Genomic DNA, 114,740 nt, shown 5'->3' with positions numbered 1-114,740 from the left:
GTCGATCACCACCTCCTCGGCATAGGTGCCGGAGGCCGAGCCGTAGGCGACCCGCTCGCCGGGTGTGAAGCCGGTGACGCCCTCGCCCACCGACACCACGGTGCCGGCGCCCTCGTTGCCCGGGGTGAAGGGCAGCTGGGGCGCCTTGTAGAGGCCGGAGCGGAAGTAGATGTCGATGAAGTTGACGCCGATCGCGCTCTGGCGCACCCGGATCTGGCCGGGGCCGGGCTCGCCCACCGTGACGTCCTCGTAGCGCATCACCTCGGGGCCGCCGTATTCGTGAATCCGGATCGCCTTCGGCATCGTTTCGCTCCCGTTCTGGTCTTGGTCTCCGGCCGGGATCATAGGTGGCGGCCGGGCTGCGGCAATGGCCGCGATGGCGGACCCGCCCTGCATGACCCAGATCTCCCGCACGCATCGATCGAGGATTGCCGTCGTGAGCCAGACCGCCGACCCGCAGACCGAAGGACCCCTCTACGACGTGGCGGTGGTCGGCGCCGGCGCGGTCGGCCTCGCCACCGCCCTGGCGCTCGCCCGCGACGGGGTGCGCACCGCCCTCGTCGGCCGCCACGCGCCCGTGGCCGACGGGCGCACCGTCGCCCTCCTCGACGGCTCGGTGCGGCTCCTGCGGGCGCTCGGCGCCTGGGAGGCGCTGGAGCCGCAGGCGGCGCCGCTCGCCGAGATGCACCTGATCGACGACACCGGCAGCCTGTTTCGTCCGCCGCCGGCCCGCTTCGTCGCCCGCGAGATCGGCCTCGACGCCTTTGGCTGGAACGTCGAGAGCGCCCGCCTCGTCGAGACCCTGCGGGCCCGCGCCCGGGCGGTCCCGGAACTGGTGCCGGTCGAGCACGATTCCGCCGGGTGCACCGTCGCGGCGGACCGGGCCGTGCTGGCATTGGAGGGCGGCGGGCACGTCGCCGCCCGCCTCGTCGTCGCGGCCGATGGCGGCGCCTCGCCCCTGCGCGAGGCGGCGGGTCTCGCGGCACGGCGCTGGACCTACCCGCAGAAGGCGCTGACCACGATCCTGGCGCATGCCCGCGACCACCGCGAGGTCTCGACCGAGTTCCACACCCGCGAAGGACCCTTCACCCTGGTGCCGCTGCCGGGCGGGCGCCGCTCCAGCCTGGTCTGGGTCTCGGCCGAGGCGCGGGCGGAGCGCCTCGCCGCCCTGGACGATGCGGCGCTCGCCGCGGCGATCGAGCGGCAGGCGCAGTCGATGCTGGGTGCGATGCGGATCGATGGGCCTCGCGGCCTCGTGCCGATGCGCGGCCTCTCGGTGCCGCGCCCGGTCGGCCCGCGCCTGGCCCTCGTCGGCGAGGCCGCCCACGTCTTCCCGCCGATCGGCGCCCAGGGGCTGAACCTGGGCCTGCGCGACGCCGCGGCGCTCCGCGACGCCGTGGCGGAGGGCGCGCGCGATCCCGGCTCGGAGGCGGTGCTGGCGGGCTTCGCCCGCGGCCGGGCCCTCGATGCCCGGTTGCGCACCGGCGCGGTCGACACCCTCAACCGCAGCCTGCTCACCGCCTTCCTGCCGAGCGACCTCGCCCGCGGCGCGGGGTTGCTGGCTCTCTCGACCATCGCCCCCTTGCGCCGCCTGGTGATGCGCGAGGGCGTGACCCCGCGGCTGGGGACGCCGACGCTGATGCGCGGGTGAGGGCGATCCGCGGGGGCATTCATCTGAATGGCATGACAAAGGCGTTGGCCCGGACGTTGAAGCGCGCCTGCGTCCGCGTCTTTCCGATCTCAGTTACCGAGGCAATTCTCCGCCAGCTTCACGCCCGGCTCGACCACGACAACCGGGTTCACCGATACAGCGCGCTCGGATACCGTTCCCCGTGCGAGCTTATCGCCCGATCGATCCACGAGCCCTGGTCCAGCCTTCAGAGGTAGCAGCGGTGATGGAACGGACGCTCGACCTTCGTCTGCGCACGATCGTCGAAGCTTATCGCTGGCAGCGGGGCCTCGGCCATCAGACCGTGGAGACGCAGTACGCCCGCGTGGTGAGGAACCCCGATCACCCGGAGGTCTGGGACGCGAACCACATCGATACAGTGACGGCTGAAACGCCCGAACAGATCGATGGCGTGTTCCAGGCCATGAGCGATCATTTGGGCCATTCTCCGTGGGGCGTGATCCATACCGATCCCTTCACCCCCGAACCTTTCACCGCGCGGCTCGCGTTGGACGGCTTCAAGGAGCAGCCGGCGGTCATCCAGATGCGGCTGGAGGGACAGGTTCGCGCGCGTTCCATTACCGACCTGAACCCGGTCGAAAACGAGTCTGATTGGGAGGCGTTGGCGGCCCTCGTGCGCCGGGACCATGAGGAGGGAGCGAGGACCGGTGGCGCAGTCCTCGCTCCAGAAGTGACGGATGGCATCGTCGCCGGCTACCGCGCCAAGCAGGGGGCTTACCGATTCCACCTCGCCTGCGTCGACGGCCAGCCCGTCGCCTACGGGGCTTCAGCCACCGCTCCCAGTGGAGCGGGCATCATCGAAGATCTGTTCACTCTGCCCGCTTACCGAAGGCAGGGCATCGCATCCGGTATGATCGCAGCCTTTGCGGGGGAACTTCGGGCCTGCGGCTGCAGCAGCGTTTTCCTCGGAGCCGTGGTCGGAGGACAAGCACGGTATCTCTATGCCAAGCTCGGCTTTCGACCTCTGCTGCTCACGCGCTGTTGGGTCAGGTCGCGCGCTCATGAACCCGAAAAGACCGAAGGCAGAACAACCCGTCTCACGCGCGATACCTGAGCCGTAGCGAGAGAGAGAACGCTGCCGACGCCGGGCGCCGATTCATGCTCTAGCTTGCTCCCTCGACATTCCGGGGTCTCGCCTGCGGCGGGACCCCGGAATGTCGGTTGGCCTGTACACCGATCCTGCTTTGTCGGACCTCCGACGAAGCTTCGCAGTGACTTCTACGGCGCGTTGCTGGCGCTGCGCCGGGTCGAGCTGGTCGCCATCGTGTCGAGCGAACAGTCGAAGGCGGTGCCGGCCCGCCCCAGCCGTTCGCCGTGCGCGAACAGGGCCCGCATATAGCCTTGCTCGAACGGCGCCTGCGAGACTTGGCCGAAGCGCTGGTCGATGGTGGCGACGTGGATCGGCGTGCCCGTGCGGGCGGCAAAGGCCTTCGTCACCGCGATGGCGCCGGCGGTCTGGGCCTTGATCATCGCCGAGAGCGAGCGGCCGAGGATGCTCAGCATCGAGCGCTGGGCGACCTGGAAGTCGGGCGCCTGCGAGGTGTTGACGACGACGTAGATCGCCGGCGCCGGCAGCTTGTCGTCTGCCGGCGATGCGCCCTCGACCTGCTCCAGCAACGAGCGGCCCGGCGCGACGAAGAACGGCGCGGTGGCGCCGCCATCGGCGTGCATCTCCTGGAAGCGCTTCCCGTCCGGGCCGGTCGCGTCGATCATCACCGGCGGGAAGATGCCGGGGATCGCCGCCGAGGCCAGCATCACCTCGCGGAAGAGCTTGAGCCCGGCGGGTCCGCCCGCCGTCGCGATGGCGCCCATGTCCCACAGGGTCGGGCGCAGGGAATCGAGCTCGGTGGTGACGACGAGGAGGCGCCGTCCCTTGCGGTGCTCGGCCGCCACGGCGGCGAGCAGCGCGGGCGTGACGCTGCGCTCGATGCCGCGCTTGAGCGGCCAGGTGTCGGTCAGGCTCTCCTGCCCGCCGCCGAACTCGAACACGTCCGCCGCGGAGGTGTCGGTATAGGCCTTCTCCAGGGCGCCGTCCTGCGAGGCACCCACGAAGGCGAAGGGCGCGATCAGCGCGCCGGTCGAGACTCCGGTGACCACGCCGAAATCCGGGCGCGTGCCCGCCTGGGTCCAGCCCTTGAGGAGACCCGCCGCGAAGGCGCCGTTCTCCCCGCCGCCCGACAGGGCGAGCCAGGGCGCGCGCGAGGCCATCGTGGCGCCGTCGAGAAAGCTCTTGAACGCCGCCGGGTCGTCGCCCGGCAGCCGCACCGTCGCGGGCAGGCCCTCGGGCCGGCCCGCCGCCAGTTGCTCCGCCGTGAAGCTCGCCCGAACGGTCGAGCGCTGCCGGTCCGCCACCGTGCCGGCCCGGGCCGGTCCCGCCGCCACCAGGGCGAGCGTCGCCATTGCCGCGCCGGCCAGCCGGCGTCGGCTCATCTCTTGCGACATGAGTGTCGATCCTCCGCCGCCCGCCTCGATCGGTGAACGCCGGGACCCCACGCCCGTTCCATCACGCACGTGCGAAAGGGCACGCGCGTCCAGGTTTCGCCCGGGTACCCGCCAGGTCACGGCGCGGATGTCCTCGGCCGTCGCTCAGTCCGGCCGCCGCACCGTCCGGGATCTTCTGTCCCTTCCCGCGCGGATGATGCTAACACTGAAATCAAACATCGCAAGTCTTCACGGGGTGACTTGAGGAGGTCGGTGGGGGGTCAATCGTGACGGGCCGCAGGCGGCGCGCGTCGCCGTTTCGGTCGCGAGGGCGGCCCGATCATCACGGCTCGTCTCACTCAGGACGCCCCGACCTTCTGCCGAGACGCGGGGCCCTTTACGGCCGCGGCGCCCCTGCACTAACCCTCGGGCACGGCCGGGCTTGCGCGAGAACGGGCTCGCGCCCCGAGCCGGCCGTGCCCGGGGTTGGAGACGATACGCCCATGAAACTGCCGCGCCGCTTCTTCCAGCCCCTGGCCACCGGGGCCCCGGCCCCGTTCCGCGAGCTACCGGTGCGCCTGGAGCGCATGATCCACTTCGTGCCGCCGCACAACGACAAGGTCCGGGCCCGGGTGCCGGAGCTGGCGCGACAGGTCGACGTGGTGCTGGGCAACCTCGAGGACGCGGTCCCGGCCGACCAGAAGCTGAACGCCCGCAAGGGCTTCATCGCCATGGCCCGCGACGTGGACTTCGCCCGGCACGGCACCGGCCTGTGGACCCGCGTCAACGCCCTCAACAGCCCGTGGCTGCTCGACGACCTGATCGAGATCGTGGCCGAGGTCGGCAGCAAGCTCGACGTCGTGATGGTGCCCAAGGTCGAGGGGCCGTGGGACATCCACTACGTCGACCAGCTGCTGGCCCAGCTCGAGGCGAAGGCCGGGGTCGCGAAGCCGATCCTGATCCACGCGATCCTGGAGACGGCGGAGGGTGTCGCCAACGTCGACGCCATCGCCTGCGCGTCGCCGCGCATGCACGGCATGAGCCTGGGCCCCGCGGATCTGGCGGCGTCGCGCGGCATGAAGACGACCCGGGTCGGCGGCGGCCACCCCGACTACAAGGTCATCGCCGACCCGACGCCCGGCGCCTCCGAGCGGGCGAGCGTGCAGCAGGACCTCTGGCACTACACCATCGCCCGGATGGTCGATGCCTGCCAGGCCAACGGCCTCAAGGCGTTCTACGGCCCGTTCGGCGATTTTTCCGATGCCGCCGCCTGCGAGGTCCAGTTCCGCAACGCCTTCCTGATGGGCTGTGCCGGCGCCTGGACCCTGCATCCGAGCCAGGTTGCCATCGCCAAGAGCGTCTTTGCCCCCGACACCGCCGAGGTCGCCTTCGCCAGGCGGATCCTGGAGGCGATGCCCGACGGCACCGGCGCGGTGATGCTCGACGGCAAGATGCAGGACGACGCCACCTGGAAGCAGGCCAGCGTGATCGTCGACCTCGCCAAGCTCGTCGCCGCCAAGGACCCCGACCTCGCCCGGGCCTACGGCCTGGACGCGTGACGCTCCCGGCATCGTGAGACCAGGGGGGCGGGACCTGCCTTGCGCGCGACCGGCGCGCCGGTGCAATCCCGCCCCCGTCATCCTATGTTGATGCCCATGCCCTTCGGACAGACCACCTCCGCCATGCCCGCCCCGCAGCCCGACGCCGCGCCGTCCGGCGCGGTCATCCGCCTCGCCCGGTTCAACATCGGCGACGTCGTGCGCCACCGGATCTACCCGTTCCGCGGCATCATCTTCGATGTCGACCCGGTCTTCGCCAACACCGAGGAATGGTGGCAGGCGATCCCCGAGGAGGTGCGGCCGTCCAAGGACCAGCCGTTCTACCACCTGCTCGCCGAGAACCAGGAGACCGAGTACGTCGCCTACGTCTCGGAGCAGAACCTGGTGCCGGACGAGTCCGGCGAGGCCCTGCGCCACGCCCGCATCGCCGAGATGTTCGAGCGCGACGCACGGGGCGGCTACCGCATGCGGAGCGACACGGCGAACTGAGCATCGCGATCCGTTCTTCGGACGGGATCGTCCGGGAACCGCACCAGGCGAACGAGAAAGGGCCGGGCGTCGCCGCCCGGCCCTTTCTCGTCTCCGGTCGCGGGCCGTGAGCCCGCGACGATGACGTCAGCCTTACTTGGCCGGAGCCGCCGCGGGGGCCGCGGCGCCCTTCTGCTCGAGCTGCTTGCGCATGTCCTCGGAGCGCTTCTCGAGCTCGGCCTGGAGCTTCTTCTGCTGCTCCTCGAGCACCTTCGGGTCGATCGGGGCGCCGTCGAAGGCCTTGCCGAAGCCGGCCAGCGGCACCGCGAAGGTGACCTCGCGCTGCATCTGGTTCTGCACGCTGACGTTCAGGGTCGTGCCCTTCTTCATCGCGGCGACGACGTCGTCCTTCAGGCCCGGGGCCTCGGCGAAGCAGCCGTTCGGGAAGCAGACGGCGTAGCGGCCGGCGGTCGGCTGGCCGTTATCGACCGTGAAGCGGATGCCGGGCTGCAGCAGCAGGCCGAGCGGCATCAGGAAGCGCACCACCTTCGAGCCCTGCGGGCCCTTCATGTCGTAGACCGCCACCGCCAGCACCGCCTGGCCCTGGTCGGAGACGAAGTCGCGGGTGGTGTAGCAGACCTCGTTGCCGCTGCCCTGGTCCTTGCCGCAGACCTTGGTCCAATCGGCCTGGGACGGCTCGGCCTTCACCTGCACGACCATCGGGCCGGTCTGCTGCTGGCCCTGCGCGGCGGGCGCCGCCGGGGCGGGGGCGGCCGGTGCCGGGGCGGCGGGCTTCTTCGGCTGGGCGAGCGCCGGGGCGGCCGCGAGACCGAGCCCGAGGCCGGCCAGGGCGAAAGCGGTGGCGACCTGGTGCGGGCGCGCGGGACGATTCGCGAAGAACATCAGGAGTGGACCCCTCAAACGGCAGGAAAGCCGAACGGCAAGAACGTCGGTGGCCGATGGCGCACGGACCCGCTGGGACGGGTGCGCCGGCGGCAGCGGAGCGCGACCGCAGGGCTCCGCCCGGCCTCCGGGGCGCCTGCTTTCCCCCGGATTGAGGCGAAGGCAAGGCCTGCCGGCTGCCGGCCGAGGGCCCCTTAGCCCATACGGCTGCCGACCGCGAGGGGGCCGGCCGGCTTAAAGCGGCCTTAACCATGCGGCGGCAGGATGCCGGGTGGGCCGGGATGCCCCTCGGGCCAGCGTGCCCGATGGGCTCAGGATGCCCGGCAGGCCTTGAGTGCGGACGGGGTGACGGCGGTGGCGGCTCAGGCGATGATGAGACGAGACGACGCGTCGTTCCCCTGCGTCACGGCGCCCGACCACGCCCCCGACCATGCGCCCTCCTCGGCCCCGATGGGCCTCGGCGCGCTGCTCGCCGCCGTCGCCGACCGGCATCCGGCCCGCATCGCCTTCGTCGATCAGGCGAGCAAGCCGGATTGGTGCGGCCGCCCCGCCATCGCCTGGACCTATGCCGCCGCCCGCGAGATCGTCGCGCGCCTGGCGGAGGGCCTCCAGCAGCTCCGGTTGCCGCCGAGGAGCCCCGTCGGCCTGTGCATGGCCGGCATGGCCGAGGCGCATCTCGCCTTCCTGGCGATCGAGCAGGCCGGCCACGTCCCCTGCCTGCTGCCCGTCACCTGGGACGAGGACCGGCTGCTCCAGGCCGTCGAGGCGGCGCAGATCCTCGCCATCCTGACCCAGGGCGTGCTCGGGGCCGAGCGGCCCGCCGAGACGATGTGCCGGGTCGCGATGCGCTACTTCCCGCTGCGCTTCGTCGCCGCCTTCGGTCCGCACGTCCCGGACGGCGTCATCAGCCTCGATCAGGTCGTCCTGGACCACCGCGGCGACGCCGCCGCCCTCGGCACCGGGCCGGCCGCCGGCCTCGTGACCTTCGCGCTGCCCGGCGCCGCCCCGGCCCGGCCCGCCGGCCCTCCCCCCGAGCCCGAGGGCGCCCCCCTGCCGGTGCGGCGCGAGGCCGAGGCGCTGACCGCCGCCGCCGCCGGCTGCCTGGCGCCGATGCGGGTCGAGCCGGGCGACCGGATCCTCAGCCTCCTGCCGCCGAGCGACCTCAAGGGCCTCGCCACCGGGCTCGCCGCCGCCCTGCTCGCCGGCGCCACCCTCGAATGCCATCCGGTCTTCGAGACCGGCGCCCTCTCGGCCGCCCTCGACCAGCCGGTGCCGACGCATCTCGTCGCCCCGGCCTGGATGGAGGCGGGTTTCGCCCGGACCACCGTGGCGGGCCGGCTGCGCACCCTCGCCTACGTCCATCGGGCGCCCTGCCGGCTCAGCGGCCGCCTGCCCGGGCGGGCCGGCGTGGTCGATATCCTGGCCTTCGACGAGACCGCGCTGCTCTGCGGCCGCCGTGACGCGCAGGATGTGGGCCTCGTCCTGGCGGCCCCGGAGCGGGCCGCATCGCCACGGGAGCAGGCCGCCGACCGGACCGGCCTGATGCAGCTCCGCCGCGACCCGGACGGGCGCCTGAGCTTCCGGGGAGCGGCCTGCACCGCCAGGATGTTGCATCGCGGTATCACGCTGGAAGAAAATCAGGATGGGTGGATGCCCTCCCGCTTCCGGCCGTCGCTCTTCGCCGGCGTCGCCACGGCGGTCGCGGAGGTCTAACGCGGCGCCGGCAAAATTCCGGCTCCGCTTCCGATCCAGAAAAGCCTCATTCCGGCAAGGGTTTGACCGATAGTCCAAAGGGTCTCTCCGGCCCCGGCTCGCCGGCCGACCGTCCCCCGGATGGTGAACCTTTGTCGGCTCACGGCGTTACTGCCCCGGTGCCTTCACGAAAGGCGCGCGATCGGCTAACGCTTGAACATGGGTGCGCTGCAAAAAGTTCTCGTCGTGGACGATGGCCATCGCGCCATCGACCGGGCCCTCTCCGCGGAGCTGGCCGAGCTGGGCTATGCCAGCGTCACCGCCTCCCTCGAGGCGGCGGACGATGTCCTGGCGATGATGCCGAACCCCGCGGCCGTGCTGCTGCACGTCCCGCGCCGCGATGCCGGCGGCACCTTCCGGCTCCAGTCCGAGCGCCTGCGCGAGCGTCTGCGCGGCGCCGGCGTCCCGGTGATCGAGGTCGACGCCGCCGGCCAGCAAACCGGCGCCCCGATCGACCTGCAGAGCCGCATCGGCACGCGGGTGCTGAACGAGCCGGAATTCTGACGAGCCCTTCGGATCTCCGATCCACGGCATCGTCCTGAGGCGGTCGGCGATCACCTCGGGACGATGCCGCGCATGAGGTGCGGGGAGTCCCGCGCCGTCGCGGTTCCCACCCGATCTCCTCACCCCGCCTGCAGCAGCTTCACCGCCGCGTCGCGCTCGAACAGGTAGAGCAGCGCCCGCAGGGCTTGCCCCCGCTCTGACTTCAATCCCGGATCACGCTCGACGACGAGCTTCGCGTCGTCGCGGGCCGCCACGATCAGGTCGCCGTCGGCTTCCGGCCGGGCGAGGCGGAAATTGGCCAATCCCGACTGGCGGGTGCCCAAAACCTCGCCCTCGCCGCGCAGGCGCAGATCCTCCTCGGCGATGCGAAAGCCGTCCTCGGTCTCGCGCATCATCTCGAGCCGGGCGCGGGAGACCTGGCCGAGGGGCCCCTTGAACAGGAGGAGGCAGGTCGAGGCGCCCGCGCCCCGCCCGACCCGGCCGCGCAGCTGGTGCAGCTGAGCGAGGCCGAAGCGCTCGGCATGCTCGATCACCATGACGGTGGCCTGCGGCACGTCCACGCCGACCTCCACCACCGTGGTGGAGACCAGGATCTTGGTGTCGCCGGCGGCGAAGCGCTCCATCGCCTCGTCCTTGTCCTTGCCCGGCATCTTGCCGTGAACGAGGCCGACATCCGCACCGAAGCGCTCGCGGAGCGCCGAAAACCGCTCCTCGGCGGCGGCGAGGTCGACGTACTCGGATTCGGCGACCAGCGGGCAGATCCAGTAGACCCGGTCGCCCTTGGCGAGCGCCCGCTCGAGGCCCAAAGTCACCTCCTCGATCCGATCGGTCGAGACCAGCACCGTCTTGATCGGCTGGCGGCCCGCCGGCTTCTCGTCGAGGACCGAAACCTCCATGTCGCCGAAATAGGTCAGCGCGAGGGTGCGGGGGATCGGCGTCGCGGTCATCACCAGGATGTCGACCGCCTCGCCCTTCCCCCCCAGCGCCAGGCGCTGGTGCACCCCGAAGCGGTGCTGCTCGTCCACCACCGCGAGGCCGAGATCGTGGAACGCCACGTCGTCCTGGAACAGGGCGTGGGTGCCGACCACGATGTGAATGCTGCCGTCGGCAAGTCCCGCGAGCGTCGCCCGGCGCTCCGCCACCCGGTCGCGGCCGGTGAGCAGCGCAAGCTTCAAGCCGACAGCCTCCACCATCGGCCGCAGGCGCTCGGCATGCTGGCGGGCCAGGATCTCGGTCGGTGCCATCATGGCCGCCTGGCGGCCGGCCTCGATCGCGGAGGCCATGGCGAGCAGTGCCACCGCGGTCTTGCCCGAGCCGACATCGCCCTGGAGCAGGCGCAGCATGCGCCGGTCCGAGCCCATGTCGCCGCGGATCTCGGCGAGCGCCCGGGTCTGCGCGCCGGTGAGCCCGAACGGCAGGCCCTCCTCGATCCGCCGCGACAGGGCACCGTCGCCGACATTGGTGCGGCCGTGCGGGCGATGCATGCGGCTGCGCACCAGCGCCAGTGCCAGCTGCGAGGCCAGAAGCTCGTCGTAGGCCAGCCGCCGCCGGGCCGGAGTCTTCAGATCCTCCTCGGTCTCGGCGGCCTCCGCCGGGCGGTGCTCGGTGCGCAACGCCTCGGCGAAGGCCGGCCAGCCCTGGCGGTCGAGGAAGGAGCGGTCCTGCCATTCGGGCAAGGTCGGCAGCCGGTCGAGGGCGGAGACCGCCAGCTTGCCGATCGCCCGCGAGGTCAGCCCCTCGGTGGCGCCGTAGATCGGCTCCACCGCCGGCAGGTCGGCCAGGCCCTTCTCGTCGAGGATGCGCGAGGGATGCACCATCTGGCGAAAACCGTCCCACAGCTCGATCCGGCCCGACACGTAGCGGTGGCTGCCGAGCGGCAGCATCTTCTCGATGCGGGCGCGCGGCAGGTTGAAGAACACCAGGGTGATGTCGCCGGTCTGGTCCTCGACCAGAACCCGGAAGGGTTTGCGGCCCGCACTCTGCGGCGGGCGATGGGCCACCACCGTGACCCCGAGCGTCACCGGCTCGCCGGGCGGCGCCTCGGCGATCGAGCCGCGCAGCTGCCGGGCGATGCCGCGCTGGGGCAGGTGAAAGAGCAGGTCGACCACCCGGGCCGGGCGCTCCGGCGTGCCGACGAGCTTGTCGATCAGCACGGCGACCTTGGGACCGGCCCCCGGCAGCACGGTCGCGGGGGCGAACAGGGGATCGAGCAGGGAGGGACGCAGCGACATCGGGGCGGAAGCGGAAGGGAGTCGGGGGCTCTATACACCACGGCGGCGCGGCTGCGGGACGCTCCATGTCGCATCGCGCGCCTCACGCCCCATATGGGCGGGGAAGGGTTTCGCACCCGCGCCCCGGGCGGTAAAGCCGTCCGGACCAGCCCGAGGATTTGTCTCAAGCGATGACCGGCACCACCCGCACCAGCGCCGACCTCGATCCGCGCCGCCGCCGCACGCTCTACCGCTCCTGGCACCGGGGCACCCGGGAGATGGACCTGATCATGGGCCGCTTCGCGGATGCCGAGATCGGGACCCTCACGGAGGAGGAGCTGGCCGATTTCGAGCTGCTGATCGAGGTGCCGGACCGCGACCTCTTCCGCTGGATCACCGACGAGGCCGAGGCGCCGTCGAACTACGACACCGCGGTCTATCGCCGGATGAAGGCGTTCCACCAGCACGGGGCGCCGGTGGATCTGTGAGGCGGTGCTCACGAGCGCGAGTTCTCATGGTGTGGCGCGGGTCAACCCTCCCCCCTCTGCGGGGGAGGGTGGCGAACGCAGTGAGCCGGGAGAGGGACAGCGCGACGCTGATCTAGAGGGCGCCCGCCACCACGGTCGCGACCTCTCCGGAAGCGGCGCCCCCTCTCCCGCCCCACTCCGTGGGGCACCCTCCCCCGCAGAGGGGGGAGGGTTCAAGGCCTGCGCATCGTCCTGATGCGTTGATCGTGCCAACGAACCACTGTTTACGACCCCTGCCCGCCTGACCTGCCCGCCTGAAAAGACCCGCTCAGACCCGATGGCCAAGCCCACCCCCAAAGGCTCCTTCCAGCCCCCCGCCCCGCCCGCAACTCCGAAAAAGCCCGCGGTCGCCCGTTTCGCCCTGCCGAAATCCGCGGCGCTGACCAGGGCCGTGGAGGCGCTGAAGGCCGGAGACAGCGCGACGCTGGCTCGCGTGCCGGACGGGTTCGACGCCCTGGTGGTGGCCGACCTCGCCCGCGCCCTGTCGCAGGTCTCCGAGGGGCCGGCGGTGCTGGTCCACGTCGCCCGCGACGGCACCCGCTCGGCGGCCTTCGCCAGCGCGCTCGCCTTCGTGGCGCCCGAGATCGAGGTGATGAGCGTCCCGGCCTGGGACTGCCAGCCCTACGACCGGATCTCGCCGAACGCCGCCATCGCGGCGCAGCGGATGACCGCTCTGTCGCGGCTTTCCCGCACCCGCTCCTCGGCCGAGAAGCCGCGCATCCTCACCACCACGGTCAACGCCCTGGTGCAAAGGGTGCCGCCCAAATCCCGCATCGCCGTCGAGACGTTTTCCGCCGCCCCCGGCAACGCGCTCGACACCGACCAGATCGTCGCCTGGCTCGAGGCCAACGGCTTCCTGCGCACCGGCACCGTGCGCGATACCGGCGAATACGCGGTGCGCGGCGGCATCATCGACCTGTCGCCGCCCGGCCTCCCCAACCCGGTCCGCCTCGACTTCTTCGGCGACACCCTCGAATCGATCCGCGCCTTCGATCCCGAGACCCAGCGCACCATCGGGCAATTGCGCTCCCTCGACCTCGTGCCGATGAGCGAGGTGCAGCTCACCACCGAGACGATCCGGCGTTTCCGCCAGGGCTACGTCACGACCTTCGGCGCCGCGACCCGGGACGACCGGCTCTACGAGACGATCAGCGAGGGAAGGCGCTATGCCGGCCTCGAGCACTGGATGCCGCTGTTCTACGACCACCTCGACACGCTGTTCGACTACGTCGCCGGCGTGCCCCTCATCCTCGACAACCAAGTCGACGACGCGGTGGCCGAGCGCCTGTCCCAGGTGCAGGAATACTACGACGCCCGCTGCGAGGCCTTGAAGGAGCGTCAGAGCGGCACCGCGCCCTACAAGCCGCTCAAACCCGACGCGCTCTATCTCTCGCCGAACGAGTGGGCGAAACGGATCGAGGGCGCGACGGTCGCGCGGCTTGCCCCCTTCGACGTGCCGGAGGTCTCGGGCCGCAAGCTGATCGACTGCGAGGGCGTGCCCGGCCGCAACTTCGCACCGGAGCGCGCCCAGGAGGGCGTCAACGTCTTCGACGCGGCGGTCGGCCACGTTCGCGACCTCCAGGCCTCGGGCCATCACGTCGTCCTGGCGGCGTGGTCGGAGGGCTCCCGCGACCGGCTCTGTGGCGTGCTGACCGAGCACGGGTTGCCGAAGCCCAGGACCATCACGCGCCTCTCCGACATCCTGGCGATGAAGCGCGGCCAGGACATCGGCGTCGCGGTCTGGGGCCTGGAGGGCGGGTTCTCGGCGGGCCAGCTCGCCGTGGTGGCGGAGGGCGACATCCTCGGCGACCGGCTGGTGCGGCCCAAGCGCAAGGCCAAGCGCCCCCAGGACGTGATCCTGGAGGTGCAGGCGCTCGCGCCGGGCGACCTCGTGGTCCATGCCGATCACGGCATCGGGCGGTTCGTCGGCCTCAAGACGGTTACGGCGGCGGGCGCACCGCACGACTGCCTGGAGATCCAGTATAGCGGCGGCCTGCTGCTCCTGCCGGTCGAGAACATCGAGCTTCTGACCCGCTACGGCTCGGAGGATGCCGACGTCGCCCTCGACAAGCTCGGCGGCGGCGCCTGGCAGGCGCGCAAGGCCAAGCTCAAGCGCCGGATCATGGAGATGGCCGGCGCCCTCATCAAGGTCGCGGCGGAGCGCTTCCTGAAGTCGGCGCCGAAGATGGCCCCGCCGGAAGGCACCTACGGCGAGTTCGCCGCCCGCTTCCCCTACGAGGAGACCGAGGACCAGGAGGCGGCGATCGCCGCCACCCTCGGCGACCTCACCTCCGGCCGGCCGATGGACCGGCTGGTCTGCGGCGATGTCGGCTTCGGCAAGACCGAGGTGGCGCTGCGCGCCGCCTTCGTCACCGCCTTGTCGGGCAAGCAGGTCGCCGTGGTGGTACCCACCACCCTGCTGGCGCGCCAGCACGCCCGCACCTTCGAGGCCCGGTTCAAGGGCCTGCCGGTGAACGTGGCGCAGGCCTCCCGCTTCGTCAGCAACACTGAGCTGAAGAAGGTCCGCGAGGGCCTGGCCGACGGCTCGGTCGACATCGTGGTCGGCACCCACGCGCTCTTGGCCAAGACCATCGCCTTCAAGGATCTCGGCCTCATCATCATCGACGAGGAGCAGCATTTCGGCGTCTCCCACAAGGAGCGGCTGAAGGCGCTGAAGGCGGAGGTCCACGTCCTGACGCTCTCCGCCACGCCGATCCCCCGCACGCTCCAGCTCGCGATGACCGGGGTGCGCGAACTCTCGATCATCGCGACGCCGCCGGTCGATCGCCTGGCGGTGCGCACCTTCGTGATGCCGTTCGATCCGCTCTCGATCCGCGAGGCGCTCCTGCGCGAGCGCTATCGCGGCGGCCAGGCCTTCTACGTCGTGCCGCGCATCGAGCACCTGGAGGAGGTCAAGCGCTTCCTCGACCGCGAGGTGCCGGAGGCCAAGGTGGCGGTGGCCCACGGCCAGATGGCGGCGGGCCAGCTCGAGGACGTGATGACGGCCTTCTACGAGGGCCAGTACGACATCCTGCTCGCCACCACGATCGTCGAATCGGGCCTCGACATCCCGACCGCCAACACCTTGATCGTCCACCGCGCCGACATGTTCGGCCTCGCCCAGCTCTACCAGCTGCGCGGGCGCGTCGGCCGCTCCAAGGCCCGGGCCTACGCCCTGTTCACCACGCCGGAGGGCAAGCCCCTGACGGTGCAGGCGGAGCGCCGCCTCTCGGTGCTGCAATCCCTCGACACGCTGGGTGCCGGCTTCCAGCTCGCCAGCCACGACCTCGACATCCGCGGCGCCGGCAACCTCTTGGGCGACGAGCAGTCCGGCCACGTCAAGGAAGTCGGCTACGAGCTCTACCAGCAGATGCTGGAGAGCGCGGTGGCGGCGCTCAAGTCCGGCAACGCGCTGCCGACCGACGAGCAATGGTCGCCGACCATCGCACTCGGCGCCCCCGTCACGATGCCGGAGCACTACGTCGCCGATCTCTCGGTGCGGCTCGGCCTCTATCGCCGCCTCGCCACGCTCGAGAACGACCGGGAACTGGAGAGCTTCGGCGCCGAGCTGATCGACCGCTTCGGCCCGATGCCGCCGGAGGTGGAAGAGCTCCTGAAGATCGTGACGATCAAGATCCTGTGCCGCGAGACCAATGTCGAGAAGGTCGAGGCCGGCCCGAAGGGCATCGTCATGCACTTCCGCGACCGCGCCTTCGCCAACCCGGCCAAGCTCGCCGGCTACATCGCCGATCAGCGCTCCTTCGCCAAGGTGCGGCCGGACATGAGCGTGGTGTTCATCCGTGATCTGGCAACGGTGGCGGAGCGGCTGAAGGAGACGACGGCGATCCTGCGGGACCTGGTGAAGCTGATCACGCGGAAGAAGGCGGCGTGAGGGGGCGTGGGGGCGGCCTTGAGGCCGCCTCCTACTTCTGGACCGATCGACCCAACGACCAGAAGGCGAGAAGCTCAGCAGAACGTCAGGCAGGGGAGTGGCTCTAGTGTGAAGTGCAGTCCTAATTATGTTTCAGTAAAAGGGCTGATTTCGTGATTTTGGGATATGTCGTAGGCGCAGGCAATCTCAATATCTGCCTGCGTGTCGTATTTTAAGTACGACTTTAGATAATATTAAATGGCGATTTATTGTGATCGTAATATGCATTTATTTGTGCATTAACGCGCAGGTTTGGGGCGTGTGAAGGAGTATCAAGCGGCACAAAACCTTCTGGAGTGGGTGCTGCGACCTCACATAGAAGCTTCAATTGCTCAGGAGCATCGCTATTATTTCTCGAAACACAGATTTCCGCATGCTCGGCACATTTCTCATCTGACAAAATTAATTTGAGATCGCGGGCATAAAACGCGGGGATATATCCAACAATAATATTTTCTTTTGGGCATTTCAAGGCGACAGCATTTGGATCGACTGGGTTCTGCACGTCCAATAGGGGGAAAAGCTTCGTTCCTGGTGTTGCCATTGAGCACCATGACTTGGCATCTTCGTGCATGTATTTGATTGCGTGAATAAAAAAGCTAAGTTTATACTTTCCATGAGATACGTCGGGCGCTGCATAAAAAAGCATGGAGTCAGAACCAGGAATTAATCCTAACTTGCAAAGTTGTTCGAATTCAGTATCTTCTGCTGTTACCCCAACCCATTGGGCTACTTTTTTATAGTCCGATCTATGTGTGGAAAGCATTCGACTGCGAAAGAGCGGAATAAGATTTTCAAAGCGATAAATATCGCCGCTGTCCATATTAAAAAGCTGTCTAGTTAGATTTGGTAACCCTGCAACGCCTTTGGTAAAAACGAATTCATATGAACCCCCTTGCTTCTGCAGACGGGCAATAGTATGCCATCTCCGAGTTGCTTCGTCTTGCCAAGCTACGTAAAGCGTGTCAGGCACAACCCACCTCCTGGATCATCTGACGATTAAAGCGTAGCATCCGAACGGCAAACTCCACTGCCTGCTGACTTACCCAATCAGCTGGCATTCTCGCGAAGATATCATGAAATTGCCCATCTGTCAGTGAGGCAATTCGATCCGACCACAGTTTCGTAGCGTCCGGGAAGGCTGCCGAAAGCTCGGCCATTAGCTCGCGCGTTTTCAGCACGCCGCCCTCAGGCAGCGGTCCGTAGAATGCAGTCTTTGTGCGCCCTGCATATGCCTCTACTGTCGCGCGCCGGTCTGTTGTTTGCAGCCGCAGCAATCTCTTTGTATCGGTTTCATTTCTTCCCAAGCACGAAGCGTGATCAAAGGTCGGTGCCAAATGCAAATCATGACGATCTCCGATTCTATTTAATATTATTCCCCAATTTTCATGATGTCGATCTGTGTTTCCAATCAAACAATCAAACACAAGATATCCTATAAAATAATCCACGCCTTCCATCCCGTAAGCGCAGTTATTTATCATGACAGGAGGACGTAAATCGAGATTTTTAATCACCTGCATGACAGTGGATAATTTATAATTGAGCTGATTATATGTTTTTGTGTTATCATAATTATCTAGAATTTGCGATAAGATATAATTTCCAGGTATCCAAGTCCCCGAACTGGAAAAAAATCGTTCGGTTAGAACCCCTCGGCGCCCTTCGTAAATTGCTAAATCATAGTCAGCGCAAGGCAAATGTATAGTCTTCGCTATTTCGCAGCTTGCTTTCTCAGACCAGTTTTCCCCTGTATTTTCCCGGCCAATTTTAAAAAGGTGCGGCGTTTCTCTTAATGAAGCCCCAGGTCGAGGTACGACCCAAAATTTTTCTTTGGTGCCGAGCGCCTCCGGGCGACTCTGGATATAATCAGCTAAGTTGATAATATCGTACATTCGGCGACTGGGTCCGGGAGAATCGCAGAGCGCTTAGATACTCTAGATAGCAATTTGTTTGTCGCCTGTCTCTCTCGCGTTTTCGATATAAATAAAAATGATAATTGCCGTTGGCAACACTCGTCCCACTTGCGCGACACTAGATACCCGAGTGCAGGCCCGCTACCATAGGGTACTGAACGCCGTTGCTTTCTCACCGGTAGCCCTAGCGCCAAGCCATCTCACCAACTGAAGCGCCGAGGTGCGTCCCGACGATGCGGTGGTGGATGTGTACGGTCCCGGAATGCAGGTATGCGGGTCGACCTTGACTCGGTTTGGCTCGCCGACACCGCCCCTCCCGGCGACTCGAACGCCCGCCCCCTGAAGCCTACCGCCCCACCCCCTGCGGCATCTTCACGATCTTCCCGTCCGGCAAAATGATGTCCCCGGGGCTCTGTCCCGCCTCGCAGGGGCCGAGATAGGTGGCGTCGATCGCCATCTTGCGCCGGACGGGCTCCTTCATGCCCGGGATGCCGGTGAGCGTCGTGTCCACGTCGAGATGGATCTTGCTGGTGAAGTCGCCGGTGATCACGCTGGTGCCGGAGGCCGAGATCGCTCCCATCTTGCACTCGGTCTCGCCCGTATAGCCGGTGCTCGTCCTGGTGAAGACGCGCTTGGCGCATTGCCCGGCCCCGAGGGCGCCCTGCGCCAGCTGGTCGGTCTTGTCGTCGATGCACTGGCGGGCCGTCGTGCTGCCCTCGGACGAGACGGTCTTGCTCTCCCACAGGCCGGCCTTGCGCGTCGGCAGGGTGTCGGCGGCGGCCACCGTGCTTGCCGCGACGAGGGTGAGTCCGACGAGTCCGCCACCGATCAGACGCACGGGCATGGAGCCTCCCTGGGATCCGCACGGCACTCCAGGCCGCATCGGTGCGGAGGGTTAGCCCAGACGGCCTAGGCGCTCAAGGCCGGGCCGGGTCGCGCCCGGCCAGGCCCCTTCACCCCGCTCCCGATCACGCTCCCTGCGCCGCCGCGTCCCGCAGGCCCGAGAACCCGATCAGCTTGCGGGCCTCCTCGTCCCACAGGGCGAGCCCGAGGCAGCGCAGGCTGTCGCGGAGCGTCAGGCGGCCGACCTCGCCCAGCGTCGCGTGGCCGTCGAGGCATTCCTGCAGGCGGTAGTTCGGGATGCGGCTGTTGACGTGGTGGACGTGGTGCAGGCCGACATTGCCGGTGAACCATTGCAGCACCCGCGGCAGGACGTAGTACGAGCTGCCGCCGAGCGCCGCGCGGTGGAAGTCCCAGGATTCGGGGCCCTCCCAGACCGTCTCCTCGTACTGGTGCTGGACGTAGAACAGCCAGCCGCCGATCCAGGCGGCGACGCTGACGACCGGCAGCAGGACCCACAGCACCGGCCCGATCCCGCCGGTGGCAAGCGCCAGCAGCGCGACCAGCCCGGCGAGCGCGAGGTCGAGGGCGAGCACGTCCCGCCACGCGGTCCGCCACGGCAGGCCGACGCCGGAGGGAAACCGCTGCAGGACCAGGAAGTTGAGCGGCGAGCCGAGGACGATCAGGATGAACGGGTTGCGGTAGAGCCGGTAGCGCAGCCTCTGCCAGCGCGACAGGGCCAGGTATTCGCGCACGGTCAGCGTGTGGATGTCGCCGGTGCCGCGGCGGCTGAGGTCGCCGGTCGAGGCGTGGTGGAGGGCATGCGCCCGCTTCCAGCTGTCGTAGGGCGTCACCGTCAGGAGGCTCAGGGCCCGGCCGAGCCGGTCGTTGGCGGCGCGGGAGGGCAGGAACGAGCCGTGCCCGCAATCGTGCTGGATGATGAACAGCCGGACCAGGAGGCCGCCGGCCGGCACGGCGAGCGGCAGCACCCAGGGCTCGAAGCCGTTCGCGGCCGCCCACAGCATCAAGGCGCAGAGGGCGAGGTAGGGCAGCAGGGTGTTGGCGACCTGTCGGAGCGCCAGCCGCGGGACGGGATCGCGGTAGGCCGCGCAGTGGCGGGCGACCTCGCGGGCGAGGGCCGCGACGTCGGGCCGAGAGGTCTCGGCCCCGGCCCAGCTGGACGCGGCGGGGTTCGATGCATGGTCGGTCACGGGAGCGGGACGATCCTGTCTGTCGGGCGGTCGGTCGCACGGGGCCGCGATCGGGGCCGGAGCGACGGGTGGGACGAAGGTGGGCGCAAGACCCGCCGGTGCCGGGCGAAGAGCTTTGGGCGCGACGATGGGACGATCGACGGCTTGGGGGCCGAGTCGGGCCGACGCCCGAGCTGGTCCCATAGCATTGTTCGCGCCGGGCGGAAGCGAGACCCGCCCGACCGGCGCCGCGGCACGATCGCCCGTGCGGGGGCCGTGCCGTCCTTCCCCTGGGGCCGCTGCGCACTCCAGGTCCGCCGCCCCGCCACGAGGGCATCGGCCGCACCGTCCGGGTCGCGCTCGCCGGGGCGATCCGGAATCGGCGCGATGGCGCCGAGCGGCAGGTCAGGCGTCCATGCGGTCCCGGGCCGGCATCGCCGCAGAAGACCCGGCCTGAATCGGCCCGACCTGGGCGACGCGCAGGCCCGCCGCCATCGCCTGGAGCCGGCTCTGCGGGTCCTCGGGCTGGATCACGCCCGCCGACATGACGAGCTTGGCGGCGTCGTCGACGCTGATCGACAATTCGATCACCTCGGCGCGGGGCAGGTAGAAGAAGAAGCCGGTGGTCGGGTTCGGGGCGCAGGGCAGGAACACGCCGACATGGTCGTGCCCGGAGCCGAGGGCATTCTGCACGTCGGGCCCCGCCGGGGCCGACAGGAACACGATCGACCAGGTGCCCTTCACCGGGAACTCGACCAGGCCGACGGTGCGGAACGAGGTGCCGCTGGTGGAGAACAGCGTCTCGAAGACCTGGCGCAGGCCGCGATAGAGGCCCGAGATCACCGGCGTGCGGGCGAGCAGCACCTCGCCGAACTCCACCACCGAGCGGCCGACGAGGTTGGCGGTGAGCGCGCCGAGCGTGGTCAGCGCCACGAAGGCGATGACGAGGCCGAGGCCCGGCACGCTGAAGGGCAGGTAATGGTCCGGCAGGTAGGCCGAGGGGACCAGCGGCTTGACCCAGCCGTCGATCAGGCTGATGCACCACCAGGTGATGTAGATCGTGATCGCGAGCGGGCCGGCGACGATCACGCCGGTGAAGAAGTAGTTTCGCAGCCGTCCGCGGACGCTGACCCGCTTGCGGGCGAGCGCGGGATCCGGATCGGCGAGCGACGGCGACGGTTCCGACACGATGTGCGATTCTCGACCCGGGCGGGCGCCCCCTGCCCGCGAAGAGGTAGCGGTTTGCTGCGTTGCGCTCAAGGCGGGGAAGACCCTTTGTCGGCTCCTGCCGGCCTGCGGGCCGTGCTCGACCGGGCGCTGGCCGAGCCCGCCGCGGGCTGGAGCCTCGGCGGCTACGGGGCGGGCGCCACCTTCCGGCGCGCTCCCGGCGAGCCCGCATGTCCGCCCTGCGGCGGACGGCCCGGCCTCGTCACGCCCCGCGGCGCCCTGGTGCTGGGGGAGGCCGACACCCTCGTGCCGGTCGCCTACGAGACCGCGCTCGGCGGCGGGTCCTGGAGCCAGGCCCTCGCCCTGTGCCGGCCGCTCCGCCTCCTGCCGCCCTGCCCCGCCCCGGTGGTGAGCGAGATCGGCCCCGACGGGGCGGCGGCGCGGGCCGAGGATCGCGACGCGGTACTGTTCTGCCTCGGCCTGACCCTGCGCCAGGCCCGGCTGCTCGCCCGGGTTCGGGGGAAGGCCGTCTCGCGGCTGCGCGCCGCCTGCGGCCGACCGGCCGATGCCGCCCTCTGGGCCGCCCTGCCGGGGCTCGGCGCCGTGCTGGTGGCGCAGAGCGGCCGCGACCGCATCGAGGTCGTGCTGCCGGACGCCCATCCGGGCCCGCGGGCGCTCTGGTTCGACAAGCTCCTGCGTCTCGGCCGGCTCCACGCCGCGACGGCGCCGATCCCGCCGGGCCTCGCGCCGGTGATCCACCTCCACCCGCCCCATCCCCTCGACGGGACTGGCTACGATCGCGCGCGCCACGCGGCGTTCGAGGCGCTGCTGGCGCGCTTCGGCGATCCGGACCTGGTGGCGCTCAAGCGGCGCATCCTGGCCGGCGAGGCCGTGGCGGAGCCGCGGACCCGGGCGGCCCGGGCGGCGGCACGGGTGGCGCGGGCGCAACGCCGCCATCTCGCCCCTGCCTGACGTCACTCCCTCCCGGTCGCGGCAGGGTCGCGGCGGGCGTTCGATGCCCCAAGAAAAAAAGGCCGCCCTTGCGAGGCGGCCCGAAGTCTAGGGAGGAAACGCCCAAAGAGGGCTGCAGGGCCGCGACGCCATCGCGACCGTGCATTGCACAAGATAGCGACGGGATCGCCCTTCGCAAGTGCGAAAACGCACGATGGTGGATTTTCCGCTAACCGATCGTGCCCGTACCAAACGGCGACACCCCCGCCGGGGCCGGCGGGGGTGTCGTTGGGAGTCATACGGCGTGGTGCGTCGCTGACGGTGCCCGTTGCGTCAGCGACGCAGGATCTTGGTCACCAGGCGGCCGACGAGGTTGCCCGAATCGTTGTAGGCGACCCGGTCGTCGTAGGGGCTGCGTCCGTCCGGGCGGATGCGGGGATCGTCGTTGCCCAGGATCTTGGTGACGATTCGGCCGATCAGGCTCATCGTGTCCTCCGAGTGGTCTGACGTTGCGGTCTCGGAGCATCAACGGCCGAACAGCCTCGGCCGTTCCGAAGCCGGACGCGCTCGCGCCCTCCGTCACGCCCGCTCGGCCATCGCCTCGAACACCAGGGCGTGGCGGGCGGCCAGCGCCGCGACGTCGGTGGCGTAGCCGCCCCCGATCACCGCCGCGAGGGGGATGCCGCGCCGACGCACCTCGCCGACGACATAGGCCTCGCGCCGGCGCAGGCCGTCGTCGGTGAGCGCCAGCCGGCCGAGGCGGTCGTCGCGGTGGGGGTCGACGCCGGCATTGTAGAACACGAGGTCGGGCCGAAGATCGTCGAGGAGGCGCGGCACATGGCGGGCGAGCGCCGCCAGATAGTCGTCGTCGTCCATCCCGTCGGGCAGGCCGACATCCAGATCCCCCGGCACCTTGTCGGTGGGGTAGTTCTTCTCGGCATGCATCGAGAAGGTGAACAGGTCGGGTTCGTGCGTCAGGCAATCGGCGGTGCCGTCGCCCTGGTGCACGTCGAGGTCGAGGACGAGCGCCCGGCGGATCGTGCCCTCGCGCTTGAGCGCGAGCGCCGCCACCGCGACGTCGTTGAAGACGCAGAAGCCGCCGCCCGCCGCCCGTCTTCCGTGATGGCTGCCGCCCGCGGTGCTGCCGGCGAGCCCGCCCTCGAGGGCCAGCCGGGCGGCGAGCAGGGTGCCGCCCGCCGAGGCCAGCGAGCGGCGCGCCACCCCGTCGTCGACCGGCAGGCCGATCGCCCGCTCGATCGCCCGGGGCACGGTCGCAGTGATCACCTGCTCGACGTAGGTCGCGTCGTGGGCGAGCCGGATCAGTTCCGGGCCCGCGGGCTCGGGCGTCACGAAGCCCCCGGGCACGAGGCCGCGCTCGCGGAGGGTCTCGGCGAGGCGCCCGTACTTGCCCATCGGGAAGCGGTGCCCCTCCGGCAGCGGCGCCTCGTAGGCCGGATGGAACACGACGGGGAGCATGGCGGTCGGCCCTGTGGACAATGGGGATGGCACGGACCCGCTCAACGCGCCGGCCGGCCCGGGGGCGGGCGCGACCGCGCGCCGCGGGCACCGGCGATCCTGTCGTGCCCAGCGCGGGTTGGCGCAGGGCGCCGTGTCGTCCGCCGCCACGGTTTCGAGGCCCGTCGCCTCCCCTTCGGCCCGCTTATGCTCTAGCTTGTCACGGGATCGCGCCCGGCAACGGACACGGTTTGGACACGAATTCCCCCGACCCTCGGACCTGTTCCTTGGGGCAGGGAGCCGTCGCGGAAGGCCGTATTGCGGAGGGAGTGACTTGCCGATCGTGGCATTCCACGGGCGGGTTTTCAATCGGGCGCGCCGCGGGCGTGAATGGGTTTTTTTCGGCGCCGTCCCCGTCGGGCGGCGCCGGCAGCACGGCCGGGGGGCATGCGGAGTCGGGTCGAACGTCGTGGCGCTTCACAGGGGCGCCCGTCCAGGTGTCGTCGCGGAGTGGGTCGCGCCGGAGCGGCAGGGCTCGCGCTCGCCCTCGGCCTCGGGACGTCGGAGCCCGCCCGGGCCTTCGACCTGTTCGGGCTGTTCGGCGCCGAGGAGGCGCCGCCGGCCCCGAGCCCGGCCGCCCTGCCCTATTCGGTCCGCTTCCAGGGCGTCGAGGACGAGGACCTGCTCCAGGCGCTCAAGGACACGTCCGGCCTCTACCGCCTGCGCAACGACGCGCCGCCCGACGGCGAGGGCCTGCTGCACCGGGCCGAGGCCGACGCGCCGCGGATCGTCGCCGCGCTGTCGGGCTTCGGCTACTATGCCGGCACGGCGACCTTCCGCATCGAGGACGTGGTGCTGGGCGGCGACGCGGCCGCGCTCCGCGCCGTGCGGGCCGCCGAGGCGGCGCGCAACCGCAGCCTCGTCGCCGTGCGCATCGCCGTCGACCAGGGCCCGCTCTACCACCTGCGCCGGATCACGGTGCTCGATCCCTCGGGCGTGCCCTTCGGCCCCGAGGCGGTGCCGGAGCGGCTGACCCGCATCGACGGCGACGTGCCGGCCCGCTCCGCCGCGGTGCTCGCCCGCGAGGCGGCCCTGGTCGATGCGTTCCGCCGCGAGGGCCACCCCTTCGCCAAGGTGGTGCGGCGCGAGCCGGTGGTCGACGACACCGCCCACGTCATGGACGTCACCTTCGTGGTCGATCCGGGGCCGAAGGCGGCGCTCGGCACGGTGACGGTGCGGGGCACCAAGACCCTCGACCCCGCGGTGGTGCGCTCGTTCATCTATGCCGAGCCGGGCGATCCCTACTCGCCCCAGGCGCTCTCCGACATCCGCCGCTCGGTCTCGCGGATCGAGGCGCTGGGCGGCGTGCGGGTGCGCGAGGGCACGGCGCTCGATCCCGACGGCACGCTGCCGGTCTTCGTCGACGTGACGGAGCGGGCGCGCCACATCGTCGGCGTCTCGGCGCGCTACTCCACCGTCGACGGGCCGGGCGTGCGCGCCTACTGGGCCGACCGCAACCTGTTCGGCGGCGGCGAGACCCTGCGGATCGACGCCGACCTGTCCTATCTCGGCCTCGGCACCGACTATTACGCCCGTCGCCGCAAGCTCGCGGGCATCGAGACCAACGGGCTCGGCGGCCGGCTCGCCGCCACCTTCGTCAAGCCCGCCCTGTTCGGCACCCGCAACGACCTCTTGGCCAGCGCCTTCGTCAGCCGCGAGGTGCAGCAATCCTATCTCAGCGACGCGACCGGCGGCACGGTGGCGATCCGGCGCCGCTTCGCCGACGCCTTCTCGGCCCAGATCGGGCTCGACGGCCGCTTCGGCTCGGACCGGGATGCCCTGGGCAAAGTCGATTACGGCCTCCTCGGGCTGAATGCCGGCGTCACCTACGATTCGACCGACAGCCTGCTCGACCCGACGAAGGGCTTTCGCGTCACCGCCTCGCTCACGCCCTATGCGGGCCTCGGCGGCAGCCCGGACCTGCTCCTCGCCAAGGCGCAGGGCTCGACCTACTATTCCTTCGACGACGAGGGCCGCTATATCCTCGCCGCGCGCCTCGGCTTCGGCTCGATCAGCGGCGCGAACCTCGCCGACGTGCCGGCCTCCCTGCGCTTCTTTGCCGGCGGCGGCGGCTCGATCCGCGGCTACTCGTACCGCACCGTCGGGCCGATCGGTCCCTACCAGCTGCCGATCGGCGGGCGCTCGCTGCTCGAAGGCTCGGTCGAGGGCCGGATCAAGATCACCGACACGATCGGCATCGTGCCCTTCGTCGATGCCGGCACGGCGTTCGCCGGCACCCTGCCGGATTTCGACGAGCGCATCCGCATCGCGGCGGGCCTCGGCCTTCGCTACTACACCGGCATCGGCCCGATCCGGGTCGATCTCGCGGTGCCGCTCAATCCCGACAAGCAGCTCAAGCAGCCGCCGGTCGCCCTCTACATCAGCCTCGGTCAGGCGTTCTGATGATGCAGCTGCGAGGACGTGCGCGGGACTTGTCCGCCTCCCCCCTTTCCCGGACGACTGAAGCGTCAGCGGAAGGAGATCCGGGATCCAGCATGAAAAGTCGCGAAGCGTCCGCCTGCCTGCAAGGATGCAGCATCAGGAGCCGCTTCGCGGCACATCTCCCCTGGTTCCCGGATCTCCTGTCGCTTCGCTCTCGTCGTCCGGGAAGGGGCGGGGCAGCATCCCGCCTCCTCACCGCCGCCTTCGCCGCCGTTCTGCTGGGCCTCGCCTGGCTCGGCCACGCCGCCATCGGCGAGGCGGCCGAGGGCGAGACCACGATCCTCGGCGACCTCCTGTCGCGCGCCCTCTCGACCCCGGCCTCCCGGGTCTCGATCGGCGCCGTCGACGGGGCGCTCTCCTCCGATGCCACGATCCGCGACGTCGCCATCGCCGACCGCGACGGGGTCTGGCTGCGCCTCGACAAGGCGCGGCTGATCTGGCGGCGCACGGCGCTCCTCTCCCGCCGCCTGGAGATCGACCGGCTCGAGATCGGGCGCCTGGAGGTGCTGCGCCGGCCGGTGCCCTCCGCCCGCCCGCCCGCGCAGGACAAGGAGGCGCTGCTGCCCGACCTGCCGGTCAAGGTGGTGGTCAAGGCCTTCGCCCTCACCGATCTCGTCCTGGGCGAGCCGGTCCTCGGCGAGGCGGCCCGCATCGGCGGGGCCGGCCAGGCCACCCTCGGCGACCCGCGCGAGGGCCTCGATCTCGGCGTCGGCCTGCGCCGGCTCGACAAGCCCGGCACCCTCACCCTCAAGCTCGCCTACGTGCCGGACACCGCGCGCCTCGACCTCAAGGTCGCCCAGGACGAGCCGGCGGGCGGCCTCGCGGCGCGGCTGATGAACCTGCCCGGCCTGCCGCCGGTCACCCTCGACCTCGAAGGCTCCGGCCCCCTCGACGCCTGGAACGCCACCCTGGCCTTCAAGGCCGGCGACGGCATCGGCGCCGACGGCCGCGCCCGCATCGACCGGGCGGGTCCCGAGCGCCGCATGACCCTCGACCTCGCCTCGCGGGTCGAGGGGCTGATGCCCGGCCCGCTCGCGGCGGTCTTCTCCGGCACCACCCGGCTCGACGGGGCGCTGCGCTTCGCCGATGACGGGGCGGTGCGGGTCGACCGGTTCGACCTCACCTCGCGCACCGCCCGGCTGGCGCTGGCCGGCGCCGTCGACGCCGCCCGCACCGCCGACCTGACCCTCCAGGCCCGGGCGCTGCCGACCGAGGGCGGCGTCACCAAGGCCGGCGAGTCGACCCTCGAATCCCTGATGCTCGACGCGAGCCTCAAAGGGCCCCTCGATGCGCCCGCCCTGCGCGGCACCCTGAAGGCCGCCGGCCTCTCGGCCGCGGGCAGCCGCCTCGGCCGCGCCAGCGCCGACCTCACGGTCGCGCCCCTGCCCCGCACGCAGGAGGGCCAGTCGTTCCGGCTCGCCGCCGAGGCCGAGGTCGACGGCCTCCACCTCGCCGATCCCGCCTTGCGCCGCGCGGTCGGCCCCAAGGCGTCGTTCCGCCTCGTCGGCCGCCTCGACCCGAACGGCGTCGCCGATCTCGACGCGGTGACGATCGAGGCCCCGACCGCGCAGGCCCGCTATACCGGCCGGATCGGCCGCGACGTGGTGGCGGGCACGCTCACGGCGGAACTCCCCGACCTCGCGGCGTTCTCGCTGGCGGCCGGGCGGCCGATGGGTGGCCGCGTCGCCGCCAAGGCGCTGCTCTCCGGCGATCCGGGCCGGGCCGGCGTCACCGCCGATGTCGAGGCGAGCACCGACAAGCTCTCTCTCGGCACCCCCGCCCTCGACCGGACCCTGGGCCGCGACCTGCGCTTTGCCGGCCGCCTGACGCGGCTGCCCGACGGCTACGCCGTCCAGGCCGCGCGGCTCACCGGACAGGCGCTCACCGCGACGCTGGAGGGCCGCGCCACCGAGGCCAAGGCCGACATGACCGGCCGGATCGATCTGTCCGACCTCGCCACCCTCGATTCCGAGCTCGCCGGCAAGGCCGGGCTTGACGCCCGCCTCACCGGCTCGCTGGAGCACCCGGACCTCGCCCTGACGCTCGTGGCGCCGGAGGCCCGCGCCATGGGCCGGCCGGTCCGCGACCTCGCCGCCAGGGCGAGCGTGACCGACGCCACCGGCGCCCTCGACGGGACGGTCACCCTCACCGGCCGGGTCGACGGCAAGCCGCTCACCGGCGACCTCCACCTCGCCCGACGCGGCGCCGACTGGCTGCTCGACCGGCTGAGCTTCGGCCTCGGCTCGGTCTCGCTCACCGGCCATGCCGCCGTCGATCCGGCCTCGCGCCTCGCCGAAGGCGAGGTGGCGCTGAAGGCCGGCAATCTCGACGACCTCTCGGCCCTGGCGCTCACCCGCCTCTCCGGCCGCCTCGACGCGGCCATCACCCTGAGCCGCGCCGGCGGCCGCCAGGATGCCCGGATGCGGGCGACCGGCGAGGGCGTGCGCGCCGCCTCCCTGGCGGTGTCGCGCCTCGACACGGACCTCGCCGGCACCGACCTGTGGGCGAGCCCGCGGGTCTCGGGCAGGCTCAACGCCGACCGGCTCGTCGCCGGCTCGGAGACGATCGAGGCGATCCGCCTCGACGCCAAGCCGGCCTCCGACGGCAGCGACCTCCTGCTCCAGGCCCGGGCCCGGGGCTTCGCCCTCGACGGCGCCGCCCGGCTTGTTCCCGCCGATCATCCGCGCCTCGACCTCGCGCGCCTCTCCGCCATCCGCGGGGCCGACCGGCTGGCGCTCGCCGGCCCGGCCCGGATCACCTTCGGCGACGACGGCGTGACCGTCTCCGGGCTCGCCCTCGCGGCCGGCGCCGGCCGGGCCAGCCTCGACGGGACGTTGGGCAAGCGCCTCGATCTGCGCCTCGGCCTCAAGGCCGTGCCGCTGTCGCTCGCCCGCATCGCCGCGCCGAGCCTCGCGCTTTCCGGCACCCTCGACGGCGAGGCCGCGCTCACCGGCCCGGCCGGGAGCCCGGAGGGGCGCTATGCCGTGAGCGTGTCGCGCCTCGTGACGCCCGAGACCCGCTCCGCCGGCCTGCCGCCGATCGACGCCCGAGCCGCGGGCCGGATCGAGGACGGCCGCGCCGGCCTCGACGGCACGGTGACGGCGGGCAAGGGCGTGCAGCTCGCGCTCTCCGGCTCGGTGCCGGTCGAGCCCGGCGGTTCCCTCGCCCTGCGCATCCGCGGCGCCCTCGACGCGGCTTTGGCCAACACCCTGCTGGCGACGGGCGGCCAGCGGGTGACCGGCCGGGTCGCCCTCGATGCCGGCGTCGCCGGCACGCTCCAGGCCCCGCGGATCGACGGCTCGGCGGTTCTCACCGGCGGCAGCTTCACCGATCCGCTGAACGGCGTGCGCCTCACCGACATCCAGGGCCGGGTCGCCGGCCGCGGCGACACCCTGGTGATCGAGCGCCTGACCGCGGCGACGCGCAACGGCGGCACGCTCCAGGTCCAGGGCCGCGTCGCGGTCGAGCCGGCCGCCGGCTTCCCCGGAAACCTGACCATCCGGGCCGACCGGGCCGAGCTGGTCGCGAGCCCGCTGATGACCCTGGTCTCCGGCCTCAACCTGTCGCTCACCGGGCCGCTCGCCCGCACGCCGCGGGTGAGCGGCCAGGTCGACGTCGTCTCCCTCGACGTCTCGGTGCCCGACCGCCTGCCCGCGACGGTGCAGCCCCTCCCCGGCATCCGCCACGTCAACACCCCGCCGCAGATGCGCGCCCGCCTCGACGCGCGGGCCAAGCGCGCCGCGGCGGCGCGGCGCGGCCGCAAGGCGCCGCCCTTCCTCGCCGCCCTCGACCTGACGCTGAACGCGCCCGGCCGCATCACCGTGCGGGGCCGCGGCATCGACGCGGAGCTCGGCGGCTCCCTGCGCCTCACCGGCACCTCGGCGGCGCCGGTGGCGAACGGCGCCTTCGCGATGCGCCGCGGCCGGATCCAGATCGTCGGCCAGCGCCTCGACTTCACCCGCGGCCGCCTGACCTTCGCGGGCGACCTGACGGCGCCGGAGCTCGACTTCCAGGCCCAGTCCCAGGCCGGCGACGTCACCGCCAAGATCGCCGTCACCGGCCCGGCCAACCAGCCCGACTTCTCGCTGACCTCCGAGCCGCCCCTGCCCCAGGACGAGGTCCTGTCGCGCCTGCTGTTCAAGAAGGCGTCGGGCGGCCTCTCGCCGTTCCAGGCGCTGCAGCTCGCCCAGGCCGTCGCCCAGCTCTCCGGCGGCGCCGGCGGGCCCGACGTGTTCGAGAGCGCCCGCAAGGGCCTTGGCCTCGACAGCCTCGACATCCAGGCCGGAGCGAAGGGCGGCGCCGCGGTCGGCCTGTCGCGGTCGCTCGGCGACCGGGTGAGCGTCGGCGTGCGCGCCGGCGCCCGCCCGGAGGATACCGAGGCGACCATCACCTACGACGTGACCGGACGGATCAAGGTGAAGGGCGAGGCCGGCGCCGATGGGCGCACGGCGGTGGGCGTGGGGGCGGAGTGGGAGTATTGAGGCGCGCTGCCGCGCAGCCGGCGTGACGCCTCACCGCGGCCGATCGGAACCCCCCGGCAGCGCGCCGCAGGCGCAGAGCCCGATCAGGCCCGCGGTGGCCGCGAAGGCGAAGCTGGCGGCGTATCCGGCGCCGCCCGGACTCGTCGGCGCCAGGACCCCGAGCGCCGCCACGCCGAGCGCGAACCCGCCCTGACGCGCCACCATCGTGAGGGCCGAGGCCATGCCGGCCGCCCCGGAGGGAGCCAGCGCCACGATGGCTCCCGTGAGCTGGGAATGGGCGAGCGCCGCCCCGGCGCCGATGGCGGTCATGCCGACGAGGGCGCCGGCCGGAGAACCGGCGAGGGCCGTTGCCGTCAGGATCGCGTTTCCGATGGTGATCAATCCCAGCGCGCTCCCGAACGCGCGCCGCCAGCCGGCCTGCCGGACCATGCGGCTGCCCACCGGAGGCAGCACCAGCATCGGCAGCGTCGCCGCGAGCAGCGCGAATCCCGCCCTCTGCGCGTCGATCCCGAAGGCCGCCATCAGGAAGGCCGGGAGGGAGACCAGGACCGCCCAGTAGCCGGCCGAGATCGCCAGCAGCAGGACGATGACGGCTTTCACGGCACGATCCGACGCGAGGGCCGGATCGATCAGCGGATGCGCCCGCCGGCGCTGCCGGCGCGCGAAGGCGATCGCGAGCGCGAGGCCGGCCGCGACGCCGATCAGGCCCATCGACGGAGCGGCCTGGGCCTGCAGGACGCCCTCGACCGCGAGACCGAGCGCGCCGGTGAGAACCAGCAATCCAGCCCAGTCGACCGGGTGCCCCGCCTCCCTCCGGCCTTCGCCGACGAAGCGGGGCACGGCGCGCGCGATCAGTCCGCAGGGCAGGATGTTGGCGAGGAAGATCGCGGGCCAGCCGAGCCAGGCGGCGAGCAGGCCGCCCAGCGTCGGGCCGAGCGCCATCGCGATACCCGACAGGATCCCGATGACGGCCAGGGCCCGGGCCCGCAGGACGGGATCCGGGAAGCTGCCGGCGATCGACGCGATGGCCCCGGTGATCAGGAAGGCCGCGCCGATACCCTGCGCGGCGCGGGCGACGCACAAAGCGGGCGCGGTCCCGGCGAGGGCGCAGGCGACGGATGCGGCGGCGAACAGCGCGTTGCCGAGCAGCAGAACGCCTCGCCGGCCGTGGCGATCCGCCAGGGCCCCGGCGGCCAGCAGGGCGGCCGTGAAGGCGAGGCTGTAGGCATCGATGACCCAGGCGAGGCCCGGCATGCCGAGGCCGAGGTCGCGCCCGATCGCCGGCATGACGACGACGAGCGCCGTCACGTCGAACTGGGTCAGGAAGGCGCCCAGGCCGAGCACGCCCGCGGTGAGGCGGGCGCGCCGGTCCCAGGTGACGGAAGGATCGTCGGTGAGGATCATGGCCGCGATCAGCGCGACTCTGCGGGATCAAGGCAAATGAGAGTTGCGGCGGCGCCGATGAGCCCGTTTCATGGGCGTTCATCCATCGTCGGGGTCATGGGAGATGCCGATGCGCCGATTGCCTCCCTTCCCCGGCCTCGTGGCGTTCGATGCCGTGCTGCGGCACGGGAGCGTGACGCGGGCCGCCGCCGAGCTCGGCCTGACCCAGAGCGCCGTCAGCCACCGGTTGCGGGCCTTGGAAGAGTATTTCGGCACCCCGCTGCTGGAGCGGCTGAACCCGGGCCTGCGGCCGACGCCGGCGGGCGAGCGCCTGGCGCGGGACGTCGCCCCGCTGCTCGGGACGCTGGCGGGGCTGCGGGAGCGGGTCGCGGGCGAGCGGGCCTCGCGGCCGTTCCGGATCGGGGTCAGCAACGCCCTGCTCGCCTGGTGGCTCTCGCCGCGCCTGCCCGATCTGGCCGCGGCCTTTCCGGCCGTCGCGATCGAGGTGACGACCCGGGAAAGCAATCCCTGGGACGGCAAGCCGGGCACGGTGCCGGAGGAGACCGACCTGGCGCTGCTCTGGATCCCGCGCGAGGCGCAGGCGAGCCACCGGTGCGAGGTGGCCTTTCCGGCCGAGAGCGTCTTTCCGGTCGTCGCGCCCGTGCTGCGCCGTTCCCGTCAGGATGGCGACTGGCGCCGGCTGCCGCGGCTCGGCAAGGGGCGGGCCGCCGACGGGATCGGCAACGAATGGTCCTGGGCGACGTGGCTCGGCGCTGACGGGGATAACCCGCCCGCGATGCGCTTTCGCGATATCGGCGCGGCCTTGCAGGCGGCGCAGGACGGCAACGGCATCGTCCTCGCGCGCTCGCTCCTCGTCGCCGATGCGCTCCGGCGCCGCCGTCTGACCCGGCTGGTGCGGGTGGCGGAGATGCGGCCCTCCTCGAAGATCCAGGTCGCGCGCTGGCGCGATCAGGCCGACACGGTCGCCCCCACCATGGCGGCGTGGCTCGTCGCGGCGGCAGAAACGACCCTCGGACGGTGAGCGGTCACCCCGGCGGCGCCGCGAGGTGATGCCCGGTCTCCCGCTGAAACACCGCCCCCAGCCCCAGGCACAAGGCGTCGTCGTAGGGCTTGCCCACCACCTGCGCGGCGACCGGCAGCCCGTTCCGCCCGAAGCCGGTCGGCAGCATCAGGGCGGGCAGGCCCGTATAGTCGAACAGCATGGTGTTGCGCGGCAGCACCGCCTGGAGCGGGTGGGCCGCGCCGTTCACCGCCACCGTCAGGGTGTCGAGGGACGGCGCCTCGCCGCCGAGGCCCGGGGTCACCAGCACGTCGACATCGGCGAGCGCATCGAGCACCTGCGCCAGCACCACGGGCCGGCGGCGGAGCGCCCGCAGATAATCGGCGGCGGTGAAGAGCCGGCCCTGCTCCAGCCGGGCGCGGGTGCCGGGATCGAGGGCCGCGGCGCGGTCGAAATCGGGCTCCTGGAGCGCGGCGAGTTCCGCCATCACGATCGTGTAGCCGTCCTGGTGCGCGGTCGCGACAGGGCCGAGATCGACCGGCACGAGGCGCGCGCCGTGGCGCTCCAGCACCCGCAGCATCGCCTCCCAGGCGGTGAGCACCGCGTCGTCCTGCATCGCCGTGAACCAGCCCTCCGGCACGCCGACGCGCAGGCCCGGAAGGTCCCGGGCGCGGGTGGCGTCGTAGCGGCCGGCGGCGTGCGGGTCGGCGCCGTCGGGGCCGGCGATCCAGGGCATCGCCCGGGCGAGGTCCGCGGCCGAGCGGGCCATCGGGCCGACATGGTCGAGGGTCCAGGACAGGGGCGCGACGCCGGTGCGCGGCACCAGCCCCCGGGTGGCTTTGAGGCCGGTGATGCCGCACCAGGCCGCCGGCACCCGGATCGAGCCGCCCGTGTCGGTGCCGAGCGCCAGCGGCATCAGCCGGGCGGCGAGCGCGGCGCCGGAGCCGGTCGAGGAGCCGCCGGTCCAGCGCGTCCGGTCCCACGGATTGGCCACCGCGCCGTAGCGCGGGTTGTGGGCCGAGCCGCAGGCGAATTCGGTGGTGGCGAGCATCGCGAGGGGAATCGCGCCCGCCGCGCGCAGGCGGGCCACCACGGTCGCGTCGGCCGCCGCCACCCGGTCGCCGGTGAGGCGCGAGCCGCAGGTCACCGGCGCGCCGGCGCAGTCGATGATGTCCTTGATGCCGAACGGGATGCCGTCGAGGGGACGGGCCTCCCCGGCCCGGATCCGCCGGGCGCTCGCCTCGGCCGCGTCGCGCGCGCCCGGGACCGGGGCCAGCACCGCGTCGCGCCCGGAGGGGTGGCGGTCGATGCGCGCCTGAAGCGCCGCGAGGAGCGCCACCGGATCGGTCGTCCCCGCCGCGAAGGCGGCCTGGAGCGCGCCGATCCCGAGGCCGTGCAGCGGCCCGTCCTCCACCGCCGGCAGGGGCGGCATGACAGGTGCCGCCTCCCCGGTCGCCTCGGCGGCCTGCCGCAGGCGCCGCTCGGCATGGGCCGGTTCGGGGGCGTCCCGCTCCCAGGACGAGGGCAGGTCCCGGGCCGGGGCCGCCTCCCCGACCGTGCCGGCCAGGATGGTGCGGGCGATGAGCGCGTCGGAGACCGTCACGCGGCGACCTCCAAACGGTCCTGCCGGCAGGCCATCAGGGGCTGGATCTCTGTCCCGAAGGCGTCGAGGCCGTCGAGGAAATCGTCGAAGGTCAGCATGATGCCCTTCACCCCCGGCACCGTCGCCGCCTCGTCGAGCATCCGCGCCACGTTCGCATAGGAGCCGACCAGCGTGCCCATGTTGAAGTTCACCGCCCCCTCGGGGAGGTTCATCCAGGTCGCGGTCGAATCGGCGGAGGCGTTCTTGTCCTGGTTGCTCTGGTCGAGCATCCAGGCGAGCGCCTGGACGTCGGCGCCCTGGCGGTAGGCCATCCAGCGATCCTCGGCCGCCGCGTCGGTCTCGTCGGCGATCACCATCATCAGGACGTAGGAGCCGACGTCGCGCCCGGTCCTGGCGGCGGCCTCGATCAGCCGGGCGCAGGTCGGCGCGCAGGCCGTCGGCGTGTTGAGGCCGGTGCCCAGCACGAAGTTGTAATCGGCGTATTGGGCGGCGAATTCCATGCCGCGCCCGCTCTGGCCGGCGGCGACGATCGGGATCGGGCCGGAGGGCGTGGGCTTCATCATGCAGCCCTCCATCCGGAAATGCGCGCCCTGGAAGTCCGAGGTGCCGGTCTCCCACAGCTCCTTCATCACCCGGACGTATTCGGTGGAATAGTCGTAGCGGTAGCCGAAATAGTCGTCGCCGGGCCACAGGCCCATCTGGGAATACTCGGCCTTCTGCCAGCCCGAGACGACGTTCACCCCGAACCGGCCGGGGGCGATCGAGTCGATCGTGGTCGCCATCCGGGCGACGAGGGCCGGCGGCAGGGTCAGCACCGCGGTCGAGGCGAAGAGCCTGATCCGCTCGGTCACAGCCGCGAGGCCCGCCATCAGCGTGAAGGATTCGAGGTTGTAGTCCCAGAACTCGGTTTTGCCGCCGAAGCCGTGCAGCTTGATCATCGAGAGGGCGAAATCGAGCCCGTACCCTTCCGCCTTCTGCACGATCGCCTTGTTGAGGGCAAAGCTCGGCTTGTATTGCGGGGCCGCTTCCGAGATCAGCCAGCCGTTGTTGCCGATCGGGATGAACACGCCGACATCCATGCGCGAAGCTCCGGTGTTCCGGGCGGCGGCGGAAACGCCGTCCGGAGGGGCTTTGCAGGATCGGGGCCGTTTCAGGTCACGCTTTGCGCATTCGTGATGTCGGTACGGGCGAAATCGTCGCCGACGAAGAGCAAGGGGCAGTTGCGCGCCTTGGCCAGCGCGTAGGCGAAGCAATCGCCCCTATTCAAGCCGGCCGGATGCACGCCCTTGCCCCACTGCGCGTAGGCCGCTGCGCAATCATAGGCCACAGCGGCCGTGACGGGGATCACCTCGAAGGCGAGATCATCGACCAGGGCTCTCACACCCTCGGCGATGTTCCGCCGTCCGGACACGATCATGGCTTCGGCCAAAGTCCCGGCCGAGATGAGGATGTCGGGTTCGGCGATGAGCACGGCCATGCAGTCTGCGGCCCGCGCTTCGCCTTATGCGATGGCGATCAGCGCGGAGGTATCGACCACGATCACTGCGGCAGACCCTCATCGTCGTAGAGGAAATCCTGGCTTCGAGCGGCGGATGGCCCCGGCGTCGCCTTGGCACGGCCGGCTTCCCGGACCGCCATGATGATCCGCTCCCGCTCGGCCGCCGATTGTGGTGCCTTGACCGGCACCAGCCGGACGGCGGCCCGACCCTGGCGGGTAAGGATCACCTCGTCGCCGGTCTCTGCACGCCGCACGAGATCGGCCAATTGCCCTTCCGCGTCCGCGACGGAAACCTTCATCACGCCGTCCCGATTCGTCTTCGGACAAGAAAGTGGACTGCGCTGCGGCCTGATTCAACAGGCTCCCTGCCCCGATGCGATCCCGGTCGGGTGCCGTGCCCGGGTGTTGCCGATCGTCACGGGCTAACGCCCCCGCCGCGCCGTCAGCACGGACGCCCCCAGCACCGCCAGGCTCACTGCCCCGATCAGCAGGGTCGAGATCGCGTTGATCTCCGGGGTCACGCCGAGACGGACCTGGCTGTAGAGGCGCATCGGCAGCGTGGTGGCGCCCGGCCCCGAGACGAAGCTCGCGATCACGAGGTCGTCCATCGAGAGGGTGAAGGCCAGCAGGAAGCCGGCGATCACCGCGGGCGCGATCAGCGGCAGGGTCACGGTGCGAAACACCGTGACGGGCGCGGCGCCGAGATCCGCGGCGGCGTCGAGGAGCGCGCGGTCGAGGAGGCGCAGGCGGGCCTGCACCACGACGGCGACGAAGCAGAGCGTGAAGGTCGCGTGCGCGATCACGATGGTCCAGAAGCCGCGCGGAATGCCGAGGCCCACGAACAGCAGCAGCAGGGACAGGCCGGTGATCACCTCCGGCATCACCATCGGGGCGTAGACGAGGCCGGTGAGCAGCGGCCGCCCGGGGAAGCGCCGGCGCCCGTCCAGCGCCAGCGCGGCCAGCGTGCCGAGCACGGTCGCGAGGCTCGCCGAGGCGAAGGCGACCTTCAGGGTGACGAGGGCGGAAGCGACCAGCGGGCCGTTGTCGAGGAGGCCCGCATACCAGCGGGTCGAGAACCCGGCCCAGACCGTGACGAGGCGCGAGGCGTTGAACGAGTAGACGACGAGGAGCAGGATCGGCCCGTACAGGAAGGCCAGCCCGAGGGCGAGCGCGGCCCAGGCGAGGGGATGGGCGCGCTGCATCTCAGGGGCGCTCCAGCCGGCGCGCCTCGGCCTCGCGAAACAGCACCACCGGGCCGGCGACGATCACGAGCAGCACCACCGCGACGCTTGAGGCGAGCGGCCAGTCGCGGTTGGAGAAGAACTCGCTCCACAGGACCCGCCCGAGCATCAGGGTGTCGGTGCCGCCGAGCAGGTCCGGGATGATGAACTCGCCGGTGATCGGGATGAAGCACAGGAGCGCCCCGGCGACGAGGCCGGGCCACGACAGCGGCAGGGTCACGGTGCGGAAGGCGGCGAGCCGGCTCGCCCCGAGGTCGCGGGCGGCCTCGATGAGCCCGCGGTCGAGGCGCTCCAGCACCGCGTAGAGCGGCAGAACCATGAAGGGCAGGTAGGCGTAGACCATCCCGATCATCACCGCCGCCGGGGTGTTGAGGATCTCGACCGGCTGACGTACCAGCCCGAGCGCCATCAGCGCCTGGTTGAGGAGCCCATCGGATTTCAGGATCGCGATCCAGGCATAGACCCGGATCAGGAAGCTCGTCCAGAACGGGATCACCATCAGGGCGACGAGGAGAGGCTGCCAGGCCTTCGGCGCCCGCGCCATCGCGTAGGCGATCGGGTACCCGACGAGGACCAGCAGCAGGGTCGCGCAGAGCGCGACCGTCAGCGAGGTCAGCCCCGCGTCGAGGTAGAGCGGGTCGGCGAGGAGCGTGCGGTAGTTCTCGAAGTCGAGGGCGGCGAGCACGTCGGCCCAGCCGGCCAGGCCCGCATCCCAGTCGAGCACCGGCGTGTAGGGCGGCAGGGCGGTCGCCGGGTCCGACAGGCTGATCTTCAGCACCACCGCGAAGGGCAGGCCGAAGAAGGCGAGGAGCCACAGGAGCGGGACCGCCGGCAGCGCCAGCCGCCGCAGGGCGTCGCGCAGCCGCCCGGTCATGCGGGGACCTGGGACGAGGCAAGGACCTGGGGCGCGGCGGGCTCGCCCGGCAGCAGTGAGGCCGCCTCGGGTGCGAAGGCGAGGTGCACCGGAGCCCCCGGCGCCGGGCCGGTGCCGGGCGGGGTCGCGGCCCGCAGCACCCGCCCGTCCGCCATCCCGACCCGGCAGACGATCCTGTCGCCGAGATAGGTCGCGTCGAGGAGCGTGCCGGCCAGGCCCTCCGTCGCGAGCGTCAGCCGCTCGGGCCGGAGCGCCAGGAGGCCGGGCGATCCGGCGTCACCGGCGCCGTGATGGTCGAAGGCGTGAAGCGTCCCGAGCGGCGTGTCGAGGCCGCGCAAGCGCCCGGCCCCGCCCTCCCCGAGCCGGCCCTCGATCAGGTTGACGTCGCCGAGGAGCCCTGCGACGTAGCGGGTGGCCGGACGCTCGTAGAGATCGGCCGCCACGCCGACCTGGACCAGCCGGCCCGCCGCCATCACGCCGATGCGGTCGGCCAGCACCATCGCCTCGGCGGGATCGTGGGTGACGACCACGAAGGTGGTGCCGAGCCGGCGTTGCAGCGCCCGCAGCTCGGCTTGCGTCTCCTCCCGCAGGGCCCGGTCGAGGGCGCCGAGCGGCTCGTCGAGGAGCAGCACCCGGGGCCGCTTGGCCAGCGCCCGGGCGAGCGCGACCCGCTGGCGCTGGCCGCCGGAGAGCTGGTCGGGCCGGCGGGCGCCCAAATGGTCGAGCTGGACGAGGCGCAGCATCTCGGCGACCCGGGCGGCGACCTCGGGACGGCCCAGGCCCTCCCGCTCCAGCCCGTAGGCGACGTTCCCCGCCACGTCCCGGTGCGGGAACAGGGCGTAGGACTGGAACATCATGTTGACCGGTCGGCGGTGCGGCGGCACCCCGGTGAGGTCTCGTCCGTCGAGAAGGATTTTTCCGGAGTTCGGCGCCTCGAAGCCGGCCACCATGCGCAGCAGCGTGGACTTGCCGCAGCCGGAGGGCCCCAGCAGGCCGAAGACCTGGCCCGGCGCGAGGTCGAGGTCGACCCCGTCGACGGCGGGATGGGCACCGAAGCGCTTCGAGACTGCCTCGACGCGGAGGTGTCCGGAGGCGGGCGGAGTCGCGGGGGAATGAGGCGTCGTCACGTCGTCCGGGCGGCGCGGGCTGGCGGGAACCCGATCCTTATCGCGGGTCGGGCCCGCCTGGAAAGGACCGTCGGCCGCAGGTGGGCGGCCGGAGTCCCGCAGCGATGGGCCGGGCAGGCCCCGGTCCGCGGCCGAAACGGCGGCGGAATCAGAGATTTGGCGCCTCGCCCGACGGGGCGCGACGGAGCGATTGCCGGCCGGCGCGGCGCAGCTGACGCAGATGTAACCCCCGCTCACCCGTCTCGGACCAAGGTCGAGGGCCGCGGAGACTTGTGGGAACCCGAGAAGGGGGTGTAGTTTTCTCGGCGACACGCGTTGATTCCGCCCGCCGCGTCCTTCGACCCGGGCGGCCTCCGCATCTCCTCCCGAGACGTGTCATAGACTTGGCGCTCCTGCCCCGATCCGGGCAGGGGCGCCTTTTCTCGTGCGCCGTCTCCCGCGCCTAGAGCATTTTCCGACGAAGTGGATGCCGGTTCGTCGAAGAAAAGAGATGAAACAAAGACTTGGAGCGCTTCGCGATGGCAGTGCGATCGTGAAGCGCTCTAATGCGCGTCCGCTCCCGCCCCGCCCGGGCGCGGCCGGCGGATCATCGGCGTGGCGCAGGCCATCAGCACGAACAACACGGTCAGCATCAGAAAGACGTCGGAGAAGCTCATCAGCAGCCCCTGCATCCGCACCGTGTTCATCATCGCCTTCAGCGCCATGGCGTCCGGGTTGCCGGCGAGCCCCGCAAAGCCCTTGGCCATGCTGTCGAGGCGTTCCAGCACCATCGGGTTGGTCCAGGTGAAGCGCTCGTGCAGGCGGGCGAGGTGCAGGTCCCAGCGGTCGTTGAGCGCGGTGTTGATCAGCGCCAGCCCGACCGCGCCGCCGAGGTTGCGGGTGAGGTTGTAGAGGCCGGACGCGTTCTTCATCCGGGCCGGCGGCAGGGTGCCGAGCGCGATGTTGTTGATCGGGATCATGCACAGCATCAGCGAGCAGCCGCGCAAAACCTGGGGCCACAGCAGCTCGTCGAAATCCCAGTCCTTGGTGATGCCGGTGACGATCCAGGTGCCGGCGGCGAAGCCCGTGAACCCGATCGCCATCATGATCCGCGGATCGACCTTGGCCGAGAGGCGCCCGGCGATCGGTGCGGTGGCGAACATGCATAAGCCCGAGACGAACATCGTCTCGCCGATCTGGAGCGCCGAGTAGCCGCGCACCCGGCCGAGATAGACCGGATAGAGGTAGGTCAGGCCGTAGAGGCCGATGCCCATGACGAAGCTGAACAGGCAGCCGCCGGCGAAGTTGCGGTCCGAGAAGGCGCGAAGATCCACGATCGGCTGCTCGGCGGTGAGCGCGCGCCAGAAGAACCCGATGCAGGCGATGCCGCAGACGATCGCGGCGGCGAAGATCGCCTCCTCCTGGAACCAGTCGTGGGTGGGGCCCTCCTCCAGCACGTATTCGAGGCAGCCGAGGAAGGCCGCCATCAGGCCGAGGCCGGCCCAGTCGAAGCGCTTGAGGAGGTCGAGGTTCGGCTTGTCGAAATCGACCAGCAGGTAGGTCGAGACCGTGACGAAGATGCCCGGCACGATGTTGACGAGGAAGAGCCAGTGCCAGTTGAACAGGTCGGTGAGGTAGCCGCCGACGGTGGGGCCGATGGTCGGGGCGAGCGTCGCCACGAGGCCGATCATCGGCGAGACGATGCTGCGCTTTGAGGCCGGGAAGATGGTGAAGGCCGAGGCGAACACCGTCGGGATCATGCCGCCGCCGATGAAGCCCTGGAGGGCGCGCCAGAGGATCATCTCGCCGATCGTCGACGAGGTGGCGCACATCAGGCTCATCAGGGTGAAGCCGCCGGCCGAGATCACGAACATCCAGCGGGTCGAGAGCACCCGCGACAGGGTGCCCGACAGCGGGATCGAGATCACCTCGGCGATGAGGTAGCTCGTCTGCACCCACGGGATCTCGTCGGCCGAGGCCGAGAGGCCGGCCTGGATCTCGGCGAGCGAGGCCGAGACGATCTGGATGTCCAGGATCGCCATGAACATCCCGAACACCATGCAGACGAACGCCACCATGCGGCGGCGGTCGATCGGTGCGTCGGCGGGCGCGGGGGTCGCGGCCATGTCGGATAAGCCTGCTGGATTGTAGTTTGAGGGGAGTCCGTTCGACTCGACCTGACGATGCTAAGGCGCGTCTCCCCTCTCCCGTGTGGGAGAGGGGTCGGGGGATCGAAGATCCCGCGTGAGGGTGATACGGTCCTGAGTCGGGCTCGTAACGTTGTGCTCGCCGCGTGACGCTCAGTGTTTAATCCTGAAGCGTGTCACCCTGCGCGATCTTCGATCGCCCCTACCCCTCTCCCATACGGGAGAGGGGATCCCGCGCTCGACGATTGTCTTTCTTGGCTCACCGCCCCGCCGTCCGAACCGACGCCGCCGCAGCCTTCTCCGACACCGCCTGATGCGGCTCGATCGGGGCCGGCGGCTTGGTCTCGTCGAGGCCCCGCGTATCGACCCGCACCACCACCGAGAGGCCCGGCCGCAGGAGGCCCTCGCGGGCGACCTCTTCCGGCACCCGCACCCGGACCGGCAGGCGCTGGACGATCTTGGTGAAGTTGCCGGTGGCGTTGTCGGGAGGCAGCAGGCTGAACACCGAGCCGGAGGCCGGCGACAGGCTCTCGACGGTGCCGAGGATGTCGCGGTCGGGCCAGGCATCGACCCGGATGTGGACCGGCTGGCCGACCCGGACCCGGCCGAGCTGGGTCTCCTTGAAGTTGGCGTCGACCCGGGCGCTCTGGAGCGGCACGAGCGCGGCGATGCGCGAGCCCGGCCCGACATAGGCCCCGGCCTCCGTCGCCTTGTTGCCGATCACTCCGTCGAAGGGCGCGCGGAGCACCGTGAAGGACAGGTCGCGCTTCGCGCGGTCGACGGCGGTGCGCAATTCGGCGGCGAGGTTCTCGGCCTCGAGGGTCTGCGCCTCCAGCACCGCCACGTTGGCCTGGAGCGCGATCAGGTTGGCCTCGGCGCCCTTGACGGTGGCGTCGGACCGGTCGCGGTCGGCCCGGGACTGCTCCAGGCGCGACTTGGCGGCGAACTCGGAGAGAGCGAGCTGGGTCTGGCGCTGGTAGTCGGCGGCGGCCCGGACCTGGTCGGCCTTGGCGGCGTCGATCTGGGCCCGGCCCTGCAGCACCTGGGCCCGGGCGGCCTCGGCCTGGCGGGCGATGCGGGTAATCACGCTCCCTTGCGTCGCCAGCTTGTCCTCGGCGGCCTTCAGCGCCAGGCGGTAGTCGCCGTCCTCGATCCGCGCGACGACGTCGCCGGCCTTGACCGCCTGGCCGTTCACCACCGGTACCGCCTCGAGGTAGCCCGAGACCTTGGCGGCGAGCGTCGAGATGTCGGCCTGGACGTAGGCGTCGTCGGTGGTGACGAAGAAGCGGCCGGTGGTCCACCACTCGTGCCCCGCATAGGCGCCGTAGGCGCCGCCGCCGAGAAGCAGCGCGAGCAGGACCAGGCGGCGCAAGGGGCGCTTGCGCTTCGCGGGCGCACCGGCGGGCGGCGCGGGGGCGGCCTCGACAGGGGGCGCGGCTTGAGGAGCCGCCTTGGAGGGCGCCTCGCCGGCGGGCCGGCCCTGCGCGTAATCGTCTCGGAACGCCATCGTCGTCTTCCGTCCCCGCCGCGCCGACCCGAATCGCACGATTCGAGTCGATTGACGGCTCTCGAACGGTCACGATAGTACGTTGACCGAACCGTTCGGTCAATCGATACCGTGTGCAGTGCACACGTCCGGTTGACCCCGGCCTCCGCGCCCCCACAATGGCTCCGATCATGAGCACCGACTCCACGACCGCCGCTACCGCCGCCGAGGCGGGCCCCGCCGAGACCGACAAGCGCCGCCAGATCCTGGACGGGGCCCGCGAGGTGTTTCTCGCCAGCGGCTTCGACGGCGCCAGCATGGGGGCGATCGCCAAGGCGGCCGGGGTCTCGAAGGGCACGCTCTACGTTTATTTCGAGAGCAAGGAATCGCTGTTCGAGGCGCTGACGATCGAGGAGAAGCGGAGCCTCGCGGAAAACATCTGCCGGCTCGATCACGACGACCCCGACATCGCCGCCGTCCTGCGCCGCCTCGGCACCAGCCTGATGGAGGCGATGGTGCGGCCCGACCACATCGCCTCGGTGCGGATGGTGATCGGCGCGGCGGAAAAATTCCCCCGCTTCGGCCGGGCCTTCTACGAGGCCGGACCGCTGCTCGGCCGCACCCGCCTGCGCGCCTATCTCGACGCCCAGGTCGCCGCCGGCCGCCTGCGGGCGATGGATTCCGACCTCGCCGCCCGCCACTTCTTCGACCTCTGCGCCGCCACCACGATGCGCCGCCTGCTCTTCGCCGTCGGCGACCCGCCGACCGAGGCCGAGACGACCTACTGGGTGGCGGAAGCCGTGCGGGTCTTCCTGGCGGCTTACGGACCGGAGGAGCGGTAGCCCCGCTCTGCGTGCCGGGCGGCCAGCAGGGCCGCCTCCTCGTCCGCGGTCAGGCCGGTGACCGGGCCGCCGGTCGTCTCCAGCCAGCCAAGCGTGTCGCGGGCGGTCTCCTCCAGGGGCCGCACGCTCAGGCCCGCCGCCAGCGTCGCCGAGACGTCGCGCGACGCGTCGCCGATCGTGTCCGGCAGCGGGAGCGGCAGGGAAAACGGGCCGGATTCGCGCTCCACCCCGTGGCGGTCGAGGAAGGCCCGATCCACCCACGCATAGGTGCAGGCCGAGCCGAGGGCAGCGGCGCAGCTGTCGAGGAAGGCGCGGCGGGTGCAAGGCGGCGCGACCGCGTCGAACGGCCCGGCGAGCCCCCGTTCCGCCGCGTGGACGATCCAGGCGGCGAGGTCGCGGACGTCGATCCACTGGACCGGATCCTCCGGCTCTGCCGGCGCCAGCACCTCCCCGCCGCGCGCAAGCCGTGCGACCCAGTACGAGAACCGCCCGGTCGGATCGCCGGGGCCGACGATCAGCCCGGCCCGGCAGATCAGGGCGCCACCGCCGAAGGCCCGCTCGCACGCGACCTTGGCGGCCCCGTAGGGCCCGACGTCGGACGGCGCCAGGAGCGGCGCCGTGCGGGCCGTCTGCCCGCGCGTGGCGGTGTCGGCGTAGACGCTCGTCGTCGACACGAAGGTCCAGTGCCCGACCCGGCCCGCGAGCGCCGCCAGCGCCCGCCGGACCCGGCCCGGGTCGCGCGCCACGTCCACGGCGGCATCGAAGGTCGCTCCCCTCAGGGCGTCGAGCCCGTCCGCCCGGTCGCGCTCGATCGCGACGAAGCGGGCCCCCGGCGGGGCGGCGCCCGCGCGCCCCCGCGCGGCGCAGGTCACGGCGTGGCCGCGCCCGACCGCCTGCGCGGCGATCGCCCGACCCAGGAATCGCGTGCCGCCGAGCACCACGATGCGCATGCGTCGCCCCCGCCCCGCTCCGCGCACGGCTACGGCTCCAACTCGCCGTAATCGTGCGTGTAGGCCCCCTCCTCGAACCGGGAAAAGCCCTGGCGCCAGCGATGGCCGGGCCAGAGATAGTCCACGCGCCCCTCGGCCGGCCGGTAGACCGCCGTGTAGGCTGTGGTGAAGGCCGCCTTGCGCGAGTAGAGCGGCGGATCGAAGAACCGCGCGGTCAGGCCGGCGAGCGTGGTCGAGGGGGCGTCGAGGGCCTCGTCCAGCACCCGTTGGCGCAGGGCCGAGCGCGAGGCGGGCGAGGCCCGCTCCTGGTGGTTGGTGCAGGTGCGCTGGCGCGTCACCGCCGCCGCCCGCCGCGGCCCGAGGAAGAGTGTGGCGTGGTCGCCGGTCCGGTCGAGGAGCGTGACGTTGTGGAGCTGCGTCGGCGGCAGGCCGCACAAGGCTTCGGTCGCCTCGGCCACCGAGCCGCAGGTCTCCAGGAGGTAGCGCAGGATCAGGATGATGGCGAAGCCCTCGCCGCGCCGGGCGATGCCGCCGAGGGTGCAGCTGACGACGAGCCCGTCGTCGTTCATCCCGTCGAGGCAGCCGCCCCAGGGGCGCTGGCCCATCCCGATCACCCGCCGGCCCGACCAGGCGGAGAGCTCGATCCGCCCGGTGATCGAGGTCAGCGGGTAATCGTAGTTGCGCACAAGGGCCGGGCCGTCCTCGCCGAGCCATACCGCCTGGCTGCAGCCCTGCCGGTGGGCGGCCGGACGGTAATGGCTGAGGATGCTGTGGGCGAGATGGTCGTCGCCGACGAGCCCGCAGGCCGCGTCGTAATGCCGGACGAGCTCGGGCATGTGCCGGACGAGGGCGGCACGGCAGGCCTCCGGCGGGAGCGGGGCGGCCGTGTCGCCGAGGTACCACCGCGCGGCCTCGTCCCGCCCGGCCCGGAAGCGGGCGAGCCACGCCGCGCCGGGGCGGTCCTCGCGGTGGGCGGTGAAGGTCTTGTGCATGGAGGGTCTTGTGAAGGGGGCGCCTCAGGAATCCTCCCGCAACGCCTCCGCCACCCGCGCCTCCAGAATGTCGGGCCGGCGCAGGATCAGGGCGCCGCGGGTCCGGTCGACGAGACCTTCCTGGGCCATCACGGTGAATTCCCGCGTCACCTGCTCGCGGCGGCAGCCGATGCGGGCGGCGAGCACGTGGTGGTAGGGCGGCGGGCTCACTGCGCGCTCGCCCTCGGTGCCGGGCCGGGGGGTCGAGAGGCGCAGGAGTTCGGCATAGAGGCGATGGCGCAGGTCGAGGACCGCGTGCTCCATCAGCCGGGCGTTGAGCATCCGCACGCGCTTGGCCAGCAGCCGCAGCAGCTTGTCGGCGATCGGCGGGGCCGCGAAGACGATCTCGCGGAAGACCGCGGCCGGCACCACGCACAATTCGCCCCGGGTGAGCGCCGTGACGTTGGCCGAGCGGCTGACCCCGTCGATGGCGGCGAGCTCGCCAAAAAACTCGCCGGCCCGCATCTCGCCCAGGATCACCTCCTTGCCGGATTGCGTCCGGTTGAGGATCCGCACCTCGCCGGCGGCGAGCAGGTAGACGTCGGTCGAGGCGTCGTCGAAATCGACCAGGATCTCGTTGGCGTCGAACCGCCGCCAGATGCAGCGCGATTCGTAGGAGGTCAGGTCGACGCCCGCGTCCTTGAAGAACGGAAACCCTGCGAGCCGACCCATCTGGTACCCTCGACCCCGCGGAGGCTTCGCGGGTGCTGCCCCCGCGTTCTTAGCCCGGCGCGGCTCCGCTTGCCAGGGTGCGGGGGCGCCCGCCGGGGTCATGTACCGGGGAGGCCGGGGTTTTTCCCAACATTACGCCTTCACGATCGTCGCACCTGTGAGTCCATGACGCGCCATGACGTTGCGGGTGTCGACGACGAGGCGGGCATGCTCGGCGACCAATGCGTAGTCGACGCCGTCGTGGTCGGTGGCGATCAGCACCGCGTCGACGGTGCGCAGGGTCTCGGGCGTCAGGGGCTGCGAGCATCGCCCGGCGAGCTCCGGGTGCTCGCGGGTCGCCGGCAGGATCGGCACCAGGGGGTCGTGGTAGAGCGCGACCGCGCCGCGCCCCTCGATCAGCCGGATCAGCTTCAGGGCCGGGCTCTCGCGCGTATCCTCGACGTTGCGCTTGTAGGCGAGCCCGAGCACCAGCACGCTCGCGCCCGAGAAGGCGCGGCCGGTGCGGTCGACGGCCGCCGCTAGGCGCTCGACGACGTGATAGGGCATCCGGGTGTTGACCTCGCCGGCCAGTTCCACGAACCGGGCCGGCACGTCGAATTCCCGCGCCTTCCAGGCGAGGTAGAACGGGTCGATCGGGATGCAGTGGCCGCCCAGTCCCGGCCCGGGCTGGAACGGCATGAAGCCGAACGGCTTGGTGGCCGCGGCCTGGATCACCTCCCAGACGTCGATCCCCATCGCGTCGTAGACGAGCTTCAATTCGTTCACGAGGGCGATGTTGACCGACCGGAAGATGTTCTCGGTGAGCTTCACCGCCTCCGCCGCGGCGGCCGAGGAGACCGGCACGGTGCGGACCACCAGCGCGCCGTAGAGCGCCTCCGCGAGCGTACGCGCGGCATCGTCGTCCGCCCCCACCACCTTAGGGATGCGGGCGGTGTCGAACTCGCCGTTGCCCGGGTCCTCGCGCTCCGGCGAGTAGGCGAGGAAGAAGTCGTGGCCCGAGCGCAGACCCCCTGCCTCCAGGATCGGCCGCATCACCTCCTCGGTGGTGCCCGGATAGGTGGTCGATTCGAGCACCACGAGCTGGCCGGGGCGCAAGCGCGCGGCGATGGCCCGGGCGGTGGCCTCGACGTAGGACAGGTCCGGCTCGCGATGGCGGGTGAGCGGCGTCGGCACGCAGATCAGCACCGCGTCGGGCTCGGACAAACGCGCCATGTCGCCGGTGGCCGCGAAGGTGCCGGCGGCCAGCGCCGGGCCCAGCGCCTCGCCCGGGATGTGGTGGAACGCCCCCTCGCCCCGGTTCAGCGCCGCGACGCGCCCCGGATCGACGTCGAAGCCGAGCACGGAGAAGCCGGCCCGGAGGGCGGCGAGCGCCAGCGGCAGCCCGACATAGCCGAGGCCGACGATGCCGATCAGGGCTCGGCGCTCCGAGAGGAGTGCGCGCATCCGCGCCTCGTTCGCGTTCATGTCCGCCGCTCCAGCGTTCCCTGGCGCCGACACTCGATCGAGATGCCCGGCGTCGGGCTCAAAGCCACGCTGTTGACCGTGGTCGCGTGGCTGTCAAACCTGGCAGGGGCCCCAGGGGGGCGCCCTTCCTGGCGTGTTGGGCTCGAAGTCTCGGATCGATGGATGCTATCGGCAGGCGACCGGGGGAGGGCCTGACCGAGGCAGCCGGGAACGTGCAAGCCCATGCCTGGTCTAGACGATTTTCCCCGACAGCCTTCCGACGCGTGCAGCGCCCCTCAGGCGCTCAGCCGCGTGGCGCCTTGGTTCTCGTCTGCGCCGGCTCGCAGCGTCGGCCCGGTCGCCGGTGCCAGCCAAGCCTGCAGAGTGCCGCGGTCGGGCGCGGTCTCGATCACCAGCGTCACGATGCCGGTGCTTCCTGCCCAGAGCACGGCGGGAAGAGCCGCGGCGCCCACAGTCCAGCGCCACGGGTTCGTTTCGCAATCCTGAATGAACGAGAACCCGGTCTCGAATAGACTGCTGCCGATCGGCAGGGAGCGGATCACGCCGTGGCCGTCGATCACCGAGACGCCCCGCACCGGCACGCCGAGGCGGCGCCCGTCGCCCGCGCCCACCCGCACCCGCTCGGGCACGAAGCTGCGCGAGGTCAATCGCACCGAGCCGGCCCCAGCCGGCAGGGAAAAGCGCGCCGTCGTTCCATCGCGCTCCGGACGGATCGCCACGCCGTCGGCGACGAGGTGGAGATCGTCCTCGTCGGTCAGGGTCCAGCCCAGCGCCTGGGCGCGGGCGATCAACCGGGTGCGGACCGCGTCGACGATCGGTCCGTCCTGCACCAGCGGCAGGGAGAAATCGTCCAAGGTGAGCGGGCTGAAGTCGGGATGCAGCACCGTGTGCTCCGACCCGTTCTCGAAGCCGGCGCGCACGCCGGTATCGAGGAAGCTTTCCGCTGGCAGGCTCTCGGCGAGGAGAACGTCGTGGCTGTCGAGCTCGACGTGCCAATAGGTGATCTCCGCGACCGGCATCTGGGCGATGGTGGCGTCGTTGAGGAGATGCTTGACCGGGATCAGCACATCGTCGAGCACCGTGACGCGCACAGCGTGGTCGGGGGAGAGAACGAGGTCGCGGGCCGGGAGGCTTGGTCCGAAGGCATCCGCAAGGATCCGGACCGGCCAGACCGCTTCGGGCGTAGCATGGCGGGAGCAGTCCAGTGTGCGGCGCCCGATCCAGCGGATCGGGCGGGCCTCGCCAGCGGCGGTAACGACATGCTGGCCGACACTGAGGTGCTCGACCGGGATGTCACCCCTCGTCGTCCGTATCAGTGTACCGCCAGCGAAGCATGGAACCGTATTCGTAATCGCGCTGGTCGTCGAGAGATTGGTCGACCCGAACGTTAAAGTTTTAGTTGTGGCCGGAATCGTTGTGTAGTCCGTAACTACCTTCGTGTATTGAACTGTGTCGAATTTACTAAACAATCTTTGATTTGAATCAAATGTAAATGATAATGAAACATTTTCATTGGAAAATTGACTATTGCCAATGTATTCAACTCTATAATCAGTGGATCCGTCCAAATTTCTTATCAGATTGATCGTTCCGCGCTCTGGAAAGCTGTACTGATCAGCCTTCAAATTGCTGGAAACGGTCGCTATGCGTTGTTGTCCAGGTAGATCATACAATACAAAGATAGAACCTTCAGTAGTTATTTGATTCCCGCCGCTTAATGAAGATAGCGGCCCGCTAAAATCATAACGAACATATTCAGTCATGGCTTTCTCTCAACCGCCCGTAAAAATATTGGTTCTCTTCATATACTTCACAAGCATATCCTAGAAATCGGCTGGAAATGTTGTAAAATTACAACTTTCGGAAGTTTCTCGCACGTCAAAAGAGGGAGCAGCGCGGCGCACGGACCGGGCGCACACAGTCTCGGCGCCCGGGCCATGTCTCCACCGGTGGCAGGTGGACATCGTCGATCGGCGCTTCAGTGACGGCGTGGGTCAATCACGGCCGATGCTGGAGAACCTGCCGTCCCGACTGGACGATCTCCCGCCCCCTTGCCTCCCACGCCTGCCGCCCCCACAACGCCGCCATGCTCCGCGTGAACGACCTCACCTACCGGATCGGCGACCGCCTGATCCTCGACCAAGCCAGCTTCGCCCTGCCCGAGCGGGCGCGGGTCGGGATCGTCGGGCGCAACGGCGCCGGCAAGACCACCCTGTTCCGCATCATCCAGGGCGAGATCCCGACGGAAGGCGGCTCGATCGGCCTGCCGAAGGGCACCCGGATCGGCGGCGTGGCGCAGGAGGCCCCGGCCGGGCCAGAGACCCTGCACGCCGTGGTGCTCGCCGCCGATACCGAGCGCATGCGCCTGATGGCCGAGGCCGAGACCGCCGACGGGCTGCGCCGGGCCGAGATCGAGACCCGGCTCGTCGACATCGACGCCCATTCGGCGCCGGCCCGGGCCGCCGCGATCCTGCACGGCCTCGGCTTCGATGCGGAGGCTCAAGCCCGGCCCTGCTCCGACTTCTCCGGCGGCTGGCGGATGCGGGTGGCGCTCGCCGCCGTGCTCTTTTCCGAGCCGGACCTGCTGCTCCTCGACGAGCCGACCAACTACCTCGACATCGAGGGCACGCTCTGGCTCTACGACTACCTCGAGCGCTATCCGCGCACCGCGGTGATCATCAGCCACGACCGCGACCTCCTCGACACCTCCGTCGACCACATCCTCCACCTCGATCGCGGCAAGCTCACGCTCTATCGCGGCGGCTACACCTCCTTCGCCCGCCAGCTCGCCGAGAAGCGCACCCTCCAGGCCAAGGCCCGGGTGAAGCAGGAGGCCGAGCGCGCCCACCTCCAGAGCTTCGTCGACCGCTTCAAGGCGAAGGCGACCAAGGCGCGCCAGGCCCAGTCGCGGATGAAGCGGCTCGCCAAGATGGAGCCGATCGCGGCGCTCATCGAGGACGACGTGCCGGTGATCCACCTGCCGAGCCCCGAGCGCGCCCTGTCCCCGCCGCTCGTCGCGATGGAGCGGGTCCAGGCCGGCTATCCCGACCGCACGGTGCTGACCGGCCTCAACCTGACGCTCGCCCCCGACGACCGGGTGGCCTTGCTCGGCGCCAACGGCAACGGCAAGTCGACCTTCTGCAAGCTCATCGGCGGCCGGCTCGATCCGCTGTCCGGCGAGGTGCGGCGCTGGGGCAAGATGAACGTCGCCTATTTCGCCCAGCACCAGCTCGACGAACTCAGGCCCGCCGAGAGCGCCTACGCCCATGTCCGCGACCTGATGCCGGACGTGCCCGAGGCGAAGGCGCGGGCCGCGGCGGCCCGCCTCGGATTCCCCGGCCACAAGGCCGACACCCCGGTCTCGCAGCTGTCGGGCGGCGAGAAGGCGCGGCTCTTGATGGGGCTCTCCGCCTTCCACGGCCCCCATCTTCTGATCCTCGACGAGCCGACCAACCACCTCGACATCGAGAGCCGCCAGGCGCTGGTCGAGGCAATCAACGACTACGAGGGCGCGGTGATCCTGGTGAGCCACGACCGCTTCCTGGTCGAGGCCTGCGCCGACCGGCTGTGGCTCGTGCGCAACGGCACCGTGAAGCCCTTCGACGGCGACATGGACGATTACCGCCGCCTGGTGCTGGCCGGCCCCGAGGCCGAGACCGCCAAGGCCCAGGAGCCGACCGGCGGCGCCAGGGCGGTGGAGCGCCGCTCCAATGCCGAGCGCCGGGCGGCGCTCGCCCCCTTGCGCCGCAAGCTCGAGGCGGTGGAGGCCAGGATGGCCAAGCTCTCCGCCGCCATCGCCAAGATCGACACGGCGCTCGCCGACGGCACCGCCTTCCGCACCGACGCCGCCAAGGCCGGCGAACTCGCCCGCATGCGGGCCGAGGCCGCCGCGGCTCTCGGCAGCGCCGAGGAGGAGTGGCTGGAGGTGAGCGGGGAGCTGGAGGCGGAGGCGTGACGGACGGGAGCGCTCCCCGGGGCATTGCCGGCTACGCCGCCGAGGCCGAGCGGCTGGTCTCGCAATACGAGAGCATCGCCTTCTCGGAGATCCACGCGGCGATCCTGCCGCTCCTGCCCGCGCCGCCGGCCCATGTCCTCGATATCGGGGCCGGGACCGGGCGCGATGCGGCGGGCTTCGCCGCCCTCGGCTATCGCGTCACCGCCGTCGAGCCGACGCTCGAACTGCGCCGGCAGGCGGTCCTCCTGCACCCGTCCCCGTCGATCGACTGGCTGGACGACGGCCTGCCTGACCTCGCCGCCCTCTCCGGGCGTGGCGACCGCTTCGACGTCGTGATGCTCACCGCCGTCTGGATGCATCTCGACGAGGCCGAGCGGCGGTGCGCGATGCCGCGCCTCGCCGCCCTGATGCGGATCGGCGGCGTAATGGCCTTGTCGCTGCGCCACGGTCCCGTGCCGGAGGGGCGGCGGATGTTCGACGTGTCGGCGGCCGAGACGATCGACCTCGCGCGCGGGTGCGGCCTACGCTGCCTCCTCTGCCGCACCGACGCGGATGCCCAGCTCGGCCGGCCCGGCGTGACCTGGGACCGGGTCGCCTTCGTCCGGGACGACGCGTAAGGGGCTTCACGCGCCCGAGACGATCGCCTAGGGCGTGGGCCGATTCTCGTTTCCGGCCCGGGTACCCATGACCACCCCCTCCTACGTCCTCTCCCTCTCCTGCACCAACGTCCCGGGCATCGTCGCCGGCGTGTCGGCCTACCTGTTCGAGGCCGGCTGCAACATCCTCGACGCGCAGCAATTCGACGACGTCGAGACCGGCCGCTTCTTCATGCGCATCGTGTTCAACCCGGTACAGGGCGCGCCGGGGCGGGACGCGCTGGCGCAGGGCTTCGAGGCGGTGGCCCGGCGCTTCGGCATGGACTGGACCCTGCGCGACCGGGCCGAGCGCCGCCGCGTGATGCTGCTCGTCTCCCGCTTCGACCATTGCCTCAACGACCTCCTCTACCGCTGGCGCATCGGCGAATTGCCGATGGAGGTCTGCGCCGTGGTCTCGAACTATCCGCGGGAGATCTACGGCGCGGCGGATCTCGCCGGCGTCCCGTTCCATCACCTGCCGATCACGCCGGACACCAAGCCCCAGCAGGAGGCCGCCCTGTGGCGCCTCGTCGAGGAGACCGGCGCCGAGTTGGTGGTGCTCGCCCGCTACATGCAGATCCTGTCGGACGACCTCTCGCACAAGCTCGCGGGCCGCTGCATCAACATCCACCACTCGTTCCTGCCCGGCTTCAAGGGCGCCAAGCCCTACCACCAGGCCCACGTGCGCGGCGTGAAGCTGATCGGCGCCACCTCGCACCTCGTCACCGGCGACCTCGACGAGGGGCCGATCATCGAGCAGGACGTCGAGCGCATCTCGCACCGCGACACCCCCGAGGATCTGGTGCGCAAGGGCCGGGACATCGAGCGCCGGGTGCTCGCCCGCGCCGTGCGCTACGTGCTGGAGGACCGGGTGATCGCCAACGGCCGCAAGACCGTGGTGTTCACCGACTGATACCAACGGTCGTTGAAAACGACCTTTGGTTCCGTTCTCGAATTTTCGCCAAGCCTCTGGCTTGGTGTCGAAAATTTGAGATGGTTCAACGGCCCGATGCGTCAGCATCTTGGGCCGTTGGTATGAGCCCGGGATTCTCCGCGAGCAGCCGGGCGATCTTCTCGTCCTCGTAGCGCCCGACGTCGAAGCCGTCGTCGTCGGGCAGCCGGGCCATGTAGCGCTCGGCGGATTCGGTGAGCAGGATCGCCGGGCGCAGCCGCGCGACGAGGCCCCAATCGATCTCCGCCGACCAGACGAAATCGACCCGCCGGAAGGTCTCGGCGAGCATGCTGGTGAGCCCCAGGCCCCCGTAGCCCGAATAGGACGAGCCGAACACGAGCAGCGAGCGCGGGTCGGCCGCCGGGTCGTCGGTGCGGAACCCGACCCGCACGCCGGTATGGAGGGCAAGCTCCGGGTGGCGCTCGGCCAGTGCGTGGAGGCGGCCCTCCTCGGCGATCCCGGCGGTCCGGCGGATCGCCCGGTAGGTCGAGGTCTCGCTCACCGGAAATTGCAGCTTCTCGCCGAGATCCATGCGGCGGGTGACTTCGTGGGCCGGCCGCGTCTCCAGGAGGTCGGGAATCGCCGCCGCGCCGCAGGCCGCGCAGATCGCCCGGTAGGCGACGAAGGTGCCCTGCGAGGTCCAGTGCGTGTCGGTCCGGTAGTACAGTTCCGCCGCGTCGCGCCGGGCCCTGAGCGGCGTCAGGGCGTCGACCCACAGCCGGCGCCCCGCGGGCGTGAGACGCAGCAACTGCCCCAGCCGGCGCGTCGGCGAGCGCGAGGCCCGGACCGGGCCGTCGCCGTGGAACTTGTGGTCGTAGACGCTCAGCTTCTCGGGCGAGGACAGATGCAGGTAGCGGGCGTGGAGCCGCGCGGCCTTGTCGGCACGGGCGAGCAGCAGCCGGCGCCAGCCCCGCAGCATGCGCCAGACCTCCGGGGTGTTGGCGTAGAGGTCCGCCGCCCGGTTGGTGCCGACGGTCAGAAACAGCCAGCCGTCCTGCCCGATATGGAACATTCCCGTCCTTCTCAGATCGCCGCGTGGTTCGCCTGCGTCCGGCGGCCGACCACGGCGTAGAGCGTGCGCATCCGGCCGGCGAGCGGGCGGCGGTGATAGGCGATCCGCGTCTCGCCAAAGCCGATGATCTGAAGCCAGCGCACGATCGTCCGCGGCGGGATCTGCCACCAGGTCGCGAACGGGTTGCCCTGGCCGGTGCGGGGCAGGAAGACCAGGGGGGCGTCGGCGCGCCGGTCCGCCCACCGCTCGCGTGCGAACGGCCCGTGCCGGGGGTCGCCGAGCCAGCCGTCGTCGACGAGCCGGCCCGGATCGTACCACGGCCGGCGCGGCAGCGTGCCGGTGACCACGGCGGTCTCCTGGACGAGGCGCAGCGCGCTGTGCAGCGCCCGGAACGGGTCGCGGACCTGCGCCAGCGCCCCCAGAACCGCGAGATCGACCGGGCCGATCGCCTCGGGCACGGCATGGAGGTCGCCCTCCACCCGCTCGGCCCGCGAGCCCAGGGCGGCGTGGCAGTGGCGATAGGCGCGGGCGATCCGGGCTTGGTGTTCGTCGAGGAGCGGTACCAGGTGGGAGGCCGGCGCGCCGTCGCAGAACGGCACCAGGTCCCAGTGCCGGCCCTCGGCCCGGTCGTAGGACACGACCTCGGCGCCCAGGGCCTCCATGGCGAAGCTGGTGAAGCCGCTGAGCGCGCAGGCATCGAGCACGCGTCGGCCGCGCAGCGGCACGTCGCCGAGGCAGGCGGAGAAGTTCTCCCGCAGGTCGATCTCGCCCGCCAGCGTGCCGTGGCCGGGCAGGTCGATCGTGTGCGTGAGGTGCAGGCCCTCGGAGAGGCCCGCGGCAGCGGGGTCGCGGTCCGACATGTCCCTCAAGGCGCCGATGGTGCGCGGGGCCGGTATCACGACGGTCGCGCTGCGGCAACGCGGGGCCCCGGCGGTCGATGCCCCGACCCTGGCATCCCCCGGCCCGTCAGGGTAAGCCCCGGGGACCCGAGGAGAGCGGCCCGCCCGCGCGGCCCGCCGACCCGACGACCCGGAGTTCCCGATCCCATGTCCGACCTCACCCTCGACGCCGCCTCGACCCTCGTGACCGCCGCCCTCAAGGCCGGCCGCGACCTCGGGCTCAAGCCCCTGGCGGTGGTGGTGCTCGACGCCCGCGGCGCCCTCAAGGCGGCCTCCGTCGAGGACGGCACCAGCCTGAAGCGGGCCGAGATCGCCCTCGGCAAGGCCAACGGCGCGCTGGCGCTCGGCATCGGCTCGCGCGCCATCGCCAAGCGGGCCGAGGAGCAGGCCTACTTCGTCGCCGCGGTGACCCACGTGGCGGGCCCCGCCGGGCTGATCCCGGTCCCGGGCGGCGTGCTGATCAAGCGCGACGGCGTGCTCCTCGGCGCCGTCGGCATCTCGGGCGACACCTCGGACAACGACGAGAAGGCGGCGCTCGCCGGAATCGAGGCCGCCGGCCTCCAGGCCCAGACCGGCGCCTGAGCCCGGCGATGCGGCGCCGGGACGTCCTCGCGGGCTTCGGTGCCGCATCCTTGGGCGCCGCGCCCTTCGGCGCGGCGGTCCCCGCCCGCGCGGCCGGTCCCGCCGCCTACCGGCGCGGCAACGGCGCCGACCCCGAGACCCTCGACCCGCACAAGACCTCGACCGTGGCCGAGGCGACGATCCTCCTCGACCTCTACGAGGGCCTGAGCACCTACGGCCCCGACGGCGCCCTGATGCCGGGGGCGGCCGCGGGCTGGACCACCTCCGCCGACGGCCTGACCTGGACCTTCGCGTTGCGCCCCGACGGGCGCTGGTCGAACGGCGATCCGGTCGTCGCCGACGACGTCGTGCACGGCTTCCGCCGCATGCTCGACCCGGCGACGGGGGCGAAATACGCCAGCGTGCTGGCGCCGATCCTGAACGCCGAGGCGGTCAACCGCGGGGCGATGCCGGCGGACGCCGTCGGGGTGTCGGCGCCCGCTCCGCTCACGGTGGTGATCCGGCTCGCCCAGCCGACCCCCTACTTCGCCGAGCTGATGGCCCACCAGGCGAGCACGCCGCTCCACCGGCCCTCGCTCGCCCGCTTCGGCGACGCCTTCACCCGGCCCGGCAACCTCGTGTCGAACGGCGCCTACGTGCTGAAGGACTTCTCGCCCAACGACCGCATCGTGGCGATCCGCAACCCGCATCACCGCGACGCCGCCGCGATCGCGATCCCCCGGGTCGAGTACATCCCGACCCCCGATCTCGCCGCCGCGGTGCGCCGCTTCGCCGCCGGCGAGATCGATTCCCTCGAGGACCTGCCCGCCGACCAGGTGAAGGCGCTCAAGGCCCGGTTCGGCGCGGGCGTGATCCTCAACCCGGCCCTCGGCGTGCTGGCGCTGATGGTGAACGTGCGCAAAGCCCCCCTCGGGGATGCCCGGGTACGCCGGGCCCTGTCGCTTGCCCTCGACCGCGAGTTCCTGGCGGACGCCGTGTGGGGCGAGACGATGCTGCCGGCCTATTCCCTGACGCCGGCCGGCCTCGACAACGCGCTTCTCCCGCCCACGATGCCGGGCCGGGACCTGTCGCCGCTCGAGCGCGAGGACGCGGCGGGCGCGCTCCTGCGCGAGGCCGGCTACGGACCGGGCGGCACCCCGCTCGCGGTCGAGCTGCGCTACAACATCACCGACAACAACCGGAACACCATGGTGGCGATCGCCGACATGTGGCGGCCGCTCAACGTCGCGACGTCCTTCGCCGCCACCGACGCCAAGACCCATTTCGCCTATCTGCGCGACGGCGGCCCGTTCGACCTCGCCCGGATGAGCTGGATCGCCGATTACGCCGACCCGCAGAACTTCCTGTTCCTGGTCGAGAGCGGGAACGACGGCTTCAATTCCGGGCACTACGCCAACCCGGCCTACGACGCCCTGATGCGCGAGGCCGCCCGCGAGACCGACCTTCAGGCCCGCGCCCGGATCCTCTACCGTGCGGAAGAACTCTTTCTCGCCGACCTGCCCTGGATCCCGCTGCTGCATTACCGGCACAAGCACCTGATCGGCCCGCGCCTGCGCGGCTTCCAGCCCAACCTGCGCGGCGTCTCGCCGACGCGCTGGCTGTCGCTCGCATGAGGCCCCGACCATGATGCCCCGCGCATGATCGCCTACGTGCTGCGCCGCCTCGCCCAGGCCGTCCCGACGCTGTTCATCGTCGTCACCCTGTCGTTCTTCCTGGTGCGGCTGGCGCCGGGCGGCCCCTTCGACCTGGAGCGGCCCCTGCCGGCCGCCGCGATGGAGAACCTGCGCCGGGTCTACGGCCTCGACCAGCCGCTGCTGGTCCAGTACGGGCGCTACCTCGCGGCTTTGGCGCGGGGCGATCTCGGGCCGTCCTTCTCGGTGCGCGACCTCTCGGTGGCCGAGCTGTTCGCCCGCGGCCTGCCGGTCTCGATGACGCTGGGGGCGCTCGCCCTCCTCGTCTCGCTCGTCCTCGGCACCCTGCTCGGGGGCCTCTCGGCCCTGCGGCGGGGCTCGGCCCTCGACCATGCGGTGACGACGCTCGGCACCTTCGCGCTGACCGTGCCGGGCTTCGTGGTGGCGCCGCTGCTCCAGATCGCCTTCGGGCTGACCCTGCGCTGGCTCCCCGTCGGCGGCTGGGACGACGGATCGCCGAGAAACCTCGTCCTGCCGGTCGTCACCCTGGCGCTGCCGCAGGTCGCCGTGGTGGCGCGGCTCTTCCGGGCCGGCCTCGTCGAGGTGTTCGACCGGCCGCATTGGCGCACCCTGCGGGCGCTGGGGCTTGCGCCCCGCACCCTGGCGCTCCACGGCCTGCGCGGCGCGGCGCTCCCCGTCGTGTCCTATCTCGGCCCGGCGGCGGCGGGGCTCCTCACCGGCTCGGTGGTGGTCGAGACGGTGTTCGGCCTGCCCGGCGTCGGGCGCTACTTCGTCGACGGGGCGATCAACCGCGACTACACGCTGGTGCTCGGCACGGTGGTGCTGATCGCGGTCTTCGTCCTCGTGCTCAACCTCCTGTCCGACCTCGCCTGCGCGCTGATCGATCCCCGCCTGAGGGATTTCGGGTGATCTCGTCCCCGTCCGTCCTCGCCTTCGCCGAGGCCTCGCTCCTCGCCCGCGCCCGGCGCCGCCTCCTCGGTGATGGGCTCGCGCGGGCCTGCGCGGCGCTCCTCGCCGTGGTGGCGCTCGCCTGCCTTCTCGGGCCCTTCGTCACCGGCCACCCCTACGACCGGCTCTACTACGATTATCCGGGCGTCCCGCCGTCGCTCGCGCTCTACCCCAGGCCCGAGGCCGTGGGCCCGGCCCTCGATCGGCTCGCCCTCCGCATGCGGGTGCGGGCCGAGGACGTCGCGGTCACCGGGGAGGCGGTACGCCTGACGCTCGCCTCCGACCGGCCGATCGACGACCGGGTGCTCACCTTCTTCTCCCGCTCCGACACCTTCGGCGAGGCCCGCCTCCTCGGGCGCTCCGAGGACGGGCGGCGGCTCGCCGTCGAGGCGCCGTTGCGCGCCCTGCGCTTCCTCGCCGGCACCGACGCGCTCGGGCGCGACCTCCTCACCCGCACGCTCACCGCCGGCCGCCTGTCCCTGGCGCTCGGCCTGATGGCGACCGCGGTGGCCCTCGGCATCGGGGTGGCCTACGGGGCGCTGGCCGGCACGCTCGGCGGGCGGGTCGACGCGGCGATGATGCGCCTCGTCGACATCCTGTACTCCCTGCCCTTCGTGTTCTTCGTCATCATGCTGGTGGTGTTCTTCGGCCGCTCGGTGGCGCTGATCTTCGTCGCGGTCGGCGCCGTGGAATGGCTCGACATGGCCCGCATCGTCCGGGCGGAGGCGCAAGCCATCCGCCGGCGCGACTACGTGCGGGCGGCCGAGGCGCTGGGCCTCTCCACGAGCGCGATCCTGCGCCGGCACGTCGTGCCGAACCTGCTCGGCCCCGTCGTCGCCTTCGCGGCCCTGATGGTGCCGCGGGTGATCCTGCTCGAGAGCTTCCTCTCGTTCCTCGGCCTCGGCGTGCAGGAGCCGGCGACGAGCTGGGGCGTGCTGATCGCCGACGGCGCCCGCTCCCTCGAGACCGCGCCCTGGATGCTGATCGTGCCGGCCTCGTTCCTCGTCGCCACCCTGCTCGCCCTGACGCTGCTCGGCGAGCGCCTGCGCGACGCCCTCGACGTGCGGGGGTGAGCGCATGACCCTCCTGCAGCTGCGCGGGCTGACCGTGCGCTACCCCGAGGCCGGCGTGACGGCGTTGGAGAGCCTCGACCTCGACCTCGCCCGGGGCGAGACCCTGGCCCTCGTCGGCGAATCGGGTTCGGGCAAGAGCCAGGTGGCGCTCGCCGTCATGGGCCTGCTGCCGCCCCAGGCGCGGGTCTCGGGCTCGGTGCGCGTCGACGGGACCGAGCTGACGGCGCTGGACCGCCCCGCCCTCGACCGGATCCGCGGCGCCCGCATCGGCCTGGTGTTCCAGGAGCCGATGACGGCTTTGGATCCGCTCTTCACCGTCGGCCACCAGATCGCCCTGCCGCTGCGCGCCCATCGCGGCATGGGCCGGCGCCAGGCGGCGGCGCGGGCGCGCGAGCTGCTCGATCTCGTCGGCATCCGCGATGCGGCCTCGCGCCTCTCGGCCCATCCCCACGAGCTCTCCGGCGGCGAGCGCCAGCGGGTGATGATCGCCATGGCGCTCGCCGGCGAGCCCGACCTCCTGATCGCCGACGAGCCGACGACGGCCCTCGACGTCACCGTCCAGGCCCAGATCCTGGCGCTGCTCGCCGATCTCAAGCGGCGCCTCGGGCTTGCCCTCCTGTTCATCACCCACGACCTGCGGCTGGTGCGGCGCATCGCCGACCGCACGGCGGTCCTGCGGGCCGGCCGCCTCGTCGAGACCGGGCCGACCGGAGAGCTGTTCCGGAACCCGCGGGCTTCCGAGACCCGCGGTCTGCTGGCCGCCGAGCCCGCGGGCCGCAAGGACCCGGTGCCGGAGGAGGCCCCGGTGGTGCTGGAGGCGCGCGGCGTGTCGGTCGGCTATCCGGGCCGGCGGCGCTTCCTGCGGGCGGAGCCGCCGCGCCTCGCGGTCTGCGGCATCGATCTCACCGTGCGGGCCGGCCAGACGATCGGGGTCGTGGGCGAATCGGGCTCGGGCAAGTCGAGCCTCGGCCGGGCGCTCATCCGCCTCGAGCCCGCCGCCCACGGCCTGGTGCGGTTCGAGGACCGTGACCTGACGGCCCTCGACCGGAGGGCGCTCCGCCCCCTGCGCCGGGGCTTCCAGCCGGTGTTCCAGGATCCGATGGGCTCGCTCTCGCCGCGCCTCACCGCGGGCGAGATCGTGGCCGAGGGCCTGCGGGTCCACAGCCCCCATCTGAGCGCCGCCGACCGCGACGCCCGGGCGGCGGAGGCGTTTTCCGAGGTGCGGCTCGATCCCACCTGGCGCCACCGCTTCCCGCACGCCTTCTCGGGCGGCCAGCGCCAGCGCATCGCCATCGCCCGGGCGATGATCCTGCGGCCGCGCCTCGTCGTCCTCGACGAGCCGACCTCGGCCCTCGACCGCACGGTGCAGCGCGACATCGTCGCCCTGCTGCGCGACTTCCAGGCGGCGCACGGCCTCGCCTACCTGTTCATCTCCCACGACCTCGCGGTGGTCCGCGCCCTCGCCGACACCGTGCTGGTCCTGCGCGCCGGACGCGAGGTCGAGCGCGGCCCGACCGACGCGGTGCTGGCGCGCCCGCGCGAGGCCTATACGCGGGCGCTCGTGGCCGCGGCCGATCTCGACGGCGATCTCTCGCAGGCGTGAGGCGTCCCCGACCGCCCCGCCCTTGAACCTCCGGCGGCGGCGCGCCACTTCGCGCCTTCCGATAGGGCATCACCTGGAGAACGAGACTGATGCGCTCCGCGCTCGCCCTCACGCTGCTCGCGCTCGCCGCCGTTCCGGCCGCCGCCCAGCCCGCCCCCAAGGGCCCGCCCAAGCCCCCGCCGCCGCCCAAGGATGCCCCCAAGGAGGCGCCCCAGCCCGATCCCGTGGCGGCGATGCTGTTTCCGTGCCGGACGCCGGAGGAGACCTGCTACGTCGGCGTGGTCAAGGACGGCAAGGTCACGGTGCTGTTCACCAACGACCGCAAGGCCGACGAGATCGCCGGCAAGCCGATGGCCGTTTCCGGAGACGGCCTCGACCTCGCCAAGGCCGAGAACCGCACCGTGATGCTGGTCGGCAGCTACGACCCGAAGGACGGCCTGACCAAGGCCGAGGTGGTCGACGTGGCGAGCCCGCTGGTCGCCTTCGCGCTCAAGACCACGATCGGCGGCGGCGAGGCCGACGAGGGCGGCGACGAGCCCCCGGCGCCCCCGCCACCGGCGCCGCGCAAGAAGTAGGGGGCGCCTCCGCCCGGACCCTGCCCCCCTCCGCGCAGGACTGTCTGGGGGAAACAATGGCGCGTCTCCCCTCTCCCACATCTTGCAGCGATACCGGGCAAGCCCGGCATCGCCTGGAGAGGGGATCCCGCGCTCGATCTCCAAAAGGACGTTTTCCCGGACAGCCCTGCGCCGCGGGGAAGGGCTTCCGCTCGGATCGTGCCCTGGCAAACTGGTTGATGTACTAAAACATTAGTGCTTCAATGGCATGTCACAGGCTGCCGGACCGGCGGCCGCGGAGCGGCGAAGTCGTCCGGGTGGCGGGGAGGATCGGTGGCGGCACGGCGTCCCACGGGCTTTCCGCCGCCCGCGGCCTTCGCTCCCGACCGGAGAGCCCCGATGCCCTTGAGCCCCGAGACCCGCGCGACGTTGAAGACCGTCAGCACCGCGACCCTGGCCACCGCCCTGTTCAAGCGCGGCCTGCGCAACCAGTTCATCCAGGACGTGCGCCCCCTCAACCCGCAGGCCGGGACGATGGTCGGCGAGGCCTATACGCTGCGCTACATCCCGGCCCGGGAGGACCTGAACACGCTCGCGGTCTTTCGCGATCCCGGCCACCCACAGCGCGTCGCCGTCGACCAGTGCCCCGAGGGTGCGGTGCTGGTGATGGACAGCCGCAAGAATCCGCGGGCGGCCTCCGCCGGGGCGATCCTGGTGACGCGGCTGATGAAGCGGGGCGCGGCCGGCGTCGTCACCGACGGCGGCTTTCGCGATTCGCCCGAGATCGGCGCCCTGCCCTTCCCGGCCTACCACAACCGGCCGTCGGCTCCGACCAACCTGACCCTGCACCAGGCGCTCGACATCAACGTGCCGATCGGCTGCGGCGACGTCGCGGTGTTTCCCGGCGACGTGGTGGTGGGCGACGGCGAGGGCGTGATCGTGATCCCGGCGGAGATCGCCGACGAGATCGCCGCGGAGGCCGCCGAGATGACGGTGTTCGAGGATTTCGTGCTGGAGGAGGTCCAGGGCGGCCGCGGCGTAATCGGGCTCTACCCGCTGATCGACGAGCAGGCGAAGGCCGATTTCGCGGCCTGGCGGCAGAGAACCGGGCGCTGAGCCGGAAGCCCCGGCGAAGCAGACTTGCGTCGGCAGGCCAACGCTTCGCCCGCTCAGGTTCTTGTCGTGTCGCAGATTTTTGCCGCCGAACCGGTGTCCACTTCGGCGAAATCTGCTCAAGGCTTGGCGCCGGCCTACAGCATCATCCCGACCATCAGCACCGCCACCATGGTGGCGGTGGCGCCGAGCGCCGCGGCCCACAGGCCGGCTTCCGCGCTATAGCCGGCTCGGCCGTTGTCGTTGGCCGCCTGCGGCAGCACGCTGGGGAAGCGGCGCCACTTGCGCAGGTGCGACGGCGCGGTCGCGATCAGATGCGGCTGGGGCGCGACGGCGTTGTGGCGGCACGACATGGGTTGGCGCTCCACGGGGAAGCTCGCACGACGGTGTTCATCGGGTCTGCCGGCCAAGCTTGGCGGCGGCGGTCAGGGAGAGAACGCCGATCTCCGCGCAACGATCCGTGCCCGGCGTAAATTCGGCGGCGGTCGCCTTGGGGGCGGGCCGCCGCCTCGTCGCGAATCCTGGCCCGCCGATGGGCGAAGGCGGAACCGCGTCCCGCCCCGCCCGCGACGGCCGTCGGGCGCTGGGTATCAGAACAGCGAGTCGGCGTTCGAGTAGCGGTCGGCCAGGCGGTCGGCCTCGCCGGCCTCCTCGCGCAGCATCGGCGCCGCCTCGTTGGCGAAGGTGCGGCCGACCCGGCTGTCGCCGTAGCGCGAATAGGTCTCGTAGAGCTGCACGCTGTTGCCCTGGGCCCGGGCCTGGTCGGCGGTGTAGAGCGCGTCGAAGCGCTTGCCGCTCGGGGCCGCCTGCAGGCGCGCCAGGCGCTGCTCGCGGGCGGGGTCGAGGGCGACGCGGCGGCCCGGGGTGCCCGGATCGGCATCGACGAGCGAGCGGCCGAAGGCCGGCTGGCCCTGGAGCACGTTGCCGACCACCGCGATCGGCGCGGTGGCGATGGCGAGCGGCGCCGTGAGGATGTTGCCCGCGCCGAGGAGGCCGGTGCCGGAATCGCCCACCACGGTCCCGGAGGGGCTGAGCGAGGTGCCGCGGGGCAGGAGCGCGTCGGTGGTGGCCTGGCGGTTGACGATCGTCTGCTCGGCGTAGCCGCGCACCGCGCGGTTGTTGGACTTCTGGAGCGCCAGGCGGCTCGCCTCGATGGTGTAGGCGTCGCTGCGCAGGGCCTCGGCGCGGAACGCCTCGGTCGATTCGGCCGCCGGACGGTCGCTCGGGAAGATCACGAGGTTCTGGGCCGCGGCCGGCAGGCTGCCGGCGATCGTCACGCCGATCGCGGCCAGAAGAGCAGTACGAGACATGGGATGAGATCCACTTGGATAGAGCTTTGCCGTACGGATCGCCGCACTGCGAAAGCCTGACGCCCCTTCGGCCCCACAACCTGCCCCCCGCGTGAAAGTTCCGCAGCGGGAGCCGGCCTCCGTTAGGGCCTGTCCGCGGCATCACGCTCCCGGTCGAGCAGGGCCTGCTTGCGCGCGATGCCCCAGCGATAGCCCGACAGGCTGCCGTCCTGGCGCACCACCCGGTGGCACGGCACCGCCACGGCGATCGGGTTGGCGCCGCAGGCGAGCGCCACCGCCCGGGCGGCGCTCGGGGCGCCGATCGCCCGGGCGATCTCCGCGTAGGTCGCGGTGCGCCCCGGCGGGATCGCCCGCAGGGCCTGCCACACCCGCTGCTGGAAGGCGGTGCCGCCGATGTCGAGCGGCAGGGCCGCGGCGGCGCCCGGGGCCTCGACGAGGCCGATCGCCAGGGCCACCGTCGCGTCGAACGCCGCGTCGCCCCCTGTCAGCGCCGCCTTCGGGAAGCGGTCCTGGAGGTCGCGCAGCAGGGCGTCGGGATCGTCGCCGAGCAGGATCGCGCAGACGCCCCGCTCGGTTGCCGCCACCAGGACGTGGCCGAGCGAGCAGGCACCGACCGCGAAGCGGATCGCCGCGCCCTCCCCACCCCGGCGATAGGCGGTGGGCGTCATGCCGAGGCGCTCGGGCGCCGCGTCGTAGAACCGGCTCGCCGCGCCGTAGCCGGCCTCGTAGATCGCCTCCGTCACCGTCCTGTCCTCCTGCCGCAGGCTCGCCGCCGCCCGCGCCGCCCGCCGGCCCGCCCCGTAGGCCTGCGGCGTCACCCCGGTGATCCGCTTGAACACCCGGTGGAAGTGATAGGGGCTCGAGCCCGCCGCCGCCGCGAGGTCGGCGAGCGCCGGCGGGCTCTCCGCCGCCTCGATCAGCCGGCAGGCCCGGGCCACCGCCTCCGCCTGGCGCTCGGCCAGGCTCGCCTCGTTCGGGCGGCAGCGCCGGCAGGGCCGGAAGCCCGCCTCTTCCGCCGCCGCGCAGGTGGGGTGGAAGCTGACGTTCTTCGGGAGCGCCGGCCGGGCGGCGCAGCTCGGCCGGCAATAGACCCCGGTCGTCCGCACCGCGTAGACGAACAGGCCGTCCGCCGCCCGGTCGCGCCGCGCCACCGCGGCGAAGCACGCGGCGTCGTCGAGGGGCGGGGGGGGCCCCGCGGCGGCATCGAGATCCGGGTTGCGCATGGCCGTCCTGCCTTCCTGTCCGGGCGATGGCGCCATCCTGGCTCCTCCGCCCGCCCGCCGCATCCCGGCGCTTGCTCCCGAATTCCGGCCTCGCGCACGGCTCCGCTCGATCGAAGTCTACCCCGACGACGGTTCCTCCGCTGCCCCCGAAACCGGGGAAGCGGCGGCAGGTTGGGGACGGGTCGGACCGGCGCGAGCGGGCCCGGCGCCCCGCCCGCCGCGCTTCCTCCCCGGCCGGCGGGGGCCTGCTCCTCGGATCTCCTCCACCTGCCCCGCGGCCCACCGGGTCGCGGGGCTTTGTTCGGCCGGAGCGCGATTGCGGTGGAGCGTGGCGGCCGGGCTCTTGGCCGGACGGCCGGCCCGGGGGTAAGCCTTGCCTCAAGCAACGACATGCGCCGCCGCCGCGCGGCCGCTGGGCTTCGGGGTGACCGCCGCTTGACCGACGCGCTCGACGACATCGCCGCCATCCTGGAGCGCACCGGCGACTACCGCGTGCTGCGCCGGCTCGGCCCCTTCGTGCCCCCGGACGGGGAGCCGGACGAGCCGACCTTCGTCGGGCTGATCCTCGACACCGAGACGACCGGCATCGACGTCACGGCCGACGAGGTGATCGAGCTCGGCATCATCAAGTTCGAGTACGGTGCCAGCGGGCGGATCTACCGGGTGCTGGAGCGGTTCAACCAGCTCCACCAGCCCTCCGGCCCGATCCCCGAGGCGGTGGTGCGCCTCACCGGCATCACCGACGCCGACGTCGCCGGCCAGCGCATCGACGACGCGGCGGTCGAGGCCCTGGCGGCGGAGGCGCGGGTCGTCATCGCCCACAATGCCCGCTTCGACCGGCAGATGTGCGAGCGCCGCTGGCCGATCTTCGTGTCGCGCAACTGGGCCTGCTCCTGCCACCAGATCCCCTGGCGGGCGGAGGGCCACGAGGGGATGCGGCTCGGCCATCTGCTCGCCGATCACGGCCATTTCCACAACGGCCACCGGGCGATCGACGATTGCGAGGCGTTGCTGGCGATCCTCGCCCGGCCGCTGCGCGCCTCCGGCCGCCTCGCCTTCACGGCGCTGCTCGAGGCGGCGCGCCGCCCCACCGTACGGCTCTGGGCCTCCGACGCCCCGATCGCCCTCAAGGACCGGCTCAAGGACCGCAACTACCGCTGGTCGCCCCGGCGCCGCTGCTGGTACGTCGACCTCGACGAGGAGCAGATCGAGATCGAGCGCACGTTCCTGTCGCGCGAGATCTACCGCGGCACCCTGCCCTCCGGCCTGCCCGCCGACCGCTTCACCGCCCGCGACCGGTTCTCGAACCGGGCGGATCCGGAGGCGTAGGCAGCACGGCTGCCGCCGGATCCAGCCGCCCGTCCGGTCGCCGGAAGCCGCCCGAGATGATCCAGCTCGAGACCCGTCTTCCGCCATTGGCCATTGCGGTCCCCGACGGCTTGCCGATATGCCAATCCTCATCGCGGATGTGTCTCGCGAGACGGGAGGACCCATGGTGGCCGTGCCTGCCGACGATCGATCCGATGCCGTAACCGCGCCTCGCACGGCCGAAGCCCGACCGACGCCCATCGAGCGGATGATCCCGGCGATCATGGACCGCGCGGCCGAGATGGGTCTGCTGAATGCGGAGACCCATCAGGTCGGCGCGCGGCTTCCGGTGAGGCTGCTCGAGCAGGCCAAGCGGCGGACCGGCATCGGGTCCACCAACGACCTTCTGGCCTTCGCCCTCGCCAACGTGGCGGTCGACGACGATTTCGCGGCAGTCTTCGCGCGCGCCCGCGGCACGCTCGATCCGGATCTCGATATCGGCGTCTGAACGTGCCCCTGCTCTCGAAGCGCGCGGAGCGGGTTTGCGCGCGCCTCGATCTCCCGCGGCTCGCCCCGCGCCCGCGAACCGAACTCTCCTACCTCGAGGACGATCTTCCCTCGATCGGCGGACCGCTGCCGCTCGATACCGGAGTCTACATCCACCAGCTCAAGGGTCGGACGCCCCTCGCGCTGGACGACCTTCTCGGCTTGCGCCGCATCAATCACAGCGTCGTCGCCGTCCAGGAGATGCTGCATGCGATCGGCGTCCTCGACCCCGCCGATCCTCGGACGACCGCGAATGTCACGGCCATTCGCGGCGTCCTCGATGGCATCCCCTCATACCGCTTGCATACGCCCACGCAGGACGTGCTGACCGACGCCGCGGTCTATGCGGGCGTCCTGTGCCGGCTCCAAGGCTACGCGAGGGACAGGCGCATGAAGGCCCTGCACGATTGCACGCTGTTCTTCCAGGCACGCCAGCTCGGCTGTACCCTGCTGACCGCGAACGTCGTCGATTTCGACTGCCTGCAGCAATTGCGGCCCGAGGGGCGCGTCCTGTTCTACCAGGCCGCGTGATGCCTTCACCCTCCCCGTGTCACCAGCGCCACACGCTCGCCCCGCGCGCTCTGGTATGGCAGAGCTTCATCCCCACTCCCCATCGAGCCTCCCCGAGCCCCGCATGACCGTCGTCGAGGACACCACCGGCCCGAACGGGCCCCATCCCGTGCTCGCCGTCACGGGCCTCGCCCGCGAGGCGCGGCTCGCCGCGGGGCCCGGCGTGGCGACGGTGGGGGCCGGGGGCAACCCGGAGCGGCTGCGGGATCTGTTGCGCGCGCGCGTGGCCCCGGGCTGCCGGGCCGTGATGAGCATCGGCATCGCCGGCGGACTCGATCCCGACCTGGTGCCGGGCGACGTCGTGGTGGCGACGGGGGTCAGCGCCGGCGGCGTCCGGCACCCGGCGCACCCGCAGGTCGTCGCGGCCCTCGCCCGCCGGCTCGCGGACGCGCCGGTACGGGTGGTGCTCGCCGATGTCGTGGGGGTGGAGGCGGCGGTGCTGTCGCCGCACGCCAAGGCGCGGCTGCGCGACGAGACCGGCGCGGCGGCGGTCGACATGGAATCCCACGTCGCGGCCGCCTTCGCGGAGGCGCACGGGCTGCCGTTCTGCGCCGTGCGGGTGGTGTGCGACCCGGCCGACCGCGCCCTGCCGGCGGCGATCGCCAAGGCCCTCAAGCCGGACGGCGAGCCCGATCTCCTCGCCGTCCTGTCGGCTCTGGCGCGCCGGTCGGCGAGCGTGGGCGGGCTCGTTCGCCTCGCCCGCGACTCGTCGGCGGCCTTCGCCGCGTTAGGCCGCTGTCGCGCGCTTCTTGGCGTCGGCCTTGGCGTCCCGGATCTCGGAGAGCTTCTGCGCGACGTTGCGTGAGAACACGAACTCGGCCGGGCGCTGGTTCTCGAGGGAGATCTCGGGGGCCATCTCGCCCTCGGTCTTGATCCCGCGGAGCGCGTAGATCACCGGCTTCCACGGCTTCTTCACCGAGTCGACCACCGAGGAGGCCTCGTAGCCCGAATGCACCATGCAGTCGGCGCACTTCTCGTAGTTGCCGGTGCCGTAGGAATCCCAGTCCGTGGTCTCCATCAGCTCCTTGAAGGTCTTGGCGTAGCCCTCGCCGAGCAGGTAGCACGGCTTCTGCCAGCCGAAGACCGTCCGGGTCGGGTTGCCCCACGGCGTGCAATGGTAGGTCTGGTTGCCGGCCAGGAAGTCGAGGAACAGGCCCGACTGCTGGAAGGTCCACTTCTCGCGGCCCTTCTCCTTGCCGAGGCGGAACACGCCGCGAAAGAGGTCCTTGGTCGCCCGGCGGTTGAGGAAGTGCTGCTGGTCGGGGGCGCGCTCGTAGGCGTAGCCGGGGGAGACGGTGATGCCGTCGATGCCCATCCGGGTCACGCTGTCGAAGAAGTCCGCGATCTTGTCGGCCGAGGAGTTGTTGAAGAAGGTGCAGTTGATCGTGACCCGGAAGCCCATCTCCTTGGCCTTCTGGATCGCCGCCACGGCCTTGTCGTAGACGCCGCGCTGGCACACCGACTGGTCGTGCATCTCCTTGTCGCCATCGAGATGGATCGACCAGGTGAAGTACGGGCTCGGCTTGTACTGCGCAATCTTCTTCTCGAGGAGAAGCGCGTTGGTGCAGACGATCGCGAACTTCTTCTGGGCGATGATGCCCTCGACGATCTGCGGCAGGTCCTTGTGCAGCAGCGGCTCGCCGCCCGCGATGACGACGACGGGTGCGCCGCACTCGCGGACCGACTCGAGAGCCTCGTCGACCGGGAGACGCTTGTTGAGGATCTCGTCCGGATAGTCGATCTTGCCGCAGCCCGCGCAGGCGAGATTGCACCGGAACAACGGCTCCATCATCATGACAAGCGGGTAGCGCTTGCGGCCGGTGAGGTGCTGCTTGAGAATGTAGCCGCCGATCTTCGCGACGTACCGGAGAGGAATGCCCAAGACCAAGGCTCCTTGTGTCGTGGTTCGTGTCGGGTGCTGTGCCAAGCGGGCTGATTAGCCCGAAAAGTGGCGGATTTCCAGCAAGCTAGGTTCGAAAGGGTCCAGCCTGCGTGCGTATCGGCCTAACTGTGGCCCAAACTCGACGGGAGCGGGAAGCTCACGCCCTCGACGATGCCCGGCAACGTGGAGATCCGCACGGGGGTGCGACGCTGCAGCGCAGCAATCACCTCGGCGATCGAGGCCTCCGGCGTCGAGGCGCCGGCGGTGAGGCCGAGGGTGCGGATCCCGTCGAGGTCGAGGCCGTCCAGGTCCTCCGCTCCCGCGACGAGGCGGCTCGGGCGCCCGGCCTCGGCGGCGACCTCGCGCAGGCGGTTGCAGTTCGAGGAGGTCTTCGCCCCCACCACCAGGATCAGGTCGGCGACCGCGGCGAGCGCCCGCACGGCGGCCTGGCGGTTCTGCGTGGCGTAGCAGATGTCCCTGGTCTCGGGCCCGACGAGGTCGGGGAAGCGCCGCTGCAGGACCGCGAGGATCGCCCGCGTGTCGTCGACGCTGAGCGTCGTCTGGGTGATGTAGGCGAGCCGCGTGTCGGCGGGGAGATCGAGGGTTTCGGCCTGCGCGACGCTGCCGACGAGGCGGACCGCGCCGTCGATCCGCCCGAGCGTCCCCTCGACCTCGGCGTGGCCGGCATGGCCGACCAGCACCACGGTCCGCCCTTGCGCGGCGTAGCGCTGCCCCTGCATGTGGACCTTGGCGACCAGCGGGCAGGTGGCATCGATCACCGGCAGCCCGCGGCGGGCGGCCTCCGCCTCCACCGCCCGCGAGACGCCGTGGGCCGAGAAGACCGTGACGGCGCCGTCCGGCACCTCGTCGAGGCTCTCGACGAAGCGGGCGCCCTTGGCTTCGAGGTCGGCGACGACCCGGTCGTTATGGACGATGGCGTGCCGCACGTAGACCGGGCGGCCGTCGTGTCGAGCAAGGTTTCGAGCAAGCGCCCGCTCGACCGTCTCCACCGCCCGCACCACCCCGGCGCAGAAGCCCCTGGGCTGGGCCAGCACGAGGTCGAGCCCGTTCTCCCGCGTCCCCGCCACCTGTCCTCCGTCGTGCCGCGCCTCCGGTCCGGGACCCGTCCGTACCGGGCGGATTCCCTTGGGCCGTCGAGGTGTAGGGCGGGGCCGGCGGCCCGGTAAAGGCGGGGGCGCTCGGCCGAACTCCGCCCGGAGGACCGCCCCGGCCGGGGATCCGTTTGCCTCCAATGCGTTGCAATCGGGCTTGCGGGTCATTACCTAGCGCGCCACGGACGTGCTTCCGGTATGGGAGCGGCGTGGGTCCGGGCCGTGACCGCGGGACGCCCGCCGGCTTCGACCATGGGCGCCGCCGGCTCGCGCGCTATACTGGTCCCGGACGGCGCGGGACCGCGGGGCATCGCCAGCGGGGTACCGCCCTGCCGGCGGGGCCGCCGGACCGATCCAGGGGATTTTGCCGGGCCGCCGCGACACGCCGCGCGGCCCGCGAGCTAGAGGCAGGCTTCGCATCGTGATCGAACGGCTCGTGGCGTTTTCCGTACACCGGCGCTGGCTCGTCCTCGTGGCCGCGCTGCTGCTCACCGTCGCGAGCGCCGCCACGGCGGCGCACCTCTTCCGCATCAACACCGACGTCGAGCGCCTGATCACCCCGGACGTGCCCTGGCGCCAGGACGAGATCCAGTTCGAAAAGACGTTTCCGCAGCGCAGCAACCTGCTCGTCGCGGTGGTCGACGGGCAGACCCCGGAACAGGCCGAGGAGGCGGCGACCCGCCTGGTCCAGGCCCTCTCGACCCACAAGGACCTGCTGCCGATCGTCTACCGGCCCGACGGCGGCCCGTTCTTCGACAAGAACGGCCTGCTGCTGATGCCCCAGAAGGAGCTGGAGCAGACCACCGAGAGGCTGATCCAGCAGCAGGGCCTCCTCGGGCCTCTCGCCGCCGACCCGTCCCTGCGCGGCATCATGCAGGCGATGGTGATGGGGGCGCAAGGCGTGAAGGCCGGCCAGGCCAAGCCCGAGGATCTCGTCGGCCCGATGGGGCAGATGAAGGAGGTCTTCGACCGCGTCCTGAAGGGCGAGCGGGCCCAGCTGTCCTGGCAGCTCCTCCTCTCCGGCGGCAAGGCCGAGCCGGGCGACCTGCGCCGCTTCGTCATCGCCCAGCCGGTCCTCGACTACGACGCCCTCCAGCCCGGCGAGAAGGCGAGCCAGCTGATCCGCGAAACCGCCCGCACTCTCGGCCTGACCGAGGCCAACGGCGTGCGGGTGCGCCTGACCGGCCAAGTCGCGGTGGCGGACGACGAGTTCGCGACTTTGGCCGACGATGCGGGGCTGAACTACTCGGTCACCGGCGGCGCTATCGTGCTGTTTCTGTGGCTGGCCCTGCGCTCGGGCAGCCTCGTCGTCGCCGTCCTCATCACCACCTTCGCGGGCCTCATCGTCACCGCGGCGCTGGGTCTCGTGATGGTCGGGGAACTGAACCCGATCTCGGTCGCCTTCGCGGCCCTGTTCGTCGGCTTGGGCATCGATTTCGGCATCCAGTTCGCCGTGCGCTACCGCGCCGACCGCTTCGCCGAGGGGGACCTGGAACGGGCGATCCGCTCCGCCGCCCGCGGCGTCGGCTGGTCGCTGACGCTCGCCGCGGTGTCGCTGCTCGCCGGCTTCTTCTCCTTCCTGCCGACCGACTTCCGCGGCGTGTCCGAGCTCGGCCTGATCGCCGGCGTCGGCATGATCGTCGCTTATCTCTTCTCGCTCACCATGCTGCCGGCGCTGATCGCCGTGCTGCGGCCGCCGGGCGAGAAGCAGGAGGTCGGCACCGCCAGCATGGCCTCGGTCGATCACTGGATCCTCGAGCACCGCAAGCTCGTCCTGGTGCTCACCGGCCTCGTCACGGTGGCGGGCCTGCCCCTTCTCTACTGGTTGCCCTTCGACTCGAACCCGATGCACCTGCGCAGCGCCAAGGTGGAATCGGTCGCGACCTATCTCGACCTCGCCAAGGACCCGAAGACCAGCCCGAACTCGATCGACGTCGTGGTGCCGAGCCGCGACGCCATCGACCCGATGGTGAAGAAGCTCACGAGCCTGCCGGGCGTCGCCGGGGTGGTGGACATCAACACCTTCGTGCCCGCCGACCAGGACCAGAAGCTCGCGACCATCGAGGACGCCGCGCAGGTGCTGGGCCCGGTGCTCAACCCGCCCCGCGTCGCGCCCGCGCCGACCGACCGCGAGGTGGTGACGGCGATCCGCAACGCGGTCACGGCGCTCCGCGGCCTCTCGCAGGGCGCGAAGCCGGACGCGGCCTCCGGCCCGCTCGCCACGATCCAGGGCTTCACCGACACGCTCGATCGCCTGGCCAATGCCGAGCCGCCGGTGCGCGAGGCCGCCGCCGCCGCGGTGGTGCCGAACCTCAAGGCCCTGCTCACCCGCCTGCGCAGCCTGCTCGCCCCGGAGAAGATCACTCTCGAGAACCTGCCCAGGCAGATTCGCTCCGAGTGGATCGCCGCCGACGGCAAGGCCCGGATCGAGGTCCAGCCCAAGGGCAACTCGAACGACAACCTGGTGCAGCGCCGCTTCGCCAAGGAAGTCCTGAGCGTCGCCCCCCACGCCACCGGCGCGCCGGTCGCCACCACCCTGTCGAGCCACACGATTCTCGGCGCCTTCATCGAGGCGGGCCTGCTGGCGCTGCTCTCGATCTTCATCATCCTCTCGGTGGCCCTGCGCCGCCCCTGGGACGTCGCGATGGCACTCGGCCCGCTGGTGCTCGCCACCCTGTGGACGCTGGAGGCGCTCTACCTGATCGGCATGCCGCTGAACTTCGCCAACATCATCGCGCTGCCCTTGATGCTGGCGGTGGGCGTGGCGTTCCACATCTACTACGTGATCGCCTGGCGGGCCGGCGTCGCCGACATGCTGGCCTCGAGCCTGACCCGGGCGATCTTCTTCTCGGCGCTGACCACCGGCACCGCCTTCGGCTCGCTGGTCCTGTCGAGCCATCCGGGCACCGCCAGCATGGGCAAGCTCCTCGCCCTGTCGCTGTTCTTCACCCTCATCGCCGCCTTCTTCATCGTCCCGGCCTTCCTCGGGCCGCCGCCGAAGCAGAAGGCCAAGGACGGGGCGCCGGAGACTGCCGCGCGGCGCGATCCGCTGATCCCGGCCTGAGGGTCGGACGGCGCTCCGCAACGACAAGGCCCGTCCCTCCGCCGAGGGGCGGGCCTTTTTCTCGAAGGGCGCGGGTTTGCCCCTCTCCCCGCGGGCGGGGAGAGGGCTGTGTTCCTGTTCAAGGAACACAGCGAGGCGGCAGCCGAGGGTGAGGGGGTGTTTCCGGACGAGCCTCGTTCGTCGAGACCCCCTCACCCTCGCTCCGGCTGCGCCTGTGCTCGCCGCTGACCCGACAAGGGGTCAGCGGCCCTCTCCCCGCCCGCGGGGAGAGGAGAAGGCCCGCGTCATGCTCGTCTTGGTTGCTTCGTCCGCGGGCCGTGAGTTTATTCCCGCCTTCCGGTTGCGGCGCAGCAAGAACCCGTGCTACGCACGACCCCATGATGCAGGATCGAGCCATATTGGTCTCGCGGCCCACGCCGCCGTAGCGCCCCGCTCTCCCGCGTCCTCTCCTCAACGCCTGCCCTCTCGTGCCCGTCCGCCTCGCGGCCGGCCGTCCTCGCGCGCCTTACCGCGCCCCGTCTCGAAAGCTCACACTCCATGAATCTCGTCCGCCTCCGGCGCGAATGGGCGCCCGACGTCACGCGCGAAATCCTGGCCGGCACCGTCGTGGCGCTCGCCCTCATCCCCGAGGCGATCGCGTTCTCGATCATCGCCGGGGTCGACCCGAAGGTCGGGCTCTACGCTTCGTTCTGCATCGCGGTCGTCACCGCCATCGCGGGCGGGCGCCCGGCGATGATCTCGGCCGCCACCGGCGCGATGGCGCTGGTGATGACGACGCTGGTGAAGGACCACGGCCTCGGCTACCTCTTCGCCGCGACGATCCTGACCGGCCTGATCCAGCTCGCCGCCGGCGCGCTCCGGCTCGGCAACCTGATGCGCTTCGTCTCGCGCTCGGTCGTCACCGGCTTCGTCAACGCCCTCGCCATCCTGATCTTCATGGCCCAGATGCCCGAGCTGCTCGGCCGCGGGCCGATCGTCTACGCGATGACCGCCGCCGGCCTCGCGCTGATCTACGGCCTGCCCTACCTCACCAAGGCCGTGCCCTCGGCGCTCGTCACCATCGTGCTCCTCACCGCGCTCTCGATGAGCCTCGGCCTCGGCATCCGCACCGTCGGCGACATGGGGGCGCTGCCGAGCGAATTGCCGAGCTTCGCCCTGCCCCAGGTGCCGCTGACCCTCGAGACGCTGCGGATCATCCTGCCCTACGCGCTGACGCTGTCGATGGTCGGCCTGCTCGAGAGCCTGATGACGGCGGCGATCGTCGACGAGCGCACCGACACGACCTCGAACAAGAACCGCGAATGCGCCGGCCAGGGGCTGGCCAACGTCACCGCCGGCCTGTTCGGCGGCATGGCCGGCTGCGCGATGATCGGCCAGTCGGTGATCAACGTCTCGTCGGGCGGCCGCGGCCGGCTCTCGACCCTGTGGGCCGGCGCCTTCCTGCTCTTTCTGATCGTGGTGCTCGGCCCCTACGTGGCGCAGATCCCGATGGCGGCTTTGGTCGCCGTGATGATCATGGTGTCGATCAACACCTTCCAGTGGCGCTCGATCCGGACCCTGCTCACCCATCCGACGACGTCGAGCATCGTGATGCTCGGCACCGTGGCGGTGGTGGTCGCCACCCACGACCTCGCCAAGGGCGTGCTGTTCGGCGTGGTGCTGAGCGGGCTGTTCTTCGCCCACAAGGTCACGCGGTTCTTCGCCGTCGCCTCCGCGCGCGAGGGCGCCGTCCGCACCTACCGGGTGACGGGCCAGATCTTCTTCGCCACGGCCGAGGCCTTCCATGGCGGCTTCGACTTTCGCGAGGACGACCTGCAGCGCGTCGTCATCGACCTGACGGACGCCCATTTCTGGGACCTCACCGCCGTCAATGCGCTGGACCGCGTCGTCCTGAAGTTCCGTCACCACGACGTGCCGGTGGAGATCGTCGGCCTCAATGCCGCCTCGGCGACGCTGGTCGAGCGGCTCGGCACCCACGACAAGCCGGGGGCGGCCCTCGCCTCGGGGCATTGAGCGGCTGTCTGATCGGTCATCACGGAGTTGAGATCCTCCGTGTCATCCCGCCGAGGCGGAACAGGATCACCCTACGCCCAAACCAACAGACCATTCCGGGCTCCGCTGCGCGGACCCGGAATGACGAAGAGGGTACGAAGACTGTCGATCGGGTCAAACAGGCTCTGACACGGGGATTGCCCCTCGATGAGCGCGCGATGCTGCGAGCACGATCGTGCCGCCCGCGGGGCACCGGCGCGCATCCGCGCCTGCTCCGGCGGGACGGCCAACCTTCACAACGCTGTCGCACAACGCCCCTACAGACCGAAACCAGCCTGAAACAAACTGCAACAGGGCCGCTTCACCTGTTCGGCCCGCTCCATCGAACGCATGGGAGCGCGCCTCCCGTCGCCGCGTCTGTTCCCGCCCCTTCACGTCCTCAACCGCTCCGCGCGGAACGGCGGCGCTCGCCTCGCAATCGCCCCCCCGTGCGCCGGAGACATGCATCCGGAGACATACGCCTGGAGACATCGGAACCCATGGCCATGACGGTCTCCGACGCCGCCCAGGTCGCGATCAGCGGCGACGCCGTGACGATCGACCCGCGCGCCGACCTCGCGCGGGCACCGCCTACGGCGTGATCGTGCCGAAGGGCGCCCTCACCGACCGCCGGCAACGCCTTCGCGGGCCTGGCGCAGGACCAGCTCGACCTCACCAACCCAGCAGGCCGCCCCGATGACCTACACGCTCCAGATCCTGCACGCGTCCGACTGGGAGGCCGGCCTCCTGGCGACCCAGCGGGCGCCGAACTTCGCGGCGATCGTCGACAAGCTCGAGGACGCGACCCCGAACTCGATCACGCTCTCGACCGGCGACGGCTGGATCCCGAGCCCGTTCTTCATCGCCGGCGCCGACCCGCAGCTGAACGCGACCTATAACGGCATCTACAACCAGGTTTACGGGCTGTCGGGCGCCAATGCCTACGGCAAGCTCACCGCCTCGCCGGGCCGGGCCGACATCACGATCCAGAACATCATCGGCGTCCAGGCCGCGGTGTTCGGCAACCACGAGTTCGATTCCGGCCCCAACGAGGTGGCCAACATCATCGGCGCCAATCTCGGCACGGCGCCGGGCGCTTCCGACGACACCTGGGTCGGGTCGCAATTCCCCTACCTCTCGACCAACCTGAATTTTTCGAAGGACACGGCGCTGTCGGGCCTCGTCCACAAGGACGGCGACGCCGCGACCTTCGCCGAGACCGGCCCGACCTCGACCCAGACCGGCACCGGCGCCGACAAGATCGCCAAGTCGGTGGTCATCACCGAGAACGGCGAGAAGATCGCCTTCATCGGCGCCACCACCCAGCTCGAGCCGCTGCTGACGACGCTCGGCAACGTCACCCTCGACGGCTTCACCGGCCGCGACGAGATCGCGCTGCTCGCCCAGCAGATCAATGCCGAGGTCGACCGGGTGCTCGCGGCCAATCCGGGCCTCGACAAGGTCATCGTCGGCACCCACCTGCAGCAGCTGTCGAACGAGCAGGCGCTGGCCCCGCTCCTGCGCAATGTCGACGTGCTGATCGGCGGCGGCTCGCACACGCTGCTCTCCGATTCCAACGACCGGCTGCTGCCGGGCGACGTGTCGGGCGGCGCCTACCCGCAATTCTTCACCAACGCCTCGGGCCAGACCCTGGCGCTGGTCAACACCGCCTCCGAGTACTCGTATGTCGGCCGCCTGACCGTCACCTTCGACGACAAGGGCACCATCATCCGCGACTCGATCACGCCGCAGAATTCCGGTGCGGTCGCGGTCGACGACACATCCGTGGCGCAGCTCTGGGGCTCGACGGCAGCGGCCTTCGCGCCCGGCACCAAGGGCTTCCTCGTCAAGGAAATGATCGAGGGTCTCGACGTCAACAACGACGGCATCCAGGAAACCGCCGGCGTCGCCGACATCATCCGCCAGCAGGACGGCAACATCCTCGGCCGCACCAGCGTCTACCTCGAAGGGCGCCGCGGCGAGGTCCGTACCGAGGAGACCAACCTCGGCGATCTCTCCGCCGACGCCAACCTCTGGTACGCCAAGCAGTACGATGCCTCGGTCGCGGTCTCGATCAAGAACGGCGGCGGCATCCGCGACTCGATCGGCTCGTTCTCGACCGCGGGCGGCGGCACCGCCGAATTGCCCCCGGCGGCCAACCCCTCCGCCGGCAAGCGATCGGGCGACATCTCGCAGCTCGACGTCACCAACTCGCTGCGCTTCAACAACGCGCTCGCCGTCACCACGGTGTCGGCGCTGGAGATGAAGCGGATCCTGGAGCACGCCGTCTCGGCGAGCAATGCCGGCGCGACGCCCGGCCAGTTCCCGCAGATCGGGGGCCTGAGCTTCTCCTTCGACGCCAGCAAGACCGCCCAGACCCTCGACGCCAACGGCACCGTCACCCGCGAGGGCCAGCGGATCCTCAACGCCGCGATCGTCGACGAGAACGGCCGGATCACCGACACCCTGGTCCAGAACGGCCAGATCGTCGGCGACCCGAACCGGGGCATCCGCACCGTCACCCTCGACTTCCTGGCGACCGGCACCTCGACCGCACCGGGCCTCGGCGGCGACAACTACCCGTTCCCGGCCTATGGCGAGAACAAGGTGGCGCTCGCCTCCGCCACGCCCGGCGCCTCGCTGCCGAACACCGCGACCTTCGCGGCGCAGGGCACCGAGCAGGACGCGATGGCCGAGTACCTGCGCGCCCACTACGCCACCACGCCCTACGGCACCGCCGACACCACGCCCGCCGGCGATACCCGGATCCAGAACCTCGCCGCCCGCGCCGACACGGTGCTCGCCCGCGGCGTCACCCGGATCGGCACGGACGGCGCCGACCGGCTCGACGGCACGGCCTATGACGACCTGATCAGCGGCGGCGCCGGCGACGACATCATCTTCAACACGCCCGGCAACGACATCCTGCTCGGCGGCAGGACCCCGACCGGCCCGACCGGCACCGACACCCTGGTGTTCAATTCCCGGCTCGCCGACACCACCGTCACCCGCGACGGTGCCTACACCCTCATCACCGGACCCGAGGGCCAGGACCGGGTCACCGGCTTCGAGCGCTACCTGTTCGGCGATGCCACCGTCGTCACCGGCGACGGCGCACCCCTCGTCGACGACCTGTTCTACCTCGCCGCCAACAAGGACGTGCTCGCCGCCGGCCAGGACGCCGACGCCCACTACGCCCAGTACGGCTGGACCGAGGGCCGCGACCCCAACGCGCTGTTCTCCACCTCCGGCTATCTCGCCGCCAACGCGGATATCCGCGCCGCGGGCCGCAACCCGCTGGAGCAGTACGACCAGGCCGGCTGGAAGGAGGGCCGCGACCCCTCCGCCGCCTTCGACAACGAGCTGTATCTGGCCCGCAACCCGGACGTGAAGGCGGCCGGCCTCGACCCGCTCAAGCACTATATCGAGTACGGCCAGGGCGAGGGCCGCGGGATCTACGCCGCCATCGGGCGGACCGCCGACCTCGCGGTGCATCCGGGCTTCGACGCCGAGTACTATCTTCTCGCCAACGCCGACGTGGCGCGGGCCGCGACAGGGTCGGGCAAGGACCCGTTCGCCTACGCCTACGAGCACTACCAGACCTATGGCTGGAAGGAGGGGCGCAACCCGAACGCGGTGTTCGACACCCGCGGCTACCTGGCGGCCTATGGCGACGTGAAGGCGGCGGGGATCGATCCCCTGATGCATTACGACCAGTACGGCTGGAAGGAAGGCCGCGACCCGTCGAAGGGGTTCGACACGACGGCGTATCTGGCGGCGAACGGCGACGTGGCGCAGGCGAAGATCGACCCGATGCAGCACTACCTGCAATACGGCGCGGTCGAGGGCCGGGCGGCCCCCGGCGACGCCACCTTCGGCTACGGCACCGTCGGGTAGTCTCGCGAGCGCGCCGATCCACGGAAAAGGCCCGCGCGGCGAACGCCGCGCGGGCCTTTCTCGTCGCCGGAACGACGGTTACGCCGCCGCGCGGTCGTGACGGCCTTCCTGGACCTCCTCGATGATCTTGGCCGAGAAGGCGTCGAGGTCGCCCGGGTTGCGGCTCGTCACGATGCCCTTGTCGGTGACCACCGGCTCGTCGCGCCACTCGGCGCCGGCATTGATCACGTCGGTCTTGATCGAGGAGAACGAGGTCATCTTGCGGCCCTTGGCGGCGCCGGCCTCGACCAGGAGCCAGGGCGCGTGGCAGATCGCGGCGACGACCTTGCCGCTCGCCACGAAGCTCCGCACGATCTCGAGCGCCTTCGGCTCGAGCCGCAGCTTGTCCGGGTTGATCTGGCCGCCCGGGAGCACCAGGGCGTCGTAGGCCGAGATGTCGAGGCTCTCGATGTCGGCATCGACCTTGACCGGGCGGCCCCAGTCGGTCTCGTCCCAGCCGCGGATGCTGTCCGGTGTCTGGCGGGACTTCGGCGCGGCCACGGTCACCTGGGCGCCGGCCTGCGCGAGCTTGGCCTTCGGCACTTCGAGCTCGCTCTGCTCGAAGCCGTCGGTCGCCATGATGAGGATCTTCGCCTGCGTGATGCTCGGCATCGGGGTGTCTCCGGATGATGCGGGATTCCCGTGCAACATCCCGGCCCTGGGCCGGTTCCAGCCCCCGCCCGCCATCTGCCGCCGCGGAACCCCGCCTGCCCGGGCCGGTTGACCCGCATACCCAGACGGACAGGAGGAACGACCATGGCCAATCCAGGCCTGCCCGGCCACGAGCCGGTTCCCGGCGGCATCCCGGGCGATATCCCGCCGCCGATCGCCCCCGACGAGGTGCCGGATACGGGCCCGACCGGGCCGCGCTCGCCCTACCCCGTCAACGATCCGGGCATCACCGACCCGAAGGGTCCCGGCTCCGAGCCCGATTACCTTCCGGGCGGGCCGAGCAATCCCGGCACGCGGTTCTGAACAAACACGAAGGGCGCCCGTCGGGCGCCCTTTTCGTTTCAGCCGCCGGCTCCGGCCAACCGCCGTCGATGCCCGCGGTCAATGCCCGCCATGCGAGCTGCGCACGTCCCGCGGCGCGTTCAGGATCTCGTTGAGGGAGGTGGCGACGTGCCGCGCCTCCTCGTCGGTGAGGCGAAGCTGGAACGGCGGCAGGCCGCCGGCCTGGAGCGCCACCACCGCCTGGCCCTGCTCGTCGGTGCCGACCTCGATCGCCGGCGAGGTCACGTCGAGCATCGCCGCCTCGTCCTCGCCGAGGTCGTCCATCTCGGCCTCGTCCGGCTCGTGCATGACCGTGAGAAGCTGACCCACCGCGCGCACGAGGGCGCGGGCCGCGCTGGCATCCATGATGACCGCGGTCGACTGGTCGTCCTTCTGGAACGAGAGCTGGATGTTAGAGCCTTCGAGGGAAACCGAGATACCCGCCATTGAGAGTCCGACACCGTAGAACGTCGCCGGTATATGGGAGCCCTCCGCCCGAGGCGACAGGGAATTGTGCGCAGGGCCGGCCTGCATCGCTCGAAACACCCCGACATCGACCGCGTTGATCGATCGCAAGGGGCGCCTCCGCGCCCGGACGAGCGGATGACGATCATGGCCGCACGCAAGACGTCTGACGGCAAGACCACCGACGGCAAGACCACCGATGCCCAGAAGGGCACGATCGCCCGGGTGATGCACGAGTTCAAGGAAGGCGAACTGGAGCGCAACGACGGCGAGCCGGTCACCGACCGGCGCCAGGCCATCGCCATCGCGCTGCGGGAGGCCGGCGCCTCGAACCGGGAGAGCCCGTCCGACAACCGGGCGAATTTTCGCAGCACTCGGGCCAAGGAGCGCGACACGCGGTCCCACGCCACCCGCGCAGCCCTCTACGACGAGGCGAAGCGCCGCGACATCAAGGGCCGCTCGCGCATGACCCGCGGCGAACTCGAGCGGGCGCTCAACCGTTAGGCGCGCTCATCGACAGGAGTCCCGCATGACCTCGAAGCAGCCGAAGACCACGACCCCGACCGATGCCGACCTGAAGGGCAATCCCGGCATCGGCACCTCGAAGGGGATGACCATGTCCGGCGGCGATCCGGAGGATCTCGCCGGGGCCAACACCGACGAGGGCGACGTCGCCAACGACACCACGCCTCAGGGCGGCGTCGACCCCAACCAGCGCGGGCGCACCAACCGCTGACACGCGGCGTGCGCGTTGTCGCGGCCGTCCTGCCTTGTTCCGGACAGACTGCGCCCCTACATGGGGATCAGCGGCAACGGGCGGGCGGCCTCGGGCATCGTGCCCGGCAGGGACCCTACGGGCCCCGGCCATCGAAGCTCCCACCCGGACAATTGGCGCTGTCGCACTGTTACGCTCTCATGCGAGGGCGGAACGTGACGGCTTCTAACGAGACGAGGACGACCGCGTGAATACTGGTACTGTGAAGTGGTTCAACGACCAGAAGGGCTTCGGCTTCATCCAGCCGGATAACGGGGGCAAGGACGTGTTCGTCCACATCTCCGCGGTGGAGCGGGCTGGCCTGCGCGGCCTCGTCGAGGGCCAGAAGGTCTCCTACGAGCTGCAGGCCGACCGGCGCGACAGCACCAAGATGTCGGCCGTGAACCTGCAGGTCGCCTAAAGGCGGCCCTCGGCCCGGGTTAACGTGATCTTAACGCTAATTCCGTTAAGGTTACGGAACCTAGGCCGCACTGGAGCGTTGAGAGCCTGCGGGCTCTTCACGCGCTCCGCCGGCGGCCCTCTGGCCGCCCGCCACGCACAGTCGCTCCCTCGCGGAGCGCCGAAAAGATAGAAGAAAAGACATCCATGTTGTTCGAGTTCATCCGGCGCGACGGCGCGCCCACCGTCTTCAACGACGGCCATACTTTCCATGTCGACCGGATCAATCGCTTCGGCGAGGGCGGCTCCACCGATGTGAGCCACCTGATCGACAAGAGCTACGGTTATCATTCGTCCCGCGAGCTGCGCTGGCACCTCGCCGAGCGGTTCGGCCTCGTGCCGAGCGCCGTGGCCCTGCGCGAAGCTCACTGAGGTTTCGCGGGTCTCAACCCAGACCGCCGTCAATCGTACGAGGCGGGCCGCGCGCGAGCGCGGACCCGCCTTTGTCGTGTCCAAGGGCCGCTCGTTCTCGTCGGTCTCCGCTCGCTCCGGATCCGGAGCGGGGTTCGACGGAGGGACCGTCCCCCCTCACCCCAGCGGCAGCAGCCCCGCCAGCGCCGCCACGTCTCCCGGATTGTCCGACAGGAGCGCATCGATCTCCCCGGCGGCGAGGGCCCGGACGTGCCGGCAATCCGGCCGGAACCGCGCACCGGCGCAGGAGCAGCGCAGCCGCAGCCCGTCGCGGCCCTCGATCAGCCGCACGTCGTAGGGCGTGCCGCTGCTGCCGCGGACGACGAAGTGCAGCAGCGGCGCGCGGGTCTGCCGCGGCGCCCCGATGCCGCGCAGCGCCCGCGCCGCGATGCCGTCGGGCGCCCGCGCACCCTCCCCGGCCCGCTCGCGGGCGAGCCCGAGGCGCCGGGCGAGGCTCGCGACGTCCGGCGCGCCGGCCTCCCGCATCACCGCGAGCGCGATCTCCGCACAGGCATAGGCGTCCTCGCCGGCATCGTGGTGGCGAAACGTCACGCCGACCCGCGCGGCCAGCGACGACAGCCGATAGGTCCCCTGCCCCTGGCCGCCCTCGCCCGGCCAGTGCCGGCGGGCGAGCTGCACCGTGCAGAGCGAGGTATAGGCCGGCTGCGGCAGGCCGTAGGCCCGCAGGGTGGCCGCCAGCACCCCGACGTCGAAGCTCGCATTGTGGGCGAGCACCAGGCTGCCGGCGATCTCCGGCAGGAACGGCGCCATCGCCTCGGGGAAGGACGGCGCCCCCTCGACGTCCCGCGGCCGGATGCCGTGGACCCGGATGTTGCCCGGCGAGAAGCGCATCTCGGCCGGGCGGATCAGCCGCGCCTCGCGCCGCACCACCCGGCCGCCCTCGATCCAGGCGAGGCCGACGGCGCAGGGGCTGTCGCGGCGCTCGTTGGCGGTCTCGAAATCGATCGCGAGGGTGCGGGGAAAGCTCATCCCCGCGCTCTTCCCGGCGAAGACGCCGAATTTCAGGCGGAGGCCACCATCGCCAGCCACTCGTCCTCCGAGATCACCTTGACCCCGTGCTTCTCGGCATCCTTGAGCTTGCTGCCCGCGCCCGGCCCCGCCACCACGAGGTCGGTCTTGGCCGAGACCGAGCCCGAGACCTTGGCGCCCAGCCGCTCGGCCGTCGCCTTGGCCTCGCTGCGGGTCATCTTCTCCAGGGTGCCGGTGAACACCACGGTCTTGCCGGCGAAGGCCGCTCCTTGCGCCACCGGGGCCGCCCGTTCGGTCTCGACCTCGGCGAGCAGGGCCTCCACCGCCGCGACGTTGTGCGCCTCGGAGAAGAACTGGATCAGCGAGGCGGTGGTCACCGCGCCGACCTCGCCGTCGTCGGCGAGCGCCCGGTAGGCGTCGCCGGGCACCTGCCCCGCCGCCCGCTCCACCGCCGCCCGCACCCCGGCCGCGTCGCCGTAGGCCTCGGCCAGGGCGGCGCGCTGCGGCGCGGAGAGCCGCGCCACCGCGCCGCCGGCCAGGAGGTCGGCGTCGGGGGATTCGGCCGCCGCGGCGAGCAGCCGGTCGCGGGTCGTGGCCCCGACCCGGTCGAGGCTCGCGAGCGCGATCCAGTCCGGCCCGGGCTGGCAGGCGGCGGCCGCCGCCACCCCCGCCATCAGGGCCGGCATGTCCGAAAAATGCTTGGCCAGGGCCTTGGCGGTCGCCTCGCCGACCTGCTCGATGCCGAGCCCGAAGATGAACCGGTTGAGCGGGATTCTTCGGCGCGCCTCGACCCCGGCGAGCAGGTTCTTGATCGCCTTGTCCTCGTCGTCCTTCTTCTTTGCCGCCTTCTTGACCTCCTTGCCGGCAGCCGCGGCGCGCTCGGCCGAGAGCGCCTGGCGCCGCGCCACCACGGCGGCCTTCAGGGGCTCGAAATCGAGGCGGAAGAGGTCGGCGGGCTGGCGCACCAGGCCGGCCTCGAACAGGGTCTCGATATAGGTCTCGCCGAACCCCTCGATGTCGAAGGCGTTGCGCGAGACGAAGTGCTTCAGCCGCTCCTGGCCTTGCGCCGGGCAGATCAGGCCGCCGGTGCAGCGGCGCACCGCGTCGAGCTTGCCGGTGCGCGGGTTGAGGCCCCGCACCGCGTGGCTGCCGCAGGCCGGGCAGGTCTCGGGGAAGCGGTAGGGCACGGCGTCCGCGGGGCGGCGCTCCAGCACCACGTCGGCGACCTTCGGGATCACGTCGCCGGCGCGCAAGACCACCACCGTGTCGCCGACGCGCACGTCCGACCCTTGCGCGAGGTCGGCATCGTGCCGCAGGGACTGCCCGTGCCAGATCGCCACGCCGCTGCGGATCGGCTGCCCGTCGGCATCGACGCCGTGGACGTAATCCTCGTTGTGGAGCGTCGCGTTCGACACCACCACGCCGCCCACCGTGACGGGCTTCAGGCGCGCCAGCGGGTTGAGCGAGCCGGTGCGCCCGACATTGATGTCGATCGCCTCGACCACCGTGGTGGCGCGCTGGGCCGGGAACTTGTGGGCGAGCGCCCAGCGCGGGGCGCGGGCGACGAAGCCGAGGCGGCGCTGGAGCGCGAAGTCGTCGACCTTGTAGACGACGCCGTCGATGTCGTAGCCGAGATCGGCGCGCCGGGCCTCGATCATCCGGTAATGCGCCAGCATCGCGGCCGCGTCGGCGCACAGCACCGTCAGCGGGTTCACGGGCAGGCCCCAGCCCTTGAAGGCCTCGATCATCTCGAACTGCGACTCGGCCGGCTGGTCCGACATCTCGCCGGCCGCGTAGGCGAAGAAGCGCAAGGGCCGCGAGGCGGTGATGCCGGCATCGAGCTGGCGCAGCGAGCCGGCGGCGGCGTTGCGCGGATTGGCGAAGAGCGGCTTGCCGGCCGCCTCCTGGCGGGCGTTGATGCCGGCGAAATCGGCATGCGACAGGTAGACCTCGCCGCGCACCTCGCACACGTCCGGCCAGTCCGCGCCGGCCAGCTCTTCCGGAATCTCCCGGATCGTCCGCACGTTGGCGGTCACGTCCTCGCCGACCTCGCCGTCGCCGCGCGTCGCCGCGGTGACGAGGCGCCCGTTCTCGTAGCGCAACGACAGGGACAGGCCGTCGATCTTCGGCTCCGCCGTGAAGGCGACGGGCTCCCCGCCCAAGAGACCGAGGAAGCGGCGCACCCGCTCGACGAAGTCGCCGATCTCCTCGTCCGAGAAGGCGTTGCCGAGGGAGAGCATCGGCACCGCGTGCCGCACCTTGGCGAACTTGTCCGACGCCTTGGCGCCGACGCTGGCCGAGGCCTCGCCGGTGCCGGCGAGATCGGGAAACCGCGCCTCGATGCTCTCGAGCCGGCGGCGCAGGGCGTCGTACTCGGCATCCGAGATCGTCGGCGCATCCTCGCAGTGGTAGCGCCGGTCGTGCTCCGCGATCTCCGCCGAGAGGGCGGCGTGGAGGCTCTGCGCGCTCTTGGGGTCGAGGTCGTCGAGGGCGGGGTCGCGGGTGGGGGGCATGGACGCTCGTGACGTGGACGATGTTCGGGCATGAGCTTGGGCGCCCGGCACCGGAGCGGCGGGCCTCTCTGCGTCGTGCCTGACGAAATCTCCCATTTCGTTAACTGTGGCGCCACCCTGGCTCTGTACATACGTTTGTGTGCATCATGGGCGGAGCAGCCTGTGTCGATGGTCAGGATCGAGTGGGACCATGGCAATCGCGAGAAATGCCAGAAGCATGGTGTCACGATCGCGGAGATCGAGGACGCCTTGCGCGGGCAGCCACGGATCGCGCCGGATCTGAAGCATTCGGCGACGGAGCAGCGCCTGATTGCCATCGGACGGACACCCGCCGGTCGATCTTCGTTGCCTTCACGATCAGGCAGTATGGCGACGAGACGTCGATCCGGCCGATCAGCGCTCGCTACATGCACCGCAAGGAGGCTGCATCCTATGAGCATCAAGATTCCTGAATTCGCCACCGATGAGGAGGCCGAAGCTTTTCTCGATCAGGATCTGTCCGGTCTGGATTTTTCGCAATTCAAGCCGGCCCATTTCGAGTTTGCGCCCAAAACGGAGCGCGTCAACATGCGCTTGCCCAAGGACCTGCTCGATGCCGTCAAGGCGTCGGCCTCACAGGAGGGGATGCCGTACCAGCGGTTCATCCGCCGTGCGCTCGAACTAGCCGTGTCCCGGCCGCAAGAAGCCAAGCCCGAGCGCTGAGCCGCGATCTGGGGCCGACGTCGGAAAATTCGAACCGTCGATCGCTCGATATGCGTCCTCGGGCGCGGATGGAGGCTGTCGCGAGTAGTGGCGTCGAGCGCAGCCCCGAGTTGGTGCTCCGGGAAGTGCTCGATGCCGACAGGGTCGAGGCACCCGAAGCGACCCTTGAGGCTGCCACCATGGCGAGATCACGATCGTGTTGTGTTCAATTTGATCGGCAGTATATGACTGAATCATTCAGTCTCTATGATATTATCTGAAATAAAACGTATTTCTGCCCATGTCCAACAATCGCTCCATTCAGTTGCAACGACTTTTCCACATTTGCAAGCTCGATTCGGCCCATCGCACCCGGAGGAACCGCAGCATCCGAAATCTTTTCCGCAAGATACGAGTGAATTTTCAACTACATATTTTGGATTTAAGGCTAATTCATCAATCGCGGTAAGTCGAATGATGCTTGTTTGATGGCCGCCCCCATGAAACATGGTCGATGATCGTTCTTTCATCCGAATTATTAATCCGGGCGGAACGGGTGACTGCTCGTCGCCGACGGACTCATCTCGCTGGCCTACGTCGCCCCACTCACACGAGAGAGTCAAGATTCTCCCGCACGATCTGCATGCAAGGCGCGTCATGCTTCCTCCAGAGTTGCCGACGAGGACTATCGCACTACATAATTACATATAATAGCCCTAGGATATACATTCTAGTGTGCATGGCTGACGTAATGCTGTCGGGTCAATCGAAAGCCCTCAGGCCGCCGCCGCGCGCTTCCCGATCAGCCGCGCCTTCCACCCCAGCGCCGGCCGCTCGACGAAGTGCCAGGACAGGGCCGCCACCGCCAGCGTGAGGACCAGCGACGGCCCGAGCAGCGCCCAGGCCGAGGCGGCGGGCATCAGCGCGTGCAGGCTCTGCTGCACCGGCCACCCGTACAGGTAGGTGCCGTAGGAGAGGTCCGCCCGCGGGTCGAGGGCCGGGTGGCGCACCGGAGGGACGAGGCCCAGGCAGAGCACCGCATAGGCCTCGGCGAGGAACAGCACCGGCGGGTAGAGGGGGGTGCCGTGCAGGAGCGCGGCCAGCCCGAGGCCGCCCAGCGCCAGCGGCCAGCTCAAGGGGGCCCGCTCGGCGTAGAGGAAGAACGCCGCGCCGGTGGCGAAGATCAGCGGCAGGCGCAGGGAAGTCTCGAGGCCCTTCGGCATCTCGCCCGTCCGCAGGCCGGCGAGCGCGAGGCCTACGACGAGGCCGGCCACCAGCAGCGGGCACAGCCAGCGCCAGCGCAGCGTCCCGAGGAGCCCCGCCGCCAGCAGGCCGAGATAGCACAGGACCTCGTATTTGAGCGTCCAGACCGTCCCCATCGGGAAACGAAAGGGATTCTCCGAAAACACCCCCGGCAGGGCGGCGTTGCTCTTGAATGTGGTGAGCGTTCCTTCCACGAACCGCCACAAGCCCGGATCGCTCCAGTAGGCGGAGAGGGACAGGCTCGTCATCAGGCTGCCGAGGCCGAGCGAGACGGCGAGCGTCGCTGCCACGAGCCCTGGGGCGATGCGCAGGGCCCGGGCGACGACGTAGTCGCGCGGGCCCCGCCGCAGGAGGCTCATGGTGACGAGGAAACCCGAGACGGCGAAGAAGCCGTTCACCGCGTGCTCGCCGAGGGTGTAGCCGGTGAGATGCGCCAGCGGCTCGTCGAGGACGGCGCCGGTGGTGACGCTGAAGGCGTGCGAGACCACGACGAGGAGCGCCAGCGCCAGCCGGACCGCCCCGAAGGCGTTGTGCGGCTTGGCCAGGCCGGCGGCGACCGTCACCACGGCGCGGCCTCCTGCGGCGTTTCCGTCAGGCCCTCCTGCGCCAGCGCGGAGCGGCCCTTGCGGGCCGCCCAGGCTCCGGCGACCGAACCGCCGTAGCGCTCCAACCCCGAGCGGCGGAAGACGAGCGCGGCGAGCAGCGCCTTGATCCCGTTCGTCGCGAGCATCGCACCCGTGGGGTCGGGCAGGCCGTATTTTCGCGAGACGTAAGATCGCGACCAGGCCTGATGCCAGCGCGAGCGGCGCACCCGGCCGCGCTCCGGCGCACTCGACGCGCCGCGGCCGTGCAGCGCCACCGCGCCGTGGACGTGGACGAGCGCCCGGCCCGCATCGGCGATGCGCCGGCAGAGGTCGTCGTCCTCGTAGAACAGGAAGATGTTCGGATCGAACCCGCCGAGCGCCAGGAAGAGGTCGCGGCGCACCATCAGGCAGGCGCCGGACAGGAACGGCGCGCAGGCGTCGCCCTCCGGCGGGTGGAGCCGCCCGCCCGGATTGGTGAGGTAGGGCGCGAGCAGCGAGCGCGGCTGGAAGAAGAAGCGCCCGTCCGGCTCGACGATGCGGGGCGCGAACAGCCCCGCATCGGGATAGGCCTCGGCCGCCGCCAGCAGGGCGTCGGCCGCACCCGGCTGCAACTCGACGTCCGGGTTGACGACGAGCGCGTATTCGGCGCGGCCCGCCGCCCAGATGCCGGCATTGTTGGCCCGGCCGTAGCCCTCGTTGCGGGGCAGCCGCAGCACCCGCGCGCCCAAGGACGCGGCGAGGTCCGCCGAGCCGTCGCGGCTGGCATTGTCGACGACGAGCGCCGGGACGTGCTCGCGGGCGAGCGCCGCGAGGCAGGCCGGCAGCACGCCGGCACTGTCATGCGCGACGACGACCGCGACGAGACCGGGCACCGGCTCCGATCAGCCCTGCTTCTGCGGCAGGTTGAGGCGGATATGCAGCTCGCGCAGCTGCTTCGTGGTCACCTCGGACGGCGCGTTCATCATCAGGTCCTCGGCGCGCTGGTTCATCGGGAACAGCACCACCTCGCGGATGTTCGGCTCGTTGCAGAGCAGCATCACGATGCGGTCGACACCCGGGGCGATGCCGCCGTGCGGCGGGGCGCCGAGCTTGAGCGCGTTCAGCATGCCGCCGAACTTCGCCTCCAGGACCTCCTTGGGGTAGCCGGCGAGGCCGAAGGCCTTCTCCATCACCTCGGGGCGGTGGTTGCGGATCGCGCCCGACGACAATTCGATGCCGTTGCAGACGATGTCGTACTGGAACGCCTTGATGCCGAGGATCGTCGCGTGGTCCTCGGGGTCGAGGGCCATGAAGGCCTCGTGGTCGAAATTCGGCATCGAGAACGGGTTGTGCGAGAAATCGACCCGCTTCTCGTCCTCGTTCCACTCGTACATCGGGAAGTCGGTGATCCAGCAGAAGGCGAACTGGTCCTTGTCGGACAGGGCCAATTCGTCGCCGACGCGGATGCGCGCCTTGCCGGCGAGCCCGGCCGCCTTGGCCTCGGGGCCGGCGGAGAAGAACACCGCGTCGCCGGCCTTGAGGCCGGCCTTGGCGGCGATCGCCGCCTGCGCTTCCGCCGGCACGAACTTGGCGATCGGGCCGCGGCCGGTGAGCGCGCCGTTCTCTTCCTCGAACACGATGTAGCCGAGGCCGGGCGCGCCCTCGGAGCGGGCCCAGTCGTTGAGCTTGTCGAAGAACGAGCGCGGCTGGGACGCGGCCCCCGGGGCCGGCACGGCGCGGACCACGCCGCCGGCCTTGATGGCGTTCTTGAACGCGTTGAAGGTCACGTCCTCGCGCAGGAATTCCTGCGTCACGTCGGCGATGACGAGCGGGTTGCGCAGGTCCGGCTTGTCGACGCCGTATTTCAGCATCGCCTCGGCGTAGGGGATGCGCACGAAGCTCGGCGAGACGCGCTTGCCGTCGGCGAATTCCTCGAACACCGAGCGCAGGACCGGCTCCACCGCCTGGAAGACGTCTTCCTGGGTGACGAAGCTCATCTCGATGTCGAGCTGGTAGAACTCGCCCGGCGAGCGGTCGGCGCGGGCGTCCTCGTCGCGAAAGCACGGCGCGATCTGGAAGTACCGGTCGAAGCCGGCGATCATCGTCAGCTGCTTGAACTGCTGCGGGGCCTGCGGCAGGGCGTAGAACTTGCCCGGATGCAGGCGCGACGGCACCAGGAAGTCGCGCGCACCTTCCGGCGACGAGGCGGTGAGGATCGGGGTCTGGAACTCGAAGAACCCGCCCTCGCGCATCCGCCGGCGCAGCGAATCGATGATCGCCCCGCGGCGCATGATGTTGGCGTGCAGCTTCTCGCGGCGCAGGTCGAGAAAGCGGTACTTGAGCCGGGTCTCCTCCGGGTAGTCCTGGTCGCCGAAGACCGGCATCGGCAGCTCGGCGGCGGCGCCCAGCACCTCGAGGTCGGTGATGTAGACCTCGACCGCGCCGGTCGGCAGCTCCGCGTTCTCGGTGCCGGCCGGCCGCTGGCGCACCCGGCCGTCGATGCGGATCACCCACTCGGAGCGCACGGCTTCCGCCGCCTTGAAGGCCGCGGAATCGGCGTCGATCACGCATTGCGTGATGCCGTAATGGTCGCGCAGGTCGATGAACAGCACGCCGCCATGGTCGCGGACGCGGTGGCACCAGCCGGAGAGGCGGACGGTCGCGCCGATTTCGGACGGGCGGAGCGCCCCGCAGGTATGGGAACGATAGCGGTGCATGGGCGTGTCTTCGCTGTCCAGGATTCTTGCCAGAATTCTTGCCGGAATCCCGGCCGTCTCGGCCGGGCCGGCAGGCCGGGCGCGCGAGCCGTTCACCCGCACGCTAAAACGTGCGGCACCCATTCGCGAAGGGGGGAGCGAAGTCAAGCGCGGGACCGCGGCAAGGGCGCGTCCGCGCTTGTGGAACAAAGCGCGAACTCTTATTTTATCCCCATGGATCAGCACAGCTTTTTCGGCTCGTTCGAGCCCCACCCGGACCCCTTGCCCGACACCCTGCCGGACCCGCCGCGGGACGCGCCCGCGGTGGCCCGGACGACGCCACCGGAGGACCGCGCCATGCCCGCCGACCATCGCGACGCCATCGTCCAACGCCAGGCTGCGTTCGTGGAACGCCGGTCCACATTCGTGGAACGCCAGGACGGCGCCTGGCGCGTCCTGCCGATCGAGGGCCGGTTCGAGCTCGTCTACGAGGACGGCAACGGCGCCTGGAGCGTGCGCCGGCTCCAGGCGCACGAACTGAAGATCGGCCCGGGCCGGGTGCTGGTCGGCGGCACCGACCGGGACCGGGACGGCTACCGGGGCTTTCGCGCCGACCGCATCCACCGCCTGACCGACCGCGACACCGGCGAGCGGGTCGAGCGCAACATCCTCGACTGGCTCACCCGCCGGGCGGAAGCGGCGCGGCGGGCCCGCGCGGCGGCCCTGCGCCAGAAGACCCTGCCCGAGGCGGCCCGCCCCGCCGGGAAAGCCCGCGCCGCGTGATTCTTGGTCACCGCGCCGCCCAATCCCCATAACCCACGGGGCCGGCCTCTCGCGGCGTCTCGCCCTCGACGGCGGGCTCCGCTATAGCCGGAGCCATGAAGCTGATTACTTCGACGGAAGAACTCGCCTCGGCCTGCTCGCGCTTTGCCACGCAACCCTTCGTGACCGTCGACACGGAGTTCATGCGCGAGACGACCTACTATCCGAAGCTGTGCCTGATTCAGATCGCGGCACCGGACGGATCGACCGCGCTCGTCGACCCGCTGGCGCCCGACATCGACCTCGCGCCGTTCTTCGCGCTGATGGGCGACGAGGGCGTGCTGAAGGTCTTCCACTCGGCGCGCCAGGATCTCGAGATCATCTGGCTGCTCGGCGGGCTGCTGCCGCAGCCGTTCTTCGACACGCAGGTCGCCGCGATGGTCTGCGGCTACGGCGACTCGGTCTCGTACGAGCAGCTGGTCAACGACGTCGCCAAGGCGAAGATCGACAAGTCCTCGCGCTTCACCGACTGGTCGCGCCGGCCGCTCTCGGACGCGCAGCTGAGCTACGCGCTCTCGGACGTCACCCACCTGATCAAGGTGTACGAGGCTCTGGGCAAGGAGCTGGTCGCGACCGACCGCGGGGCCTGGCTCGACGAGGAGATGGCGGTCCTCACCTCCCCCGACACCTACCGGGCCGACCCGGACCAGGCCTGGAAGCGCCTGAGCAGCCGGATGCGCAAGGCCCGCGAGATCGCGGTGCTGATGGAGGTCGCGGCCTGGCGCGAGCGCGAGGCGCAGTCCCGCAACGTGCCGCGCGGGCGCATCCTGAAGGACGAGGCGGTGATCGACATCGCCACCTCGGCGCCCCGCAGCGTCGAGGCGTTGGGGCGCCTGCGCACGATTCCCGCCGGGTTCGAGCGCTCGCGCACCGGCACCGACATCCTGGCCGCCGTCGAGCGCGGCCTGTCGCGCGATCCCGCCTCGGTGCCGACCCCCGAGCGCGGCCGCGCCCGCAGCGGCGGTAACGGCGCGCTGGTCGAGCTCCTCAAGGTGCTGCTCAAGGCGGTCTGCGAGGAGGAGCGCGTCGCGCCCAAGATCATCGCCACCGTGGACGACCTCGAGGCCCTGGCCGAGGACGGCGCCGCCGACGTGCCGGTGCTGCACGGCTGGCGCCGCGGCCTGTTCGGCGAGAAGGCGCTGGCCCTCAAGGCTGGCCGCCTGGCCCTGTCGGCCGAGGGCGGCCGCGTGGTGGTGCGCGAGCTGCCGGACGCCTGAGCGGGAGCCTCGCGGAACCGGTTCCGCGAGGCCGTTCTTCCCATGCTGCGTCAGCGGGCGGCGATGCGGGTCTCCCGCTGCCCGCTCCGCCGCGCCGCCGCGAGCGCCGTCCCGCCGATCAGCCCCGCCGCGGCGATCAGGCCGAGATGCAGCCATAGCGGGTCGGCGGCGACGACCCGGCCCTTCGCCTGCGCGTCGAACCGGCCGTGGGCGCCGTGGTCGCGCTTGGCGTCGATCGGCTCGAACAGGTTGTCGGGCCGGCCCTTCCGGGCGGCCTGCGACGTCATCTCGCCCCGGTAGCCGTGGCGGGCGAGGTAATGGTCGGTGAGGGCGGGCGCGGCCTGCGCCCCGAAGATCGCCAGCCAGGACGGGGTGCCGATCCAGAGCTCGCGCGGCGCGTCGTGGGCGGCACGCACGATCTCCTCGGCGATCGCCTCGGGCTGGAAGATCGGCGGCACCGGCTCGAGCTTGCGCGGCAGGCGCGAGCGGGCCCAGTCGAATTGCGGCGTGTTCACCGCCGGCAGCTGCACCATGGTGAGGCGGATGCGGCTGCGGTGATGCAGCAACTCGGTGCGCAGGCTGTCGACGAAGCCGCGCACCGCCGCCTTGGCGGCGCAATAGGCCGATTGCAGCGGGATCGACCGGTAGGCGAGCGCCGAGCCGACATGCACGATGGTGCCCCGGTCCGACGCCTTCATGTGGCGCAGCGCCGCCAGCGTGCCGTGGACCTGGCCGAGATAGGTGACGTCGGTGACGCGCTGGAATTCCTCCGCGGTCATCTGCTCGACCTCGGCATAGACCGTCACCATCGCGTTGTTGACCCAGACGTCGATGCCGCCGAACTCCTCCGCGAAGGCGTCCGCCGCCCGCTCCACCGCCTTCGGGTCGGCGACGTCGGCCCGGTAGCCGAGCGCCCGGCCGCCCGCCGCCTCGACCTCCTCGACCGCCGCCGCGATCCCCGCCCGGCCCCGCGCCACGATGCCGACGTTCCAGCCCCGGCGCCCGAAGGCGACCGCGACGGCACGCCCGACCCCGGCGCTGCCGCCGGTCACCACCACGGTGGGGCGCGTTGTTCCGCTCATCCGACTGCTCCCGATGACACTGCGTCAGCCCCGACAACGCGTTCGCGGGGTTTCGGGTGCAGGGCCTCGTGACGAAGGGCGTGCCGGATCGGCGGGCAGGCTGCCCGCTATTATGTCTATACACAAAGGCCGGGCGCCGGTACGACAGGCTCGACCGGAAGGCCCGAGCGGGAGGGGACGATGAAGGCGGTTGCGGCAGGATTGCTGGGAGCGGTCGCGCTGGCGTGGCCGGCGCTCGCCCAGGAGACGAAGGTGACCGTCGGCCTCTCGGGCTGGACGGGCTTCGCGCCCCTGACCCTCGCCAAGGAGGCCGGCATCTTCAAGAAGAACGGCCTCGACGTCTCGCTGAAGAAGATCCCGCAGGCGAGCCGCCACCTCGCCATCCGCTCCGGCGACGTGCAATGCGCCGCCACCACGGTCGAGACCTGGGTGGTGTGGAACGCCAACGGCGTGCCGACGAAGCAGATCTTCCAGCTCGACAAGTCCTACGGCGCCGACGGCCTGGCCGTGCGCAACGACGTGTCGTCGATCAAGGACCTGAAGGGCAAGACGGTCGCGGCCTCGGTGCCCGGTACCGCGCCGTATTTCGGGCTGGCCTGGATCCTCAAGGCCAACGGCCTGTCGCTCAAGGACGTGAAGGTCGTCAACCTGGAGCCGGGCCCGGCCGCGCAAGCGTTCATCGCCGGCCAGAACGACGCCGCGATGACCTACGAGCCCTACCTGTCCTCGGTGCGCGCCGCGCCGCAATCGGGCAAGATCATCGCCACCACCCTCGACTACCCGATGGTGATGGACACCTTCGGCTGCACGCCCGAGTTCCTCGACCAGAACCCGAAGGCCGCCAAGGCGCTCGCCGACAGCTACTTCGAGGCGCTCGACATGATCGCCAAGGATCCGCAAAAATCCTACGAGATCATGGGCGCCGACGTGAAGCAGACCGGCGAGGCCTTCGGCAAGTCGGCGCAATTCCTGCGCTGGCAGGACCGCGCCGCCAACAAGGCGTTCTTCGCCGGCGAGATCCAGACATTCTCCGAGCAGGCGGCCGACCTGCTGCTCGAGATCGGCGTGATCCGGCAGAAGCCCGACATCGCCGCCCTCGCCGATCCGCGCTTCGTGCAGTGACCGGCTTGCGCCCGCTGCAGCCGGTCGGCGGCCCGGCGAAGGTTCTTCTGGGCCTGAGCTTCTTCGTGCTGTTCGTGGCGGCCTGGGCCGCCGCGACGCTCGGCGGGCTGGTGCCGAAGACCTTCCTGGCCGATCCGATCACCATGGTCCAGGACGGCTGGCTGCTGCTGACCCGGTTCGACTTCCTGTCGGATATCGGCATCACGGTGTACCGGGTGGTCGGCGGCTTCCTGCTGGCTTCCCTGATCGCGGTGCCGCTCGGGGTGATGATGGGGGCCTACAAGCCGGTCGAGGCGTTCTTCGAGCCCTTCGTCTCCTTCGCCCGCTACCTGCCGGCCTCCGCCTTCGTGCCGCTCCTGATCCTCTGGGCCGGCATCGGCGAGACGCAGAAGCTGCTCGTCATCTTCATCGGCTCGGTGTTCCAGCTGATCCTGATGATCGCGGTCGCGGTCGGCAACGTCCGGCGCGACCTCGTCGAGGCGGCCTACACGCTGGGAGCGAGCGACGCCGGCATCATCCGCCGGGTGCTGCTGCCGGCGACCGCGCCGGAGATCGCCGAGATCCTGCGCCTCGTGCTCGGCTGGGCCTGGACCTACGTCATCGTCGCCGAGCTGATCGGCTCGTCCTCGGGCATCGGCCACATGATCATCGAGAGCCAGGCGTTGCTCGCCACCGGCCAGATCATCTTCGGCATCATCGTCATCGGGCTGATCGGCCTCGTCTCGGACTTCCTGTTCAAGGCGGCCAACCGGCTCCTGTTTCCCTGGAAGCTCGCCTGATGCGGGACAGTCTCGAAGTCGCGGTCGAGGGCGTGGCGCGGGTCTTCCCCGGCCACCGCGGCGCCAAGCCCGTCCAGGCCCTCTCCCCCACCGACCTCACGGTCGCCAAGAACGACTTCATCACCATCCTGGGGCCCTCGGGCTGCGGGAAGTCGACGCTGCTGCGCATCATCGCCGGGCTCGACCGGCCGAGCGCCGGCCGGGTCAGGGTCGCCGGCCGCGAGGTGCGCGGCCCCGGCCCCGACCGGGGCATGGTTTTCCAGTCCTACACCCTGTTCCCGTGGCTCACGGTCGAGGAGAATATCGGCTTCGGCCTGCGCGAGCGCGGGGTGCCGACGCCTCAGCGCCGCGAGATCGTCGCGGCCTATATCGACAAGGTGGGGCTTCGCGGCTTCGAAGGGCATTACCCCAAGCAGCTCTCCGGCGGCATGCAGCAGCGCACCGCCATCGCCCGGGCGCTCGCCAACGACCCCGCCATCCTGCTCCTCGACGAGCCGTTCGGCGCGCTCGACAACCAGACCCGCGGTCTGATGCAGGAACTGCTGCTCGGCATCTGGGAGCGCGAGCGCAAGACCGTGATCTTCGTCACCCACGACATCGAGGAGGCGATCTTCATGGCCTCGCGGGTGATCGTGATGACGGCCCGGCCCGGCCGCATCAAGGCCGACGTCCCGGTCGATCTCGGCCATCCGCGCCACTACACGGTGAAGACCAGCCCCGAATTCTCGCGGCTGAAGGCGCAGCTCACCGAGGAGATCCGGGCCGAGGCGGTGCTGGCGGCGACGGCGCATTGAGCACGGTACACGACACCGGCGAACGTGGATGCCGGGTTCCAGGAAGGCTCGCCCCCTTTCCGGGCCCGTTACGGGCCCGGAAAGGGGTTGGCCGACGATGAGCCGGGGAGCCCGGCCAGGGCCAGTGTCGTGGTCCGTGAGCATTGAGGACGGGGCCGGTCGAAATCCGTTCCGCCCCGCTCGAATCCGCCGAGCCATGAACTAGCTGCGTCCCCCTGGCTCGAACCCAGGTCCCGTCCCCGCGGCGGCGACCGGTCAGGAGGACAGCATGAAGGCCTTCGTCGTCCGCACCCCCGGCGGCCTCGACCGCCTGGAGATCGCCGAGCGGCCCGATCCCGGGCAGCCCGGCCCCGGCGAGATCCGGGTCGCGATCCGGGCGACCTCGCTCAACTTCCACGACCTGCTGGTGGCGAGCGGGCGCTCCCCCGCCGCGGACGGCCGCGTGCTGATGTCGGACGGGGCCGGTACCGTCGAGGCGGTCGGCGCGGGCGTGACCGAGTTCGCGCCCGGCGACCGGGTCGTCTCCTGCTTCTTCCCGCACTGGCCGGACGGGCCGCCCCAGGCGCCGGTCGGCAACTTCGCACAGGTGCCGGGCGACGGGGTCGACGGCTTCGCGCTGACCCATGCGGTCCGCCCCGCGGGCGCCTTCACCCACGCGCCGCGCGGCTGGAGCTTTTCGGAATCCGCCACCATCACCACCGCGGGCCTGACGGCCTGGCGGGCGCTGGTCGGCGACGGGGGTCTCAAGGCCGGCGACACGGTGCTGGCCCTCGGCACCGGCGGCGTCTCGGTTGCGGCGCTCCAGATCGCCAAGGCGATGGGGGCGGCGGTCATCGTCACCTCCTCGTCCGACGCCAAGCTCGAACGGGTGCGGGCGCTCGGCGCCGACCATACGGTCAACTACCGCACGCAGCCCGACTGGGGCCGGCAGGTGCGCGACTGGACCGGCGGGCGCGGCGTCGATCACGTCGTCGAGGTCGGCGGACCCGGCACCCTGGCGCAGTCGATCGAGGCGGTCCGCGTCGGCGGCCACATCGCCCTCATCGGCGTGCTCACCGGGCGGGCCGGCGAGGTGCCGACCTCCGCACTGATGGCCAAGCAGGCCCGGCTCCAGGGTTTGATCGTCGGCAGCCGGCGCCAGCAGCAGGATTACGTCGCGGCCCTCGAGCGGACCGGGATCCGCCCGGTGATCGACCGCACCTACGCCTTCGCCGACTTGCCCGAGGCCTTCCGCCACCAGGAGGGCGGAAGCCATTTCGGCAAGCTCTGCGTCGCCTGGTAGACTTGCGTCGCCTGGTAGACCTGCGGCGGCTGGCAGGCCTGCGGCGACGGGACGTCCCCGTGGCCGCACAGCCCCAAGCTCGACGGCACCGGGATGTCCGGGATAAGAGCGTGTGATGAACGGAATCGTGGTGGTCGGCGCCGGCCAGGCCGGCTTTCAGCTCGGGGCCTCCCTGCGGGAGGGCGGCTATGCCGGCCCGGTGACCCTGGTCGGCGACGAGCCGGGCCTGCCCTACGGCCGCCCGCCCCTGTCGAAGGCCTACATGCTCGGCAAGACCGACGCGGCGGGCCTCGCCCTGCGGCCGGATGCCTATTTCGCCGAGCATCGGCTGACCCTGCGCGGCGGCGAGCGGGCGGCCGGGATCGACCGGGCGGATCGCCGCCTCCGCCTCGCCTCGGGGGAGTCGCTGCCCTACGACCACCTCGTCCTGGCGACCGGCGCGCGCAACCGCCCGCTGCCGGTGCCCGGCGCCGACCTGCCCGGCGTCCACCAGCTGCGCACGCTCGCGGAAGCCGACGCCCTCAAGGCGGCGCTCGCCGAGGTGCGGTCGGTCGCGGTGGTGGGGGCCGGTTTCATCGGGCTCGAATTCGCGGCGATCTGCGCCCAGACGGGGATCGCCGTCACGGTGATCGAGGGGCTGGACCGTCCCCTCGCCCGCGCGGTCTCCGCCGAGATGGCGGCGCTGATCGAGGCGTCACATGTCGAGGCCGGCGTGCGGTTCCTATTCGGCCACGCGGTCGCGCGCATCGTCGGGCCGGACCGCGCCCGCGCCGTGGCGCTGGCGGATGGGCGCGAGGTCGCCGCCGACCTGGTCCTCGTCGGCATCGGGGTGATTCCCAACGACGCTCTGGCCTCCTCGGCCGGCCTGCGGGTCGAGAACGGGGTCGCGGTCGACGCGATGCTCGCCACCGAGGATCCCGCCATCTCGGCGATCGGCGACTGCGCCAGCTTCCCCTCGCCGCATGCCGAGGGCGCCCGGGTGCGGATCGAATCGGTGCAGAACGCCGTCGACGGGGCCCGCTGCGTCGCCGCCCGCCTCGCCGGCCGGCCCGCCGCCTTTACGGCGGTGCCGTGGTTCTGGAGCGACCAGGGCCCTCTCAAGCTCCAGATCGCCGGCCTGTCCCGGCCGCAGGACGAGACGGTGCGCCGGGGCACACCCGGTTCGGGCGTCTCGGTCTTCCGCTACCGGGACGGGCGGCTGACGAGCGTCGAATCGCTCAACCGCCCGGCCGACCACATGGTCGCCCGGCGCCTGCTCCAGGCGGGCCGGAGCCCCACCCCCGACCAGGCGGCGGATCCCGGCTTCGACCTCAAGGCGCTGGCGTTGGGCTGACGCCGCGCGCGGCAGGCCTGTCGGTCGTCGCCTACCGGTCGTTCTCGGTCGTCAGTTCGCTCGGCGGGATGCCCTTGTCGGGCGCGTCGTCCGGGCGCAGGCGCGCATCGGGGGCCGCGCCGTCCGTCAGCTCCACGCCCGCGGCGACGAGGGCGCCGCGGATCGCCGCGCGCTGCTGCGCCGAGGGCGGGTACTGGCCCGCCTCGAACTGCCGGATGCTCTGCGCGTCGACGTTGGCACGCAGGGCCAGATCGTCCTCCGACCAGCCCAGCAGGTCCCGCCCCCGGCGCAGCTGCGCCGCCGTGATGTCGTCTCCGCCGCTCACTGAACGCCCGTCCTTGGCTCGATGTGGATCCTCCGCGGCCCCGTGCCCCGGGGCCGCGCCGTCCTGGCTAACGGCGGCGCCCCGCTTTCGTTGCCACACCCACAAGCTTTCGCGAGACGTGCCATATTACGGCCAAGCTTGCCGCATAATTGCAACAGTCGTCGGCAAGATGCCGATCCGGGCCATCCGCGCCGGCGCCCAGGGTTGCAGGCGCGGGGTGCCCTCTCTACGGTCCGCGATCAACACGACAATGCAATGGGGAATGCGATGAAGGCGATGCAGGTTGCGCTGGCCGCCGGTGCCGTCGCGCTGTTGGCGTCCGCCACGCAGGCTTCGGCCCAGAACATGCTCGGCTACGGTCAGAAGAACCGGGACAAGGCGGCACAACCGCAATACATCCCGCCGATGAAGGCGCAGGAAAAGGTCTTCCCGCTCGATTCGACCTGGACCGCGGTCAGCCTCAACGGCAAGCCCTTCGCCGGGGCCGACCGTCCGAGCTTCATCATCGACAAGCAGTACCGCGCCCGCGGCTTCGGCGGCTGCAACACCTTCGCGGCGACCGCCTTCCCGCTCAAGGAGCAGCACCTCGCGGTCGGCCCGCTCGCGCTGACCAAGCGCAGCTGCGACAAGGCGGTCGGCGCCTCCGAGATGCAGTTCCTCACCGCGCTGCGCACCTCGGGCCAGTGGGACCTCGTCGGCTCGCAGCTGGTGATCAAGAGCCAGGCCGGCGAGCTGCGCTTCGACCGCGCGCTCTGAGAATCATCCTTTCGCCGCATGCCACGACGGCCTCGCCCCTCGGCGGGGCCGTTCGCGCATGGGAAGGCCGCCGGAAACGATTTACCTCCGTGGTCCAGTGCTTTAAGGCGCTCTCGTCCGTCCGGCGCGACGGTCCGGGCCTCGGCTCCCGCCGCGGGCGCGGCGCCGATGCGGCCTAAACCAGAAGAGCGGGTGCGAGGAGGAACCGGGATGCGGTCGATGTCGAGGAGAGTGCTGCTCGCGGCGGCTTTGCTGGGAAGCGGCCTGACCGGCGCGGTGGCGCAGGACAAGACGCCGGTGAAGCTCGGCGCGATCGAGATCCTGACCGGGCCGAACAGCCGCTACGGGATCGCGATCCAGCGCGGCTTCGACCTCGCGCTCGCCGACATCAACAAGGCCGGCGGCGTGCTCGGCGGCCGTCCGCTGGCCCTCGCCTACGAGGATTCGGCCGGCGCCAAGGAGCAGGCGCTCAACGCCGCCCGCAAGCTGATCGGCCGCGACAAGGTCCCGCTGATCCTCGGCCCCACCCTGTCGAACGAGATGTTCGCCGCCGGTCCCGTCGCCAACGAGCGCAAGGTGCCGATCGTCGGCACCTCGACCACCGCCAACGGCATCACGGCGATCGGCCCCTACGTCTTCCGCACCTCGCTGCCGGAATCCGACGTCATCCCGGTCACGCTGAAGACCGCGCAGGCGAAGTTCGGCATCAAGCGCGTCGCCGTGATGTACGGCAACGACGACGCCTTCACCAAGTCGGCCTACGACGTGATGAAGGCCTCGCTCGAGAAGCTCGGCATCGAGACCCTGACCACCGAGACCTTCGGCGCCAAGGATTCGGATTTTTCGGCCCAGCTCACCAAGATCAAGGCGCTGAACCCCGACGCGATCGTGCTGTCGGCGCTGGTCGAGGCGGCCTCGGGCATCGAGCTCCAGGCGCGCCAGCTCGGCATCCCCGACAAGGTGTTCTTCATCGGCGGCAACGGCCTGAACTCGCCCAAGCTCGGCGACATCGCCGGCAAGGCGGCGGACGGCACGCTGGTCGGCAGCCCGTGGTTCATCGGCAAGCCGGACGCGGCCAACCAGGCCTTCGTCAACGCCTTCAAGGACAAGTACGGCGGCGACCTGCCCGACCAGTTCGCGGCCCAGGCCTTCGACACCCTGCACATCGTCGCCAAGGCGATCGATGCGGCCGGCGCGCCCGACTCCGAGAAGATCAAGGATGCGCTGATCAAGGTGAAGTATACCGGCGTGATGGGCCCCTTCGCCTTCTCGGAGAGCCGCGACCCGGCCGATACCTCGGGCGTGGTGGTGCTGGTGATGAAGGACGGCAAGTTCCAGCTGCTGCAGTAAGCGCCCGCTATGCAACGATCTTTATAAGAATGGAGCGCGGGATCCCCTCTCCAGGCGATGCCGGGCTTGCCCGGTATCGCTGCAAGGTGTGGGAGAGGGGTAGGGGCGATCGAAGATCGCGCGAGGGTGACACGGTCCTGAGTAGAACTCGATCGTTGAGCTGCCAGCACCACAGTCAGTGCTCCACACTGAAGCGTGTCACCCTCACCCCTGACCCCTCTCCCACACGGGAGAGGGGGACCGCGCTTTACCTTCTAAGCGGCACCCTGCTGCCACCCCTCCCCCACCGATTGACCCGCCGCCCATTATCGGCCACGTCGCACCCTCGTCATCCTGTTCGGCCCTGAAGCCGGACCGCAGCGGGCGCCGGGCGCCCATCGAACTCCCAGCAGCCCCATGCTTGAGCAGCAGCTCGTCAACGGCGTCGTGCTCGGCGCGACCTATGCCCTCTTCGCCATCGGCTTCACGCTGATGTTCGGGGTGATGGGCGTCATCAACCTCACCTACGGGGTCTACTTCGCGCTCGGCGCCTTCGCGGCGCTCTGGAGCACGCAAGCGCTCGGCCTGCCGATCTGGGCGGCGCTGCCCGTCGGCGCGCTGATCGCGGGCCTCGTTGCGGTCGTCCTCGACACGCTGCTCCTCACCCGCCTGCGCAAGGCCAAGGCGCCCGAGCTCTCGTCCCTGATGGTGACGCTGGGGGCCACGCTCTTCCTCTATGCCGGCATGGCGGCGGCGCTGGGCACCGAGATCCGGCGCTTTCCGGCGGAAGTGTTTTCGGGCGGCGCCTACAGCCTCGGCGACGTGCGGGTCGGCACGACCCAGATCCTGATCCTCGCCGCCGCCATCGTGCTGATGCTGGCGCTGCTGGCGCTGGTGCGCGGCTCGCGGATCGGTCTCGCCATCCGGGCGGTGGCCGAGAACCCGGATGCCGCCGCGCTCATGGGCATCAACGGCGCCCTGATGCTGCGGGTGGTGTCGTTCCTGTCCGGCGCCATCGGGGGTGCGGCGGGGGTGCTCGTCGGGCTCAACTTCAACGCCATCCAGCCCTTCATGGGCGAGCACATGATGCTGCGCGGCTTTGCCGTCATCATCGTGGGCGGGCTCGGCGACCTGCGCGGCGCCCTTCTCGCCGGCCTCATCCTCGGCCTCGCCGAGGTGCTCACCGCCGCCTACCTCTCCTCGACCCTCAAGGACATGATCGCCTTCGCGCTCCTCGTCGCCACCCTGTGGTTCCGTCCGCTCGGCCTGTTCGGCCGCGCCGCCGCCAAGCGGGCCTGACCGTCATGTGGGAAGCCCTCGACGACTTCTACTGGACCTACCAGAGCCTGATTCACGCGATCGGGGTGAACGGCATCCTGGCGCTGTCGGTCTACGTGGTGCTGGCGGTGGGCCAGCTCTCCCTCGGCCAGGCCGCCTTCATGGGCGTCGGCGCCTATACCGGCGCCCTGCTCTCGGTGAAGTTCGGCGTGCCGTTCGGCGTCGCCATGCTGGCCTCCGCCGTGGTGCCGGCCCTGCTGGCGCTGGTCGTCGGCGGGCCGACGCTCCGGCTCACCGGCGTCTACCTCGCCATCGCGACGATCGGGCTCGGCGAGATCACCCGCATCGTGTTCCTCAACTGGGACTATGCCGGCGGCGCGCTCGGCCTCTCCAGCATCCCGGAGCGCGGCGGCGTCGTGGCGATCTACGGCACGCTCGCCGTGCTGCTCGTCGGCCTGACGCTGGTGGCGCGCTCCCGCGTCGGCCGCGCCATGGAGGCGATGCGCGAGGACGAGGCGGCGGCCGGCGTGATGGGGGTGAACCTGCCGCGCTACCGGCTGGTGGCGCTGGTCGTCTCCTCGGCGATGGCCGGGGTGGCAGGCTGCCTGTCCGCCCACGTCTCCTCGTTCATCGGCCCCAACGAGTACGGCTTCGAGGCCGCGGTGACGATCCTGAGCTACGCGCTGCTGGGCGGCATCGGCTCGCCGCTGGCGCCGGTGCTCGGCTCGACCATCCTCACCCTGCTGCCCGAGGTGCTGCGTCCGCTCGCCGATTTCCGCCTGATGGTGAACGGCCTCATCATCGTGCTCGCCGTCCTCTTCATGCCCCGGGGCATCCTGCCCTGGCGCATCGCCCGGACGGGCTGACCCGCCATGACGCTCCTCACCGTCCAGGGTCTCACCCGCCGCTTCCAGGGCCTCGTCGCGGTCGATTCCGTCGACTTCGCGGTCCAGCCCGGTACCGTCCACGGCCTCATCGGGCCGAACGGTGCCGGCAAGACCACCCTGTTCAACCTCGTCTCCGGGGTTCTCGCCCCCAGCGCCGGCAGCGTTCGCCTCGGCGACCAGCCCCTCGACGGGCTGCCGCCCTACCGTCGTACTGCGCTCGGCCTCGCCCGCACCTTCCAGAACATCCGCATCTTCTCCGAGATGACGGTGCTGGAGAACGTGATGACCGGCCTGCATACGCGCCTGTCGGCGACCTGGGGCATCCTGCTGCGCGGCCCCGGCTTCCGGGCCGAGGAGCGCCGGGCCAAGGCCAAGGCGCGCGATCTCCTGGCCTTCGTCGGCCTGATCGACGCCGCCGACACCCGCGCCGGCGACCTGCCCTATGGCGACCAGCGCCGGCTCGAGATCGCCCGGGCGCTCGCCTGCGAGCCGCGCCTCGTCCTCCTCGACGAGCCCGCCGCCGGCATGAACCCGGCCGAGACCCACGCGCTTCTCGGCCTCCTGCGCCGCCTGCGCGACGAGCGCGGCCTGACCCTGCTGCTCGTCGAGCACGACATGCCTCTGGTGATGAGCCTGTGCGACCGCCTGACGGTCCTGAATTTCGGCCGCCGGATCGCCGACGGCACGCCGGCCGAGGTGCGCGCCCACCCGGCGGTGATCGAGGCCTATCTCGGCACCGGCAGCCACGAGGTCAGCGTGAGCCGGGGAGCGGTGTCGTGAGCGAACTTCTGGCGGTCGAGGGCCTGCGCCTCGGCTACGGCCGGGCCGACGTGGTCCACGGCATCGGCCTCTCGGTCCGGCGCGGCAGCATCGTGTCGCTGATCGGCTCGAACGGCGCCGGCAAGACCACGATCCTGCGCAGCCTGTCGGGCCTGACGAAGCCCCGGGCCGGCACGGTGATGTTCGGCGACGAGGCTCCGGTCGACATCGCCGGCGAGGCGGCGCACCGCATCGCGCGCCGCGGCATCGTCCAGGTGCCGGAAGGCCGGCAGGTCTTCGCCAACATGACGGTGGCCGAGAACCTGCGGCTCGGCGCCTACCACGTCCCGGGCCCGGAGGCTGCGCGACGCCAGCAGGCGGTCGAGGCGCGGTTCCCGCGCCTCGCCGAGCGCCTGCGCCAGCAGGCGGGCTACCTCTCGGGCGGCGAGCAGCAGATGCTGGCGATGGGCCGGGCGCTCATGGCCGAGCCGGTGCTGCTGCTGCTGGACGAGCCCTCGATGGGCCTCGCCCCCCTCATCGTCGACGAGATTTTTTCCATCATCGCCTCGTTGCGGGCCGAGGGGCGCACGATCCTGCTCGTCGAGCAGAATGCCAGCGCGGCGCTCGCCATCGCCGACTACGCCTACGTGCTCGAGACCGGCCGCATCCGCCTCCAGGGCCGGGCGGCGGAGATCGCCCGCAACCCGGAGGTCACGGCGGCGTATCTCGGGGTGTGAGGATCGGACCCCTCCCGGAATCAGCTCCGTGCGGGTCGGTTCATGCCGGTTCCAGCGCCCGTTGCACGGCGCCGGGATCGCGGCTGATCACCGTGAGGTAAGCTCGCGTCGAGCTATCTGGCCGGGCGCGACCCTGCTCGAGGTCGCGCAGGGTGCCGAGCGGGAAGCCGAAGCGCTGCGCGAACTCGGCTTGCGTCAGTCCGGTCGCCTTGCGGATCGCCCGCACGTCGACCTCCGCCGGTACATGCACCCGGTAGGTCGTCGGATCGGCCTCCCCCTGGGCGATGGCGACCGCCTCATGGGCGGATTGGATCAGGCGGTGTCCCAGTGTGGTCATGGCGGGTCCCTCCACAGGCCGTGAAAAGATCAGGTCGAGCGCGGCGAGTGCACCCGCGCGGCGACACCCTGGCGATAGGATTCCGCAAGGCTCCCGAGGACCGTGCGCAGCGCGTTGCGCTCCGCTTGGCTGAGATCCACCCTCTGCCCCTTCGAGACGAGGGCCAGCAGGAACACGGGAACGTCCTCGGCGGCATAGAAGGTGATCACACGGTAGCCACCCGACTTGCCCTTGCCTCGGCCGGCGATCCGCACCTTGCGGGCTCCGCCGGTGCCCGGGATCAGGTCGCCGGCTTGCGGATCGGCCGCGATGATCGCCACGATCGCCTCGCGCTCCTCGTCCTCGACCCCGGCCGCCTTGGCATCGGCCAGGAAGGTCGGAGTCTGAATGACGGTCTGCATGCCCGGATACTACGGGCAGCCCGTACGTCGTTCAAGCAGAAGGAGCGGGCGGGCTCGCATCGCCCCTTACTGCCACACCCCCGCCTTGCGGGCCTTGGCGTTCGCCTCCGCGGCCTGCAGTTCCGGCGAGGCGCCCGGGGTGGCGCGGCCGGCGCCGTTGAACAGCACCACCTCGGACAGGTCCTGGTCGCCCGCGCGGCAGCGGTAGAGGTCGGGACCGCCCGCCGGCTGGCACGTCACCTCGCGCCGGCGCAGGTACTGGCGGAACTCGCGGGCGTAGCTCCCGCCCTGCCCCTCGACGCCGACGAGGCGCAGAGCCTGCCCGTCGAGGCGAAGCCGCCCGGTATCGATCACCCGCGGCACGCCGTGCAGCACCGGGGCTGCGCGCTCGCCGGGATTCTGCCAGGCCGGGCGCGCCGTGCCGCGGGGCATGCTGCCGGTCTCGCGTGCGCTCTCGCGGGCCTCGCGGGGCTCGGGGGCGGGGTGGGCCTTGGCCCATTGCGCGGCGACATCCTGAAAAAGGGCCTCGGGCCCGTCCCCGGCGCCGTTCTCGGCCGCCGCGCTCGACACCGTCGTTCCGGCGAGGAGGTCGCCGATCGTGCCGACGAAGAGGCCGTCCCGGCTCGCCGCGTCCTCCGCTCCCGCGGGCGGACGGGCGAGGCCGGCGAGCAGCGCCAGGAGGGCGGTGCGCCGTTCCGCCTCCGGCACCGGTCCGGCGACGAGGCGGTCGTAGACCGGGCGGCCGTCGCGCCCGAGATGGCGCAGGCTCGCCGACGCCGCCCGGCGGGCCTTCGGCGTGTCGGGAAGCGGCGTCCCGCCGGCCACCGCCGCCCGTACCGAGCCGTCGGGCCCGAGAATCAGGAGGCTCGCCCGCGCCCCGCCCCGGCCGGCAGCCTCGAGACGGCGCTCGGCGGCCGCCTCGGCCATCGCCTGGAGGTCGCGGTCGAGGGTGGTGCGGATCGTGGCGTCCTGCGGCAGGTCGGGGCCGAGGCGGTCGGCAGCCTCCGCCAGGACGAGGTCGGGAAATCCGCTGCGGGTCACCGGGGTGGTCCAGACCGGGGCGATCCCGTCGAGGCTGCGTCCCGCCTCCGCCGCCTTGGCGGCCGACAGGTCGCCCCGCATCACCATGCCGTCGAGGACGTCGCGGGCGAGCGCCCGGATCGCCGTCACGTCGCGGTCGGGCTGCAGGCCGGGCGCCCGGGCGAGCGCCGCGAGATAGGCCGCCTCCGCGGTGCCGAGGGCGGCGGCCTCCTTGCCGAACAGGGTACGGGCGGCGGCGTCGATGCCGATGAGCCCGGGGCCGAACCGCGCGAGGTCGAGGGCGCGGGCGAGGATCCGCGCCCGGTCCTCGCCGGCCTGGAGCCGCAGCACCAGCATCGCCTCGCGCACCCGGTCGGCGAGGCTGCGCGGCGCGCCCGGCGGGGCGCCGATGAGGTCGCGGCGCACGAGGCGCTGGGTCAGGCGCGGGCTGCCGCGCCGCGGGCCGTCGCTGATCGTGTCGCGAAACGCCTGGCCGATCACCGCGGCGATGCCCGCCGCGTCGAGCCGGTAGCCGTCCTCGAACCACGGGTCCTGCGCGGAGAGGAAGGCGGCGCGCATCGCCGGGGCTACCGCATCCGCCGGAAGGTTGCGTCCGCGGGTCGTGCCGCGCCGGGCGATCGGCGTGCCGTCCTCCGCCTGCACGGTCAGCGTCCGGGTGACGGAGGCCGGTCCCGACAGGGGCGGCAGGGTCGCGGCGCACCAGATGAGGAAGAGCGCGGCGAGCGCCGCCGCCCCCAGGGCCGCGAGGACGAGGACGCGCGCCCAGGGCAGGGTCGAGGCCCGCTGCGCCGCCCCGGCGGCCCGGGCCGCGAGGGGATGGGCGCCCACGCGCGCCGCCGCCCCCTGCCAGGCCGGCGCGACCCGGCGCATCGGCACGGCGGCGGCCGCCATCACCGGCGAGAGGACCGCCCGTGCCGCCCCGGCGGCACCGGTCCGGACCCGGGCGAGGCGGTCGGAGACCTCGCGCTGCGCGGTGGAGAAGCGGGAGGGTGCGGGCCTGGAACCGGGAAGGTCGGGGCCGGCGAGGTTGGGGCTCGCAAGATCGAGCCAATCCCGCCCGGACTGCGTCGTCATCGGCTCCGCCACCATCCTGCCTGATCACCTCCGGGACGCGCCGTGTCCCGCCCCGGCCGCGCGAGGACGGCCGGAGACGCAAAACGGCTACGGTCCCCCGGAAACGTTGGCCCTGGGGAAACAGTTCCGCCATCGGGCCCTCTCGCGTCGTGCGGGCGCCAGGTGACGCCAGTCCGCGCCGCGTGCGGACCCATCTCGACAAGTGTTGTCGGCCAAACTTGGCCATTCGACCGTGTCCGTTGCAGTGCGAATTCAGAAAAGCCGGAACGATAATCAGAAGTCGGCGTTTTGAAGCATCTTCGAGGCGCCGCTGCATCGCTGAGCCGGCGCGCAGGGAGGCAAGCAATCATGAACAGACTGACTGTTGGACTGGCCGCGCTGCTGCTGAGCACCTCGGCCTACGCCCAGACCGCCGCGAGCCCGGGCGCCGGCGGCGCCCCCGGCCGCGGCGGCGAGATGAGCCAGTCCGGTCCCAAGGCCGGCCCTGACGCGAAGGCCGGCCCTGACGCGAAGGCGGGTGCCGGCGCCCAGGCCCGCGGCGAGATGGGCAAGGGCGGCATGGACAAGGCCGGTATGGACAAGGCCGAGGCCGCACGGCCGGGCGCCGGCCGGGACGGCATGGACAAGGCCGACAAGCGCGGCGACACGGCCGACCGCAAGGGCGGTATGGACCGCGACGGGACCCGCGACCGGGCCGAGCGCGGGCCCGAGGGCCGCGACGGCCGCGACGGCCGCCGGGCGATGGACGACCGCCGTGACCGCGACGGCGACCGCCGGGCGGAGCGCCGCGGCGACCGTGCCGAGCGGTTCGAGCACCGCGAGGGCCGGGCCGGCTTCCGCAGCGAGGCCCGCGAGGACCGCATCACCACCGTGGGCGGCCGCCGCTACGTGACGATCGCCGGCCAGCGGGTGATCTACGGCTCGCCCGAATACCGCCGCCTCGTCGTGGTCGAGCGGCGCGAGAACCGGGTCGTGCGCCCGGGCCGGGTCGAGTTCGTCACGATCCAGGGCCGCCGGGTGCGGGTCGGCTCGCCCGAGTACCGCCGCCTCGTCATCCGCGAGAAGAGCGGGCCGGGCCGTTACGTCATGGTCCGCGGCCAGCGGGTGATCTACGGCTCGCCGGAATACCGCCGCCTGATCGTGTCCGAGCGCACCGGTACCGACCGCTACGTGACGATCTCCGGCCGCCGCGTGCTCTACGGGTCGCCCGAGTACCGCCGCCTGGTGGTCAGCGAGCGCAGCAGCGTCACCGGCAGCGTGCGCGGCCGTGACCGCGTCGATGTCCGCGGCGAGCGCCGCGAGGACCGGCTGAGCCGCAGCGAGGAGCGTCGCAACGGCACGATGGACCGCGAGCGCAACCGCGAGATGTCGCGCGGCGAGATGAAGGACGGCAAGGACCGCCGCGAGATGGGCGAGCGCAACGGCGCCCGGCCGGAGCAGGCGGCGGGCAACCAGCCGGGCCGCAACGGCACCGAGCGCTCCATGAACGGCGGCAAGGATGCCGGCATGGCCGAGCGTCAGCAGGCCGGCGAGCGGCAGATGGGCAATCGCGGCGGCGCCGGCCCCGAGACCACCGGCAGCACGCAGCGCGGCGGCCGCCCCGGCGGCCAGCCGAACGAGGCCGGGAAGCCCGCCGGCGCGGGCCAGCCGGGCGCCGGCGGCCGGATGTAATCCCCGCCCCGATTCCCGTCGCAACCGTGATGGAGGCCGGCCCCGGATCGCCCGGGGCCGGCCTTCGTGCGTGCGGGCCGCGCGTGCGGGGCGCCCGCCGAGGGGGGGCGGCCCGCGAGGTTGCGGCAATGGAGCGCCCGCCCCCCGGCGCGATTGTATCGGTCCGGGTCATGCGCTACCGCCGATGGGCCGCCGCCCCTTTCCCGCCCGGTTGACGCGGCAAGCAGGCGGGACATGTCGGGAGGAGCCGGGGCCGGAAGGGACCAGGATGCCGATGCGACCGCCCACGTCCAGCCTCGGCCCGGGCGAGCCCCCCGCCCCCACCGCCCTGCCCGGCCGGGTCGCCCCGGCCGTCGCACCCCTTCATCCCAGCCGAGCAGATTCGACGCGCAGATGCTGAAAACCGCCATCGTCGCGGCGCGCGACCGCCAGCGCCTCCAGGAAATCGCCGGCATCCTGATCGGCTTCGGCGTCAACAAGGTCGTCGACCGCCTCGGCCTGCGGGCGATTCCCCGCCTCGCCTGGCGCAGCGCTCCCGCCGTCGACCTCGCGCGCCTGTCCCAGCCCGAGCGCCTGCGCCGGGCGATCGAGGCCCTGGGGCCGACCTTCATCAAGCTCGGCCAGGTTCTGGCGAGCCGCGCCGACCTCCTGGCGCCGCAATGGACGGAAGAGCTCGGCAAGCTGCACGACAAGGTCGCGCCCCTGCCCTGGGAGGTGATCCGGCCCCAGCTCGAGGCCGATCTCGGCGCCCCGCCCGCCGAGATCTTTTCGGAATTCGACACCAACCCGATCGCCTCGGCGTCGATCGCCCAGGTCTACCGCGCCCGGCTCGAGACCGGCGAGGACGTGATCGTCAAGGTCCGGCGCCCGGGGCTCCAAAAGATCATCGAGGCGGACCTGCGGCTCCTGTCGCACGCCTCGCGCATCGTCGAGACCGAGTGGCCCGAGATGGCCCGCTACCGGCCGACCGAGCAGATGCGCCACATCGCCAACGGCCTGCGCGAGGAGCTGGACCTCGCCAACGAGGGCCGCAACTGCGAGATGCTGGCGGCGCTCTTCCCCGACCGCGACGACGTCGTCTTCCCGAAGGTCTACTGGGAATACACCTCCGAGCGGGTGCTGGTTCAGGAATTCATCCACGGCATCCCGCCGACGGACACCAAGCGCCTGGAGGAGGCCGGGCTCGACCGCAAGGTGCTGGCCCAGCGCGGCGTCGACGCCTTCCTGCAGATGGCGATGATCGAGGGCCTCTTCCACGCCGATCCGCATCCGGGCAACCTGTTGGCGATGCCCGGCAACCGCATCGCCTTCATCGATTTCGGCATCGTCGGGCGGCTGTCGCAGCGCCGCCGCTCGCAGCTCCTGATGCTGATCGGCGCGATGCTGCAGGAGGATGCCGACGGGCTGATGGCGGTGCTGCTCGACTGGACCGGCGCGAGCAACCCCGACCTGACCAAGCTCGAAGCCGCCTCGCAATCCTTCGTCACCCGCCACAACGGCGCGACGCTCAATCTCGGCCTCGTGCTCACCGACTTCATGACCATGGCGCGCGAGAACGACCTCGCGATGCCGACCGACCTCGCGATCCTGTTCAAGGGCCTCGTCACGGCGGACGGCGTGATGCGCCAGCTCGACCCGGCCTTCGACCTGTTCGCGGCCGCCGGCCCGACGGTCAGCCGCCACATGCGGCAGCAATTCTCGGTCAAGGACCTGAAGGGCCGGTTCCAGGGACTGGCGACCGGGCTCTACGGCGCCGCCTCCGAGCTGCCGACGCTGATCCACCTGATGCTGGTGCGCCTCAAGCAGGGCCGCGTCACGGTGGAGATCGAGCTCAAGGGCATGGACAAGCTGACCCGCGGCATCGAGCGGGCCGCCGCCCGGGTCGCGGTCGGCCTCGTGGTGGCGGCCTTCGCCACCCAGCTCGCCCCCCGCCTGATGGAGCACGGCACCCCGGCCTTCGCCACCATCGGCATCCTGGTCCTGACGATCGGGATCGGCTGGATCCTGCTGCTCGCCCGCAACCGCTGAAACGGGAAGGGGCCGCCCCGGCGGGACGGCCCCTTCCCTCGTCCGGGATCGCCGCGCCGTCGAACGCTCCGTTCGACGGCGCGGCGAGGCACGCCCGAAGGGCGTCGGCGCCGAGGCGCGAGATTATGATCCGTCCGATCCCCGCTCAGGCGGCGAGGCGGCGGCTGCGCTTGCGGGCGTGCAGGTCCTGCGCCGCCCGGGTGGCGTGGCGCGGGCTGCGGAAGATCCGGCCCTCGAGGGTGTGGAAGTCCGGGTGGGCGGAGAAGAAGCGGAATCCGTCGGTCTCGGGAACGACGATCCCGGCCGAGGTCTCGCCGACCTCGACGATGCGGGCGGGCTGCATGGGCAACGATCTCCAGTCGCGGCCGCCGCTCGGGCGCCGCGCAAAAACGTCTTGCGAATGGGGTGATGCAGGGATCGGGCCGGTTCAGCGGCCCGGGCGGGCGGCGCGAACGAGGTCGCGGCGCACGCCGCATCGACAGAGGGCGGCGGAGGCCGGAACGGCGCGGTCGGCGCAGGGCATGCGGCAGAGCAGCATCGCGTCATGTCTCCGGGTTGGCCCACCGGCGCCGTCCGGCGCCGGGGTGCTTTAGCGTTTGGTCTCGCGGCGCAATCGCCTCAAATCACCGCGGCGAGAGGCCGGTCGCCGGCCTCGAATGCCAGGACAGCATCGGTCGATCGGGCCGGCCTGTCAACGAGAATGTTCTTTTTATGGAACAACTCGAAAGACAAGAAGCTTCTGGCGCCGCGCTGTTTCGGAGCAGATCGCGTGTTCCTCCGCCATCTTCGGCCCGAGACACTCGCGGGCAACCGAGATTTGTTCTTTATATCAAACAAGCTCGAAGGGCCATCACCCTGGCGCGGGCCTGCGCCGTGGCGCAGGATGCGGGCTCTCGCCCAGCTGGAGCCCGCCATGTCGCAAGACCACGATCATTCCCACGACCATTCCCATGACCCTGCGGTGGAGGCGACTGCCTGGAAGCACGACGGCGTCCGGGTGATCACCGGCGACAAGCTCGACCCCAACACCGCCCAGACGCCCGGCATGTTCCGCCAGGCGGCGATCAACCATGCCCGGGTCGGGGCACAGAAGATCTGGGCCGGCACCGTGGCGATCGAGCCCGATGCCAAGACCGGCGTGCACCATCACGGGGCGCTGGAGAGCGTGATCTACGTCGTGCGGGGCCGCGCCCGGATGCGGTGGGGCGAGCGGCTCGAATTCGTCGCCGAGGCCGGCCCCGGCGACTTCATCTACGTCCCGCCTTACGTGCCGCACCAGGAGATCAACGCCTCGCCGGACGAGGTGCTGGAATGCGTGCTGGTGCGCTCCGACAACGAGGCGGTGGTGGTCAACATCACCGATATCGAGCCCGTCGAGCGGCCCGAGGCGGTCTACTGGATCGACCCGATCCACCGGCACCCGTGACCGCCCCCGGCCTCCAGGCGGTGTGGTCAACGCGGGAAAGTAATTGCGGTTCCCTGCCGGCGGCGTCCAGACGCCGCCAGTCACCGCGGGGCGATGTCGCAGGTTTCACCCCGATCTCACGTTCTCTCCATTGCGCCGGCAGCCGTTCGGGCGGGGCGGGTCCGGGACAGCCCGACACCAGGACGGTGGCCCCGGTGCATCAGGTCTGGGGAGGACTTGGATTTCCGGGTTTTTACGGCCACGCTTAACCTTCTGTTAATCACGAGGGGGGACCCTGGGGGCAATCCAAGATCTCTTGTTGTCCTCCCCGAGGTTCCCATGCCCGCGCCGCAGGCTCGCCCGTCCGCCCCCGACGATTGTCCGGTCTCCCTCGACGTGCTCGGCACGCTCTATCGCGGCGATTCCGAGGTGGTGGAGACGGTGCTGGCCGACATCCCGTCGGGCACCCGCGCCCGTCTCGCCGCCTATCTGTACGGCAAGAGCCACCTCCACGCCCTCGGCCTGCGCGTCGCCTCGGCCTGTACCGAGACCGACCTGGTGCGCGTCGCCGGCCATGCCGGCGCGGTGCTGTTCGCCCAGTCCCGCACCGAGCGCCGCCCCGCCGAGACCCGCATCCCCGGCCAGCGCCGCATCAGCCTCGCGGGCAGCCGCGCGATCGCCTGATCGCGGATTTCTCGCCGTCCCCGCTTGTGGTCCGGCGAGAACCCATGCTAATGCCCCGCCTGCG

97 protein-coding genes and 2 pseudogenes (1 of these 99 running past the window's edge) are annotated in these 114,740 nt (G+C 71.2%); 53 read left to right on the top strand and 46 right to left on the bottom strand.

Going from position 1 to position 114,740, the window contains the following annotated elements; all coding sequences use genetic code 11:
• Window positions 1–303 carry the start of a quinone oxidoreductase family protein gene (locus miv_RS13005; protein ID WP_207183083.1) on the bottom strand. Its footprint begins 672 nt before the window's first position, so the window shows 303 of its 975 coding nt (coding positions 1–303); its start codon is at window positions 301–303; its stop codon lies off the left edge, out of view.
• Between the two features lie 133 nt (window positions 304–436).
• Here miv_RS13005 and miv_RS13000 point away from each other — a divergent pair, with 133 nt between their 5' ends.
• Both miv_RS13000 and miv_RS12995 read left to right on the top strand, forming a co-directional pair.
• Window positions 437–1,651, top strand: coding sequence for a UbiH/UbiF family hydroxylase (locus miv_RS13000; RefSeq protein ID WP_244748985.1), 1,215 nt, complete (start codon window positions 437–439; stop codon window positions 1,649–1,651).
• Between the two features lie 244 nt (window positions 1,652–1,895).
• Complete coding sequence (locus miv_RS12995; RefSeq protein ID WP_048428690.1) at window positions 1,896–2,744, top strand: GNAT family N-acetyltransferase; 849 nt, start codon at window positions 1,896–1,898, stop codon at window positions 2,742–2,744.
• A gap of 164 nt (window positions 2,745–2,908) precedes the next feature.
• On the opposite strand, the gene miv_RS12990 is transcribed toward miv_RS12995, so the two are convergent.
• Window positions 2,909–4,132, bottom strand: coding sequence for a patatin-like phospholipase family protein (locus miv_RS12990; protein WP_207183081.1), 1,224 nt, complete (start codon window positions 4,130–4,132; stop codon window positions 2,909–2,911).
• Window positions 4,133–4,614: 482 nt separating this feature from the next.
• Between miv_RS12990 and miv_RS12985 the strand changes: the two genes are divergently transcribed.
• Both miv_RS12985 and hspQ read left to right on the top strand, forming a co-directional pair.
• Window positions 4,615–5,670 carry an HpcH/HpaI aldolase/citrate lyase family protein gene (locus miv_RS12985; RefSeq protein WP_048428692.1) on the top strand — a complete coding sequence of 352 codons (1,056 nt, stop codon included), beginning with the start codon at window positions 4,615–4,617 and terminating at the stop codon, window positions 5,668–5,670.
• A gap of 123 nt (window positions 5,671–5,793) precedes the next feature.
• A complete protein-coding gene (hspQ, locus tag miv_RS12980; protein ID WP_048428694.1) occupies window positions 5,794–6,159 on the top strand; it encodes a heat shock protein HspQ in 366 nt (121 codons plus the stop codon).
• Between the two features lie 132 nt (window positions 6,160–6,291).
• Here hspQ and miv_RS12975 read toward each other — a convergent pair whose 3' ends face one another.
• Window positions 6,292–7,041, bottom strand: a complete 750-nt coding sequence (locus tag miv_RS12975; RefSeq protein WP_048461214.1) for an invasion associated locus B family protein — start codon at window positions 7,039–7,041, stop codon at window positions 6,292–6,294.
• Between the two features lie 330 nt (window positions 7,042–7,371).
• Between miv_RS12975 and miv_RS12970 the strand changes: the two genes are divergently transcribed.
• The gene (locus miv_RS12970) at window positions 7,372–8,754 is read left to right on the top strand and encodes an AMP-binding protein (RefSeq protein ID WP_244748983.1); all 1,383 of its coding nucleotides are present in this window, start codon (window positions 7,372–7,374) and stop codon (window positions 8,752–8,754) included.
• Between the two features lie 198 nt (window positions 8,755–8,952).
• Entirely contained in the window at window positions 8,953–9,297 is a 345-nt protein-coding gene (locus miv_RS12965) for a type 1 periplasmic-binding domain-containing protein (protein ID WP_048431385.1), read from the top strand.
• A gap of 119 nt (window positions 9,298–9,416) precedes the next feature.
• Here miv_RS12965 and recG read toward each other — a convergent pair whose 3' ends face one another.
• Window positions 9,417–11,528: an ATP-dependent DNA helicase RecG gene (recG, locus tag miv_RS12960; RefSeq protein WP_207183080.1), complete on the bottom strand. Its 2,112-nt coding sequence runs from the start codon at window positions 11,526–11,528 to the stop codon at window positions 9,417–9,419.
• A 170-nt stretch (window positions 11,529–11,698) separates the two neighbouring features.
• Here recG and miv_RS12955 point away from each other — a divergent pair, with 170 nt between their 5' ends.
• Together miv_RS12955 and mfd are read left to right on the top strand one after the other, a co-directional pair.
• Window positions 11,699–11,995, top strand: coding sequence for an FAD assembly factor SdhE (locus miv_RS12955; protein WP_048431383.1), 297 nt, complete (start codon window positions 11,699–11,701; stop codon window positions 11,993–11,995).
• Window positions 11,996–12,311: 316 nt separating this feature from the next.
• Complete coding sequence (mfd, locus tag miv_RS12950) at window positions 12,312–15,926, top strand: transcription-repair coupling factor (RefSeq protein ID WP_207183079.1); 3,615 nt, start codon at window positions 12,312–12,314, stop codon at window positions 15,924–15,926.
• A 223-nt stretch (window positions 15,927–16,149) separates the two neighbouring features.
• Here mfd and miv_RS12945 read toward each other — a convergent pair whose 3' ends face one another.
• From miv_RS12945 to miv_RS12925, 5 genes are all read right to left on the bottom strand, one after another.
• Window positions 16,150–16,938 carry an HIRAN domain-containing protein gene (locus miv_RS12945; protein WP_207183078.1) on the bottom strand — a complete coding sequence of 263 codons (789 nt, stop codon included), beginning with the start codon at window positions 16,936–16,938 and terminating at the stop codon, window positions 16,150–16,152.
• Window positions 16,931–17,860: a HipA domain-containing protein gene (locus tag miv_RS12940; protein WP_207183077.1), complete on the bottom strand. Its 930-nt coding sequence runs from the start codon at window positions 17,858–17,860 to the stop codon at window positions 16,931–16,933. The genes miv_RS12945 and miv_RS12940 overlap by 8 nt, the downstream gene beginning before the upstream one ends.
• A gap of 367 nt (window positions 17,861–18,227) precedes the next feature.
• The gene (locus miv_RS12935; RefSeq protein WP_207183076.1) at window positions 18,228–18,725 is read right to left on the bottom strand and encodes a DUF3617 domain-containing protein; all 498 of its coding nucleotides are present in this window, start codon (window positions 18,723–18,725) and stop codon (window positions 18,228–18,230) included.
• A gap of 124 nt (window positions 18,726–18,849) precedes the next feature.
• Window positions 18,850–19,932, bottom strand: coding sequence for a fatty acid desaturase (locus miv_RS12930; protein ID WP_207183075.1), 1,083 nt, complete (start codon window positions 19,930–19,932; stop codon window positions 18,850–18,852).
• 384 nt (window positions 19,933–20,316) lie between these two features.
• Complete coding sequence (locus miv_RS12925) at window positions 20,317–21,099, bottom strand: DUF502 domain-containing protein (RefSeq protein WP_207183074.1); 783 nt, start codon at window positions 21,097–21,099, stop codon at window positions 20,317–20,319.
• 87 nt (window positions 21,100–21,186) lie between these two features.
• On the opposite strand from miv_RS12925, the gene miv_RS12920 reads away from it, so the two are divergent.
• Window positions 21,187–22,050 (top strand): DUF6925 family protein, encoded by an 864-nt coding sequence (locus tag miv_RS12920; protein WP_207183073.1) that lies wholly within the window; start codon window positions 21,187–21,189, stop codon window positions 22,048–22,050.
• 312 nt (window positions 22,051–22,362) lie between these two features.
• Here miv_RS12920 and miv_RS12915 read toward each other — a convergent pair whose 3' ends face one another.
• The gene (locus miv_RS12915; protein WP_048425481.1) at window positions 22,363–22,515 is read right to left on the bottom strand and encodes a hypothetical protein; all 153 of its coding nucleotides are present in this window, start codon (window positions 22,513–22,515) and stop codon (window positions 22,363–22,365) included.
• A gap of 93 nt (window positions 22,516–22,608) precedes the next feature.
• Complete coding sequence (locus miv_RS12910; RefSeq protein WP_207183072.1) at window positions 22,609–23,505, bottom strand: histone deacetylase family protein; 897 nt, start codon at window positions 23,503–23,505, stop codon at window positions 22,609–22,611.
• 426 nt (window positions 23,506–23,931) lie between these two features.
• Between miv_RS12910 and miv_RS12905 the strand changes: the two genes are divergently transcribed.
• Together miv_RS12905 and miv_RS12900 are read left to right on the top strand one after the other, a co-directional pair.
• Entirely contained in the window at window positions 23,932–25,947 is a 2,016-nt protein-coding gene (locus tag miv_RS12905) for an autotransporter assembly complex protein TamA (RefSeq protein ID WP_207183071.1), read from the top strand.
• A 92-nt stretch (window positions 25,948–26,039) separates the two neighbouring features.
• Window positions 26,040–30,467, top strand: coding sequence for a translocation/assembly module TamB domain-containing protein (locus tag miv_RS12900; protein ID WP_207183070.1), 4,428 nt, complete (start codon window positions 26,040–26,042; stop codon window positions 30,465–30,467).
• Window positions 30,468–30,497: 30 nt separating this feature from the next.
• Here miv_RS12900 and miv_RS12895 read toward each other — a convergent pair whose 3' ends face one another.
• The gene (locus miv_RS12895; protein ID WP_207183069.1) at window positions 30,498–31,871 is read right to left on the bottom strand and encodes an MFS transporter; all 1,374 of its coding nucleotides are present in this window, start codon (window positions 31,869–31,871) and stop codon (window positions 30,498–30,500) included.
• Between the two features lie 109 nt (window positions 31,872–31,980).
• Here miv_RS12895 and miv_RS12890 point away from each other — a divergent pair, with 109 nt between their 5' ends.
• Entirely contained in the window at window positions 31,981–32,892 is a 912-nt protein-coding gene (locus tag miv_RS12890; protein WP_207183068.1) for a LysR family transcriptional regulator, read from the top strand.
• Window positions 32,893–32,896: 4 nt separating this feature from the next.
• Here miv_RS12890 and miv_RS12885 read toward each other — a convergent pair whose 3' ends face one another.
• The 9 genes and pseudogenes from miv_RS12885 to miv_RS12845 all read right to left on the bottom strand — a co-directional run bounded on the left by miv_RS12885 (window position 32,897) and on the right by miv_RS12845 (window position 42,847).
• Window positions 32,897–34,474, bottom strand: coding sequence for an amidase (locus tag miv_RS12885; protein ID WP_207183067.1), 1,578 nt, complete (start codon window positions 34,472–34,474; stop codon window positions 32,897–32,899).
• Window positions 34,471–35,553, bottom strand: coding sequence for a pyrimidine utilization protein A (gene rutA / locus miv_RS12880; RefSeq protein ID WP_207183066.1), 1,083 nt, complete (start codon window positions 35,551–35,553; stop codon window positions 34,471–34,473). The genes miv_RS12885 and rutA overlap by 4 nt, the downstream gene beginning before the upstream one ends.
• Window positions 35,554–35,624: 71 nt before the next feature.
• A pseudogene (locus tag miv_RS12875) lies at window positions 35,625–36,017 on the bottom strand (type II toxin-antitoxin system VapC family toxin).
• Complete coding sequence (locus miv_RS12870; RefSeq protein ID WP_207183064.1) at window positions 36,014–36,271, bottom strand: type II toxin-antitoxin system Phd/YefM family antitoxin; 258 nt, start codon at window positions 36,269–36,271, stop codon at window positions 36,014–36,016. Before miv_RS12870 ends, miv_RS12875 begins: the two are co-directional and overlap by 4 nt.
• Before the next feature lie 123 nt (window positions 36,272–36,394).
• Window positions 36,395–37,174 carry an ABC transporter permease gene (locus tag miv_RS12865; RefSeq protein ID WP_207183063.1) on the bottom strand — a complete coding sequence of 260 codons (780 nt, stop codon included), beginning with the start codon at window positions 37,172–37,174 and terminating at the stop codon, window positions 36,395–36,397.
• A 1-nt stretch (window position 37,175) separates the two neighbouring features.
• Window positions 37,176–38,087: an ABC transporter permease gene (locus miv_RS12860; protein ID WP_048425487.1), complete on the bottom strand. Its 912-nt coding sequence runs from the start codon at window positions 38,085–38,087 to the stop codon at window positions 37,176–37,178.
• Window positions 38,084–39,214, bottom strand: a complete 1,131-nt coding sequence (locus miv_RS12855; RefSeq protein WP_207183062.1) for an ABC transporter ATP-binding protein — start codon at window positions 39,212–39,214, stop codon at window positions 38,084–38,086. Before miv_RS12855 ends, miv_RS12860 begins: the two co-directional genes overlap by 4 nt.
• A gap of 542 nt (window positions 39,215–39,756) precedes the next feature.
• On the bottom strand, window positions 39,757–41,319 hold the full coding sequence (locus miv_RS12850; RefSeq protein WP_207183061.1) for a DHA2 family efflux MFS transporter permease subunit: 1,563 nt from the start codon (window positions 41,317–41,319) through the stop codon (window positions 39,757–39,759).
• A 280-nt stretch (window positions 41,320–41,599) separates the two neighbouring features.
• Entirely contained in the window at window positions 41,600–42,847 is a 1,248-nt protein-coding gene (locus tag miv_RS12845) for an HlyD family secretion protein (protein WP_207183060.1), read from the bottom strand.
• A 170-nt stretch (window positions 42,848–43,017) separates the two neighbouring features.
• Here miv_RS12845 and miv_RS12840 point away from each other — a divergent pair, with 170 nt between their 5' ends.
• On the top strand, window positions 43,018–43,668 hold the full coding sequence (locus tag miv_RS12840; protein ID WP_207183059.1) for a TetR/AcrR family transcriptional regulator: 651 nt from the start codon (window positions 43,018–43,020) through the stop codon (window positions 43,666–43,668).
• Here the strand turns inward: miv_RS12840 and miv_RS12835 are convergent.
• The 5 genes from miv_RS12835 to miv_RS12815 form a co-directional block, all read right to left on the bottom strand.
• Window positions 43,647–44,618, bottom strand: a complete 972-nt coding sequence (locus tag miv_RS12835; RefSeq protein ID WP_207183058.1) for an NAD-dependent epimerase/dehydratase family protein — start codon at window positions 44,616–44,618, stop codon at window positions 43,647–43,649. The genes miv_RS12840 and miv_RS12835 overlap by 22 nt on opposite strands.
• 29 nt (window positions 44,619–44,647) lie before the next feature.
• A complete protein-coding gene (locus miv_RS12830; protein WP_207183057.1) occupies window positions 44,648–45,610 on the bottom strand; it encodes a C45 family autoproteolytic acyltransferase/hydrolase in 963 nt (320 codons plus the stop codon).
• A 24-nt stretch (window positions 45,611–45,634) separates the two neighbouring features.
• Window positions 45,635–46,321: a Crp/Fnr family transcriptional regulator gene (locus miv_RS12825; protein ID WP_058620211.1), complete on the bottom strand. Its 687-nt coding sequence runs from the start codon at window positions 46,319–46,321 to the stop codon at window positions 45,635–45,637.
• Between the two features lie 132 nt (window positions 46,322–46,453).
• Window positions 46,454–47,785, bottom strand: coding sequence for a nucleotide sugar dehydrogenase (locus miv_RS12820; protein WP_207183056.1), 1,332 nt, complete (start codon window positions 47,783–47,785; stop codon window positions 46,454–46,456).
• A gap of 275 nt (window positions 47,786–48,060) precedes the next feature.
• Window positions 48,061–49,548: a Hint domain-containing protein gene (locus miv_RS12815; protein ID WP_207183055.1), complete on the bottom strand. Its 1,488-nt coding sequence runs from the start codon at window positions 49,546–49,548 to the stop codon at window positions 48,061–48,063.
• A 323-nt stretch (window positions 49,549–49,871) separates the two neighbouring features.
• Here miv_RS12815 and miv_RS12810 point away from each other — a divergent pair, with 323 nt between their 5' ends.
• The 3 genes from miv_RS12810 to purU all read left to right on the top strand — a co-directional run bounded on the left by miv_RS12810 (window position 49,872) and on the right by purU (window position 53,288).
• A complete protein-coding gene (locus tag miv_RS12810; protein WP_207183054.1) occupies window positions 49,872–51,740 on the top strand; it encodes an ABC-F family ATP-binding cassette domain-containing protein in 1,869 nt (622 codons plus the stop codon).
• Window positions 51,737–52,357, top strand: a complete 621-nt coding sequence (locus miv_RS12805) for a class I SAM-dependent methyltransferase (protein ID WP_207183053.1) — start codon at window positions 51,737–51,739, stop codon at window positions 52,355–52,357. The genes miv_RS12810 and miv_RS12805 overlap by 4 nt, the downstream gene beginning before the upstream one ends.
• 67 nt (window positions 52,358–52,424) lie before the next feature.
• Window positions 52,425–53,288: a formyltetrahydrofolate deformylase gene (purU, locus tag miv_RS12800; protein ID WP_207183052.1), complete on the top strand. Its 864-nt coding sequence runs from the start codon at window positions 52,425–52,427 to the stop codon at window positions 53,286–53,288.
• Between the two features lie 85 nt (window positions 53,289–53,373).
• Here the strand turns inward: purU and miv_RS12795 are convergent, their stop codons facing one another.
• Both miv_RS12795 and miv_RS12790 read right to left on the bottom strand, forming a co-directional pair.
• Complete coding sequence (locus miv_RS12795; protein ID WP_207183051.1) at window positions 53,374–54,339, bottom strand: alginate O-acetyltransferase AlgX-related protein; 966 nt, start codon at window positions 54,337–54,339, stop codon at window positions 53,374–53,376.
• Window positions 54,340–54,350: 11 nt separating this feature from the next.
• Window positions 54,351–55,199 carry a class I SAM-dependent methyltransferase gene (locus miv_RS12790; protein ID WP_207183050.1) on the bottom strand — a complete coding sequence of 283 codons (849 nt, stop codon included), beginning with the start codon at window positions 55,197–55,199 and terminating at the stop codon, window positions 54,351–54,353.
• Between the two features lie 186 nt (window positions 55,200–55,385).
• Here miv_RS12790 and miv_RS12785 point away from each other — a divergent pair, with 186 nt between their 5' ends.
• The 7 genes from miv_RS12785 (at window position 55,386) to miv_RS12755 (ending at window position 62,766) form a co-directional block, all read left to right on the top strand.
• A complete protein-coding gene (locus miv_RS12785; RefSeq protein WP_048428974.1) occupies window positions 55,386–55,820 on the top strand; it encodes a GlcG/HbpS family heme-binding protein in 435 nt (144 codons plus the stop codon).
• Window positions 55,821–55,828: 8 nt separating this feature from the next.
• Entirely contained in the window at window positions 55,829–57,433 is a 1,605-nt protein-coding gene (locus tag miv_RS12780; RefSeq protein ID WP_207183049.1) for a peptide ABC transporter substrate-binding protein, read from the top strand.
• A gap of 24 nt (window positions 57,434–57,457) precedes the next feature.
• Window positions 57,458–58,381 carry an ABC transporter permease gene (locus tag miv_RS12775; protein ID WP_048428961.1) on the top strand — a complete coding sequence of 308 codons (924 nt, stop codon included), beginning with the start codon at window positions 57,458–57,460 and terminating at the stop codon, window positions 58,379–58,381.
• Window positions 58,378–59,493, top strand: coding sequence for an ABC transporter permease (locus tag miv_RS12770; RefSeq protein WP_244748980.1), 1,116 nt, complete (start codon window positions 58,378–58,380; stop codon window positions 59,491–59,493). The genes miv_RS12775 and miv_RS12770 overlap by 4 nt, the downstream gene beginning before the upstream one ends.
• A gap of 4 nt (window positions 59,494–59,497) precedes the next feature.
• Window positions 59,498–61,096 (top strand): ABC transporter ATP-binding protein, encoded by a 1,599-nt coding sequence (locus miv_RS12765; RefSeq protein ID WP_207183048.1) that lies wholly within the window; start codon window positions 59,498–59,500, stop codon window positions 61,094–61,096.
• Between the two features lie 89 nt (window positions 61,097–61,185).
• On the top strand, window positions 61,186–61,671 hold the full coding sequence (locus miv_RS12760) for a hypothetical protein (protein WP_207183047.1): 486 nt from the start codon (window positions 61,186–61,188) through the stop codon (window positions 61,669–61,671).
• A 378-nt stretch (window positions 61,672–62,049) separates the two neighbouring features.
• Complete coding sequence (locus miv_RS12755; protein ID WP_207183046.1) at window positions 62,050–62,766, top strand: ribonuclease activity regulator RraA; 717 nt, start codon at window positions 62,050–62,052, stop codon at window positions 62,764–62,766.
• A gap of 134 nt (window positions 62,767–62,900) precedes the next feature.
• Here miv_RS12755 and miv_RS12750 read toward each other — a convergent pair whose 3' ends face one another.
• The 3 genes from miv_RS12750 to ada form a co-directional block, all read right to left on the bottom strand.
• A complete protein-coding gene (locus miv_RS12750) occupies window positions 62,901–63,131 on the bottom strand; it encodes a hypothetical protein (protein ID WP_207183045.1) in 231 nt (76 codons plus the stop codon).
• Between the two features lie 222 nt (window positions 63,132–63,353).
• Entirely contained in the window at window positions 63,354–64,073 is a 720-nt protein-coding gene (locus miv_RS12745) for a DUF4142 domain-containing protein (RefSeq protein ID WP_207183044.1), read from the bottom strand.
• Between the two features lie 122 nt (window positions 64,074–64,195).
• Window positions 64,196–65,296: a bifunctional DNA-binding transcriptional regulator/O6-methylguanine-DNA methyltransferase Ada gene (gene ada, locus miv_RS12740; RefSeq protein WP_207183043.1), complete on the bottom strand. Its 1,101-nt coding sequence runs from the start codon at window positions 65,294–65,296 to the stop codon at window positions 64,196–64,198.
• Window positions 65,297–65,731: 435 nt separating this feature from the next.
• Between ada and miv_RS12735 the strand changes: the two genes are divergently transcribed.
• The 4 genes from miv_RS12735 to miv_RS12720 all read left to right on the top strand — a co-directional run bounded on the left by miv_RS12735 (window position 65,732) and on the right by miv_RS12720 (window position 68,525).
• Window positions 65,732–66,625, top strand: a complete 894-nt coding sequence (locus miv_RS12735) for a 3'-5' exonuclease (protein WP_207183042.1) — start codon at window positions 65,732–65,734, stop codon at window positions 66,623–66,625.
• 163 nt (window positions 66,626–66,788) lie between these two features.
• Entirely contained in the window at window positions 66,789–67,112 is a 324-nt protein-coding gene (locus tag miv_RS12730; protein WP_207183041.1) for a hypothetical protein, read from the top strand.
• Window positions 67,113–67,114: 2 nt separating this feature from the next.
• Window positions 67,115–67,681 (top strand): type II toxin-antitoxin system VapC family toxin, encoded by a 567-nt coding sequence (locus miv_RS12725; protein WP_207183040.1) that lies wholly within the window; start codon window positions 67,115–67,117, stop codon window positions 67,679–67,681.
• 103 nt (window positions 67,682–67,784) lie between these two features.
• Window positions 67,785–68,525, top strand: coding sequence for a phosphorylase (locus tag miv_RS12720; protein ID WP_207183039.1), 741 nt, complete (start codon window positions 67,785–67,787; stop codon window positions 68,523–68,525).
• Here miv_RS12720 and hpnH read toward each other — a convergent pair.
• Window positions 68,448–69,602, bottom strand: coding sequence for an adenosyl-hopene transferase HpnH (gene hpnH / locus miv_RS12715; protein WP_048428969.1), 1,155 nt, complete (start codon window positions 69,600–69,602; stop codon window positions 68,448–68,450). The genes miv_RS12720 and hpnH overlap by 78 nt on opposite strands.
• 122 nt (window positions 69,603–69,724) lie before the next feature.
• Entirely contained in the window at window positions 69,725–70,690 is a 966-nt protein-coding gene (gene ispH / locus miv_RS12710) for a 4-hydroxy-3-methylbut-2-enyl diphosphate reductase (protein WP_244748979.1), read from the bottom strand.
• A 445-nt stretch (window positions 70,691–71,135) separates the two neighbouring features.
• Here ispH and miv_RS12705 point away from each other — a divergent pair, with 445 nt between their 5' ends.
• From miv_RS12705 to miv_RS12695, 3 genes and pseudogenes are all read left to right on the top strand, one after another.
• Window positions 71,136–73,778, top strand: coding sequence for an MMPL family transporter (locus miv_RS12705; RefSeq protein WP_207183037.1), 2,643 nt, complete (start codon window positions 71,136–71,138; stop codon window positions 73,776–73,778).
• Window positions 73,779–74,315: 537 nt separating this feature from the next.
• Window positions 74,316–75,791 (top strand): SulP family inorganic anion transporter, encoded by a 1,476-nt coding sequence (locus miv_RS12700; RefSeq protein WP_058619202.1) that lies wholly within the window; start codon window positions 74,316–74,318, stop codon window positions 75,789–75,791.
• Window positions 75,792–76,318: 527 nt separating this feature from the next.
• Window positions 76,319–79,706: pseudogene (locus tag miv_RS12695) on the top strand (5'-nucleotidase C-terminal domain-containing protein); the annotation flags it as partial.
• 78 nt (window positions 79,707–79,784) lie between these two features.
• Here the strand turns inward: miv_RS12695 and miv_RS12690 are convergent.
• Entirely contained in the window at window positions 79,785–80,357 is a 573-nt protein-coding gene (locus miv_RS12690) for a type 1 glutamine amidotransferase domain-containing protein (protein WP_048429108.1), read from the bottom strand.
• A 144-nt stretch (window positions 80,358–80,501) separates the two neighbouring features.
• Between miv_RS12690 and miv_RS12685 the strand changes: the two genes are divergently transcribed.
• Window positions 80,502–80,720 carry a hypothetical protein gene (locus miv_RS12685; protein ID WP_048429109.1) on the top strand — a complete coding sequence of 73 codons (219 nt, stop codon included), beginning with the start codon at window positions 80,502–80,504 and terminating at the stop codon, window positions 80,718–80,720.
• Between the two features lie 78 nt (window positions 80,721–80,798).
• Here miv_RS12685 and miv_RS12680 read toward each other — a convergent pair whose 3' ends face one another.
• Window positions 80,799–81,185, bottom strand: coding sequence for a hypothetical protein (locus miv_RS12680; protein WP_048429110.1), 387 nt, complete (start codon window positions 81,183–81,185; stop codon window positions 80,799–80,801).
• Between the two features lie 165 nt (window positions 81,186–81,350).
• Here miv_RS12680 and miv_RS12675 point away from each other — a divergent pair, with 165 nt between their 5' ends.
• The 4 genes from miv_RS12675 to miv_RS12660 all read left to right on the top strand — a co-directional run bounded on the left by miv_RS12675 (window position 81,351) and on the right by miv_RS12660 (window position 82,788).
• Complete coding sequence (locus miv_RS12675; RefSeq protein ID WP_058618897.1) at window positions 81,351–81,707, top strand: DUF6496 domain-containing protein; 357 nt, start codon at window positions 81,351–81,353, stop codon at window positions 81,705–81,707.
• A gap of 25 nt (window positions 81,708–81,732) precedes the next feature.
• On the top strand, window positions 81,733–81,939 hold the full coding sequence (locus tag miv_RS12670) for a hypothetical protein (protein ID WP_058618884.1): 207 nt from the start codon (window positions 81,733–81,735) through the stop codon (window positions 81,937–81,939).
• Window positions 81,940–82,165: 226 nt separating this feature from the next.
• On the top strand, window positions 82,166–82,378 hold the full coding sequence (locus miv_RS12665; protein WP_048429112.1) for a cold-shock protein: 213 nt from the start codon (window positions 82,166–82,168) through the stop codon (window positions 82,376–82,378).
• Between the two features lie 185 nt (window positions 82,379–82,563).
• Window positions 82,564–82,788, top strand: a complete 225-nt coding sequence (locus tag miv_RS12660; RefSeq protein WP_048429113.1) for a hypothetical protein — start codon at window positions 82,564–82,566, stop codon at window positions 82,786–82,788.
• A gap of 156 nt (window positions 82,789–82,944) precedes the next feature.
• Here the strand turns inward: miv_RS12660 and miv_RS12655 are convergent, their stop codons facing one another.
• Window positions 82,945–83,817 carry a 3'-5' exonuclease gene (locus tag miv_RS12655; RefSeq protein ID WP_207183035.1) on the bottom strand — a complete coding sequence of 291 codons (873 nt, stop codon included), beginning with the start codon at window positions 83,815–83,817 and terminating at the stop codon, window positions 82,945–82,947.
• A gap of 32 nt (window positions 83,818–83,849) precedes the next feature.
• Complete coding sequence (gene ligA, locus miv_RS12650) at window positions 83,850–86,330, bottom strand: NAD-dependent DNA ligase LigA (protein WP_207183034.1); 2,481 nt, start codon at window positions 86,328–86,330, stop codon at window positions 83,850–83,852.
• Window positions 86,331–86,762: 432 nt separating this feature from the next.
• Between ligA and miv_RS12640 the strand changes: the two genes are divergently transcribed.
• Window positions 86,763–87,032 (top strand): CopG family antitoxin, encoded by a 270-nt coding sequence (locus tag miv_RS12640; RefSeq protein WP_207183033.1) that lies wholly within the window; start codon window positions 86,763–86,765, stop codon window positions 87,030–87,032.
• A gap of 755 nt (window positions 87,033–87,787) precedes the next feature.
• Here the strand turns inward: miv_RS12640 and miv_RS12635 are convergent.
• From miv_RS12635 to aspS, 3 genes are read right to left on the bottom strand one after another with little or no spacing between them, the layout of a single operon-like run.
• Complete coding sequence (locus miv_RS12635; protein ID WP_207183032.1) at window positions 87,788–88,840, bottom strand: acyltransferase family protein; 1,053 nt, start codon at window positions 88,838–88,840, stop codon at window positions 87,788–87,790.
• Window positions 88,834–89,730: a glycosyltransferase family 2 protein gene (locus miv_RS12630; protein ID WP_207183031.1), complete on the bottom strand. Its 897-nt coding sequence runs from the start codon at window positions 89,728–89,730 to the stop codon at window positions 88,834–88,836. Before miv_RS12630 ends, miv_RS12635 begins: the two co-directional genes overlap by 7 nt.
• 9 nt (window positions 89,731–89,739) lie before the next feature.
• Window positions 89,740–91,554 (bottom strand): aspartate--tRNA ligase, encoded by a 1,815-nt coding sequence (gene aspS / locus miv_RS12625; RefSeq protein WP_207183030.1) that lies wholly within the window; start codon window positions 91,552–91,554, stop codon window positions 89,740–89,742.
• Between the two features lie 336 nt (window positions 91,555–91,890).
• On the opposite strand from aspS, the gene miv_RS12620 reads away from it, so the two are divergent.
• Window positions 91,891–92,316 (top strand): hypothetical protein, encoded by a 426-nt coding sequence (locus miv_RS12620; protein WP_244748978.1) that lies wholly within the window; start codon window positions 91,891–91,893, stop codon window positions 92,314–92,316.
• 95 nt (window positions 92,317–92,411) lie between these two features.
• On the top strand, window positions 92,412–93,572 hold the full coding sequence (gene rnd / locus miv_RS12615; protein ID WP_048427776.1) for a ribonuclease D: 1,161 nt from the start codon (window positions 92,412–92,414) through the stop codon (window positions 93,570–93,572).
• 50 nt (window positions 93,573–93,622) lie between these two features.
• On the opposite strand, the gene miv_RS12610 is transcribed toward rnd, so the two are convergent.
• The gene (locus miv_RS12610) at window positions 93,623–94,654 is read right to left on the bottom strand and encodes an SDR family oxidoreductase (RefSeq protein WP_207183029.1); all 1,032 of its coding nucleotides are present in this window, start codon (window positions 94,652–94,654) and stop codon (window positions 93,623–93,625) included.
• Window positions 94,655–94,834: 180 nt separating this feature from the next.
• Between miv_RS12610 and miv_RS12605 the strand changes: the two genes are divergently transcribed.
• The 5 genes from miv_RS12605 (at window position 94,835) to miv_RS12585 (ending at window position 99,964) form a co-directional block, all read left to right on the top strand.
• Window positions 94,835–95,776 carry an ABC transporter substrate-binding protein gene (locus miv_RS12605; protein ID WP_207183028.1) on the top strand — a complete coding sequence of 314 codons (942 nt, stop codon included), beginning with the start codon at window positions 94,835–94,837 and terminating at the stop codon, window positions 95,774–95,776.
• Window positions 95,777–95,781: 5 nt separating this feature from the next.
• Entirely contained in the window at window positions 95,782–96,555 is a 774-nt protein-coding gene (locus miv_RS12600; RefSeq protein WP_048427785.1) for an ABC transporter permease, read from the top strand.
• Window positions 96,555–97,349, top strand: coding sequence for an ABC transporter ATP-binding protein (locus miv_RS12595; protein WP_048427779.1), 795 nt, complete (start codon window positions 96,555–96,557; stop codon window positions 97,347–97,349). The genes miv_RS12600 and miv_RS12595 overlap by 1 nt, the downstream gene beginning before the upstream one ends.
• A 268-nt stretch (window positions 97,350–97,617) precedes the next feature.
• On the top strand, window positions 97,618–98,631 hold the full coding sequence (locus miv_RS12590) for a zinc-dependent alcohol dehydrogenase family protein (RefSeq protein ID WP_207183027.1): 1,014 nt from the start codon (window positions 97,618–97,620) through the stop codon (window positions 98,629–98,631).
• A 115-nt stretch (window positions 98,632–98,746) separates the two neighbouring features.
• Window positions 98,747–99,964, top strand: coding sequence for an NAD(P)/FAD-dependent oxidoreductase (locus miv_RS12585; RefSeq protein WP_207183026.1), 1,218 nt, complete (start codon window positions 98,747–98,749; stop codon window positions 99,962–99,964).
• Between the two features lie 31 nt (window positions 99,965–99,995).
• Here the strand turns inward: miv_RS12585 and miv_RS12580 are convergent, their stop codons facing one another.
• Window positions 99,996–100,289 (bottom strand): helix-turn-helix domain-containing protein, encoded by a 294-nt coding sequence (locus miv_RS12580; RefSeq protein ID WP_053220893.1) that lies wholly within the window; start codon window positions 100,287–100,289, stop codon window positions 99,996–99,998.
• 267 nt (window positions 100,290–100,556) lie between these two features.
• Here miv_RS12580 and miv_RS12575 point away from each other — a divergent pair, with 267 nt between their 5' ends.
• The 6 genes from miv_RS12575 to miv_RS12550 all read left to right on the top strand — a co-directional run bounded on the left by miv_RS12575 (window position 100,557) and on the right by miv_RS12550 (window position 106,035).
• Window positions 100,557–101,045 carry an META domain-containing protein gene (locus tag miv_RS12575; RefSeq protein WP_048427787.1) on the top strand — a complete coding sequence of 163 codons (489 nt, stop codon included), beginning with the start codon at window positions 100,557–100,559 and terminating at the stop codon, window positions 101,043–101,045.
• A 219-nt stretch (window positions 101,046–101,264) separates the two neighbouring features.
• The gene (locus miv_RS12570; RefSeq protein WP_244748977.1) at window positions 101,265–102,395 is read left to right on the top strand and encodes an ABC transporter substrate-binding protein; all 1,131 of its coding nucleotides are present in this window, start codon (window positions 101,265–101,267) and stop codon (window positions 102,393–102,395) included.
• Between the two features lie 396 nt (window positions 102,396–102,791).
• Window positions 102,792–103,673: a branched-chain amino acid ABC transporter permease gene (locus miv_RS12565; protein ID WP_207183024.1), complete on the top strand. Its 882-nt coding sequence runs from the start codon at window positions 102,792–102,794 to the stop codon at window positions 103,671–103,673.
• Between the two features lie 5 nt (window positions 103,674–103,678).
• The gene (locus miv_RS12560) at window positions 103,679–104,518 is read left to right on the top strand and encodes a branched-chain amino acid ABC transporter permease (protein ID WP_207183023.1); all 840 of its coding nucleotides are present in this window, start codon (window positions 103,679–103,681) and stop codon (window positions 104,516–104,518) included.
• A gap of 6 nt (window positions 104,519–104,524) precedes the next feature.
• Window positions 104,525–105,319 (top strand): ABC transporter ATP-binding protein, encoded by a 795-nt coding sequence (locus miv_RS12555; protein ID WP_207183022.1) that lies wholly within the window; start codon window positions 104,525–104,527, stop codon window positions 105,317–105,319.
• Window positions 105,316–106,035: an ABC transporter ATP-binding protein gene (locus tag miv_RS12550; RefSeq protein WP_207183021.1), complete on the top strand. Its 720-nt coding sequence runs from the start codon at window positions 105,316–105,318 to the stop codon at window positions 106,033–106,035. The genes miv_RS12555 and miv_RS12550 overlap by 4 nt, the downstream gene beginning before the upstream one ends.
• Before the next feature lie 40 nt (window positions 106,036–106,075).
• On the opposite strand, the gene miv_RS12545 is transcribed toward miv_RS12550, so the two are convergent.
• From miv_RS12545 to miv_RS12535, 3 genes are all read right to left on the bottom strand, one after another.
• Window positions 106,076–106,372 (bottom strand): helix-turn-helix domain-containing protein, encoded by a 297-nt coding sequence (locus miv_RS12545; protein ID WP_048429067.1) that lies wholly within the window; start codon window positions 106,370–106,372, stop codon window positions 106,076–106,078.
• A 29-nt stretch (window positions 106,373–106,401) separates the two neighbouring features.
• On the bottom strand, window positions 106,402–106,773 hold the full coding sequence (locus tag miv_RS12540; RefSeq protein WP_048429066.1) for a type II toxin-antitoxin system RelE/ParE family toxin: 372 nt from the start codon (window positions 106,771–106,773) through the stop codon (window positions 106,402–106,404).
• 66 nt (window positions 106,774–106,839) lie between these two features.
• The gene (locus miv_RS12535; protein WP_244748975.1) at window positions 106,840–108,888 is read right to left on the bottom strand and encodes a transglycosylase domain-containing protein; all 2,049 of its coding nucleotides are present in this window, start codon (window positions 108,886–108,888) and stop codon (window positions 106,840–106,842) included.
• A gap of 348 nt (window positions 108,889–109,236) precedes the next feature.
• Between miv_RS12535 and miv_RS12530 the strand changes: the two genes are divergently transcribed.
• Window positions 109,237–110,559 (top strand): hypothetical protein, encoded by a 1,323-nt coding sequence (locus miv_RS12530; RefSeq protein ID WP_207183019.1) that lies wholly within the window; start codon window positions 109,237–109,239, stop codon window positions 110,557–110,559.
• A 393-nt stretch (window positions 110,560–110,952) separates the two neighbouring features.
• A complete protein-coding gene (locus miv_RS12525) occupies window positions 110,953–112,587 on the top strand; it encodes an ABC1 kinase family protein (protein WP_058619365.1) in 1,635 nt (544 codons plus the stop codon).
• A 145-nt stretch (window positions 112,588–112,732) separates the two neighbouring features.
• Here miv_RS12525 and miv_RS12520 read toward each other — a convergent pair whose 3' ends face one another.
• Entirely contained in the window at window positions 112,733–112,930 is a 198-nt protein-coding gene (locus tag miv_RS12520; protein ID WP_048427040.1) for a hypothetical protein, read from the bottom strand.
• 570 nt (window positions 112,931–113,500) lie between these two features.
• Between miv_RS12520 and miv_RS12515 the strand changes: the two genes are divergently transcribed.
• Complete coding sequence (locus tag miv_RS12515) at window positions 113,501–114,013, top strand: cupin domain-containing protein (RefSeq protein WP_082711483.1); 513 nt, start codon at window positions 113,501–113,503, stop codon at window positions 114,011–114,013.
• Between the two features lie 318 nt (window positions 114,014–114,331).
• Complete coding sequence (locus tag miv_RS12510) at window positions 114,332–114,676, top strand: hypothetical protein (RefSeq protein WP_048427042.1); 345 nt, start codon at window positions 114,332–114,334, stop codon at window positions 114,674–114,676.
• Window positions 114,677–114,740: the final 64 nt, after the last annotated feature.

This window comes from Methylobacterium indicum (genome assembly GCF_017347565.1).
In the GTDB taxonomy this organism is placed as follows: domain Bacteria; phylum Pseudomonadota; class Alphaproteobacteria; order Rhizobiales; family Beijerinckiaceae; genus Methylobacterium; species Methylobacterium indicum.
Note: the sequence above shows the minus strand (reverse complement) of the source record. Positions and strands in the feature narration are given on the sequence as shown.

Bases quoted from the DNA above. Each gene is read 5' to 3' on its own strand.
- miv_RS12940 (WP_207183077.1), bottom strand. From the start codon at position 17,860: ATGTACGATATTATCAACTTAGCTGATTATATCCAGAGTCGCCCGGAG.
- miv_RS12900 (WP_207183070.1), top strand. From the start codon at position 26,040: ATGAAAAGTCGCGAAGCGTCCGCCTGCCTGCAAGGATGCAGCATCAGG.
- miv_RS12990 (WP_207183081.1), bottom strand. From the start codon at position 4,132: ATGTCGCAAGAGATGAGCCGACGCCGGCTGGCCGGCGCGGCAATGGCG.
- miv_RS12670 (WP_058618884.1), top strand. From the start codon at position 81,733: ATGACCTCGAAGCAGCCGAAGACCACGACCCCGACCGATGCCGACCTG.
- miv_RS12590 (WP_207183027.1), top strand. From the start codon at position 97,618: ATGAAGGCCTTCGTCGTCCGCACCCCCGGCGGCCTCGACCGCCTGGAG.
- miv_RS12555 (WP_207183022.1), top strand. From the start codon at position 104,525: ATGACGCTCCTCACCGTCCAGGGTCTCACCCGCCGCTTCCAGGGCCTC.
- aspS (WP_207183030.1), bottom strand. From the start codon at position 91,554: ATGCACCGCTATCGTTCCCATACCTGCGGGGCGCTCCGCCCGTCCGAA.
- hspQ (WP_048428694.1), top strand. From the start codon at position 5,794: ATGCCCGCCCCGCAGCCCGACGCCGCGCCGTCCGGCGCGGTCATCCGC.
- ligA (WP_207183034.1), bottom strand. From the start codon at position 86,330: ATGCCCCCCACCCGCGACCCCGCCCTCGACGACCTCGACCCCAAGAGC.
- miv_RS12605 (WP_207183028.1), top strand. From the start codon at position 94,835: ATGAAGGCGGTTGCGGCAGGATTGCTGGGAGCGGTCGCGCTGGCGTGG.
- miv_RS12575 (WP_048427787.1), top strand. From the start codon at position 100,557: ATGAAGGCGATGCAGGTTGCGCTGGCCGCCGGTGCCGTCGCGCTGTTG.
- recG (WP_207183080.1), bottom strand. From the start codon at position 11,528: ATGTCGCTGCGTCCCTCCCTGCTCGATCCCCTGTTCGCCCCCGCGACC.
- miv_RS12595 (WP_048427779.1), top strand. From the start codon at position 96,555: ATGCGGGACAGTCTCGAAGTCGCGGTCGAGGGCGTGGCGCGGGTCTTC.
- miv_RS12795 (WP_207183051.1), bottom strand. From the start codon at position 54,339: ATGTTCCATATCGGGCAGGACGGCTGGCTGTTTCTGACCGTCGGCACC.
- miv_RS12780 (WP_207183049.1), top strand. From the start codon at position 55,829: ATGCGGCGCCGGGACGTCCTCGCGGGCTTCGGTGCCGCATCCTTGGGC.
- rutA (WP_207183066.1), bottom strand. From the start codon at position 35,553: ATGGATGTCGGCGTGTTCATCCCGATCGGCAACAACGGCTGGCTGATC.
- miv_RS12660 (WP_048429113.1), top strand. From the start codon at position 82,564: ATGTTGTTCGAGTTCATCCGGCGCGACGGCGCGCCCACCGTCTTCAAC.
- miv_RS12975 (WP_048461214.1), bottom strand. From the start codon at position 7,041: ATGTTCTTCGCGAATCGTCCCGCGCGCCCGCACCAGGTCGCCACCGCT.
- miv_RS12745 (WP_207183044.1), bottom strand. From the start codon at position 64,073: ATGTCTCGTACTGCTCTTCTGGCCGCGATCGGCGTGACGATCGCCGGC.
- miv_RS12825 (WP_058620211.1), bottom strand. From the start codon at position 46,321: ATGGGTCGGCTCGCAGGGTTTCCGTTCTTCAAGGACGCGGGCGTCGAC.
- miv_RS12610 (WP_207183029.1), bottom strand. From the start codon at position 94,654: ATGAGCGGAACAACGCGCCCCACCGTGGTGGTGACCGGCGGCAGCGCC.
- miv_RS12675 (WP_058618897.1), top strand. From the start codon at position 81,351: ATGGCCGCACGCAAGACGTCTGACGGCAAGACCACCGACGGCAAGACC.
- miv_RS12775 (WP_048428961.1), top strand. From the start codon at position 57,458: ATGATCGCCTACGTGCTGCGCCGCCTCGCCCAGGCCGTCCCGACGCTG.
- miv_RS12525 (WP_058619365.1), top strand. From the start codon at position 110,953: ATGCTGAAAACCGCCATCGTCGCGGCGCGCGACCGCCAGCGCCTCCAG.
- miv_RS12760 (WP_207183047.1), top strand. From the start codon at position 61,186: ATGCGCTCCGCGCTCGCCCTCACGCTGCTCGCGCTCGCCGCCGTTCCG.
- miv_RS12700 (WP_058619202.1), top strand. From the start codon at position 74,316: ATGAATCTCGTCCGCCTCCGGCGCGAATGGGCGCCCGACGTCACGCGC.
- miv_RS12835 (WP_207183058.1), bottom strand. From the start codon at position 44,618: ATGCGCATCGTGGTGCTCGGCGGCACGCGATTCCTGGGTCGGGCGATC.
- miv_RS12870 (WP_207183064.1), bottom strand. From the start codon at position 36,271: ATGAAGGTTTCCGTCGCGGACGCGGAAGGGCAATTGGCCGATCTCGTG.
- miv_RS12520 (WP_048427040.1), bottom strand. From the start codon at position 112,930: ATGCAGCCCGCCCGCATCGTCGAGGTCGGCGAGACCTCGGCCGGGATC.
- miv_RS12860 (WP_048425487.1), bottom strand. From the start codon at position 38,087: ATGACCGGGCGGCTGCGCGACGCCCTGCGGCGGCTGGCGCTGCCGGCG.
- miv_RS12510 (WP_048427042.1), top strand. From the start codon at position 114,332: ATGCCCGCGCCGCAGGCTCGCCCGTCCGCCCCCGACGATTGTCCGGTC.
- miv_RS12690 (WP_048429108.1), bottom strand. From the start codon at position 80,357: ATGCCGAGCATCACGCAGGCGAAGATCCTCATCATGGCGACCGACGGC.
- miv_RS12965 (WP_048431385.1), top strand. From the start codon at position 8,953: ATGGGTGCGCTGCAAAAAGTTCTCGTCGTGGACGATGGCCATCGCGCC.
- mfd (WP_207183079.1), top strand. From the start codon at position 12,312: ATGGCCAAGCCCACCCCCAAAGGCTCCTTCCAGCCCCCCGCCCCGCCC.
- miv_RS12905 (WP_207183071.1), top strand. From the start codon at position 23,932: ATGCGGAGTCGGGTCGAACGTCGTGGCGCTTCACAGGGGCGCCCGTCC.
- miv_RS12815 (WP_207183055.1), bottom strand. From the start codon at position 49,548: ATGACTGAATATGTTCGTTATGATTTTAGCGGGCCGCTATCTTCATTA.
- miv_RS12720 (WP_207183039.1), top strand. From the start codon at position 67,785: ATGACCGTCGTCGAGGACACCACCGGCCCGAACGGGCCCCATCCCGTG.
- miv_RS12995 (WP_048428690.1), top strand. From the start codon at position 1,896: ATGGAACGGACGCTCGACCTTCGTCTGCGCACGATCGTCGAAGCTTAT.
- miv_RS12730 (WP_207183041.1), top strand. From the start codon at position 66,789: ATGGTGGCCGTGCCTGCCGACGATCGATCCGATGCCGTAACCGCGCCT.
- miv_RS12655 (WP_207183035.1), bottom strand. From the start codon at position 83,817: ATGAGCTTTCCCCGCACCCTCGCGATCGATTTCGAGACCGCCAACGAG.
- miv_RS12830 (WP_207183057.1), bottom strand. From the start codon at position 45,610: ATGCACAAGACCTTCACCGCCCACCGCGAGGACCGCCCCGGCGCGGCG.
- miv_RS12565 (WP_207183024.1), top strand. From the start codon at position 102,792: ATGCTTGAGCAGCAGCTCGTCAACGGCGTCGTGCTCGGCGCGACCTAT.
- miv_RS12560 (WP_207183023.1), top strand. From the start codon at position 103,679: ATGTGGGAAGCCCTCGACGACTTCTACTGGACCTACCAGAGCCTGATT.
- miv_RS12685 (WP_048429109.1), top strand. From the start codon at position 80,502: ATGGCCAATCCAGGCCTGCCCGGCCACGAGCCGGTTCCCGGCGGCATC.
- miv_RS12515 (WP_082711483.1), top strand. From the start codon at position 113,501: ATGTCGCAAGACCACGATCATTCCCACGACCATTCCCATGACCCTGCG.
- miv_RS12810 (WP_207183054.1), top strand. From the start codon at position 49,872: ATGCTCCGCGTGAACGACCTCACCTACCGGATCGGCGACCGCCTGATC.
- miv_RS12845 (WP_207183060.1), bottom strand. From the start codon at position 42,847: ATGGCGTTCCGAGACGATTACGCGCAGGGCCGGCCCGCCGGCGAGGCG.
- miv_RS12850 (WP_207183061.1), bottom strand. From the start codon at position 41,319: ATGGCCGCGACCCCCGCGCCCGCCGACGCACCGATCGACCGCCGCCGC.
- miv_RS12955 (WP_048431383.1), top strand. From the start codon at position 11,699: ATGACCGGCACCACCCGCACCAGCGCCGACCTCGATCCGCGCCGCCGC.
- miv_RS12540 (WP_048429066.1), bottom strand. From the start codon at position 106,773: ATGCAGACCGTCATTCAGACTCCGACCTTCCTGGCCGATGCCAAGGCG.
- miv_RS12765 (WP_207183048.1), top strand. From the start codon at position 59,498: ATGACCCTCCTGCAGCTGCGCGGGCTGACCGTGCGCTACCCCGAGGCC.
- miv_RS12895 (WP_207183069.1), bottom strand. From the start codon at position 31,871: ATGATCCTCACCGACGATCCTTCCGTCACCTGGGACCGGCGCGCCCGC.
- miv_RS12890 (WP_207183068.1), top strand. From the start codon at position 31,981: ATGCGCCGATTGCCTCCCTTCCCCGGCCTCGTGGCGTTCGATGCCGTG.
- miv_RS12755 (WP_207183046.1), top strand. From the start codon at position 62,050: ATGCCCTTGAGCCCCGAGACCCGCGCGACGTTGAAGACCGTCAGCACC.
- miv_RS12910 (WP_207183072.1), bottom strand. From the start codon at position 23,505: ATGCTCCCCGTCGTGTTCCATCCGGCCTACGAGGCGCCGCTGCCGGAG.
- miv_RS12935 (WP_207183076.1), bottom strand. From the start codon at position 18,725: ATGCCCGTGCGTCTGATCGGTGGCGGACTCGTCGGACTCACCCTCGTC.
- miv_RS12680 (WP_048429110.1), bottom strand. From the start codon at position 81,185: ATGGCGGGTATCTCGGTTTCCCTCGAAGGCTCTAACATCCAGCTCTCG.
- miv_RS12865 (WP_207183063.1), bottom strand. From the start codon at position 37,174: ATGCAGCGCGCCCATCCCCTCGCCTGGGCCGCGCTCGCCCTCGGGCTG.
- miv_RS12790 (WP_207183050.1), bottom strand. From the start codon at position 55,199: ATGTCGGACCGCGACCCCGCTGCCGCGGGCCTCTCCGAGGGCCTGCAC.
- miv_RS12570 (WP_244748977.1), top strand. From the start codon at position 101,265: ATGTCGAGGAGAGTGCTGCTCGCGGCGGCTTTGCTGGGAAGCGGCCTG.
- miv_RS12820 (WP_207183056.1), bottom strand. From the start codon at position 47,785: ATGAACGCGAACGAGGCGCGGATGCGCGCACTCCTCTCGGAGCGCCGA.
- miv_RS12840 (WP_207183059.1), top strand. From the start codon at position 43,018: ATGAGCACCGACTCCACGACCGCCGCTACCGCCGCCGAGGCGGGCCCC.
- purU (WP_207183052.1), top strand. From the start codon at position 52,425: ATGACCACCCCCTCCTACGTCCTCTCCCTCTCCTGCACCAACGTCCCG.
- miv_RS12535 (WP_244748975.1), bottom strand. From the start codon at position 108,888: ATGACGACGCAGTCCGGGCGGGATTGGCTCGATCTTGCGAGCCCCAAC.
- miv_RS12530 (WP_207183019.1), top strand. From the start codon at position 109,237: ATGAACAGACTGACTGTTGGACTGGCCGCGCTGCTGCTGAGCACCTCG.
- miv_RS12985 (WP_048428692.1), top strand. From the start codon at position 4,615: ATGAAACTGCCGCGCCGCTTCTTCCAGCCCCTGGCCACCGGGGCCCCG.
- ada (WP_207183043.1), bottom strand. From the start codon at position 65,296: ATGCGCAACCCGGATCTCGATGCCGCCGCGGGGCCCCCCCCGCCCCTC.
- miv_RS12640 (WP_207183033.1), top strand. From the start codon at position 86,763: ATGAGCATCAAGATTCCTGAATTCGCCACCGATGAGGAGGCCGAAGCT.
- miv_RS12785 (WP_048428974.1), top strand. From the start codon at position 55,386: ATGTCCGACCTCACCCTCGACGCCGCCTCGACCCTCGTGACCGCCGCC.
- rnd (WP_048427776.1), top strand. From the start codon at position 92,412: ATGAAGCTGATTACTTCGACGGAAGAACTCGCCTCGGCCTGCTCGCGC.
- miv_RS12915 (WP_048425481.1), bottom strand. From the start codon at position 22,515: ATGAGCCTGATCGGCCGAATCGTCACCAAGATCCTGGGCAACGACGAT.
- miv_RS12620 (WP_244748978.1), top strand. From the start codon at position 91,891: ATGCCCGCCGACCATCGCGACGCCATCGTCCAACGCCAGGCTGCGTTC.
- miv_RS12545 (WP_048429067.1), bottom strand. From the start codon at position 106,372: ATGACCACACTGGGACACCGCCTGATCCAATCCGCCCATGAGGCGGTC.
- miv_RS12585 (WP_207183026.1), top strand. From the start codon at position 98,747: ATGAACGGAATCGTGGTGGTCGGCGCCGGCCAGGCCGGCTTTCAGCTC.